Origin of the sequence: Acidaminococcus fermentans DSM 20731 (assembly GCF_000025305.1) — a bacterium.
Classification (GTDB): Bacteria; Bacillota; Negativicutes; order Acidaminococcales; family Acidaminococcaceae; genus Acidaminococcus; species Acidaminococcus fermentans.
The window spans coordinates 1322680-1438022 of record NC_013740.1 but is presented as its reverse complement, the minus strand read 5'-3'; the positions used below and the strand labels follow the sequence as shown (position 1 = coordinate 1438022).

The window sequence follows — 115343 nt, the reverse complement described above, 5'->3', positions numbered from 1 at the left end:
CAGACGCCGGATCAGATCCTGATCCTCAATGCGGATGACCCGGTTTCCAGCAAACTGGGGGACAAGGCCAGAAGCCGGGTGATCTGGTTCAGCACGGAAAAAGTGCTGCCCGAAGGGGGCTTCATCGAAGACGGCTGGTTCACCCTGGCCCTGGACGGAAAGAAGGAAAGAATCTGCCAGGTGTCCGACCTGCAGATCTTCGGGGCCCACAACGAACAGGACGTGCTGGCAGCCTGCCTGTCCGCCCATTTCGCCGGTGTCACCGCCGAAAACATGGCCCGGGTGCTGAAAGCCTTCCGGGGAGTGGAACACCGTCTGGAATACGTGACCGCCATCAACGGGGTGAAATACTACAATGATTCCAAGGCCACCAACACCGATTCCGCCATCAAGGCCCTTGAGGCCTTCAAGGACGGCCATGTGATCCTGCTGGCCGGGGGCCACGACAAGATGACCGGCCTGGATGACCTGATGGAAGCGGTGAAGGCCAAAACCGACGCCCTGATTCTTCTGGGAGAAGCCCGGCAGCGGTTCTGCGAAGCCGCCAAAAAACACGGGGTGCAGAACATCATCATGATCGACGGCACTTTCGAGGATGCGGTGCGCAAGGCCTACAGCCTGGCCAAAGCACCCCAGGTGGTGCTCCTGTCCCCGGCCTGCTCTTCCTATGACATGTTCGCCAATTTCCCGGAACGGGGCCGGGTGTTCAAGCAGATCGTCATGGATCTGGCCAAGGAGGCAAAAGCGTGAAAGTCGTACTGTCCGGCGGGGGAACCGGCGGCCACATCTATCCGGCACTGACCATTGCCGGGGCGCTGCGGCGGCTGGACCCGGCCTGTGAAATCACTTTTGTGGGGACCCGGAAGGGACTGGAGAAGGACATCATCCCCCGGTACGGATATCCCCTGGAATTCATCAATGTGGCGGGCTTTGAGCGGCACCTGGGCCTGGGCACCCTGAAAAGCGCCGGGGAACTGCTCCTGGGCATGAAGGAGGCCTACAGCCTGCTGAACCGGATCGATCCGGACCTGGTGATCGGCACCGGGGGCTATGTGTGCGGACCCATACTGTTCTGGGCGGCCATGAAACGGGTGCCCACCTGCATCCAGGAACAGAACGCCATGCCCGGAGTCACCAACAAGATCCTGTCCCGGTTCGTGGACGAGGTGTTCCTGGGCTACCAGGAGGGGGGCCGTTATTTCGCCTCCCACGCCAAAAAGCTCTTCACCGGCAATCCGGTGCGCCGGGAAATCCTGGAAGCCACCCGGGAAGAGGGGCTGAAAAAGTTCGGCCTGGATCCGGACAAGACCACCCTGCTGGCCTTCGGGGGCAGCCGGGGGGCACGGACCATCAACCAGGCCATGGTGGCGGTGGAACAGCAGCTGGCCGGGAATTCCCGGATCCAGATCCTCCACGCCACCGGTACCGTGGGCTATGAAAAGCATGCGGAAGCCCTGGGGGATCAGGTGCTCCATGCCGGGAACATTCATGTGGTGCCCTATCTCCACGATATGCCCCTGGCCCTGGCGGCGGCGGACCTGGCGGTTTCCCGGGCGGGAGCCATCGGGCTGGCGGAACTGATGGTGAAGGGGATTCCTTCCATCCTGGTTCCCTATCCCTATGCCACCGCCAACCACCAGGAATACAATGCCCGGGCCCTGGCTGCCAAAGGGGCTGCCATCGTGGCCCTGGACAAAGACCTGACCGGGGACTGGCTGCTGGGCGAAGTGGAAAAACTGCTCCAGGAACCGGAACGGCTGGAAACCATGCACCGGAGCGCTCTCCGGTGCGCCATGCCCCAGGCAGCCGATGCCATCGCCGAAGAGGCCCTGGCACTGGCAGAACGGAACAAATAGGAGGACGAGACCATTGGTTGATCTGGATAAAATCAAAAACATACATTTCATCGGCATCGGCGGAGCGGGCATGAGTGCCCTGGCCTATGTGATGATCAAACGGGGATACCATGTATCCGGGTCCGATGCCAAACCGGGCTACATGGCCACCAAGCTGGCCAAGGAAGGGGCCCTGGTGTTCATCGGCCATGCGGCCTGCCAGATCGAGCGGGCGGAAGTGGTGGTGGTATCCACCGCCATCCATCCGGACAATCCGGAACTGGTGGAAGCCCATCGGCGTCAGGTTCCGGTGATCCACCGGAGCGACGTGCTGGCCTGGCTCATGAACCGGCACAAGGGCATTGCGGTGGCCGGAGCCCACGGGAAGACCACCACCAGCTCCATGCTCAGCTGCATCACCAGCGACTGCGGCCTGGATCCCACCATCGTGGTGGGGGGCATCGTGAACAACCTAGGGTCCAACGCCGCCAGCGGCAAAAGCGACTGGGTGGTGGCGGAAGCCGATGAAAGCGATGGCTCCTTCCTGAAGTTCAACCCCTACATCGCCGTGGTCACCAACATCGAGGACGACCATCTGGACCATTACGGCAGCCAGGAGAATATCCAGAAGGCCTTTGCCCAGTTCGTGTCCCAGATCAAGGAAGACGGCTGCGCCGTATTGTGCTATGACAACGACCGGGTGCGGACCATCGGGGAAGCCACGGACAAGCGGGTGATCAGCTACGGCATCGACAGCCAGGATGCGGATTACCAGGCGAAGAACATCATCTACGGCACCGACGGCACCCATTTCGATGTGGTGTACCAGGGAGAGACCATCGGCCAGGGCCATCTGATCATCCCCGGCCGGCACAATGTACTCAATTCCCTGGGGGCCATTGCCGCCGCCCGGGAACTGGGCCTCGAACTGCCGGACATCCTGACTTCCCTGGAGAAATTCAGCGGGGCCAAGCGCCGGTTTGAAACCAAGGGCAAGGCGGACGGCATCTGGGTGGTGGACGACTACGCCCATCATCCCACGGAAATCCAGGCGACCCTGAAGGCTGCCCGGCAGACTCATCCGGAACGGCTGATCGTGGTGTTCCAGCCCCACCGGTACACCCGGACCCAGCTGCTGCTGGACGAATTCGCCGTGGCCTTCAAAGACGCGGATAAGCTGATCGTCACCGACATCTATGCGGCCAGCGAAGATCCCATCCCGGGAGTCAGCGGGGAAATGCTGGCGGACAAAGTACGGGAAACCACCGGCCAGCAGGTGGAATACCTGCCGGACCAGCCCACCATCCTGGACCATCTGGAACATGAGGCCCAGAGCGGGGACCTGATCATGACCATCGGGGCCGGGGACATCTACAAACTGGGAGAACATCTGGTACAGGCACTGGAACGGAGGAATTGACAATGGATAAAAAAGATCGTGTGGCAGTGGTCATGGGCGGACCGTCCAAAGAACGGGAAGTGTCCCTGAATACCGGGAACGCCATCCTGAACGCCCTGAAGGAAAAAGGCTATGATGCAGTGGCCATCGACCTGGATCCGGAACATATCGTGGACCAGCTGAAGGCCTCCGGTGCCAGGGTGGTGTTCAACGCCGTCCACGGGCTCTACGGGGAAGACGGCCGGCTCCAGGGCATCCTGGAAATGCTGGGCATCCCCTACACCGGCAGCGGAGTGCTGGCAAGCGCCCTGGCCATGGACAAGGTGTATACCAAGCACCTGTTCCAGAACAACCATGTGCCCACGGCCCGGTGCATCTTCCTGGACAAGAAGCGGGACCAGGACCCCAAGGCCCGGATCCTGGAGGAAATCGGCATCCCCTGCGTGGTGAAACCGGCCACCCAGGGTTCCAGCATCGGCGTAGTGATCGTGAAGGATGAAAAACAGCTGGATGATGCCCTGCAGGAAGCCTTCCAGTACGGGGACCATGTGCTGTGTGAAGCCTTCTTCACCGGCAAGGAAGTGGCCGCCGGGGTGATGATGGGAGAAGACGGCCGGGCTGTGCCCATGCCCCTGGTGCTCATCGAACCCCATGTGAACTTCTATGATTTCCACAACAAATACACCAAAGGAGCCACTACCTACACCTGTCCGGCTCCCTTCGATGCAGAGACCACCCGGCGGCTCCAGAAGATCGCCGTGGCCGCCTACGAAGCCCTGGGCTGCAGCGGTGTGGCCCGGACGGACCTGATGCTGGCGGACAACGGGGACTGCATCGCCCTGGAAGTGAACACCATCCCCGGGATGACGGCCACCAGCCTGATCCCCAAAGCGGCCGCCGCCATGGGCATCTCCTTCCCGGATCTGTGCGAAAAGATCCTGAAGACGGCCCACTGACATGAAGAGGCCCAATTGGCTCCGGCCCCAGATCGGCCAGGGGCATCCGGGAGGACGGGACCGGCTGCGGCCGGACCGTGAGGAACGGAAGGAAAGTCCCCGGCCCCGGCGGCTGAGCCGGGAGGACGACAACCGGAAGGACAGGTCCGCCGGGACGCCTGCTGCCGGCCGGAATCCCCAGGGGACCCGGAGCACCTTCCGGCAGGAGATGCGGGCGGCCCGGCTGCGCCAGGAAGAACGGCGGCAGGAGGAAGAAAAGCGCCGGGCGGAACGGGAAAAAGTCCGCCAGGAAGCCCAGGCCTACATTTACGGCCGGACGGAAGAAGCGGAACGGAAAGCCCTGGAAGACCGGGCCGCCGGACGGGAAACCTTCCGGGCCCGGCAGGAGCAGAAGGCGGAAGCCCTGGAAAAGAAGGAACGGCGGAGCCTGTTCCGAAAACGGAAGAAAGCTCCGGCCGGGACGGAAGCCGGGAAGCCCGGCAAAAAAGGGAAACGCCGTCCCCGGCGCCGGCTGAACTGGGCCCGGGTGCTGCTGCTCCTGGGCTCCGCAGCCCTGCTGATCGCTTCCTATGTGACCCTCCATCAGCCCTGGCTGGCCTTTGGCCGTCTGGAAGTGGCGGGGAACACGGCGGTGACCCTGGACGAAGTGAAGGAAATGGGGGATGCGGCAGAACCCCTGAACATTTTCAACCTCAACCGGAAAAAGCTGCTGGACAGCCTGCGCAGCGATTACCGGGTGGAAAAGGCGGAACTGGCCCTGGGCTGGCCCAACATCCTGAAAGTGGTGATCACCGACCGGCAGCCGGCCCTGTATGTGGCCATGGAAGGGACCCGGTACGCCAAACTGGACCCCACCGGCCACATCATCGGCCTGGCTGACGGGATCACCGGCGGGGACGCGCCTTTTGTGTCCGGCTGGCACATTGCCCAGGGAGAGCTGGGGGGTGTGACGGAGGATGAGGAAATCCAGGGCATCCTGGGCTTTCTCGGGAAACTGGACCCGGACCTGAAGGAACGAATCATGGAGATCCATGTGGATGACCAGAAAAGCCTGAAGATCTATCTCCACAACGGGATCCCGGTGATCCTGGGCACCTATGAGAATGCGGACAGCAAGCTGAAGACCTTCAAGGCCATCTGCCAGGAGCTGGAAGCCAAGAAAATCAAAGCCCAGTATATCGACCTGACCTACGAAAAACCGTATATCAAACTGTAAGGGGAGGATGGCATGGTCTTTCGGACCCATAGAGAGAAGTTTTTCCTGTTCCTGGTCTGCCTGATCATAGGCACCATGGTTTCCACCCAGTTCCGCAGTGCGGAACACGCCAAGCAGTCCGTGAACCAGCAGCGGGCGGAAGACCTGGCGGAAAAACTGAAAAATGCGGAAAAAGAGAACAAGGAGCTGGCCCAACAGCTGGAAGAACTGGAGACCCAGGGAACCGGCGGGGACCGGAAGGTGCTCAACGACCTGAAGATCAAGGCCGGAGAGGTGGCCCTCCGGGGACCCGGTGTGGTGGTGACGGTGAACGACAGCCAGGTGACTCCCAAAGCCGGGGAGAATCCCAACCTGTACGTGATCCACGATGACGATCTGCTGCGGCTGCTGAACGAACTGAGGGCTGCCGGGGCGGAAGCCCTGGCCATCAACAAGGAACGGCTGCTGGATGTGTCGGAAGTGCGCTGTGCCGGGCCCACCGTTTCGGTGAACAACACCCGGTTCACCCCGCCTTATGAGATCCGGGCCATCGGGGACCCCAAGACCCTGGAAAGCGCCCTGCGGCTCCGGGGGGGAGTGGTGGAGACCCTGAAGTTCTGGGGGATCACTGTGGATGTGAAGCGGATGGACAAGGTGGAGATTCCCGCCTACAAGGGGACCCGCCATTTTGAATATGCCAAGCCGGAAGAGGGGGGAGTCCAATGATCTACGCCCTGTTGGGACTGGGGGCCGGCATCGCCCTGGGAGCCTGGTTCCCGGTGGTGCCGCCCATGTACAGCAAACTGGTGGCCGTGGCCTTCATGGGCTGCCTGGATGCGGCCTTCGGAGGGTTCCGGTCCTCCCTGGAACGGCATTTCGACCTGAAGATCTTCCTCAGCGGCTTCTTCGCCAACGGGATCTTCGCCGTGTTCCTGTGCTATTTCGGGTACCGGCTGGGGATGGACCTGTACTATGTGGCCATGATCGCCTTCGGCCTGCGGATCTTCAACAACATCGCCATCATCCGGCGGCTGCTGATGGGAAGCTGAAAGGCCGCTTCGCGGCCGTCAATGGTCAATGGTTACTGGTCACTGGCCGAAGGAGGGAATCTGCCGGGCAGATTCCTCTGAACGTTCTTCTTTCAGACCGTTAAAATTTTCCCCAAAATGGGGATGAAATATTATCTGTTAAATGGTATACTAGATATAGTGTACGAAGAAACAAGTATCTTATCACACAAATAGATGAGGAGGACCATGAAACATGTTTGAGGCAGACAAAGATACGATGGATCAGCCCCTGGAAAAAATCAAGGTCATCGGTGTGGGCGGTGGCGGCAACAACGCCGTGGACCGCATGATCGAAGCCGGACTGCAGGGCGTTGAATTCGTCGCTGTAAACTGCGATGCGCAGCAGCTGAAAAAATCCAGCGCCCCCACCAAGATCCAGATCGGTGAGGACGAAACCAGAGGCCTGGGTGCAGGGGCCAACCCGGAAGTAGGGGAAAAATCTGCAGAAGAATCCAAAGATGTACTGGCAGAATGCGTGAAAGGTGCTGACATGGTCTTCATCACCGCAGGCATGGGCGGCGGTACCGGTACCGGTGCAGCCCATGTGGTGGCGGAAATGGCCAAACAGGCCGGAGCCCTGACCGTTGGCGTTGTGACCAAGCCCTTCTCCTTTGAAGGACGCCGCCGTTTCAACGTGGCTGAACAGGGGATTGCCAACCTGAAAGCCAAGGTGGATGCCCTGATCACCATCCCCAACGACCGTCTGCTCCAGGTTGTGGATAAACGGACTTCCATGAAGGATGCCTTCAAACTGGCCGATGATGTGCTGCGCCAGGGCGTACAGGGCATCTCTGACCTGATCAGCGTTCCCGGCCTGATCAACGTGGACTTCAACGACGTGAAGGCCGTTATGACCAACGCCGGTTCCGCCATGATGGGCATCGGCACCGCCAAAGGGGACGAAGGCGCTGCTGCCGCGGCTGAAAACGCCGTGAAGAGCCCGCTGCTGGATTCCACCATCGAAGGCGCCAAGGGCGTGCTGCTGAACATCACCGGCGGCCCCAACCTGAGCCTGATGGATGTGAACGAAGCCAGCAAGATCATCACCGATGTGGTGGATCCTGACGCCATCATCATCTTCGGGGCCAACATCGACGAAAACATGGAAGACGAAATCCGCGTCACCGTGATCGCCACCGGCATCGAAGAAGGGAAACCCTCCGCTGCCAACACCCCGAAACCCGCTTCCTTTGTGAAACCCCAGACTTCCACCAGCCGCATCACCAAGGCTGCCGAAGAAGCTGCCGGTTCCAAGGTAAGCAGCTTCACTTCTCCCACTTCGGAGATTCCGCCCTGGATCCGCAACAAATAAGGAACAGGGGGTGTAGGTTATGAAATGCCCATTCTGTGGCTGCGAAGACAGCCGTGTCATTGATTCCCGTTCCGTTGAAGAGGGGGCGTCCATCCGACGGCGAAGAGAATGTCCCCGCTGCGGACGGCGTTTCACGACTTACGAAAAATATGAACAGATCCCTCTCCTGGTCATCAAGCGGGATGGCCGGCGGGAAATGTTCGACAGCAAGAAAATCCTGGCCGGACTGCTCCGGGCCTTTGAGAAACGGCCCTTTACCTACGAGCAGATCCAGTCCCTGACGGCCCAGATCGAAAACGAGATCCGGGCGTCCGGGGAAAATGAAGTGAAATCCACGAAAATCGGAGAAGTGGTCATGGCCCATCTGGAAAAGATCGACCAGATCGCCTACGTGCGGTTCGCCTCCGTGTACCGCCAGTTCGCCGACGTGAACAGCTTCATGCAGGAAATCCAGAATATGCTGGATAAAGGGAAATAAAAAATGCTGCATGTGTGGAATCCACATATGCAGCATTTTTTTGTCAGCTGACCGTTGACGGGGGGTGTGAAAGTTTTTTCACACCCCCTTTTTCCATTCATGCCGGTAAAATGCCCAATAATGACCTTCTTTTTCCACTTGGGAAGGAATTGGCTCCCTCCTTCCGGAATGGAAATGGGGAAAGGAGGTGATTCCATGGAATCCATTCTGCAAAAGGAACGGTCCCTGACGGACCTGGAACGGGAGACTTTCTTCCGGCGGCTGGGGCTGCTGCTCCAGGGCGGCCTGCCCATCCTCCGAGCGCTGGGAGCCCTGGAAGGCCACAGCGGTCCGGCGGTGAAGAAACTGTGCCGGAGCCTTGCCCGGAGCCTGGGCCGGGGCTTTTCCCTCTCCCAGGCCCTCCGGCAGCAGGAACGGCAGGCGGGGAATCTGGCGGCACCTCTGGCCGCCGCCGGGGAAGCCAGCGGCCAGCTGCCCCTGGTGTTCCGGCATTTGGCGAACTTTTATCAGAAAAAACGGGAGAATCAGAAAACCGTTCTCCAGGCCTGTCTTTATCCGGCCCTGGTGCTGACCCTGGCCCTGGTACTGGGCGGGGTGTTCTGCTGGCTGGCCCTGCCCCTTTTGGGGGACCTGTACGGGACCCTGGGGCTGGTGCCTCCGGCCGGGTTCCGGCTGCTGCTGGCCCTGGTGATCCAGATCCGGGACCGGCCCTGGCTGCTGGGAGGGGCCCTGGCCCTGGGAATCCTGGGCTTCCGGCAGCTGTGGAAAAGCCGGGACCGGTGGCTGGCCCGGCTGCCCCTGGTGAAGCCCCTGGTCCGGACCTTCTGGGAGATCCGCTTCCTGGGGCTCCTGTCCCTGCTGCTCCAGGGCGGCCTGCCCCTGGACCGGGCCCTGCCCCAGGCGGGAGAGATCCTGCCCCCGGGGCCCTTCCGCCGCTGCGCCCGGCAGTTGGAATGGGCGGTGGTGGCGGGGGCTTCCCTGACCGCGGCCGCCCGGAACCAGACCCTGCTGCTGAGCCCCCTTACGGTGGAGTTCGCAGCCCTGGGGGAAGCCAGCGGCCATCTGCCGGCCCTGCTTTCGGAAGCGGCCCGGCTGCTGGACCAGGATTTCCAGGCCCGGCTGAAACAGCTCCGGACCCTGCTGGAACCGGTTCTGCTGCTGGTCCTGGCCCTGGGCTGTGCCGGTATGCTGGCGGGGCTCCTGTCCCCGCTCTTTGCCCTGCTCCAGGGTCTGCCCCTGCTGCCCTGATTTTTTGTCCGTCCGTACCTGATTTTTATCAATGAAAGGAGAAACTGTCATGAACCAAACTGCAAAAATATCCCGGCGGAGAAAAGAACCCGGATTCACCCTGATCGAACTGATCGCCGTCCTGGCCATCATCGGGGGCCTGGCCGCCTTCCTGCTGCCTTCCATCCGCAGTGCCATGGACCGGTCCAAAGACAGCCAGCTGATTTCCGACCTGGCCCTGCTCCAGAGCGGTGCCCAGCTGTACGAACTGGAAATGGCGGAGAAGCCCCGGGACATCCAGAGCCTGGTGGAGAAAAAATACGTGCCCAACCGGGATTACAGCCGGATCACCCTGGAACAGAAGGACGGGGACTGTGTGTTCACTGCCACCCTGAGCAGCGGGGAAAAGGTGGCCAGCGATACCCTGGGAGAAAAGAAAACAGCCGGGGAGGGGAAGGCATGAAGACCCGGTACCGGCGGCAGCCCGGCTGCCTCATGGCCGAACTCCTGGGGACCCTGGGGATCTGCCTGGGGCTGACCCTGGCCCTGGTGCCCCTGGGAATCCGCTGGCAGGCCCTGGCCGGGAGACTCCAGGTGCAGCTGGGAGCCCGGGCCGCCGGCAGCACCTTTTCCGCCCTTCAGCAGCGGGCCCAGTACCTGCACCAGAACCATGTGCGGTTCAACACGGCCCCGGACGGGAAGCGGGTGTCCGGATTTTACGGCACCCGGCAGAAAACCGTCCTGGATTTTCCCGCCCTGGGCCTGGGAGGCTGCCGGATCCGGACCCAGGAAGGCGGCTTTGCCCCCTCAGGGAATGGGGAAGAAGCCTTTACCCTGGCGGTGTACCAGGGGGATCACCCCAAACGGTATCAGCTGGTGACCTTTTCCCCCTTTGTGGGACGGATGGAATACCATGGGGCCCGGTAAGCGGCAGGGAGGCTTCCTGCTGCTGGACGGGGTGCTGGCCTGTTTCCTTCTGGCGGCCGGTGCCCTGACCCTTATGCTGGGTCTCCGGACGGGGGTACGGATGATCCGGCTCCAGCGGAACCTGGAAACGGTCAGCCGGGAAGGGACGGCCCTGCTGGAAGAGGAGGGGCTGCCCTGGGGAGAAACCGGGGAACGGACCCTTACCCAGACTCCGGTGCCCCAGCTTCCCGGCACGGTGCTCCGGACCCTCTCTCTCCACAGGCCCGGGAAACCCGCCCTGCACTTTGCCCGGTATGAGAAAGAGTAGGGGGAGCATCCTGGGGGAAGGACTGGGGGCCCTGGTACTGGTGACCCTGGTGCTGGCCCGGCTGCTCACCGGGCTGCCCCCGGCGGTCCGGGCTCTGGAGACGATATGGACCCAGGGAGAACTGGACCGGCTGGAACAGGACCTCCAGGCCCGTCTGGAAAGCCGGTTCCTGTTCGAAGGAGACCAGGTCCGGGTGTTCCAGGGGGACCACGGGACCGAAGTCCGGCTGTACGGACGGCCGGATGCCGCCTGGGTGTCCTGGTTCGTGATGACCACCGGGAAACGGCCCTGGCCCACCCTGTACACCAAGGTGTGGCGCCCCAGGAAGCAGAATCCGGTGAGCCTGCCCCTGACTCCCGAGCATGTGCGGGCGGAAGGGTTCCGGGCCAGCATCCTGGAGCCCGGCCGGCTGGCCTGGGAACTGACCCTGGTGGACCGGAAGACCGGGGCCCGGAAAGTGTGGAAGGAGGTGTTCCGGTATGGCCGCTAAAAGGCGTCCGGGGATGGTGAGCCTGGCGGTGCTGGTGGGACTGGGGCTGCTGACCACTGTCACCGCCGGACTGCTGGGGGTGACCCGCCAGGCCCTGTACAGCTGGCAGCTGAAGGAGGAAGCCCGGCAGGCCGCCTATCTCTTCCGGAGTCTGTGCCGGGTAAGGGAAGGAGAGCTCCTGCTGGTTCCGGGAGAACACCGGGCCCTGGAACCGGTGGTGTTCCGGAAAGACCGGCCCGGGGTATACGGTTCCCTGACCGGTCTGGCCGACGGGCCCATCCGGGAAGAGCGGATCCGGCTCCATCGGGATACCGGAGAAGAGCTGATGGCCGCCAGCCGGTATGAAATCACCATGCCCGGAACGGAAAAGGGAGAAACCTTCCCGGAAACCGGCATCTGGGCAGAAGGACGGAAGCAGGGGAAACTATGGGTGGACTGGTCCCGGTTCGGCCGGTGCCGCACCCAGACCCTGCCGAACACCCGGCGGATGGAAGTCCCCCTGGAAGGGGTGTTCTGTTACGGCCGGGAAACCCTCCAGTGGCCGGAAAAAAACGGAAAGACCGCCCTGCTCCAGGGCAGCGGCATCCTGGTCAACCGGGGAAGCATCCGGTTCCGCCAGGGTTTCCGGTGCCAGGGGGATTTCCGCTTTCTGGCCAACGGGGACATCACCGTCCACTCCGGTGCCCGGTTGGACAAAGTCTACCTCTGCGCCACCGGCGCCCTGACCCTGGAAAAAGGGGCCAAGGTCAAAGGGATCCTGGCCTGCCGGGGCCCGGTAGTGATCCAGGAGGGAGCGGAGTTTGAACCGGACCCCGAAGTTTTGCAGCCGGGAAGGACGGGGGTGATGATGTAGACTGGGGGCTGACGCATAACCCCTGCGCACAATAAGACCCCATCTGCTTTGTCAGGGGGGATTTTGGAGCCGGGCATATACCACCATGTATTATGCCCAACTCCAAAATCTCCCCTTTCGCGCATCTGGGCCTTCTTGTGTGCAGGGAAGAAGTCGGCGGGGGGGACGGGTACTATGCCCCAGCTAAAATCCGCTGCTCTCGTGCATCTGGATCCATGCAGAGTGAAGAGAAGCGGCAGAACCGGAAGATCCATTGGGGGGCCGTAGGGGCCGCACGCCGGGCGGCCCGGCAGAAGCTGCGGCCAGTCTGCTTGTCACGACTATGCTGACCGCTGACTTCTGACAGGCCCGAAGGGCCGGTTCGCCCGCTCCCCGTTTTTTTGACCGGCAATGACAATTTACATACGTATGATTACGTGATAAAATAAAAGAGGTGAACACGTGCGAACGGCAGAACTGTTGAAAATCTTAAAACGGCATGGCGTGTTTTTGCTCCGGGAGGGAGGAAGACACAGCCTTTATTACAGTCCATTGACCGGCAAAAAGATCCCGGTCAGCCGGCATGCCAGGGAAATCCCCGCAGGGACAGCCCTGCGGATCCTGAAAGATGCCGGTATCGACAGTGAGTGAAAACAGGAGGTTCCCATGAAAAAATGGTATCCCGCGATTGTGACCCACCAGCCTCCGGAAGAAGGGTTTCCGGCTGGCTGTTACAGTGTTGATTTTCCTGGAATGGACGCCTGCTACACTTTTGGGGCAACCATGGAAGAGGCCCTGGAAATGGCAGAAGATGTGCTGAACCTGCGGATGGTGGAAGCCGAAGACGCAGGGGAGAAAATCCCTGCACCGCCCAGCCTTGAATCCATCAAGGTTCCCCCTTCTTCCTGCCTGACCCTGATCCAGGTGGATACCCTGGCATACCGCAAACGGAATGACACAAGGGCCGTAAAAAAGACCCTGTCCATTCCCCGGTGGCTGGATACCCTGGCCCAAAAGAAAAACATCAACTTTTCCAATGTGCTCCAGCGTGCGTTGATGAGGGAGATGGGGATTGGGGGATAAGACGTCTGGTAGGGCTGACGTATAACCCAGCGCCTGGAGGGAGTCGGGGGTGCGGGTACTATGCCCCAGCCAAAATCCCCGCATCTGGCATTTCCAACGATGAACGACGAACGACGAACGACGGGCCGTCAGCCTCCTCTTGCAACTTTTCACAAATTTCATCTTTCTTTCCCGGTTTATCGTGTAGAATAGAAGGGAAGCTTAAGAAGGAGGAATCCATGATGCATCTGAAAAAATCTGCGGCAGCCCTGGCCCTGGGACTTTCCCTGGCCCTGCCTCTGTCCGCGTTTGCCTTTGGCCATACCACCCTGCTGCGCCAGGACTATTCTGACGGGAAGGCATCCGGCCAGGTCCCCTTTGTGGACGGGCTGAAGGAAGCCAATCTCCAGGCCAACCTGAACCACCTGATCAAGGAAAAGGCCAACGCCCTGGGCCGGGAGGCCGGGGGCAAGGCGGTGCTCTCCTATGAGGTGACCATGAACCGTCCCACCCTGTTCAGCATCATCCTGAAGGCGGAAGGGGACCGGACGGTGTATGCCGGCATGAACCTGGACGTGACCGGAGGCAAGGTGCTGGAGGACAAGGATCTTTTGTACACCAATGCGGCGGAGTACGCCCAGTACCTCCAGGGGAAAAACTACGTGTTTGCCGAAGACGGGGTCCGGATGGCGTCCCAGCCGGGAGGGCCTCTGGATACCACCATCCCTTATACGAAACTGCTGAAGGCCATCAACGTGGCGGAAGGGGCCCGGCTGCTCACCAGCTACAAACTGGACAGCAGTGCGGAAGACATGACACTGGACCTGAAGGCCGGGGAACTGGTGGCTCTGTACATGGAAGCCAACCCCACCAGCGGCAACCAGTGGGTACTGGTGGACCAGAGCAGCCAGCCGGGATTCGTGAACCTGGGCCATTCTTTCACCCTGCCGCTGCTGAATCCCACCGGCCAGGCCGGATCTCCCGGGGTCACCATCCTGTTCGCCGGCTTCAGCCAGCCCGGTGACTACCAGATCAAAGCCGTTTACACAAAAAAAATGGCCGTCCCCCTGAGGGAACGGGTGTTTCGGTTTAAGGTGAAATGAACTGGATTTGACAGCTGACAGTTGACAAGGGGGATGTGAAAAAATGATTTTCACATCCCCGTCACTAGTCTCTAGTCACTAGTCTCTAGCCGATGGAAGCCAGCTTACGCTGGCAAATTTAAGGCGCTGTGAATGATTTTTTCACAGCGCCTTTTTTCATTTCCCAAAATACTCCTCATAGGCCTGGATCAGCTGGCGGGCGATCAGGGGATCGGCGTACCGGCAGATCCGGGCCACATGGAGATATTTGTGGCCGTACTGGGGCGGCAGGATGATCATGGCATGGAAATTCCACATGTATTTTCCGTTGGGCATCCGGGAGCGGAAATAGTCAGCGGCCGTGTGGTTTGCCGGATCTGCCCGGCTTTCCAGATTCCGGTAGCTGCTGAATTCCATGAACCGCTGCCGGTCGTCCGGGTGGATGTATCCCTCCGTATAGGCGTGCCAGGTTTCAAAGGCATTGTAGATCCGTCCAGGCTGGAACTTGGCGTCCCGGCACCAGAAGGTCAGAAGCTGGGCGGTTTCTCTGTCCCGGTCCAGCAGGGTCACGGTGTTGTACAGCTGGTAGATTTTGTCCCGGAGCCCTTTCAGCTTGGCTTCCTGGAGCATGTCCATGGAGGTGGTGATGTTCTGGAAACAGCATTTCAGCAGCCAGCAGTTCTCGTGCCGGGCGATCACTTCCACCTGGAGCCACATGAACTGATTCCCTTCCTGGAAGGTGGTGGTTTCCCGGCGGCCGCCGTTCCGGATGCTCTGGATGATGCAGGAAGAAAGTTTTTCCCACAGACCGGTTTCCGTACTGTTCAGGGCATTTTCTGTCTTTTGCACCGTGGTCAGTCCCATGGAGGCCAGGGATTTCCGGTAGCCGTCATTGGCGAACAGGAACCGGAAATTGTGTTCTTTCGCCGTGTTCTGCCGGAATTCCACCAGGGCCAGGGGTGTATCAGTCAAAAGGTCCACCTGGGCAGCCCGGTCAAAGTACTTCCGGACTTCCGGAGTTTCGTGGATCAGTCCCAGGTCTTTCTGCACCACTTTTTCCCGGGTCATTTCAAAAGGTTTGCTGAACAGAAAGCCCTGGAGCAGGCTGCAGCCGATGTTGCGGAGAAATTCCGCCTGGGCTTCGGTTTCCACTCCTTCAGCCAGGGTCTGGATGTTGAGGTCCTTGGCCATGCGGATCACGGATTCCACAATGACCCGGGCCCGGTCCGAGAATCGGCGGAGAAATCCCATGTCCAGTTTGATGGTGTCGAAGGCATAATCCTTCAGCACGTTCAGGGAGGAGTAGCCGCTGCCGAAATCGTCCATCCACAGGCTGTAGCCGTCCTGGCGGAACTGGTCCAGGATGGGGGCGATGACGCTCATATCCTGGACAAAGACGCTTTCGGTGATCTCGATGGCCAGGTTCCCATGGGGGACACCGGCCCGGTCCACCCGGCGGCTGATTTCGGCATGGATGTCACAATCGAAGAAATCCAGCCGGGACAGGTTGAAGGAAATGGGGACGGTGGGAAACCCCAGATCGTTCCGGGGTCCGTACAGGGAGCAGATCTGGTCCACCATATACAGATCCAGTTTGTGGATGGCATGGATTTCTTCCAGGGCCGGGATGAACGCGGCCGGGGAAATCAGCCCGCGGACCGGGTCCTGCCACCGGGCCAGGGCTTCGTAGCCGGCAAGGGTTCGGGAAAGCGCCCGGACCACGGGCTGGTAGTACAGCCGGATCCAGCCTTTTTCAAGGGCTTCGTCAATATGGGTTTGGATGTACTGGCGGAGTGCCGGAACCGCCGTCCTGTCTTCTGATGGACCCGGCGCAGGAGGCATGGTGACGGGCATGGGTAATACCTCTTTTCTGATGGGGTGGTGCAGATTCATATTTTTGATATCCATAAGTATAATACAAATACTTTAAAATACAACTGGTTTGACAGGAAAAAGCCCAGGATTTTATCTTAGAGGAAATCTGGCCAGCAGGGCGGGAATATGGTAAAATATAAAGTCACGGATTGAACGTAAAAAGGGGCCTTCCCCTGCTGGATCATAAAGGAGTCAGAATGGAAAGAAACGATATCGAACTGCTGTCCCCGGCGGGCACCTGGGAAGCTTTGGAAGCGGCTGTCTTCGCCGGCGCCGATGCGGTGTACCTGGGAGGAAGCCATTTTGGAGCCCGGGCCTATGCGGAAAACTTCGGGCCGGAGGAAATGACCCGGGCCATCCGCTTTGCCCATCTCCACCGGGTACGGATCTATGTAACGGTGAACACCCTGGTGGATGACGCGGAAATGCCCGACCTGGGGGAATACCTGTGCTTTTTGAGCAATATCGGGGTGGACGGGATCATCGTCCAGGACCTGGGGGTGATCCGGGTGGCCCGGCAGGTGGCCCCGGAACTGCCTCTCCACGCCAGCACCCAGATGACGGTGACCAATTCCGCCGGCGCGGTGTTTACCTATCACAACGGCATGGAACAGGCGGTGATGGCCCGGGAAACCACCCTGAAGGACCTGAAGACCGTGTGCAGCACCACTCCCGGCAAAATCGAAGGGTTCATGCACGGGGCTCTGTGCGTGTGCTACAGCGGCCAGTGCCTGATGAGCAGCCTGATCGGGGGCCGCAGCGGCAACCGGGGCCGGTGTGCCCAGCCCTGCCGGCTGCCTTACACCCTGGTGAACAAAGAGGGGAAGGACATGCTGGCCAAGGTGGATGCAGGCCATTACCTGCTGTCTCCCAAGGACCTGAACACCCTGGATGTGCTGCCCCAGCTGATTGAGACCGGCATCCGTTCCTTCAAGATCGAAGGGCGGATGAAGCGGCCGGAATATGTGGCGGTGGTGACGGACATTTACCGCCGGGCCATCGACAGCTATCTGGCCGGTCATTATGAAGTGCCCCAGGAAGACCGGGACAACATCGAACAGATCTTCAACCGGGATTTTACCACCGCCTATATGGTGAAAAAACCGGGCCGGACCATGATGAGCGACCGACGGCCCAACAACCGGGGGGTGCTCCTGGGCCGGGTCCAGAGCCTGAGCAGGGATCATACCGCCGGTACCCTGAAACTGGACCGGGACCTGCACCTGGGCGACGGACTGGAATTCTGGGTCAGCGTAGGGGGCCGGGTGGGCACCTCCGTGGATCACATGACCGTCAACGGCAAACCGGTGCCGGTGGCCCGCTCCGGCAGCAGTGTCACCATTCCGGTGCCCCGGGGCATCCGGCTCAACGACCGGGTGTTCCGGACCTATGACAATGAGCTGATGCAGTACGCCGCCCAGTATTTCGGGGAAGACCACAAGAAACGGATTCCCCTGTATGCGGAAGTCACCGCCCGTCTGGGCCAGCCCATGGAAGTCACCGTCACGGATGAAGAGGGGAACACCGGCACTGCCCACACCGGGTTCATTGTGGAAAAGGCCCGGAAGCACGCTTTGGATGAAGCCGCCGTCCGGAAACAGCTGGACCGGCTGGGGACCACGGAATTTGCCCTGGGAGAACTGATCTGCCACCTGGATGAAGGGGTGATGGTGCCCATGAGCGAAATCAACGAAGCCCGGCGGGCTGCGGTGGAGGAACTGACCAAAAAACGGCTGGACGCCTTCCTGCCGCCCCGGAAAAAGGCCGTGTGGCACCGGGAAGTGCTCCGGCAGCGGGAAAACCACGGCACCCGGAAGCACAGCCAGCTCAGCGTACTGGTGGATACCCTGGACAAGGCCAAGGTGGCCCTGGATGCCGGGGCGGATGTGCTGCTGGTGGGGGGCGACAGCTACAGCCTGCCCCTTCTGACCCTGGAAGACTACCGGACCATCAGCGGCTGGGTCCGGGCCCGGGGCAAACAGTGGATGGCCGCCACAAGCCGGATCGTCAGTGAAGGCCAGCTGAAATACTTCCGGAATGCCCTCAGCCAGTGGGCGGCCCTCCAGCCAGACGGGTTCCTGATCGCCAACAACGGGCTGGTGGAAATGGCCCGGGATCTGGGGCTGCCCCTGTGGCTGGATTACGATATGAACGCCTTCAACAGCCAGAGCATCCTGTTCTGGCAGGAACAGGGCTTTTCCGGCATCACTCTGTCCCCGGAGCTGACCCTCCAGCAGGTGGCGGGCCTGGTGAAAAAGAGCCCCCTGCCCATTGAATGCCTGGCAGAAGGGGCCCTGGAGATGATGGTCAGCGAATACTGCGTGGAAGGCAGCTTCCTGGGGAACCTGGACAAAGGCTCCTGCAGCTATCACTGCAGGGAACAGGGCTTCCTGGAAGACCGGAAGAAGGAAAAGTTCCCCCTGAAGCAGGACCAGTTCGGCCGGATGCACGTGCTCAACGGACATCCGCTTTCCATGCTGGCCAATGTGCCGGAAATGGAAAAGACCGGCATTGCCCGGCTGCGGATCGACGGACGGGATTATACGGCTGAAGAGCTGGGCGAACTGACTGCCCTGTACCGGGGTGTACTGGACGGGGATACCAAAGTGGAAGAAAACCGTCCCCACACCACCCGGGGCCATTATTTCCGGGGTGTGCTGTAAGAGAAGGCACTCTATGGCGGTGTGCCGGGTTCCGGGCACCCCCGATGGACCGTGGGACAAGGCTGCACGGTACCGTAGGGGCGGCAGGCCCGGCCGCCCGCTTTTCAACATAAAGGAGATTCTATGGCGAAATTTGCTGTCAATACATTGGAATTCGACAAAGTGAAAATCCTGCTGGCGGACCAGGCCGGCACCTCCCTGGGCCGGAAACTGGCCCTGGATCTGGTGAGCTCCAGCCGGTTCGAGCAGGTGAAACTGGCCCAGGAGGAAACCGCCGAAGCCGTCCAGCTGCTGGACGAAGGGAAACGGCTGCCCCTGGGGGGCATGACGGACATCAGCCCCCTGGTGAAACGGACCCGGGTGGGGAGCATCCTGGAGCCGGAAGACTTCAAGGCCATCGGGGACACCATCGACGGTCTCCGTCATCTGAAGCAGTTCCTGCTGGAAGATACGGAAAACGCCCCGGCCCTCCGGGATTACGGTCCCCAGCTGGGGGATTTCTCCCGGCTCAGCAAGCAGCTGTCCAGCGCCCTGGATGAAAAGGGCAACATCAAGGACAATGCTTCCGTGAAGCTCCAGGGCCTGCGCACCGGGATCCTGGCAGCCAAGAACCGGGTGAAGGACAAGCTGAACAGCCTGCTCCACGACCCCAACAACCAGAAATACTTCCAGGATGCCCTGGTGACCATGCGGGAAGACCGGTACGTGATCCCCATCAAACAGGAATACCGGCTGAACTTCCCCGGGGTGGTCCATGACCAGAGCGCCAGCGGGGCCACCCTGTTCGTGGAACCCATGGCGGTGGTGAACCTGAACAACGACATCAAGAAATACCGGCTGGAGGAACAGGCGGAAGTGGAACGGATCCTCCGGACCCTCACCGGCCACGTGGGCAGCGAGGCGGAAAACATCCTCAGCTCCCTGGACATCGCCGCCCAGGTGGATCTGATCGGGGCCAAGGCGGCCCTGGCCCAGAAGCTCCACTGCTGCCGGCCCATGATGATCCTCCAGCAGCGGCTGCGGATCACCCAGGGACGCCATCCTCTCCTGGACCAGGAAAAGGTGGTGCCCCTGGACATCAACCTGGGAGACGATTTCACCACCCTTTTGATCACCGGTCCCAACACCGGGGGCAAGACCGTGGCCTTGAAGACCGTGGGGGTGTTCGCCCTCATGGCCCAGGCGGGGATGTTCGTCCCGGCCAGAGAAGCCATCCTGCCGGTGTTCGGGGGCGTCTATGCGGATATCGGGGATGAACAGAGCATCGAACAGAGCCTGTCCACCTTCTCCGGCCACATGAAGAACATGATCTCCATCCTGGACGAAGTCCGGGAAGGGGACCTGGTGCTGGTGGATGAAGTGTGCGTGGGCACCGACCCCACCGAAGGGGCGGCCCTGGCCATGGCCATGATCGAGTATCTGTACAAGAAGAAGGTGCTCACCATCATGACCACCCACTACAGCGAACTGAAGACCTTTGCCTACGAGCATGAAGGCATGGAAAACGCCAGCGTGGAATTCGATCCGGAAACCCTGCGGCCCACCTACAAGCTGCTCATGGGAGTGCCCGGCAGTTCCAACGCCTTCTACATCAGCAAGAGGCTGGGGCTGCCTCAGGGGATCCTGGACGAGGCCAGGACCTTCATCGGGGAAGGCCACAGCAATATGGAACGGGTGCTCCAGAACCTGGAAGGGGAGCGCCGGGAATACGAAAGCCGGAAGGACGAGATTTCCGCCCTCCAGCGGGAAGCGGAATACCTGAAGAACGAACTGACCCGGCAGAAACAGGATCTGGAAAAGAGCCGGAACGCCATCCTCCGGAAGGCCCGGGAACAGGCGGACGAACTGTACCGGAACGCCCGGCGGGAATCCACCTCCATCCTGAAGGAACTCCGGGCCAACCAGGACATGGTGGAAAGCCGGAAGGTGGAACAGCTGGCGGAACTGTCCCGGAAGGTGCTGAACAAGAACTTCTCCATTGACGGGAAGCCCATGCCCGAAGGCCAGGGGCTCACCAGCGGCAATGCGGCGGTGGGCAAGAAGGTGTACGTGAAGAAGATCGGCCAGAGCGGCACCATTGTGGCCCTCAACGGCAAGGAAGTTACGGTGCGGATCGGGATCATGAAGATGAACCTGAAGCTGAAGGACTGCCTGCTGCTGAAGGAAGCTCCCAGCCAGCCCAGGAGTACCCACCGGACCCTGAAGAAGAGTACCAGCCAGGGCCACAACCTGTTTGTGAAGAAGGCCCAGGATGCCACGGTACAGATCGATGTCCGGGGCAAAACCGTGGATGAGGCCATCCCCTATGTGGACAAGGCCATCGACGACGCCCTGCTGGCCGGGATGGACCGGTTCCGTCTGGTCCACGGGAAGGGCACCGGCATGCTCCGGAAAGGCCTCCTGGAATACCTGGACCAGCACCCCAATGTGCTGAAAACAGAAATGGCCCCCCTGAACGAAGGGGGCTTCGGCGCCACCATTGTGTGGGTGAAATGAAAAGGGGGTGTGAAAAAATTCACACCCTGGTCGTGGGCCGCCAGTCACGGGTCGCGAGCCGCAATCAAAGAGGGTGTTGCACGTTCTGTGCAACACCCTCTTTTTCATTCATTTCACCTCTTCCATCAGCTTCGCCAGCCGGCTCTGGGCCACATCGGCCTGGGTGATGGCGGATTCCGGTTTCCACCAGGCCAGGGACCAGGATGGGTCGTGGAGCCGGGAAAGGCCCACAGGCGTCCCGATGTCCCGGGGAGAGGCCCAGGAAAATAAGGTCAGATCGGGCTTGTAAACGCCCAGCTGTTCTCCCGTGGGAGCCAGGGATCTGGTCATGGGCTGGACAATGGGCCGCAGGGGGATCCGGGGCAGCTGCACCGGCCGGGCAGGGGTCACGGGCGTATAGACGGGAGTGGGGATGGGGCGGTGGTTCTGGTAGCCTCCAATGGGAACCGTGGGACGGGGCAACGGGGAACCGATCCGTCCGGGCTTGGGCACCGGGATGGCCCCGGCGGCCAGCGCCGAGCCGCAGACGGAAAGCGCCGTAAGGATGGTCAGGAAAAACCGTTTCCAAATGGACTGTGTCATGGGAATCACCTCTTTGTTTCCTATTATACCATATTGCGCAGGGAGCTGCACGCCGGCGCCGGTGGTCCGTGTTGGGGGCCATGGCAATCTTAGCATTGCGATGCCGTAGGGGCGCCAGGCCCGGGCGGCCCGCCAAATCAGCAGTTGACCATGTGTTTTGCGGGGCGCCGGGCCGGCGCCCCTACGGTTGGAGCAGAGTTCCCGCCCATTTCGAACGATAGTGTAACTTATGTTATAAAAGTTCGATAAATCATTGACATCCCCCCGGTCCGTTGATAGAATAAGAGTATAAAATTATTGTGGTGGTTTGGCTCTGAGAAACTTGAACAGCGTTGTGCAGGCGGTATCACGGGCCTTTTTTCATTGGAGGTGCTCACGAATGAAAGTAGCAATTATCATGGGAAGCAATTCGGACTGGCCGGTGCTGGAACCTGCGGAAAAAGTCCTGAAGGATTTCGGCGTGGAAGTGGAAGTGGTGGTGGCCAGTGCCCACCGGACTCCGGAACTGGTAAAGGAATTCGCCGCCGGTGCCCGTGACCGGGGTGTGGAAGCCATCATCGCCGCTGCCGGGGCCGCTGCCCACCTGGGCGGGGTCATTGCCGCCTACACCACCCTGCCGGTGATCGGCATTCCCATCAATGCTACTCCCCTGAACGGGATGGATTCCCTGCTGAGCTTCGTCCAGATGCCTTCCGGCATCCCGGTGGCCACCATGGCCATCAACGGAGCCAAGAACGCCGCCATCTTCGCAGTGGAGATCCTGGCCGGTGCCCATCCGGAACTGGTGCAGAAACTGGCGGATTTCAGAGCCAGGATGCAGGAAGAAGTGAAGGCCAAAGGGGAAAAACTGGCTGCTGCCAGAGCCGCCGCTGCCAAAGCATAAGGAAACGGGAGGAACTATGGGGGACAACTTTTTTGCAGAAGACAAGCTCCATGAAGAATGCGGGGTCTTCGGCATCTATTCCAAAAAAGACGATGTGGCACTGAACACCTACTGGGGGCTGTTCGCCCTCCAGCACAGAGGCCAGGAAAGCGCCGGCATTGCCGTTACTGACGGCCGGCACATGCACATCAAAAAGGGCATGGGCCTGGTGAACGATGTGTTCAAAGACGGCCTGAAGGGCCTGGACGGTTACATCGCCGCCGGCCATGTGCGCTATTCCACCACCGGCGCCAGCATGCCCTACAATGTACAGCCCCTGAAGGTGTTCTACGACGGGGGCAACCTGGCCATGAGCCACAACGGCAACCTGACCAACGCGGCGGAACTGCGGAAGGAACTGGCTGCGGACGGGGTGGTGTTCCAGACCACTATCGACAGTGAAGTGGTGCTGAGCCTGATCGCCCGGAGCCGGAAGAAGACCCTGCCGGAACGGGTGGCGGAAGCCGCCGACACCATCAAGGGGGCATTTGCCATCCTGATCATGAACGACAGCCAGCTGATCGCCTTCCGGGATCCCTACGGGTTCCGGCCCCTGTGCCTGGGCCGTCTGGACCATGGATGGGTGGTGGCCAGTGAAACCTGCGCCCTGGATCTGGTGGGGGCCCATTATGTGCGGGATGTGAAGCCCGGGGAAATGATCGTCATCGACGACGAAGAAGCGGAACCCAGAAGCATCATGTACAGCACCTGCAAACCGGCCCACTGTGCCCACTGCATCTTCGAATACGTGTATTTTGCCCGTCCGGACAGCATCATCGACGGGGAAAGCGTGTATCAGGCCCGTCTGAACATGGGCCGGATCCTGGCACGGGAAACCAAAGACATCAAAGCGGACGTGGTGATTTCCGTCCCGGATTCCGGGACTCCCGCCGCCATCGGCTACGGTCTGGAAGCGGGGATCCCCTTTGTGGAAGGGCTCACCAAGAACAAATACATCGGCCGGACCTTCATCCAGCCCACCCAGAAACAGCGGCTCAACGCGGTGCGGCTGAAACTGAACGCCAACCGGAGCCTGGTGGCGGGCAAATCCGTGGTGATGGTGGACGACTCCATCGTTCGGGGCACCACCAGCGGGAAAATCGTCCAGCTGCTCCGGGATGCGGGAGCCACCGCCATCCATGTGTGCATCAGCTCTCCTCCTGTGATGGATTCCTGCTTCTACGGCATCGACACTTCCGAACGGAAGGAACTGATCGCCGCCAGCAAGACCGAAGAGGAAATCCGCCAGTACATCAAGGCGGACAGCCTGCACTACATCACCATGGAAGGGCTCCGGGCCAGCCTGTCCGTGCTGAAGCCCGATGACATGTGCTATGCCTGCTTCAACTCCCATTATCCGGATGGAGCAGATAAAGAAATGAAAAAAGGATCCAAATTACAGTTTGAACTGGGTTGCTAAGGAGGAAACAGCGTGAGCGAGAAAAAGGTCATTACATACGCAGATGCAGGAGTGGACATCGACGCCGGCAACAAGGCTGTGGAACTGATGAAGGACAGCGTCCGGGCCACCTACCGTCCGGAAGTCATCGGGGATCTGGGGGGCTTCGGGGGCCTGTTCGCCCTGGGGAACAAATACCAGGATCCGGTGCTGGTTTCCGGTACCGACGGGGTTGGCACCAAGCTGAAGATCGCCTTCATGATGGACCGGCACGACACCATCGGCCAGGACGCCGTGGCCATGTGCGTCAATGATATCCTGGTCCAGGGGGCGGAACCTCTGTTCTTCCTGGATTACATCGCCACCGCCAAGGTGGAATCCCAGAAAATCGCCGACATCGTCAAAGGGGTGGCCAATGCCTGCAAGGAAAGCGGCTGCGCTCTGATCGGCGGGGAAACCGCTGAAATGGCCGGGTTCTATGCCAAGGACGAATACGACATCGCCGGCTTCAGCGTGGGCGTTGTGGAACGGAGCAAGATGATCACCGGGGAGAAGGTAAAGGCCGGAGACGTGCTGCTGGGCCTGCCTTCCACCGGGGTCCATTCCAACGGGTTCTCCCTGGTCCGGAAGATCTGCTTCGAAGCCCAGGGCTTCAGCGTGGATACCTACATCCCGGAATTCGGCAAGACCCTGGGTGAGGAACTGCTGACTCCCACCCGGCTGTATCCCAGGACCATCCTGCCCATGATCAAAAAATTCGACCTCCACGGCATGGTCCACATCACCGGGGGCGGCTTCTACGACAACATTCCCCGGATCCTGCCGGAAGACTGCGATGCGGAAGTCCATGCAGACGCCTGGGAAGTGCCCGCCGTGTTCAAGAAGCTCCAGGAATGGGGCAATGTGCCGGTGAAGGAAATGTACCGGACCTTCAATATGGGTGTGGGGATGGTACTGGTGGTGGATCCGTCTGAAGCGGACGCCGTCCGGGCCCATCTGAAAGAAAACGGGGAAACCTTCTACGAACTGGGCCAGGTGGTGCCCGGGAACAGGAAGACCGTCATGAAAGGCGGGGTTTTCGGTGACTAAGCGGAAAATCGGGGTGCTGGTCAGCGGCCGGGGAAGCAATTTCCAGGCCGTGGCCGACAAGATCAAAAAAGAGAACCTCCCCATCGAGATCGCCGTGGTGATCAGCGACAGCCCGGAAGCCTATGCCCTGGAACGGGCGGAAAAAATGGGCATCCCCCATTATGCCATTGCCCGCCAGGACTATGTGGACAAGCCGTCCTTTGAAGCGGCCATCGACAAGACTCTCCGGGAAGCGGGAGTGGAACTGGTGGTGCTGGCCGGGTTCATGCGGATCCTCAGCGGGGATTTCGTGAATTCCTGGTACCACAGGATCATCAACATCCATCCGGCCCTGCTGCCGTCCTTTACCGGGCTGGACGCCCAGGGACAGGCCCTGAACTACGGGGTGAAGATCGCCGGCTGCACCGTCCACTTTGTGGATGCCGGGATGGATACGGGGCCCATCATCATGCAGGCTGCCGTGCCGGTGCTGGACGAAGATACCCATGATACCCTGGCTGCCCGGATCCTGGTCCAGGAACATACCATCCTGCCGGAAGTGGTGAAGCTGTGGGCGGAAGACCGGCTGACCGTGAATGGCCGGAAAGTGAAAATCCGGAAATAAGGAGAACGATCCATGTTGAAAATTCGCAGAGCATTACTGAGCGTTTCTGATAAGACCGGCATTGTGAAGCTGGGCTATTTCCTGAACAACAACGGGGTGGAAATCATTTCCACCGGCGGTACCATGAAAGTCCTGAAGGAAGCCGGCGTGCCGGTGACCTATGTGAGCGATGTGACCGGGACCCCGGAAATGATGGACGGCCGGGTGAAGACCCTGAACCCCAAGATCCACGGGGGCATCCTGGCGGTGCGCAGCAATCCCAAACATATGGAAGACATGAAGAAAAACGGGATCCAGCCCATCGACCTGGTGGTGGTGAACCTGTATCCCTTCCAGCAGACCATTGCCAAACCGGATGTTACGGAAGCCGAAGCCATCGAAAACATCGATATCGGCGGGCCGGCCATGGTCCGGGCTTCTGCCAAGAACTTCCACGATGTGGTGATCATCACCAATCCGGACCGGTATGAAGACCTGATCCACATGCTGAAGGAAAAAGGCGACATCGACCTGAAGACCCGGAAGATGCTGGCCCAGGAAGCCTTTGCCCATACGGCGGAATACGATACGGCCATTGCAGCCTATCTGAAGAAGCAGCTGGAAAGCGAAGAATAAGGGAGGCTTTAGCATGCAGGTACTGGTAATTGGCGGCGGCGGCCGGGAACATACCCTGGTCTGGAAGCTGGCCCAAAGCAAAAAGGTGACGAAACTCTACGCAGCTCCCGGGAATCCCGGCATGAAGGACCTGGCGGAATGTGTGGACCTGGATATTGCGGACCTGGACGGTCTGGCGGACTGGGCGGAAAAACACGCCATCGACCTGACGGTGGTGGGGCCGGAAGCCCCGCTGGTGGCCGGTATCGTGGATGTGTTCAAAGCCCGGGGTCTGACCATTTTCGGGCCCAGTGCCAAAGCGGCGGAAATCGAAGGCTCCAAGATTTTCTCCAAGGAACTGATGGAAAAGTACGGGGTGCCCACGGCCTTCTTCAAGGTGTGCGACAACCTGGCGGATGCCAGGGCCTTTGTGGAAGAAAAAGGCGCGCCCATCGTGATCAAGGCGGACGGCCTGGCTGCCGGCAAGGGTGTGGTGGTGGCCATGACCAGGGACGAAGCCCTGGCAGCCCTGGACGAAATGATGGGAGCCCACAAGTTCGGCAGTGCCGGCAACCGGGTGGTCATCGAAGAGTTCATGGAAGGGGAGGAAGCCTCCCTGCTGGCCTTCACCGATGGGAAGACCATTGTGCCCATGCTGGCCGCCCAGGACCACAAACGGGTGAATGACGGGGACCAGGGGCCCAATACCGGGGGCATGGGGGCCTACTGCCCGGCTCCGGTGATGACCGATGCCCTGAAGGAAAAAACCGTGAAGGAAGTGCTGCGCCCCATTGTGGATGCCCTGGCCAAGGAAGGCCGGCCTTATTCCGGCTGCCTGTATGCCGGTCTCATGATCAAAGGGGACAGTGTAAAAGTGGTGGAATTCAACGCCCGGTTCGGGGATCCGGAAACCCAGGTGGTGCTGCCCCTGCTGAAAAGCGACCTGGCAGAGATCATGGTGGCCTGCGCCAACGGCACCCTGACCCCTGACCTGGTGGAATGGAGCGACAAGGCGGCCGTATGCGTGGTCATGGCCAGCGGCGGCTACCCGGCATCCTACAAGAAGGGGATCCCCATCACCGGTCTGAAAGCGGCCAATGCCATGGACAATGTGGTGGTTTTCCACGCCGGTACCCGGGAAGAGGACGGGAAGATCCTCACCAACGGGGGCCGTGTGCTGGGGGTGACCGCTGTGGCTGATGACATTCCTTCCGCCCAGCAGAAAGCCTATGACGCCGTGGACAAGATCCATTTCGACGGGGCCCATTACCGCCAGGATATTGCCTGGAGAGCCCTGCGCCGGCTGAAGGCAAAATAAGAACCGTTACAGACCGCAGTCCCTATCCAGCCTCTGCGGTCTGTTTCCGTAACGGAAAGACTTTGTTGGAAAAAAAACAGAAAAACCTGTTGCATTTGTGACAGACTGGTGCTAAAATGAGAAAAATATTTCAAAGGGGGATATACAATGGCTTTTATCTATGATGAACCTGCTCATACTTTCAGTGAGTATCTTTTAGTTCCTGGATATTCTTCCAGCGAATGCATCCCGGCAAATGTGAGTCTGAAGACTCCGCTGGTGAAATTCAAAAAAGGTGAAGAACCGGCTCTGACCCTGAATATTCCCCTGGTTTCCGCCATCATGCAGTCCGTATCCGACGACAACATGGCCATCGCTCTGTCCCGTGAAGGGGGCATCTCCTTCATCTACGGGTCCCAGACCATCGAAAGCGAAGCTGCCATGGTGGCCCGGGTCAAGAGCTTCAAGGCCGGATTCGTGGTCAGCGACTCCAACCTGCGTCCGGAAAGCACCCTGGCCGATGTACTGGCCCTGAAGGAAAAGACCGGCCACAGCACCATGGCCGTTACCAGCGACGGCAGCAAGAACGGTCATCTGGAAGGCATCGTCACCAGCCGTGACTACCGGATCAGCCGTATGAACATGGAAGACCAGGTGAAGGATTTCATGACCCCGGTTTCCGACATGGTGGTGGGCAGCAGCGACATCACCCTGAAACAGGCCAATGACATCATCTGGGAACACAAACTGAACACCCTGCCCATTATCGACAAAGAGGGCAACCTGATGTACATGGTGTTCCGGAAAGACTACTCCACCCATAAACAGTATCCCCTGGAACTGCTGGACAACCAGAAACGCCACGTGGTAGGTGCCGGCATCAACACCCGTGACTACGAACAGCGGGTACCGGCCCTGGTGGAAGCCGGTGCGGACGTACTGTGCATCGACTCCTCCGAAGGCTACAGTGAATGGCAGAAACGGACCCTGAAATGGATCCGGGACAAATACGGTGATTCCGTCAAGGTAGGGGCCGGCAACGTGGTGGACGCCGAAGGCTTCCGGTTCCTGGCAGAATGCGGCGCTGACTTCGTGAAGATCGGGATCGGCGGCGGTTCCATCTGCATCACCCGGGAACAGAAAGGCATCGGCCGGGGCCAGGCTACGGCAGTCATCGAAGTGGCCAAGGCCCGGGACGAATACTTCAAGGAAACCGGCATCTACGTGCCCATCTGCTCCGACGGCGGCATTGTGTACGATTATCACATGACCCTGGCTCTGGCCATGGGTGCTGACTTCCTGATGCTGGGCCGGTATTTCGCCCGGTTCGACGAATCCCCCACCAACAAGGTGAACATCAACGGCACCTACATGAAGGAATACTGGGGCGAAGGTTCCGCCCGTGCCCGGAACTGGCAGCGGTATGACCTGGGCGGCGACAAGAAACTCTCCTTCGAAGAAGGGGTGGATTCCTACGTGCCCTACGCCGGCGGCCTGAAAGACAACGTGAACCTGACCATCTCCAAGATGCGGTCCACCATGTGCAACTGCGGGGCTCTCACCATCCCCGAACTGCAGAAAAAGGCCAAACTGACCCTGGTATCCGCCACCAGCCTGGTGGAAGGCGGGGCCCACGACGTTCTGCTGAAAGAAAATACTTCTTCCAACTATCCGAAATGAGGCGGATAAGGGGGGTGTGAAAAAATGCTTTTTCACACCCCGTCACTAGTCACTAGTCTCTAGTCACTAGCCGATGGAAGCCAGCTGACGCAAGCGAAATAAAGGCGCTGTGGATGATTTTTTCACAGCGCCTTTCCTTTTTCCTTCCGTTATGTTACAATGGGGAAAATTTTTTCAGGAGGTCCTGGTATGACACGATTCCAGAAAATGGTCCTGGCCCTTTTGGCCGGGAACCTGCTGTGCACTTTCGGGCTGTATCTTCGGCTGGACAGCCAGCAGCTGCTGCTGGAAAAGGAAGTCCGGAGCATGAAGCGGGACATTGTGGGCACCCGGTACGACGACACCAATCTGAAAAACAGCCTGGCCAGCCTGGAAAAGCAGGTGGGGAAGCTGGGAGAAGATACCCGGAAGGCCCAGGCCAAACAGGCGGAACCGGCCCCGGCACCGGAACCCCGTCCGGCTCCCAAAAAGGACCCCAGCGGGATCCAGAGGCTGATCGACAGGATATTCGGGCTCCGCTAACAAGCCCGCGACTCGCGACCCGCGACCAAAGGGACTGTGAAAAAATGATTCTTCATTTTTTCACAGTCCCTTTTTTGCATACCAAAACCCGTTCCCATCACCCGTTACATATGGTACAATAAACTATACGACATTAACCGGGAGGGCGGAAGCGTATGCGTGAATATACGAAAGTGACCATCACCCGCAAAGGGGAAAAAATGGCCCGGGGCGGGCACCCCTGGGTGTTCGGGGACGAAGTGCTGGACGTGGCCGGTCCTGTGGAAAACGGGGACCTGGTGGACGTGGTCAGCGAGAAGAAGGGCAAGTACATCGGTACCGGTTTCTACAACGACCATTCCAAGATCCGGGTGCGGCTCCTGTCCCGGAACGCCAACGACCGGTTCGATGAAGCCTTCTTTGCACGGCGGATCCAGTACGCCCTGGATTACCGGAAAACCGTCATGCCCGGAGAGGATTTCAAAGACTGCCGGCTGATCTTCGGGGAAGCTGACGGCTTCCCGGGACTCACCGTGGACCGGTTCGGGGACGTTCTGGTGGCCCAGGTGCTGAGCCTGGGCATGGAACAGCGGAAGGAACTGATTTTCACCCAGCTCCTGGAGCAGCTCCGGGCCATGGGCGAAGAGGTGAAAGGCATCTACGAACGGAACGATGTGAAGATCCGGGAACTGGAAGGGCTCACGGAAGGCCAGGGCATTGCGGAAATCCCCGGCAGCACCCTGACGGAACAGGATCTCATGCCCATCATCACGGAAAACGGCCTCCGGTACCGGGTGGACGTGGTGAACGGCCAGAAAACCGGCTATTTCCTGGACCAGAAATACAACCGGCTGGCGGTTTCCCGGATCTGTGCCGGCAAGCATGTACTGGACTGCTTCACCCACACCGGTCCCTTTGCCCTGAACGCGGCCAAAGGGGGCGCTGCCAGCGTCACGGCGGTGGATATTTCCGGGGAAGCCCTGAAACGGGCCCGGGACAACTTTGCCCTCAACGGACTGGAAGACAAAATCCAGACCGTGGAAGCCAATGTGTTCGAATACCTGACGGATCTGGAAAACAAAAAGCAGCATCCCTTCGATTTCATCATCCTGGATCCCCCGGCCTTTACCAAAAGCAGCCACACGGTGAAAAGCGCCTTCCGGGGCTACAAGGAGATCAACCTGAAGGCCATGAAGCTGCTGCCCCGGGGAGGCTACCTGGCCACCTGCAGCTGCAGCCATTTCATGAAAAGCGAACTGTTCGTGGAAATGCTCCATGAGGCCGCCCGGGATGCGGCGGTTTCCCTCCGGCAGGTGGAAGCCCGGCAGCAGGCTCCGGATCACCCGATCCTGTACAATGTGCCGGAAACTGATTATCTGAAATTCTATATCTTCCAGGTGGTGTAAGCCCCTGGAGAAACGAGGTGTCCCATGTTCAAGAAAATCACCCTGGCGCTGGCTTTCTGCTCCCTGGTGGGGGTGGGCGCCCTGCCGGTCCTGACCGGTACGGCTCATGCCGCTTCCACGGAAGAACGGTTCCAGCAGTCCAAGATCATCATGATGACCACCCGCAATGGTGTGCCTTTCTATGCCGAACCGGGAAAAGACAGCCTGACCCTGGGCTTTTATCCCAAAGGCACCATTTTCGTGCCCATCAACCAGACCCGGAATGCGGTGGAAAACAAAGTCTACAATCTATGCATCCGCTTTGACGGTGCCGTTGGATGGCTCTCGTCGGACGACGTGGCTCTGACGCGGAAGTAAAAGCGGGGGAACGCTGACCGGGGAAGGTCGGCCTTTCCCACCATACAGGCCCCGGGGAGGACGGGGACCCATGAGGGGAGAGTGTTCAGCATGGATGAACAGAAAGAGAACCATTCTGTAGAAGAAAAACAGGAAGAACTGGAAGAACGGGTAGAGAACGAACTGATTTCCGCCCTGAACCGAAAAGATAAAGAGGCTGTCCTGAAGCTGGTGGAAGATTCCCACCCCATCGACCTGGCCTATGCCCTGGAAGAAGCCAGCGACAGCGACATCGTGTTCCTGGCCACCATCCTGCCGGACCAGCAGATGGCGGAGATCATCGAACAGGCTGATGACGAGCTCCAGGTCCGGATCATGAAGCTGTTCGATCTGAACAAGATCATCCGGATCTTCCAGCATATGTCCAAGGACGATATCGTGGATATCCTGGGGGATATGCCCGCCAACCGGCGGAAAGAGCTGGTCAAGCTGATGAAATCCAGCGACCAGGAAGTGATCCGGAACCTGCTGGGCTATGGGGAAAGCACTGCCGGCGGGATCATGACCACAGAATACATTTCCATGCGCAGCTCCCTTACCGTGAGCCAGGCCCTGGAAAAGGTGAAGGAAATCGCCCCCAAGACGGAAGAAATCAACATCCTCTATGTGCTCAATGAAAAAAAGCAGCTGGTGGGCACCGTGTCCCTCCGGGAACTTCTGGTGGCCAAGAACTATGACACCCTCCAGGACATCATGGAGGACAACGTGATCTCCGTGGAACCGGAAGCGGACCAGGAAGACGTGGCCCGGCTGGTATCCAAATACGACCTCCATGCCATCCCGGTGGTGAACAAGCGGAAGGGCATGCTGGGGATCATCACCGTTGACGACATCATCGACGTCATCGAAGAAGAAAACACCGAAGACATGTTGAAGATGGGCGGTGTCAGCAAGGAAGAAGACGTGGACAGCACGGTGCTGGAAAGCGTCAAGCTCCGGCTGCCCTGGCTGCTGATCAACCTGGTGACGGCGTTTTTGGCTTCCTCGGTGGTTTCTTTGTTCGAAGATACCATCAGCCAGGTGGTGGCCCTGGCCGCCGCCATGCCCATTGTAGCCGGCATGGGGGGCAACGCGGGCACCCAGACCCTGGCGGTGGTGGTCCGGGGCATTGCCCTGGGGGACATCAAACTCCACGGCAACGGACTCCGGATCCTCCGGGGCATCACCGTAGGCTTCATCAATGGCCTGGTGAACGGGATCATCGCCGGGGCAGTGATCGTGTGGATGAACCACAATCTGGCCCTGGGGCTCATCATCCTGGTGGCCATGATCTGCAACCTGATGATCGCAGCCCTGGTGGGGTTCCTGGTGCCGGTGGTCCTGAAAGCCATGAACTACGACCCGGCCGTGGCTTCCAGCATCTTCATCACCACTTTCACCGATGTATGCGGGTTCTTCATTTTCCTGGGCCTGGCCAAGATGTTTCTGCCATATTTGTTACAGTAATCAGCCCATTGAAAAAGTTTTTCCTATAAAGCAAAAATTTTCTTGACAAAATGCCCTTATCCTCGTAAGATAAGGGCATGCTTTTCAAAGAGAAGCAACTCAATTGCATAAGGAAATCTGATGATGGGAAAGAGTACTTTCTGGATGCGTGCCTCCAGAGAGCCGGTGGATGGTGTGAACCGGCGGCCTGGCCGAAAGGAAAATCCTCCCGGAAGAGACGGACTGAAGCAAAAATAAGTCCGTACGGCTGATCCCCGTTAGTGGAAACGCGTATGTTGGTACGTTGAGAGAGCCTGTGGGCTGCAAGGCCTGCGGGAAATTGGGTGGTATCGCGGAGATGGCTCCGTCCCTTTCAGGGGACGGGGCTTTTTTGTTTCCGGAAAAAGAAAGGATGAGGAAAATGAGTTTGAAAAAAGTTTGTGGACTGATCGGCAAGTATTTCGGCGTCATCGCTGTGGTGTTCCTGGGCATCGGGCTTTTCGCCCCCCATGCTTTTTCCTGGGTGCTGGGGAAGGCCTACGGGGTCTCCATCCTCAGCGTCATGCTGGGGATCATCATGTTCGGCATGGGGATGACCACCAGCCTCCACGATTTCGCCCTGGTGCTGAAGCAGCCCAAGAACATTTTCTTCGGGGTCTGTGCCCAGTATTTCGTCATGCCCTTCCTGGCTTTTCTGCTCTCCAAGGCCTTCCATCTGGATCCAGCCCTGACGGTGGGGGTGGTGCTGGTGGGCACCTGCCCCGGCGGGACGTCCTCCAACGTGATCACCTTCATGAGCCATGGGGATGTGCCCTTTTCCGTGACCATGACCAGCTGCTCCACGGTGCTGAGTCCCATCATGACCCCGCTTCTGACCTGGCTGCTGGTGGGCAAGCAGATCGCCTTTGATCCCATGGGCATGTTCGTTTCCATCCTCCAGATCGTGTTCGTGCCCATCGGTGTGGGCCTGGCGGTGAAGAACTTCTTCCCCAAATTCGCCAAAGAAGCGGTGGATTACCTGCCCGCCGTTTCCAGTCTGGTGATCAGCTTCCTGATTGCCGGGATCATCGGAGCCAGCCGGAACGCCATCCTGAACAGCGCCGGACTGATCCTCCTGGTGGTGATGCTCCACAATGTGCTGGGGTATCTGCTGGGCTTTGCCATCGGCAAGCTCACCGGCATGAGCTGGAAACAGATGGTGGCCCTGTCCATCGAAGTGGGGATGCAGAATTCCGGTCTGGCCACCGGCCTGGCCAAGGCCCATTTCGCCGCCATGCCCATGGCCGGTGTCCCCGGAGCCATCTTCAGTGCCTGGCACAACATCTCCGGTGCCGTCCTGGCCTACCTGTACAGCAACTATCTGAATGAAAAGTTCGATTCCCAGTATGAAGAAGAAGGGATGGAACCGGTACCGGTGAGGGTGAAATGAAAAAAGAGGTGTTGCGCGTGTGTGATTTTCACACGTGCAACACCTCTTTTTTATTCGTCTTCTTCCAATTCCTTCGGTACCATATCCTCTGCCTTCAGGGTCCCCAGCCGGGCTCTTCTGGCGTATTCGGCGGTGGCGGTGAACAGCACGTCGCTGCTGCTGTTCAGGGCCGTTTCACAGGCGTCTTCGATGATGCTGATGATGAAGCCCACGCCCACCACCTGCATGGCGATGTCATTGCTGATGCCGAAAGAGGCACAGGCCACGGGGATCAGCAGCAGGGAACCCCCGGCCACCCCGGAAGCCCCGCAGGCCCCTACGGTGGAAACGATGCACAGCAGCAGGGCCGTGGGCAGGTCAACAGCCACGCCCAGGGTATGGGCGGCGGCCAGGCTCAGCACCGAAATGGTGATGGAGGCCCCGGCCATGTTGATGGTGGCCCCCAGGGGAATGGAGATGGTGTAGGTATCCGGGTTCAGCCCCAGCCGTTTGCACAGGGTCAGGTTCACCGGGATGTTGGCGGCGGAAGAACGGGTGAAGAAAGCGTAGATGCCGCTTTCCCTGATGGTGGCCCACACCAGGGGGTAGGGGTTCTTCCGTACGTTCAGGTATACGATGATGGGGTTCATCACCAGGGCCACCAGGAAATAGGAACCCAGCAGCACGCCCAGCAGGCTGAAATAGGAAATCAGGGCGGACAGGCCGCTGGCGCTGATGGACTGGGTCACCAGGCCCATGATCCCCAGAGGAGCGAAATGGATCACCCAGGTGACCACTTTGGTGATGCCGGCGGACAGGTCTTCCAGCACATGCTTGGTTTCCGGGCTGGCCGCCTTGTGGAGAGCCAGGCCGATGATCACCGCCCAGGCCAGGATACCGATGTAGTTGGCGTTCAGGATGGCATTCAGGGGATTGTCCACGATGTTCAGCACCAGGTTGTGGACCACTTCCGCAATGCCGCTGGGGGGATTCACCTTGGCGTTTCCCAGCTGGAGCATCAGGGTCTGGGGGAACAGGAAGGAAAGGACCACGCCCACGATGGAAGCGGCGAAAGTACCGATCACATACAGGGTGATGATGGGCTTCATCTGGGTGTCGCCCCCTTCTTTCCGCTGGACCATGGCGTTCATCACCAGGATGAATACCAGCAGGGGAGCCACCCCTTTCAGGGCCCGGACGAACAGGTCGCCGAAGATGCCAACCACGGGCACGGCGCCGGGGAGGAACACGGCAATCAGGATGCCGATGATGAGACCAACGGCGATCTGGTGGATCAGGGGGATTTTACGAAGTGTGCGGATCATAGAGTTCATACGAGACTTCCTTTCTAGGTTTTAGAAAATATTGACAAATCATCGTCCTTAAGTATAATGAATTCCCATGGAAAATACAAGTGTTTTTTTAGAATGGACAGTGCCCCGGCCCCTTGAAGAAAAGCCACATTCATAGTATAGTTATACATGACGCACTGATTTTCAATATATTGTAACAACAGCAGAAGGCGAGGAATCGTTATGACAAAAATCATTCTGACCGGGGACCGTCCCACCGGCCATCTCCATGTGGGCCATTTCGTTGGCTCTCTCCAGGAACGGGTGCTGCTCCAGAACAGCGGGAAATTCGACGAAATCTACTTTATGATCGCCGATGCCCAGGCCCTGACCGACAATGCGGAAAACCCGGAAAAAGTCCGGCAGAACGTGCTCCAGGTGGCCCTGGACTACCTGGCTGTGGGCATCGATCCCCAGAAAGCCACCATCTTCATCCAGAGCCTGATCCCGGAACTCTTCGAACTGTCTACCTATTATATGGACCTGGTCACCGTGGCCCGGGTCCAGCGGAACCCCACCGTCAAGGCGGAAATCCAGCAGAAGAACTTCGAAGCCAGCGTGCCCCTGGGCTTCTTCTGCTACCCGGTGAGCCAGGCGGCGGACATCACCGCATTCCACGCCACCCATGTGCCTGTGGGGGAAGACCAGAAACCCATGTTGGAACAGTGCCGGGAAATCGTCCACAAGTTCAACAGCGTCTATGGGGAAACCCTCACCGAACCGGACATCGTGCTGCCTTCCAACAAGGCCTGCCTGCGTCTGCCCGGCCTGGACGGAAAAGCCAAGATGTCCAAATCCCTGGGCAACTGCATCTACCTGTCCGATGATGCGGACACCATCAAAAAGAAGGTCATGAGCATGTTCACCGATCCCACCCATATCCAGGTCAGCGATCCCGGCCATGTGGAAGGGAACCCGGTGTTCACCTATCTGGACGCCTTCAGCAAACCGGAACATTTTGCCGCTTTCCTGCCCGATTACGCCAACCTGGATGAGCTGAAGGCCCATTACCAGCGGGGCGGCCTGGGCGACATGAAGATCAAACGGTTCCTGAACGAAGTGCTCCAGTCCGTACTGGGCCCCATCCGGGAACGCCGGGAATACTGGGAAGCCCGGAAACCGGAAGTGGTGGACATCCTGAAGGAAGGCACTGCCCGGGCCGAAGCCAAAGCCGCTCAGACCCTCTCCGAAGTACGCGCCGCCATGAAGATCAACTACTTTGAGAACGACAACCTGCTGAAATAAAAGGGAGTGATTCCTTGGCCAAAACGTCCACGAAGGATATGACCCGGGGCGGGATCTTCCCGCATCTTTTCTGGTTTGCCCTGCCCCTCCTGTTCGGGAACCTGTTCCAGCAGCTGTACAATGCAGTGGATTCTGTGGTGGTGGGGAATTTCGTGGGTTCTGCGGCCCTGGGCGGGGTGACCTCCGTCATGCCCTGCATCAACACCCTGGTGGGCTTTTTCCTGGGGATGAGCACCGGGGCCAGCGTGGTGATCGCCCAGTATTTCGGGGCAAAAATGGGAGCAGAACTGCGCCGGGCGGTCCATACCTCCCTGGTGGGGACCTTCCTTCTGTCCCTGGTGTTCATGGCCCTGGGCTGGACCATCACGCCCTTCCTGGTGAAGAGCATGCAGACGGCGCCTACGGTGGCACCCCATTCCATCACCTATCTGCGGATTTATTTCGCCGGCATCACCGGCCTGATGATCTACAACATGGGGTCCGCCATCCTGCGGGCCGTGGGAGATTCCAAACGGCCGCTGTATTTTTTGGCCCTCACCTCCTTCCTGAATGTGGTGCTGGACCTGTATTTCGTCATCGGGCTCCGCTGGGGAGTGGCCGGTGTGGCTTACGCCACCATCCTGAGCCAGTTCGTTTCGGCGGTGCTGGTGCTGGTGGTGCTCTTCCGCAGCCGGGAGATCTATTCCCTGACCTGGGGGGAGATGCGCCTGGACCGGACCATGCTGAAAAAAATCGTGGATGTGGGGCTGCCCGCCGGGTTCCAGATGGCCCTGACGGCTTTTTCCAACATCTTCGTCCAGTCCTATGTGAATGCCTTCGGCGCTGCTTATACGGCAGGGTGGGGCATCTATATCCGGATGGATATGTTCGTGATCATGCCCATGCAGAGCATTGCCCTGGCCATCACCACCTTTACCGGGCAGAACGCCGGTGCCGGGAATCCGGACCGGATCCACAAAGGGATCCGGGTGGCCATGACCATGGCGTTTGTGGCCACCACCTGTCTGGTGATCCCGGAATTTTTCCTGGCCCCGCATATCGTGCGGTTGTTCAACCAGGAGCCGGAAGTGGTGGCAAAAGGCGTACTGTTCATCCGCTGTGTGTGCCTTTTTGACATCTTCGCCTGCATGAACCAGATCCTGGCCGGGATGCTCCGGGGGATCGGAGATGCCCGGGCACCCATGGTGATCATGCTGTTTTCCTTCGTCCTTTTCCGGCAACTGTACCTGCTGGTGGTGAGCCATCTGACCCCCAGCATCATCCCCATCGCCCTGGGCTATCCCATGGGCTGGATGATGTGCAATCTGCTCCAGTGGATCTATTACCACAAGAGCGGGTGGGAGAGACGGATCACCGGGCTGAAAAGTGCCTGAAGGAGAAAAGGAATCAGCGGAAAAAAATTTTACTGCAAAGGAGAAACCATATGGATCGCAAACTGACCGGCCTGCTGCTGGCCGGAGTGACGGCTATGAGCCTCTTTGCCGGCTGCGGCAGTGAAAAGAAAGCAGCCCCGGCAGCCCAGGAAAAGGCACCTGCGGCGGCCCAGGCCAAAGGGCCTCTGACCCTGGAATACACCTACAACAGAAAAGACGGAAAGGCCACCAACCAGATGGCCGCCTGGATCGAAGACGGGAATGGCAAAGTGGTCCGGACCCTGTTCGCTACCAAATATGTGGCCACGAAAGGCTATAAAAAACAGAACCAGGCCCTGCCCCAGTGGGTGAAGAAATCCGGGGTGGCCCAGCTGGACAAGGCCAAAGTGGACGCTTTTACCCAGGCCACTCCGCAGTCCGGACAGGTGAAAGTGGCCTGGGACGGGAAGGATGACAGCGGCAAGGACGCACCCGACGGCACCTACACACTGGTGCTGGAAGCCACCCTGTTCCAGGACAGCGATGCCGTCTACACCGGCACCTTCCAGAAAGGCGGGAAGGAACAGAACCTGGAAATGAAAGAAAAACGTACCAAAGAACCGGACCAGGCCGCCAACAAGGACATGGTCACCAACGTGAAGGCCGTGTATCGGCCGTAGAGATTCAGTGCAGAATCCTGGAACCAGGGGCTGTTGTGTTTGCAGCAGCCCCTGTATTTATTTGTAACCGAGGCGATTTTCAATGAGTAAAAATTGGCAAAGCACCCTGCTTTGCACATTGGTCATAGTCATCTGGGGCAGCCTGTACATCTCCGGGCGCCTGGTGCTGCAGCAGATCCCGGCCCTGTGGGTGCTGTTCATCCGGTACGCCCTTTCTTCGGTGATCCTGCTGGCCGCAGGGTACCATACTCTCCAGGGCCGTATAGCCATAGCCCGGAAAGACTGGGGAGAACTGTTCTTTGTGGGGGTGGTGGGGTATTTCCTTTCCAATGCCGCCCTGTTCCTGGGCATCCAGTATTCCAGCGCCTCTTTTGCTTCCCTGATCAATTCCCTGACCCCGGTGGTGATCTCCGGTCTGGCCATTATCCTTCTGGGAGAAAAGGTGACGAAACTCCAGGGGCTGTCCCTGCTGGTTGCGGTGGCAGGGGCCGGGATCATCATCGGCAGGCCCACCCAGGGAGTGACCACCGCCGGCATGGTGATCTGCGTATTCGCCCTGTTTTCCTGGGCCTATGCCACCATCCATCTGAAGAAACTCACTGCCCGGTATGATCCCCTGCTGGTCACCGGCTACGGCATGGCCATTGCCGCCCTGCTTTCCCTGCCCAGCGCCTGGGTCTTTGTCCGGGCAACCGGCGCCGCCGTGTCCTTTACGGGGACGGTCTGGATGCCTCTGCTGTATACCTGCCTGGTGTGCACCGCCCTGGCCCATCTCCTGTGGAATGAACTGCTCCAGAAGCTGCCCGCCACCTACTGCGCCTCCTTTTATCCCCTCCAGCCCCTGACCTCCATGGTCCTGGGGGTGCTCCTGCTGGGGGAGACCATGACCCCAAGCCTGATCACCGGAGCCCTGTGCATCGTGGCCGCCATGGTCCTGAACACCCTGGCCGCCCGGAGGACCCGCAACCGTTCATAGGCAGATGCCCGGCATCTGGCATCCAAAACGACCAACGATGAACGACCAGCGATGAACCCACAGCTGCACCTGGAAAGCCTGATGCTTTTCCGTCCCATATTTTACCCACCAATTCTGGTATGATGGATATAGAGAAAATCCAATATCGGAATGGAGGGTATTAATGTATGCTGCATGATTTCTTTTGGGGGACTGTCAAACTGGGGCTGTTCCTGGAATATGGGGTGCCCGCTATTGCGGGAATGATTGTTCTCATCCGGTGCCTGGCGGCGGAAGGCAATCCCCTGTCATTCAAAGGCCGAACAGGAAGGAAAGCCTACCTGATCCAGTACCTGGTTTCGTTTCTCTTGCTGTTTGCCGCCTGCCGTTTTCCCGGGTGGATTGCCTTGTTTGTGGTCCTGGTGGTGGGGACGGGAATGTACGCTGCCATGTCCCGGCGGATCCGGGACATCGGCGGCAGCAATCGCCTGGCCGTGGGTATTCCATTGCTGGTGCTGGCCCTGACCTTTGTGGAAGTGAAGGCCGTTTCCCATGGTTTGGCGGTGGTTATGATCGGGTTAGGGTTTGTGCCTGGGGGGATTCTGGAAAACAGGGAAGAACCGAACAAAATCCAGGAAGACGACGGCTACTATCATTTTAAAAATAAATAAAAGCCATGGGCAGGACAGGATTTTCTTTTAGGAAGGTCCTGCCCTGCTGCTTTATGACCATAAACAAGAACAATTACAAAAATAATGGAATGAGAGACGAAATGTATATTTCAGTGTATAATAAGAACATATGCAGTGATAAACAATAAAATGAAGGTGAGGAAATTTTCATGGGGAATTGGCTGTCTTGGATTTCAGATTTTTTCTATTTATTATTTATTATAGCTGCAGGTTTCTGTATTCTGTGGTTTTTCAGAATCAGTAAAGCTGGTTCTTTTGTGGAACAGATTATTTCTGTTTTGCAGAATTATTCTCGGGAATCCATCAGGGAAAATTACGGAAATCTTCAGGAAGAAATGGGGCAGGCCCCGTATGATTCGATTTGGAAGAAATTTGAACGGACGCTGTTCAAAAGCAAAGCAGAAGGGGTGCTGATGACCCAGGATCCGGAGGCTTTTTACAATGATCAGACTTTGTTGGACAATCTGCCTCTGGACCTATTCCATGCCATGCCGGGAATTTTTACCGGCTTGGGGCTTTTGGGGACTTTTGCCGGGATTACCGCAGGAATCAGCGGCATCGACCTGGGTAATGTGGAAACTATGAAAAGCGGGATTGAAGTCCTGCTCAGCGGGACACAAACGGCTTTTGTGACTTCTGTGGTTGGCCTTATCCTGGCACTGGTGTACAACCTCGTTGACAGCTGGATTTACCGTCCTTACACCAAAAAACTGGACACTCTGATCGATCAGCTCAATACCCTTTTCCCCTCTAAAAGCCTGGAAGAATTTCTGTCTCATCAGGCGGAACAGGCAGAAGACCAGACGGATGCCATGCGGGAACTGAATGGGGAACTGGTGGGCCGTCTGGAAGACATGTTTGTAAAGCTCAGCCAGAGCATTGATGTGGCACTGAAGAACAATTTAACAGAATCCTTCACCCAAAGCCTGGAACCGGTTTTCCAGGATTTGAACCAGTCCATTGACAAACTGGGCAGCAGTGCCGGGGATACCCTGTCCAAATCCATCGAACAGGGGGCCGGGGACCAGATCCAGGGCCTGGCCGTGACTCTTCAGGATTTCCAGGGGAAAATGGGCAGTATGATGGAAGTCTCTGAACGGCTGAATGCGGAAAATACCGCCCGGCTCCAGGGTTCGGTGGAACTGATGGTAACCAAACTGAACGAAGCCATGGACGCCAATATCCAGAAACAGGCTATTACCAGTGATGCCAGCCAGACGGCCATGAAGCAACTGGTGGAAGAGATGAATACCAACCTGAAAGCGGCACTGGAACAGATGGTGGAAGCCGGCCGGACAGCCAACCAGGCTTTGCTCCAGACTACGGAGGCTACCCGGGGGACCATCCAGGAGATTACAGATACCATGAGCCGGAGCACCCGGACCCAGAAGGAAGAAATGATTCAGGTGACGGCCAATATGAAAGATTCCGTACTGGAAGTGCTGAAACAGCTCCAGCACGATATGCAGGAACGGAACCGGACCATGGATGCCTATATGGCCGGGCTGAAGGAAATGCTGGGCCACAACCGGGAAATCATGGCTTCGGCCGGGAAAACGGCAGACAAGTTTGCTTTGGCCAGCACACCCATGCAGAAGGTGGCGGATACCCTGGGCAGTCAGCTGAACCTGGTGGTCAGCGCCAGCAACCAGTTCAACAGCCATGTGGATCAGAACGTCCAGAAGCTGGTCCAGGTCAGCCAGAGCAGCCAGAAAGACCTGGAACTGATCCGGGACTCCATGAGTACCATGCGCAGTGCCTGGGAAAACTATCAGCAGACTTTCCAGGGAGTCAGCCGGGAAATGCGGGATGCTACGGATACTTTGGCCCGTACTCTGGAACAGTACAATACTTCCACCAGCAAATGGCTGTCTGAAACTCTTGGTCAGTACGACAAGAGCATCAAAGAGGCCATGAATTCTGTGTCCACCATCAACCAGAGTCTGAGTGATTCCATCCAGGATCTGTCCGATGCCATGGACAAGAACAGACGGCACTAAGGAGAATCTGAATGTGGAAGAAAAAGAAAGAACAGAAGGCCCAACAGAGCGGTGATGCCTTTACCACCTCGGTCAGCGACCTGATGGCTGGGCTCTTGAGCATCTTTATCTTGGCTCTGTGCTATTTCATGCTGAATTTCCAGACGGTGACCAACAAATATACAGGGAATACGGAACTGCGGAATCAGCTGTTGAAAGATGTAGGGAAGGATCTCCAAGCTCAGGGACTCCAGGTGCGGATCGACACCAAGCAGGGGGTGCTGCGGATCCCAGAAAGTGTGTTGTTTGAATCCGGGGAAGCCAATATCAAGGAACAGGGCCAGGCGGCTGTGGGCAAGCTGAGTCAGTCCCTGTTGAAAACCATGACCCGTCCGGAATACCGGGAAGCCCTGGAAACAGTTTTCATTGAAGGCCATACGGACAATGTTCCCATCCACAACGAGTTTTTCCAGTCCAACTGGGAACTTTCCACACAGCGGGCCATCAATACCTGGAACCTTATGCGGAATGATGTACCGGAATTCAACTGGCTGGTGAATCCCCGGGGAGAGCCCATTTTCTCCTGCTCCGGTTATGCGGAAACCCGGCCGGTACGGGAAAACGGACTGGATCCCAATTCGGAAGAGGGAAGAGCCGCCAATCGGCGAATCGATATCCGTTTTGTTATGATGCCGCCCCAGGATCCTGGGGAAAAGCCTTCGGGAGGAAGTCATGGATAAGTCGCTGATGCACAGTCTGGAACGGCTGAAATCTTTTAAAATCCGCCTCCCTGAAGTCTGTCTGCATCCCGGAAGGCCGGTGGAACTGGAAAAATGGCTGAAAAAGACAGTGTCCGATTCCGGAAGACGGCCAGCACTGGATCCGGTGACCATGGAAGAACTCTATACCAAGGTGAAAGTACAGGAAAGAGGGAAGAAAGTACAGCTAGACCTAAGGCGGGAGGTTCCTTTCCTGCCGGTCCTGCTGACCCGTGAAAAAAAAGAAAAACCCCGTTTTTATGAAGTACTGCTTCAGGACATCCTGAAGGTCATTCAAGAGGGAATTCCCCGTTCCGCCCGGCGGAACACCTTCCGGAATCTGGTATTTGCCTACTTCACTGTATACGGACAGCCTTACAAGGGGGAACGGATGCAGAAATGCATCTCCCTGTTTCTCCAGAAAGATCCGGAACTGCTGAAATCGGTGCTGTATCTCCGGAACCGGAAACAGCTGCTGAAACCCAACGGACACAAGCTGCTGACCCGGGAAATCCAGAAACAGCGAAGCTTCCGGAAGGCGCTGGAGGAATTCTGCTGGCCGGTGAACCTGTGGTATGGATCCTTTTCACAGTGGGCCGTCAAAGATTTTTTCCAGCTGGAGGAAGAGGACGACTGGGATGAACTGTTCGGCGTGCTGAAAGAAATTTGTGAGGACAAAGCCTGTGGGAACATGGTCCCTTATGCTGCGGAAAAGATGATTTATCTGACGGACCGGTTCGGTGACGGAAACCGGGAAAAAGAAGTACGGATCCTGCTGTTTCAGGCGCTGGGAGATCCCCGGGATCCGGGAGCCAGCCTGAACTGGGTGGATGTGGAGGAAAGAGCCCGGGAAATTTTCCTGTCCTGGTTAAAAAAGAACGATCTGAACCTGTTCTTTACCATTATTTCCAAGACAGTACGCCAGGTTGCCACATCGGAAAATATGTGGAAATACCGGAAAAACTTTTGGGAAAAGTATCTGGATGCCATGTACTATACCCGGGTGTTCCTGGGCCCCGATGCGGAACGGATCGCCTGGCGCATGGAGCTGGCCAAACAGGGAATGGGCTTTGGAAGGCTAAACGGGTCGGGAGATTCGATGAGAAGTCTGCTGATGTTCAGCATTGGAGATTATGTTTTTATAGAAGCCAGTCACAATGGCAAACTAAGAATTTGGAAAAGGGGAAAAGAGCCCTTGCCTTTTTATCAGGCGAAATATACGTATAAAGGCTTTTCTTATTCGGACGTTACACAGGCTTCCAATGTGGAGAAGGATTTTGTCCATTCCAGTTCAGAAACCGGTTCCTGGCAGCGGAAGGTCAATGAATGGGTGCGGAGACACTGTGGAGTACAGCCCAAAGAAAGCCGATGGAGGTAAAATATGACCAACCACCACTTTTGGATAGCCCAAGAGAAAGGATATTTTTATCCCTGTCACCAAACAAAACCTACAGGAGATTGGCCTCTGATCCAGGGACAGCTGGAAATCCTGGCCTCTGAAGGGAAAGTGGAGGAAGAACCGGAAGGATTCCTGCTGCCCCATGTCCAGGCGGTGGACCTTGATCCGGAAATTTCGGAAATTCTGGAACTGCCGGATTATTTCCCTTATACAATCACCCTTCGCAGTCATGGCAGCCTGGGCTCCCCGTCCTTTCGGTATGAGGTGGAATACCTGCGCCCGGACGGGACGCCTTTTTATGGCTTGGTAGTACGGGGTTCTTACGTGGAGCTTAGCCGGGAAACCTGTTACCGGTTCAACCGTGACCAGTATGATTTGCTGAGCCTGGTGGAAGAAAGCAACCGGGAGAGCCAGAAAATCCAGGACAGAGGGAAAGTCAGTCAGTACAATACTCTTCAGCTGGCCCGGATCAAGGAACGGGCGGAAAAAATCCATGCCACCCTGGACCGGTTCATGGAACGGCAGAAAGTTGTTACGGCTGACAAGCTTTCCGTGCGGCTGGAAAAGAATCCAGACGGTTCTTTTTCCGTACTGCCGGTCCTCTTGCGGAGGGATGGGGATTCCTATACCCGGATCGAAGCAGATTCGCTGGACCAGGGGTTTCGGAGCAATCCCTACAACACACGGAAAATCTATGGGCCGGACAAGACCCAGTATGTTTTCACTCCAGAACAGGCGGAAGGCATCCGTCAAATGCGCCAGTGCCAGCGGCTTTCTCCAGAGGCGGCCCGACAGGTGGCAGAACATCCCCGGGAGGTTTTCGGTTCTGAAGCCTTTGATTTTGATTTGGGTGTGTACGGGGACAGGGTGGTTTCCATTGGGGAATTCCTGGCTCCGGATCTGCCTTTTTCTCTCAGCTCCGGACGGAAATGGCTGCCTCCGGAAGGAACCGTTGAAGAAGATGGCCGGGAAGGTTCAGCTCATAAGACGGAAACATTTCATCTGAAGGAAAAAGACTATCCGGAATTGTTCCTGAAGGTCAGTGATGCTCTGGACCGGGGAGAAAAATGGATTGTCCTGGGCAGTCAGGAAGTGGAACTGACGCCAGAATTTTTGGACTATGTGGATCAGCTGAAGGCAAAAGCTGCAGAAAAACAAACGGACCAGGTGCAGGGACCAGAAAATACCGGAGAAAAGAAAAAAGACGCATCTCTGCAAATCCAGGAAAATTTCCTTTCTCAGGAATATCATTCTCGGAAAGCAAAACGGGAAAAGCAGCTGGGCGGGAACCGTCTGGGAAGTTTTCTGGGCAAGGGACTCAAAGAGGGTATTCGCCCCATGCCCCATCAGCAGGTGGGGATGGAACAACTGGCGGCCTGCTGGGAGAGTGGTTGTCATGGGGTGCTGCTGGCGGATGATATGGGTCTGGGGAAAACCCTGCAGGCTTTTGGATTCCTGTCAGCACTGAAGAAAGCCTATGGCAGCAGGGACATGGCATCGGTGCTGATTGTGGCACCGGTTTCCTTGCTCCAGAACTGGATGGAAGAATACCGGAAATTTGTGGCAGAAGGCGTATTCGATAGTATTGTGCCCATGTATGGCAGTGAGCTGAAAAAACACTGGGCCCGGAATCCGGACGGAAGCCGCTGTTATTTCCGGCCCCCGGACCCCAATCTGAAGGAAGTCTCCATGTTGGATTTTCAGGACCGGGAACGGCAGATTGATTACAGTCAGAATCACTTGATCCTGACCACCTACGAAACCCTTCGTGAACTTCAGCTTTCTTTTGGACGGGTGGCCTGGAGTGTCATGATCCTGGATGAAGCCCAGAAAATCAAAAATCCGGCCACCCGGACTTCTGTAGCGGCACGGGCCATGAACTGCGATTTCGGGCTGGCACTGACAGGAACTCCCGTAGAAAATTCCTGGACGGATCTGTGGACCATTATGGATTTTGTGGAACCGGGAAAACTGGAATCCCTGAAAGATTTCAACAGCCATTATCAGCATCAGTTGCAGAATCTGGAAAACAAGGGGGGACGGCTGAAAGAACTGGGAGACCAGCTGCGGAAGAATCTGGATCCCTGTTTTATCCGGCGGCTGAAGGAGGATGTGAATCTGGGACTGCCTGCCAAAGAAATCCTCCGCTTCAAGGATCCCATGCCGGAAGAACAGCGGAAACTGTATGGGGAAGTGGTCCGGGAAGCACAGGCAGGGCAGGGAGAAAAATCCATTACCATGCTCCAGGCCATTGCCCGTCTCCGGGATATTTCTCTTTGCCCCAGTCTTGGTGCGGGGAATGGAAAGAGATATTCGTTGGGTGATCCAGATTGTTTCTTCGGTTCCTCTGCCAGACTGATGCGGACAAGAACAATCCTGGATGGAGTGAGAACCAAGGGGGAAAAGGCCCTGATTTTTGTGGAAAGCAGGAAGATTCAGCTGCTGCTACGGACTTTTCTGGAACAGGTCTACGGCATCCAGGTGCAGCCGCCCATTAACGGGACCACACAGGCTGTGGCACGGCAGAAAATGGTGAACCAGTTCAACCAGGCCTCAGGGTTCCAGGTGCTGTTGCTGTCCCCGGAGGCTGCCGGTGTGGGGCTGAACATCACCGGAGCCAATCATGTAATCCATCTCAGTCGCTGCTGGAATCCGGCCAAAGAAGACCAGGCCACGGACCGGGCTTACCGGATTGGGCAGAAAAAGGCGGTAACCGTCTATCTTCCCATGGCAGTGGATACGGATTTTCCGGAGGAGGCGTCTTTTGACCTGAATTTGGATGCTCTGCTTCAGTACAAACGAGATTTGAGCCGAAGTGCCCTGTATCCTACGGAAGCCAGTGAAGAAAACGCTTTGGCCATGCTGAAACGGATTGAAGAAGCGGCAGGGTGAAAAGCGGCAGAGCTCCTTTTTCGTCCCACGCAAAAGGAAACCATCTGCCAGAGCAGCTGCTTTTGAAGGGAGACGCAGCCCAGGGGGCTGCTAACCCACCACCAGCCTTGCGGCTGGTCCCCAGCTACGGCATAAGCGACCGCCAACGCCGCTAAAGCGTCGGGCGCCTGCTTATGCCCTTGCAAAGGGCGGATTGAAAACCGGAAGTCAGGAAGGGGGGCCTGTGATCGCCCCTGCGGCGTTGGTATCAGATGTCTGATTCCAAAGGTCAGAGAAACGGGGCCTTCGGTAACCTCGTTTCTGAGATTTTTCGTTATATCTCTGACCTCAACGTCGTAGGGGCTATCCGGAGGAGAGCCCGTCCCGGCCGCCCAAGGGGCAGATCCATTCAAAGGCAAATGCCCGGCATTTGGCGTCAATCGGCCGCTGACAGCTGACTGTTGACAGCTGACAAAGGCCGCCGGAATCTCCGGCGGCCTTTCCATTCGGAAGGAAAACGCCCAAAGCGTTTTCCAACCTATAACAATCCATGCAGTTTTCCCAGTTTCTGGATCTGGTCCAGGGAATAGTGGGTAATTCGGGAAATGGTTTCCACGGGGATCTTTTCCTTCAGCATGCCCAGGATGTTGGCTTCCCGTTCTTTTTCCCGGCCCTTCTCCATACCCTTCTGCATGCCCTTCTGCATACCTTCCTGCCAGCCTTCTTCTGCTGCTTCTTTTTGGCGTCTTCTGATTTCATCGCTTAAAATCATGTATTCTCGCCTCACTTTATCCATACTTTTGACAAGATGGACTTCCTGATCCAGGCTTTCCACGAACCTTCCTTCAGCCGCTTTTCCGTCCACGTACCGGAGAAAGGCGGCGATGTCAGGATCTGCCGCATTCTCGCTGCCCTTGCTGTTCAGGAACATCCGGGTCTCTTCGTCTTTTAATTGTACCCTGTTATCCTCTTTACAGCAATGGGTAAAAGTGTAAATGGGCAGCCCTCTGTGAAAAGGGTCGAAGGTGCAGATGAAGATCACGTAGGACGGATTCAGTTCTTCGTAGGGTTTGCCCTTGTCCAGCAGCTCTCCATCGATCAGGCTCTGGTAGAAACGGCTGCGTTTGGCCAGGTCATTCCTGGGGGAATTGGAACACTGCATTTCGATGTCGTAAACACGGCCTTCATTGTCTTCCACGAAGACATCCAGGCGGATGCTTTTGCCCTCCAGACGGAGATCGATGGTTTTTTCGAAACTCTGGTACTGGAGGGAACGGATCTGGATGTTCAGGAACTTTTCAATCAGATGTTTGCAAAGCCGTTCATTGCGCATGACATGCTGAAAGAGAAAATTGTCCCGGATGGTGAGTTCGTCAAAGGTTTTGATTCTTTCCATAGACTGGCCTCCTTAAAAAGTTGTATGGGGAATTTCTTCTGAAGGGAACAGAAAAAATCCTTCCCAACTGGAAAAAGAAGGTCATTATCAGGCATTTTACCGGCATGAATGGGATTTTTGGGGCCTGGTCAGAAGGCAGACACGGCCCCGCGGGATGCACGGAGAAGAGTGCAGAGCGGGACGATGAACGACTCACGATGAACGACCAACGACTCCCGATGAACCACATTCTGTCCCCAATTCTCCCCACTTCTTCTGCTATACTGGAATCAGGAAAACAAAAGGAGGGTTTTATCATGAGCTTTGTATTGGCAGAGGATATGGATTTTGGTACGGTGGAAACGGCGGTCTATGGGTATGTGAATTTCTGCCAGGGGCCGGATTTTTATGAATTCCGGATGAGCCCGGAGGCGGCACGGCCTTTTATGGAGAAGATTGAGGAGGCTCTGGCGGGGCTCAATGAGGTGCTGAAAAAGCTGGATCCCCAGGCGGAAACTTTGGAGCAGGCCATTTACCAGGAAGGGAATGAAGACAACCAGGGGACCATCGTGTTCACCGCCTATCTCCTGGGGCCGGTGGCCATCGATGGGGACTGGATGAGCGAAGGGGATGCCCTGAAGTTCATCGATGAGATGGATCCGGAATGGAAGCAGAATGTAACCTGCGATCTGGTGGCCGACCAGTGTGATTTCGGAAACATCGTATCCCTGCAGCTGAAACGGCTCGATGGAAGGGAATGAACCAGGGCAGAGTGAAGAGGAGGACGGCGGGGCCGGGATGGTCCATCGGGATGCCGTAAGGGAGTGTCTGGTTGATGTTTTTCGTACGGAAAAACGGGCTGGAACGCATTGTCTGATACGGAAAGGGGCGGTCACTATGTTTAGGGTTCTGCTTGTACTGCTGTTGCTTCTTATGGGGTCCTGTTCTTCCTTTGCCGGTCCGTATGCCAGGGCCGATGCGGCTGCTGCCAAACCGCCTGTACTGGTCCAGGTTTCTGACAAGAAGTTCACGGAATTCTATGAAGACATCCTTCTGCACAACCGTGCCAAAAACGTCAATCTGCATTTGGAAAAGGTCAATGAGGAACCGGTGGAAGGGGAGGCCTATGATATTTATCTGGTGGCTGCCAAACGGCCCAATGCTTCCGACAAACAGAGTGCCCTGATCCAGATTTTCACCAATAAGGCCGGGTATGTTTCCAAAATCGCTATTTTGGTCATGATGAATAACCAGGAAGGGATACGGGCTGCCTGTTTGTCAGAATATGTTCTGTTGGGAGCCCTGGGCATCCCGGATCATACGGACAAGATGTTCATGAAGTATGTCCTGAGTCACCGGATCCCCTTTACTACGGCCATCTGGGATGAGTGGGCCAATCGGAATCTGGTGGTATACCATGGTCCATCTCCCGTATCAGATGCGGCATTTTACATCAGGATTACGGCTTATGACAAGAGATTCCCGAATTCCCGGTGATGCGGCAGCATCTGGCATCCAAAACGACCAACGATGAACGACCAACGACTCACGATGAACCAGAAGGAGGTGTCCATGATGTATTTTGCGAACCGACGGATCCGCCGGGGGCTGGTCCTGGGCTGCCTGCTGCTTTCTTTTGCAGCGGGGCAGCCGGCTCTGGCCCGGGATCCGGAAATCATGTCCAATCTGGGGGCCATTACCATCAGCTGTTCCATCTACCCAGGTCAGGCTGCGGTGGCCGGGGTGGCCACGGGGGATACCATGGGCCGGGTGGAGGAGGTGCTGGGGGCGCCCCAGTCTGTGAAATATGGAAGGGCTGCCAGGGAATACCATTACCCTTCCCGGACCCTGTTGTTTATCCAATATATGGCGGACACACCCTATGTGCTGACGGACATGAAAACGTCCAAATGGGGGGATGCCACCCCGGACGGGGTCCAGGTGGGCATGGGGGAAACGGTGCTGAACGATGTGTACGGTCAGGCGGATTCTGTATGGACCCGGCAGTATGATTCTCCCAAGATCCCGGCAGAGGAAAATGCCAAAAACCATGCCAGACTGGACGAAACCATCTACGAATACCACGCCAACAAAACCACCACCCTGGCCTTCAGGGTAACCCGGGGTGTCATCCGGGAAATCCACATCCATCAGGCGGAGTGAAGGAAATAAGAAGCCAGGCGGGCCGGAAGGGCCGGCAGATCCATTGCGGTGCCGTAAGGGCCGCTGACCGTTGACCGTTGACAGCTGACAAAGGCGCTGTGAAAAAATCATCCACAGCGCCTTTATTTCGCTTGCGTCAGCTGGCTTCCATCGGCTAGTGACTAGAGACTAGTGACTAGTGACGGGGTGTGAAAAAGCATTTTTTCACACCCCCTTTCCAGTTTACTTTCCTTCTTATGTACGGTACAATAAGGACTGTCTGACAGTTTCTGAATCTATCTACAGAATGGAGAAAAACATGAGCAACGAAAACAAGAAAGTCAAAGTCCATTATGAAGGGACCCTGAACGACGGGACCAAATTCGATTCTTCCTATGACCGGGGGGAACCGCTGGAATTCGTGGTGGGTGCCGGCATGATGATCAAGGGATTCGATGATGCGGTCCGGGATATGGCTGTGGGGGAAGTGAAGAACATCCACCTGATGCCGGAAGAAGCCTATGGGCAGCCCAATCCCCAGAACGTCCTGACGGTGAAAATCGCCGAGATGCCCGGTTCTGAAGCCCTGGAAGTGGGCCAGCGGGTGGCCCTGAGCACGCCCAACGGCCAGCAGATTCCGGTGCGGGTGACGGAAAAGACCGATTCCACCATCACCTTCGACGCCAACCACGAAATGGCCGGAAAAGAACTGAACTTCAAGATTGAACTGGTCGAGGTGGAAGGGTAACATGGACCCTTTGTATTTCCTTGAACACCAGTTCCTGCCGGCGGTGGTCTATCCCGGGCCAGACGGGAAACAGATCAGCCCCTTCCTTCTGGGGAACGGGTTCGGGCCCTTGTGTGCAGGGGTCCTGAAAGACCTGCCGGAAGCCGGGGAAGCGGATGGACCGTCTTTCCAGGAAGCGGATTTTTCCGCGGAAGGGCTGGAGATCCGCAATGAACACACTGGCCTGCCCCAGTGCTATGTGCTGCGGATGCATTTTCCTTTCAAGGAAGGCTGGAATTTCAATACCCTGTGTCCCCGGGCCTATCTGGTCCACGGGCTCCAGGGGGAAGATCCCCGGTATTACACCGTGGAATATGATGCCAGTGCCATGGGGTACTTCCTCTGCAGCTGGGACGGGGAAGGAAACCACACCAATTACGGCCCGGTGGAAGCCGGGGAAGACCCGGAACTGGCCATGATCCTGAAGCGGGAAAAGGGGCGGATGGAGGCCGGGGAGAAGTGAAGAGCTGGTAAGACGTCAGAGGTCAGCCTGCCCGCGATAAGCGGAACGGACCGTAAATTCGGGCGGGGCGCCGGGCCTGCGCCCCCTGCTTCTTTTGTCCATCCCCATCCATTTGTGCTATAATGGGTGCAATTCTGTATGAGGGGTTGGTTCTTATGGGAACTTCCATGACAAACGGCCGCAGGGAATCCATCATCCTGCGGACCAGTTTCATTGGCATCGGGGTCAATATACTGCTGGCGGGATTCAAGGCGGTGGTGGGTTTTTCCACCAATTCCATTGCCATCCTGATGGATGCGGTGAACAACCTGTCCGATGTATTGTCTTCCATTATTACGGTGGCCGGAGCCAAACTGGCGGACCGGAACCCGGATTTCGAACATCCCTTCGGCCATGGCCGGTATGAATATCTCAGCGCCCTGGTGATTTCCCTCATCATTTTCTATGCGGGCATCACGGCTCTGGTGGAAAGTGTGAAAAAGATTCTGGATCCGGAAATCCCGGAATACACCACTGTATCCCTGGTGCTGCTGGTGGTGGCGGTGATTGCCAAAATCATCCTGGGCCGGTATGTGAAGGCCCGGGGGAAGGAAGCGGATTCCGGGGCTCTGGTGGGGTCCGGGTCCGATGCCCTGTTCGATGCGGTGCTGTCTTTTTCCGTGCTGGTGGCGGCACTGGTGTATCTCCAGTGGGGAATCCCGCTGGAATCCTATGTAGGGGCTTTCATTGCCTGTTTCATCCTGCGCAGCGGCTATGGACTGCTGCGGGATACCCTGAATGAAATCCTGGGAGAACGGCCGGATCCCCAGCTGGTCCGGGAAATCAAGAACCTGCTGGTGGCGGAACCGGAGATCCGGGGAGCCTATGATCTGATGATCAACAACTACGGGCCCGGCCGGAACTATGCTTCCGTCCACATTGAACTGCCGGATGTGATGACGGTGGAACAGGTGGACCGGCTGACCCATCGGATCAACCGGAAGATCTTCCAGGCCACCGGGGTCCATCTGTCCGGAGTGACGGTGTATTCCTGCAACACCCGGGATCCGGAGGCGGCAGCCATCCGGGAGAAGGTGAGCGGTCTGGTGATGAAGCATACCTGGGCTCTCCAGGTCCATGGGTTCTATGTGGACCGGAAAGCCAAAACCATGCGGTTCGACGTGGTGGTCACCTTCGGCCGGGACCGGGATGCCATTGTCCGGGAACTGGAAAAAGAAGTGGGGGCCCTGTACCCGGGCTACCGGGTGTCCGTGGATGTGGACCGGGATATTTCGGCGCTGCAGGGATAAAAAGGGGGTGTGAAAAAATGCTTTTTCACACCCCGTCACCAGTCACTAGTCTCTAGTCACTAGCCGATGGAAGCCAGCTGACGCAAGCGAAATAAAGGCGCTGTGGATGATTTTTTCACAGCGCCTCTTTTTTTACTTCACCTTCTCCAACAGCTCCGGGAACGGGGCCAGGACTCTGGGCAGGATCCCGTTCATGCAGGCGATGGCGATGCCGTAATTGGTCATGGGCACGTTCTGTTTTTGGGCGGCGCCCTGGCGGTAGGCCACTTCCTGGGGATTCAGCATGCAGGCGCCGCAGTGGATTACCAGTTTAAAGGAAGAAAGGTCGTCCGGGAACCCCTTGCCGCTGCTGTAGTGGAAATCTGGCCGGGCTCCGGAATATTTCCGGATCCAGTTGGGCAGCTTCACAGTGCCGATATCGTTGCACTGCCGGTGATGGGTGCATCCTTCGGAAATCAGCACCGGGTCTCCGTCCTTCAGGTCCTTCAGCTTCAGGGCACCTTCCAGGAAGGGGGCCAGCTGACCCTTGTAGCGGGCGAACAGGATGGAGAAGCTGGTGAGCCGGATCTCCGGGGGCACCATCTGACTGACCGTATGGAAGGCCTGGCTGTCGGTGACCACCAGGCTGATTTTTTGGCCCAGAAGGCGGATCATGGCGGGCAGTTCCTGGGGCTGGACAACCAGGACGCTGCAGTGGCCGTCCAGGAGTTCCCGGATGGTCTGCTGCTGGGGCAGGATCAGCCGTCCCTTGGGGGCGCTTTCGTCACAGGGTACCACCAGCACCACCAGGGCATGGGGTTCCAACAGGTCCAGGAGCAGGGGCTTTTTCACTTCCTCTTTGCCCAGGGCCTGGGAGATCCGTTCTTTCAGTTCCCAGATCCGGGTGCCGGCCTGGGCGCTGACCAGCATGCTGTGGTCCTTCAGGTCTTCCGGCAGGGTGAAGCTGGGGACCAGGTCGCATTTGTTGAACACCACCAGGTAGGGGATCTTCCGGTCCCGGATTTCCTGGAGCAGCTTCCGGTCGAAATCGTTCATCCCCGTGGCGGCATCCACCACCAGCAGGGCGATATCCGTGCTCCGGAGCACCAGACGGGCTTTTTCGATCCGGGACTGGCCCAGATCCGTATCATCGTCCATCCCCGGGGTGTCGGTAAGGAGCACCGGCCCCAGGGGCAGGATCTCCATGGCTTTGGATACCGGATCGGTGGTGGTGCCTTTGTAATCGGATACAATGGCCAGGTCCTGGCCGGTAATGGCGTTGATCAGGGAAGATTTGCCGGCGTTCCGGCAGCCAAACAGGCCGATATGGGTACGCTCCCCGGAAGGGGTGGCGTTGAGAGATGCAGGCATACAGGGTCCCTCCTTGGGAAATGGGCTTTGCCGAACATTAGACAAAGTACAAAGAATGATTGTTTGCCCTTATCATACAATAAACGGGGGAAAGGTGCAAGGGCCGGGGGCATTGCCCAGAACCTGCATCGCCCCCCTCTTGATTTTTCAGACAGTTTCCATGTATACTTATTAGCGTTTGTAGGCGGAGGGGAAAACTACTATCATATGCAGCAAGGGATGTGAACGTATGGAAGAAGTCTATGGAGCTGCGTTGGCTGATCTCCTCAGCTATGAGGCGCCCCAGGGGGTGCCGGTGCTGCGGGAAGCCTTCGGCAGCCTGGAAAAGGCCTGGAAGGCGGGAATAAAGGATCTCCGGGCCGCCGGCCTTCTGACCCCGGCTCTGGAAAAAGTCTGGAGGGACTCCCGGAAACCGGCCCTGCCGGAAAAAATCTGGGACTGGTGCCAGGTCCATGGGGCCCGGATCATCAGCCGCTGGAGCCCGGATTATCCGCCCCTGGTGGACCAGCTGGGAGCCCCGCCTCCCGTCCTGTACGTGAAGGGAAGGCTGCCGGAGCAGCCGGCCTGCCTGGCCATTGTAGGGTCCCGGAAGGCTACGGATTACGGTCTTGCCGTGGCGGCCCGGTTCGCCCGGGCGGCGGCTCTGGAAAAGGTACCGGTGATCAGCGGCGGGGCCTACGGCATCGACGCGGCGGCCCACCGGGCGGCCCTGGAGGCGGGAGGCCTTACGGTGGCGGTCCTGGGCGGGGGCCTGGGAGAACTGTATCCCCGGCGCCACCTGCGGCTGTTCGACAAGATCTGTGAGCAGGGCGCCCTGGTGACGGAACAGTCCCCCTGGACGCCGCCCCTGCCCCAGAACTTTCCCCTGCGGAACCGGATCATCGTGGGCCTGTCCCGGTCGGTGCTGGTGGTGGAAGCCGCCATCCGCAGCGGGGCCATGAGCACCGCCCATGCCGCCGCGGACGAAAACCGTGACCTGTACGCGGTTCCCGGTCCCATCGATTCGGAAACCAGCCAGGGCACCCACTGGCTGCTGAAACAGGGGGCCAGGCTGGGGGACGATCCCCGGGAACTGCTGGACAGCCTTCTGGGACGGGAACCGGGCACCTGCACCGGGCCGGCCGAAGAAGAGGAACCGGACCTGTTCGGGGAAGTTTCCCCGGAAGAACAGGAACGGGCCGGAGCCCTGTACCGGTGGATCAAAAAACATCGGGCCCAGTCTCTGGAAGACCTGGCCGGTGCGTTTCCCTGGCCCCTGGCGGTGCTCAGCACCCTGCTCCTGGAACTGGAGCTGGGGGGCCGGATCCGGAGAAACAGCCGAAATCGTTATTCTGCACTTTAGGAGGAGAAAATCGTGACAAATAAACTGGTCATTGTGGAATCCCCTACGAAAGCCAAAACCATAGAAAAATTCCTGGGTAAAACCTTTACGGTCCGTGCCTCCATGGGGCATCTGCGGGACCTGCCCAAGAGTCAGTTCGGTGTTGACGTAGAGCATCATTTCACACCCAAATACATCAATATCCGGGGCAAGGGTCCCCTGATCAAAGAACTGAAGACCCTGGCCAAAAAAGCCGACAAGATCTATCTGGCAACGGACCCGGACCGGGAAGGGGAAGCCATCGCCTGGCACCTGAGCTATATCCTGGGAGTGGACCCGGCGGCAGCCTGCCGGATTTCCTTCCATGAAATCACCCAGACGGCCATCAAGGGGGCCCTGAAGGAACCCCAGGCCATCGATATGGACAAGGTGGATGCCCAGCAGACCCGGCGGATCCTGGACCGGATCGTAGGGTACCAGCTGAGCCCGCTCCTGTGGCGGAAAATCCGCAAGGGCCTCAGCGCCGGCCGTGTCCAGAGCGTGGCGGTGAAGATCATCTGCGACCGGCAGAAGCTGATCGATGACTTCGAACCGGAGGAATACTGGACCTCTTCCGTGGTGCTGGCTCCCGGGAAGACCCCCAAGATCACGGCGGACGTGGTGAAGCGGGACGGGAAGAAACTGGAGATCCACAACCGGGCGGAAGCGGACCAGGTGACGGAAGACCTGAAGAAGGCCAGCTACCAGGTGACGGACTGCGCCATCCGGGACCGGCTGCGGAAGCCGGCGCCGCCCTTTACCACCAGCAGCCTCCAGCAGGAAGCCAACAAAAAGATGAACTTTTCCACCAAAAAGGTCATGATGCTGGCCCAGCAGCTGTACGAAGGGGTGACCCTGGGCCGGAAGGGCTCCGTGGGGCTCATCACCTATATGCGTACGGACTCGGTGCACCTGGCGGATGCGGCGGTCAGCGAGATCCGGGGCTATGTGGACGCCAACTACGGCCCGGATTACCTGCCCAGGAAACCCAATGTGTACAGCAGCCGGAAGAATGCCCAGGAAGCCCACGAAGCCATCCGTCCCACCAGTGTGGCCCGGACTCCGGAAGCGGTGGCTCCCTATCTGGACCGGGACCAGCTGCGGCTGTACACCCTGATCTGGAAACGGACCGTGGCCAGCCAGATGGCCAGCAGCATCAGCACCCTGACCACCCTCACCATCGCCGGGGACAACTACGAACTCCGGGCCACGGGCTCTGTGGTGAAATTCGACGGGTTCCTGAAACTGGCGGACCGGAAGGATGAGGAAAAGGACAAGAAGGTACCGGCCCTGGAAAAAGGCACGGCGCTGAACCTGATCCGGGTGAACGAGGCGGTCCAGCACTTTACGGAACCCCCGGCCAACTTCACCGAAGCCACCCTGGTAAAGGAACTGGAAGAAAAGGGCATCGGCCGGCCCAGCACCTATTCTCCCATCATCCAGACCATCCTGGCCCGGGGCTATGTGGCCAAGGAAGGGAAGAAGCTGCTGCCTACGGAACTGGGGAAACTGACCATCGATATGCTGACCCAGTATTTCTCCCCCTTCATCGATGTGCCTTTCAGCGCCCATATGGAAAGCGAACTGGATGCCATCAGTGAACACCGGACCGACAAGGAGACGGTGCTCCAGGAATTCTACGGTCCTTTTGAAAAGGCCCTGAAGGTGGCGGACGAAAACATCCCGGTGGTGGAAAAACCGGTGATCGTCAGCGACGTGAAATGCGAGAAATGCGGCCGGTTCATGGTGGTGAAGGAGGGGCGCCACGGGAAATTCCTGGCCTGCCCCGGCTTCCCGGAATGCCGGAACACCAAGCCCATCCTGGTGAAGGTGGGGGTGAAGTGCCCCCAGTGCGGCGGGGAACTGATCGAACGGCACAGCAAGACGGGACGGCTGTTCTACGGCTGCGCCAACTATCCCACCTGCCGGTTCACCTCCTGGGACAAACCCACCAGCGAAAAATGCCCCCAGTGCGGCAGCATGATGGTGGAACACAAAGAGCGGAACGGGAAAACGGTGCTCCACTGCAGCAACGAGAAGTGTCCTAATGCCAGTTTGAGAAAAAAATAGGGTGTGTGAAAAAGTTTTTCACACACCGTCACTAGTCATCAGTCACTAGCCGAAGGAAGCCAGCTGACGCTGGCGGAACTTATGGCCTCCCGGAAGGCACATTCACAGAAATTCGCCTTGGCGGATTTCTTCCTTAGGCTGCGGACTAGTGACTAGAGACTAGAGACTGTATTATAGAAAGGTTTATACACATGACCATCCATATTATCGGAGCCGGGCTGGCCGGCTGTGAAGCCGCCTGGCAGCTGACCCGGCGGGGGATCCCGGTGATCTTCCACGAAATGCGCCCGGGAAAAAGCGATCCGGCCCACCATACGGCCCTTTTCAGCGAGCTGGTGTGCAGCAATTCCCTCCGGGCCAACAACATCGAAAATGCTGTAGGCCTCCTGAAAGAAGAGATGCGCCGGCTGGATTCCCTGATCCTTGCCGCCGCTGACGCCCATCAGGTGCCGGCCGGGGGCGCCCTGGCCGTGGACCGGGAAGGATTTGCCCAGGCAGTGACGGCCGCCATCCGGGAAAATCCCCTGGTGACCCTGGTGGAAGAGGAAGTCACCGATTACAGCCGGTTCGCCCCGGAAGACTACGTGATCACCGCTTCCGGACCGCTGACCAGCGGGGCTCTCTCGGAAGCCATCCAGCAGCTGGTGAAGAAGGATTACTTCCATTTCTTCGATGCGGCGGCTCCCATCGTCACGGTGGATTCCCTGGACCAGGAAAAGGTCTACAAGGCTTCCCGGTATGACAAGGGGGAGGCGGCCTACTACAACTGCCCCTTCACCAAAGAGGAGTACATCCGGTTCTGGCAGGAACTGTGCCGGGCGGAAACGGCTCCGGTGAAGGATTTCGAGCACAATGTGTTCGAAGCCTGCATGCCCATTGAGGAAATGGCCCTCCGGGGAGAGGACACCATGCGCTTCGGCCCCCTGAAACCGGTGGGGCTGCCGGATCCCCGGACCGGGGAGGACCCTTATGCGGTGGTCCAGCTGCGTCAGGACAACGGGGCGGGGACCCTGTACAACATTGTGGGCTTCCAGACCCATCTGAAATGGCCGGAACAGAAACGGGTGTTCCGGATGATCCCGGGTCTGGAAAATGCGGAATTCGTCCGCTACGGGGTTATGCACAAGAATTCCTATCTGAACAGCCCCCTGCTGCTGAATCCGGATTATTCCCTCCGGGAGCGGCCCCATTTCTATTTCGCCGGCCAGATGACCGGGGTGGAAGGGTATGTGGAAAGCGCTGCTTCCGGTCTGGCAGCGGGCATCTATGCGGCCCGGGCCATGGCCGGGAAGCCGCCGGTGCTCTTCCCCCGGGAAACCGCCATAGGGGCCCTGAGCCACTACATCAGCAACCCGGAAGTGAAGCATTTCCAGCCCATGAACATCAACTTCGGACTGATCGCTCCCTGGGACGGACCCAGAATCCGGGGCAAAAAAGAGAAAAATGCGGCCATAGCGGCCAGAAGTCTAAAATTTCTCGAAATTGTAAAAAATAACTTGCATGATTAGTCTGAATATGGTAGTATGAATTGTCGGGAATTCAATACAATTCGTACAATTTGAGGCGTGCCATGGAACAGACAAAAAGCCGCCTGCCGGATGGCTCCGGGGAAAAGTGGCCGGAGGATTTTGCCCTTTATCTGGAAGTGGAAAAGGACGATTCTCCCCTGACCATCGAGAACTATCTGGCGGATATCCGGCATTTCAAAGAGTTTATGGCCCAGCGGACCGAAGATTTCCGCTGGCCTCAGGTAACGGTCCTGGACATCCGTTCCTATCTTGCCCAGATGCATGACAGGGACCTGTCCCGGCGGACCATTGCCCGGCGGATTTCCTCCCTGCGGTCCTTCTACCGGTATCTCCGGCGGGAAGGCCGGGTGAAGACCAACCCCTTTACCCGGGTGAGGACCCCCAAACTGGAAAAGAAGCTGCCTGTGTTTTTGGAAGAATTCGAAATCAATCTCCTGCTGCGGATGCCGGACTGCACCACCGTCCTGGGCCGCCGGGACAGGGCCATCCTGGAATTCCTCTATTCCACAGGCTGCCGTGTTTCGGAACTGGTGGGACTTACGCTGACCCGGGTGGATCTGGGCAACCGGTATGCCATCCTGCTGGGGAAGGGACGGAAGGAACGGCTGGTGCCTCTGGGCCATCCCTGTGTGGCGGCCATGGAGGACTATCTCCGGCACAGCCGGGGGACGCTGATGGAAAAATACCAGGCGCCCCGTCACCAGACCGTCTTCGTGAACAGCCGGGGCCGGCCTCTCAGCGCCCGGAGCGTACGGAGAATCCTGGACAAATATGTGGAAATGACAGCCCTGCAGAAGCATGTGAGCCCCCACACCATCCGGCACACCTTTGCCACCCATCTGCTGGACCACGGAGCGGATCTGCGGGCGGTGCAGGAGCTGCTGGGCCATGTGAGCCTTTCCACCACGCAAATCTACACGCATGTGACGGCGGAGCGTCTTACCGCCGTTTATGAAAAACATCATCCAAGGGCCTAGGAGGGACCAATTATGTTGCCATTACTGGAAAAAACGAGAATGATCAACAAACTGCTCCAGAACACGGAAACCGTCAGCTACAAAAAGATGGCGGAAGTGCTCAAGGACGTGATCAAGGCAAACATCTACATCGTCTCCAGCGAGGGAGAGCTGCTGGGCTACTCCATCCTGGACGGCTTTGAATGTGAGCTGATGATCAAAAAGGTGCTGGACGTGGGCAAATTCCCCGCCGACTATGTAAAATGGCTGGAAGGGATCCGGGAGACTTCTTCCAACTACCGTCTGGTGAAGAACATGTGCGCTTTCAGCGAAGGGACCAAATGCCTGTTTGAAAGCAAATACACCACGGTGGTGCCCATTTTCGGCAACGGTGTCCGTCTGGGTACCCTGATCCTGGGCAAATTCAAGAAGGAATTCGTGGACAGCGACCTGCTGCTCAGCGAATATGCCGCCACTGTCATCGGTATGCAGCTGCTCCATGACAAGGCCATGCACATCGAAGAAGCCAGCCGGAAGAAGGCCATGGTCCAGATCGCCTTCTCCAACCTGAGCTACAGCGAACTGGAAGCCATCTCCGAAATCCTCAAGGCGCTGCCCGGGGACGAAGGACTGCTGGTGGCCAGCAAGATCGCCGACCAGGCCGGCATCACCCGGAGCGTCATCGTCAACGCCCTGCGGAAATTCGAAAGTGCCGGGGTACTGGAAACCGAATCCCTGGGGATGAAGGGGACCTATGTGCGGATCCTCAACGAATACCTCCGGGACGGGCTGAAGGAACACAAGAAATAAGAAGGAATTTTAGGGAAAGGGTCAGGCTGCAGGGGCAGTTTGACCCTTTTTCTCCTTTATGGTAGTATGATAGGGATATGGGGCTGCTGCTCTGGCAGCGGCCCCGTCAGCGGTCAGCTGTCAACGGTCAGCGGCCGAAGGAGGCCGGCCCAGCCGGCTTTGATAGAAGAAAACCTATGGAAAGGAAATTTTCCCTATGCTCAATCTGGATGCGTCTCTGGTCTACCGGATCCCGGCGCTGCTGTTTACCATCACCGTCCATGAATATGCCCACGGGGCCATGTCCGCCAGCCTGGGGGACCCCACTCCGGAAGGGGACGGACGGCTTACCATGAATCCCCTGGCCCATCTGGATCTGATCGGGTCCCTGATGCTGATCCTGGTGGGGTTCGGCTGGGCCAGGCCGGTGCGGGTGGATCCCCGGTACTATGCCAATCCCCGGAAGGGAATGCTGCAGGTGGCTTTCGCCGGTCCGGCCAGCAACCTGCTGGTCACCTTCCTGGCCATGTTCCTCCAGCTGTTCCTGCCCCGGTATTTCAACGCCGGCCGGGGAGTGCTGCTGTTCTTGAACTGGCTTATGCTTTATAATGTATGGTTTGCCTTTTTCAATCTGCTGCCCATTCCGCCCATGGATGGGTACAATGTGCTGCGGACCTGGCTGCCCCTGGACAAGAGCCTGGCCTATGAACGGCTGGTGGGGCCCTACAGCAATCTGCTGCTGATCGTCCTGTGTTTCACCGGCATCGTCAGTGTGGTGGTGTCGCCCCTGTCCACCCTGTTTCTCCAGCTGTGCCGGGGGATCCTGGCACTGTTCCTGTTCTGACCGGGAAGAAGGCAGCCTGTGTATCAAGTGAAACTGGCGGATTTCGAAGGGCCTCTGGACCTTCTGATCCATCTCATCGAAAAAGACAAGATCGACATCTACGATATTCCCATCGTTTCCGTGACGGAGCAGTATGTGGCCTATCTCAATGCCATGCAGGAATACAATCTGGATGTGGCCAGCGAATTCCTGCTGATGGCGGCCATGCTGCTCCAGATCAAATCCCGGATGCTGCTGCCCAAGCCCCCGGCGGAGGAAGGGGAAGAAGAGGCGGATCCCCGGCAGATGCTGGTGGACATGCTGGTGGAATACCGGAAGACCAAAAAGCTGGCCCAGGCCCTGCGGGAATGTCTCCAGCGGGCCAGTCTCCATACGGCCCGGTCTCCGGAACCCCAGGGCAGGGTGCTCCAAAAGGTGAAACGGTACGGGCTGGGGGATCTGCTCCGGGCCCTGGCGGGCCTTCTGCCCCGGCAGGAAGAGGGGGATACGGTGATCCCCCGACAGGAATTCCCCATCCAGGACCGGATGGAGGCCATCCGGGACGCCCTGCACAGCCGGAAGGGAAACCTGGACTTCCGGCAGCTGCTCCAGGACCGGAAAAACCACAGCGAGGTAATCGCCACCTTCCTGGCGGTGCTGGAACTGCTGCGGCTGAAGGAAATCGAACTGATCCAGGAGGAGCCCTTCGGACCCATGGTCCTGGAGCCCCGGAAGGAGGCAACCCATGAAACTCACCAAGACCGCTGAAATGGAAGCCCTGCTGTTTGCCAGCGGGGATCCCCTGACCCTGGAGCGGGCGGCAGGGGCCCTGTTCATCACCCAGGATGAGGCGGCCCGTCTTCTGGAAGAGCTCCAGCAGCAGTACCGGCAGGCGGACCGGGGCATCCAGCTGCGGAAAGTGGCCGGAGGCTGGCAGCTGGTGACCAAGAAGGAGGCCGCCGGGCTGGTCCGCCGGCTCCAGGAAAAACAGGAAGTGAAATTGTCCAACGCGGCCATGGAGACCCTGGCCATCGTGGCCTTCAAACAGCCGGTGACCAAAAGTGAAATGGAGGCCATCCGGGGGGTGAAAGTGGACGGGGTGCTCAGTACCCTGGTGGAACTGGACCTGGTGGGGGAAGTGGGCCGGAAGGAAGTGATCGGCCGCCCCATCCTGTACGGGACTACGGAAGAATTTTTGCGGGTGTTCGGACTGGATTCCCTGGAAGACCTGCCCCAGCTGCCGGATGAGGTGCTGGAAGGCCGCTTGGAAGGACCGGAACCCTTATTTGACTGACGGAAAGGAATTGCAGAACCAATGGAACAGACCAAGGAACGGCTGCAGAAAGTCATGGCAGCGGCCGGTGTGGCATCACGCCGGGAATGTGAAAAGATCATCCTGGCAGGACGGGTCCAGGTGAACGGGAAACCGGTGACCGAACTGGGCACCCGGGTGGGGAAGGCGGACCGGATCACCGTGGACGGGAAAGCCCTCCACCGGAAAAGCGCCCGGCACACCTATCTGCTGTACAAGCCCGGGGGGGTGGTGACCACCATGAAGGATCCCCAGGGCCGGCGGACAGTAGCGGACCTGATGGCCGGGCTCCATCAGCGGCTGTACCCGGTGGGGCGGCTGGATTACCTGACCGAAGGGCTGCTGCTGATGACCAACGACGGGGAACTGGCCCAGCATCTGACCCATCCCAGCCACCATGTAGACAAGACCTATGAAGTGGAAGTCCACGGCCGGGTGCCGGAAGAAAAACTGGATGTGCTGCGGCTGGGGGTGCCCCTGGAAGATGGGCTCACGGCGCCGGCGGTGGTCTATGTGAAGAAGTGGGATCCGGAAAAGAACCTGACCCGGTTCACGGTGACCATCCATGAGGGAAGGAACCGGCAGGTCCGGCGGATGTGCGATTTCATCGGGTTCCCGGTGAAATCCCTGAAACGGATCCAGGTGGGGACCCTGACCCTGGAAGGCATGAAAAAGGGAGAATTCCGGGAACTGACTCCGGAAGAAGTGGCCTCCCTGGAAAGCCCGGTGGAGAAATGACCCGGGTGATCGTGGTGGGGGCCGGGGCCGCTGGGATCCTGGCAGCCATCAAGGCGGCGGAAAACGGAGCCCGGGTGCTCCTTCTGGAAAAAATGGCCATGCCCGGCCGGAAGCTGATGATCACCGGCAAGGGCCGTTGCAACATCACCAATGCCTGTGACATGAGGGATATGATCCCCATGATCCCCGGAAACGGAAAATTTTTATTTGGGGCTTTTCATACCTTCACCAATCGGGATATAATGGAACTGTTGGAGGAAAACGGCCTGCCGGTGAAAGTGGAACGGGGCGGCCGGGTGTTCCCCCAGAGCGACCGGGCCCTGGATGTGGTGGATACCCTGAAGAAGATCCTCCGGAAAAAGAAAGTGGAGCTGCGGACCAACACCCGGGTCCGGGATCTGGTCCTGGAAGGCGGCCGGGTCACCGGGGTGGTCACCGGAGACGGCCGGACCCTGGCGGCAGATGCGGTGGTGATCACCACCGGCGGCGCTTCCTATCCCCGGACCGGTTCCACAGGGGACGGCTATGGACTGGCCCGGGAAGCCGGCCACACCATTGTGCCTCCCCGTCCGGCCCTGGTGCCCCTGGAAAGCGATGATCCGGAAATCCGGGCCCTCCAGGGCCTGAGCCTGCGAAACGTGCGGGGGACACTGCTCCAGGGCAGCAGGGTACTGGGGCAGGAATTCGGGGAGATGCTGTTCACCCATTTCGGGGTCAGCGGTCCCATCATCCTTACCCTGTCCCGGGCGGCTTCCACCGCCTGGAAGAAGGATCCCCAGGCCATCCTGGATCTGGCCATCGACCTGAAGCCGGCTCTGACGCCGGAACAGCTGGATGCCCGGATCCAGCGGGATTTTGCCAAATACAGCCGGAAACAGCTGAAGGCCGGGCTCCATGACCTGCTGCCCCAGAGCCTGATCCCGGTGATCATCGATGCTGCCTGCCTGAAGCCGGAGCAGGAAGTGAACCAGATCACCCGGAAGGAACGGCAGCGGCTGGTGGAGACCCTGAAAGCCTTCATGGTGCCCCTTTCCGGCACCCGTCCCCTGGCGGAAGCCATTGTCACCGCCGGGGGCGTCAGCACCAAAGAAATCAATCCCTCCACCTTTGCTTCCAAAAAGGTGCCCAACCTGTACTTTGCGGGAGAAGTGATGGATGTGGATGGATATACCGGCGGCTACAACCTCCAGGCAGCCTTTTCGTCGGGCTGCGTGGCAGGGACCCATGCCGCCCTGGATGGAAAAGAGGAATCTGTGTGAAAAAAATCATCATTGCCATCGATGGCCCGGCCGGGGCCGGGAAAAGCACCATTGCCAAAAAAGTGGCGGCCCTGCTGGGCTATGCCTATATCGACACGGGCGCCATGTACCGTACGGTAACCCTGCGCTTCCTGGAAAGCGGTCTGCCTTTCAGTGAAGAGGCGGTGACGGCCATTGCGGAAAAGATTTCCATTACCTTCCGGTATGGGAACGGGGTGAACCGGGTGTTTGCGGACGGGGAAGAAGTCACCGATGCCATCCGCAGCCTGGAAGTGTCCCGGAACGTGTCCAAAGTGGCAGCCGTGGGCGGTGTGCGCACAGCCATGGTGGCGGCCCAGCGGAAGATCGGCAATCAGGGCGGGGTGGTCATGGACGGCCGGGACATCGGCACCGTGGTGTTCCCCCAGGCGGAACTGAAGGTGTTCCTTACCGCTTCCGTGGAGGAACGGGCCCGGCGCCGGTACCTGGAACTGAAGGAAAAAGGCACGGAGGTATCCCTGGAAGACCTGGAACAGCGCATTGCCCAGCGGGATGCCCTGGATGAGAACCGGGAAATCTCTCCCCTCCGGTGTGCGGAAGATGCCCGGTATCTGGATTCCACCAGCCTGACCATTGATCAGGTGACGGAAAAAATCGCGGCCATGGCCAGAGAGGTGCTGTAGTATGTGGTACCGGTTTGTCCAGCTGCTGTTTTCCATCCTGTTCCGGATCATTTACCGGCTCCGGGTCATCGGCCGGGAGAACATCCCCGGGAAGGGTCCGGTGGTCATCGCCTGCAACCATGTGAGCCTGCTGGATCCGCCCATGGTGGGTACGGCCTCTTCCCGGCCCGTCCATTTCATGGCCAAAAGCGAATTGTTCGTGCCGGTGCTGGGGACCCTGTACAAAAGCCTGGGGGCCTTTCCGGTCCACCGGGGCGCCGGGGATGCCCATGCCATCCGGACAGCGCTCACCATCCTGAAGCATCAGGAAGTGCTGGGGATCTTTCCGGAAGGGCACCGGAGCCGGGACGGGAAACTGGGGAAAGCCCAGCCCGGAGCCCTGGCCATCGCCCTGAAGGGGAAGGCAGAAGTGGTGCCCGCCTGCATCCTGGGCAGCGACCTGAAGCGCCGGAAGAGTTTCTGGCCCCGGATCACCGTGGTGTTCGGCAAGCCCATGAAACTGGAAAATGAACAGGGAAATAAATTGAAAGTGGAGGAGCTGAGCGAAGAGCTGATGAGGGAAATCCAGGCTCTGATGGATGCGCACAGCGAAAATTGACGGATGAAAATCTATGTTGCAGACCCCTGCGGCTTCTGTTATGGTGTAAAAAGAGCAATAAACGTTGCAGAAGTGCAAGCAAAAGGGTATAATGATAGTATTGCCACTCTGGGTGAATTGGTTCATAATCCCCGTGTTGTAGAAAAACTGAAACAGCAAGGTGTAGAATGCAAGGAGAAGCTGGCGCAATTCGCGGCTGGCGATACAGTCATATTCCGTTCCCACGGTGTGGGGCCCGCTCTCTACGAGGAGGCCCGGCAGCGGGAACTGAACGTCATCGATGCCACTTGTCCTCATGTGCGGAAAGCACAGAAAACGGCTGCTGAACTGGCAGGTGAAGGCCGTTTTGTCATCATTGTTGGGGAAAAGCGTCATCCTGAGGTGCAAAGTATCAAGGCTTGGGCAGGCAGCGATTCTGTGGTCATTGAAACATCCGATGACCTTGGATCTCTTCCTGAAAAAGATAAGTTTGGGGTAGTCAGTCAGACGACTTTTGAAGCTGAGAAGTTTAACCTTCTGCTTCGAATGGCTCAGGAGAAACGTCCGGGCGACTATAAAGTCGTGCGAACCATTTGCACTGCCACCGCAGAACGACAGGCTGCCGCACGGCAGCTGGCAGGGAAAACAGATGCTTTCTTCGTATTTGGCGGCAAGAACAGCGCGAACACGAGACATCTGTGGGAACTGGCCAGGGAAATCAATCCCCGTTCCTATCTTTTGCAGGACGCCAGTGAAATCACGGGACCGATGCTGGCCGGAGCACAAAAAATTGGCATCACTGCTGGCGCATCGACGCCGCAGGAAATTATTGAGGAGGCTATTGGAACTATGGAAACGATGGAAAGTTTGTTGGGCGAACAGGAATGCATGAAATTGCACATTGGCATGATTGTGGAGGCTACCGTGGTAGAAGTGACCGATGATGAGGTCGTGGTAGACTTCGGGTATCAGAGTGAAGGGTCTGTGGCCTTCGACCAATGGACTTTGGGTGGTACCAAGGACACCGTAGCCCCCACTGTGAAACCGGGCGACAAAGTGACCCTGAAAGTCATTGCCAGCGAAAACCAGGATGGTCTGGTTGTCCTGAGCAGAACCAAAGCGGAAGCCGATCAGGCCTGGCTGAAACTGCCGGAAGAACTGGCTGACAAGAAGACCGTTCAGGTCAAGGGCCTGCGGGCTGTAAAAGGCGGCCTGACTGTTTCCTACGAAGGACTGACTGGCTTCATCCCCGCTTCCCACCTGGATCTGAAGCATGTGGATGATGTAAAAGAATATGAAGGCAAGGATCTGGAAGTTTCTCTGCTGGAAATCAATCCGGAAAAGAAACGTCTGGTATTCTCCCGCAGAAACGTTCTGCGTGAAGAACGGGCTGCCAAGAACGCTGCCTGGAAGGAAGAAAGAGCCAAACGGGAAGAAGAACGTCATGAAGCCCTGGAAAAAGCTTTCCAGACCTTCCATGAAGGCGAAACCGTTGAAGGGACCATCAAGAGCATCGTTGATTTCGGTATGTTCGTGGAAATCGCTCCCATGGTCCAGGGCCTGGTGCACATCTCTGAAGTGTCCTGGGACCGCAGCGTGAAACCGGCTGACCTGTACAAAGTGGGCGAAAAGATCAACGTGTACATCAAAGGCCTGGACGAAGAAAAAGGCCGTATCAGCCTGTCCGTCAAGGCTCTCCAGGAAGATCCCTGGGTGGCTGCCGCCAAGGAATTCCGCGTGGGTGATGTAGTGACCGGTACCGTTGTACGGTTCCTGCCCTTCGGCGCCATTGTAAAACTGAACGACAAGAACGAAGGCATGATCCACATTTCCGAAATCGCTGAACAGCGGATCGACAAACCGGAAGATGTTCTGGAAATCGGTCAGGAAGTAAAGGTCAAAGTCCTGCGTGTGGATACCGAACACAAGAAGATCGCCCTGAGCATCACCAAAGCCAAGGAAGATGCAGAAAAGGCTGAAATGCGTCAGTATCTGGGCAAGAAGAGCACTCTGTCCCAGGGCCTGGGCGAAAAACTGGCCGAAGCAGAAGCGGAAGCCCATAAATAAGTAAGAGAGGTTTGTCATAGATGAAAAGCCGGGAGAGCCGTAAAATCGATCATATCAAGTATGCCCTGCACCTTGAGGATGGTCCTTGCGCCACCGGCTTTTCTGATATGCAGGTGATGCACTGCTGTCTGCCCCAGGTGGACCGGCGGAAAGTGGACCTTTCCGTGAGCCTGCCCGGGGTGGGGACACTGTCCCAGCCCCTGGTGATCGACGCCATCACCGGCGGGGCGGAGGCCGTAAAGTCCATCAACCGGGATCTGGCGGTGGTGGCCCGGGAAACCGGGTGCGCCATGGCCGTGGGGTCCCAGTACGGGGCTGTGCGGAAAGGGCTGTATGCAGACACCTACCAGGTGGTCCGGAGGGAGAATCCCAAGGGTGTGGTCTTTGCCAACGTGAGCGCGCTGGCCACTCCGGAGGAAGCCCGGCGGGCTGTGGACATGGTGGAAGCCCAGGCACTGGAGATCCATCTCAACAGTGCCCAGGAACTGGCCATGGAAGAAGGGGACCGGGATTTTTCCCGGTGGCTGGAGCAGATTGCAGCCATCTGCAGCCAGTCGGAAGTCCCTGTGATCGTGAAGGAAACAGGCTGCGGCATGGCCCGGGAAGAAGCCAGACGCCTGCTGGACTGCGGGGTATCCATCCTGGATACCGGCGGAGCCGGCGGGACCAATTTCCCGGCCATCGAAGGCTGCCGCTATCCGGAAGGGAACCGGGAACTGTCCCAGTGGGGCATTCCCTCGGCGCTGTCCCTTTTGGAAACCGTGGAAGCCAAAGGCTGGCAGAACGGAATCATCGCTTCCGGCGGAATCCGGTCGGCCCTGGATGTGTTCCGGGCCCAGGTGCTGGGAGCCAATGCAGTGGGGATGGCTGGAAATATCCTGCGTCTTGTCCGGGAAGGCGGGACCCTGTTGGCCATCCAACGGATACGGCAGCTCCTGGAAGCTGTCAAAGATTTCTACACCCTTACCGGGTGCACCAGAGGGACGGAGCTGCGGCAGGTCCGGTATTATTTTACCGGGAACCTGGCCGCGGCAGTCCGTTCTTTTTCCTACGGGGAAAACGAATTTAACTGAAAGAGGTTCTTTTTCATGAGCAAACCCATAGTTGCCATTGTCGGCAGACCCAATGTCGGCAAATCAACACTATTTAACATATTTGCCGACAGCCGGATCTCCATTGTGGAAGATACCCCCGGCGTGACCCGTGACCGTCTCTATGCCGATGCGGAATGGCTGGACCGGAAGTTCACCATGGTGGATACCGGCGGCATCGAGATGCAGAACACCGATTCCATTGCCGTATCCATCCGGCAGCAGGCGGAAGTGGCTGTACGGGAAGCGGATGTGATTTTGTTTGTGTGTGATGCCCGGACGGGGATCACCAATGACGATATGGAAGTGGCCAAGATGCTCCGGCAGTCCAGAAAACCGGTGGTCCTGGCGGTGAACAAGGCGGATACGCCCAAGCAGGAAGCGGAAGCCTACGAATTCTACAATCTGGGCATCGGGGAACCCTACCTGATTTCCGCCTCCAACCGGCTGAATCTGGGGGATCTCCTGGATGCGGTGGTGGAAAAGTTCCCGGAAGAAGGGGACGAGGACGATGACAGCGAAGACGTGATCAAGGTGGCCATCATCGGCCGCCCCAATGTGGGGAAATCTTCCATCTTCAACGACATCATCGGCCAGACCCGGTCCATTGTCAGCGATGTGGCCGGGACCACCCGGGACGCCATCGACGTGCCGGTGGAAAAAGACGGCCAGACCTATCTGTTCATCGATACTGCCGGTATGCGCCGGAAGGGGAAAATCGACGAACCCATCGAAAAATACAGCATCATCCGGACCCTCCGGGCGGTGGACCGGAGCGACGTGGTGCTGCTGGTGCTCAACGCCGTGGAAGGGATCACGGAACAGGACAAGAAAATCGCCGGCTATGCCCATGAAGCGGGCAAGGGGATCGTAATCGTGGTGAACAAATGGGATCTGTATCCCAACAAGACCGTCATGTCCACGGAAGAGTTCACCAAACAGATCCGCCATGAGCTGATCTTCATGCCCTATGCCAATGTGGTGTACGTGTCCGCCCTGACCCAGCAGCGGATCAGCCGTCTGCCGGAAATGATCAAGGATGCGGCGGAAGCCAACGCCATGCGGATTTCCACCAGCGTGCTGAACCAGGTGGTCACCGACGCGGTGGCCATGAACCAGCCGCCCATGGAAAAGGGCAAACGGCTGAAGATCCTCTACACCACCCAGGTGAAGGTAAAGCCGCCCACCTTCGTGATTTTCTGCAACGAACCGGAAATCATGCATTTCTCCTATCAGCGGTATCTGGAAAACCAGCTGCGGGAAGCCTTCGGGTTCAAAGGCACTCCCATCAACATCATCGTCCGGGGCAAGAACGAGGACGAGGCGTAAGGACGGTCGATCACTATGGATTATCTGCTCAGTGGGGTCATCGGGTATCTCCTGGGATCCGTTTCCTGCGGCCTGCTTCTGGTGAAGCTGATCTGCGGCATCGATATCCGGGATTACGGCAGCCACAACATCGGAGCCACCAACGTGTTCCGGACCGTAGGGGCCCGGATGGCATCCTTCGTGCTCCTGGGAGACCTGCTCAAGGGTGTGCTGGCTCTTTATCTGGTGAACCATTATGTTTCCTCTGATTTGACGGTGCTGATCCTGTGCGCCACCTGTGCCATCCTGGGACACAGTTTTTCCTGGATGTGCGGGTTCAAAGGAGGCAAGGGTGTGGCCACCGGTCTGGGGATCCTGCTGTACTTCATGCCGGAAGTGGCGGTGTTTGCCCTGACCATCTGGCTGGCCACGGTGTTCGTCACCCGGTATGTGTCCCTGGGGTCCATCCTGGCGGCTCTGGCGGCGCCTTTTTCCGCCTGGTATCTGGGCTATGACGGCCGGCTTGTGGCCTTTGTGGGCCTGTGTGCCGCCGTAGTGGTGGCCCGCCATTACCAGAACATGATCCGCCTGAAAAACGGAACCGAAAGCAAGATCCGGCAGGGGCATTGGAAGAAATGATAGGGGTGTGAAAGGATTCACACCCCGGTCGCGGGCCTTGGGTCGCGGATTGCGGCCAAAGGGGCTGTTGCCCAGGCAACAGTCCCTTTTTTAATGCAAAGGAGTTGAAACGATGAAAGCAGCAGTCATTGGAGCCGGCAGCTGGGGGACGGTACTGGCCCAGATCCTGGCGGACAATGGACGGGAGGTGGCCCTTTGGGCCCGGAACCCGGAAAAAGCGGCCCGGATCCGGGAAACCCGGTGCAATGCCGATTATCTGCCGGATTTCCGGCTGTCCCCTTCCATTCAGGTTACCGCAGACCTGCAGGAAGCCCTGGAGGGCGCTGAAGTGCTGGTGTTCGTGGTGCCCTCCAAGGGCATGGGGACCATTGCCCGGCAGGCGGCCCGCTTCACCGATTGCCGCAGCCAGGTGATCCTGTCCTGTACCAAGGGGTTCGATTTGTCCACCCACAAGCTGATGACGGATATTCTGGAGGAGACATTCCCTCACGCCCGGGCCATTGCTGCCCTCAGCGGGCCCAACCTGGCCCGGGAAATCGCCCAGAAGCAGCCGGCGGCCACGGTGATCGCCTGCCGGAACATGAAGGAAGCCCGGTTCCTCCAGCAGTGCTTCCTGACCCCCTATTTCCGGCCCTATACTTCTCCGGATCTGATCGGGGTGGAGCTGTGCGGCTGTGTAAAGAACTGCATCGCCCTGGTGGGAGGCATGCTCTCCGGCATGGGCTTCGGAGAAAATGCCCAGGCCGGGCTGATCACCCGGGGCCTGGCGGAGCTCACCCGTCTGGGGATGAAGTTGGGGGCCCACCGGGCCACCTTTTTCGGATTGGCCGGGGTGGGGGATCTGATTGCCACCTGCACCAGTCCTCTCAGCCGGAACCGGTCCGCCGGCTATGCCCTGGCTCGGGGAAAGACTTTGGAAGAGATCACCGGAGGCACCCGGATGGTCATCGAAGGCATCAACGCCACTCCGGTGGTCCGGGAGCTGGCCCGGACCCATCAGGTGGAAATGCCCATCATCGAACAGCTGTACCAGGTGCTGTTCCAGGGCAAGGACGTGAAACGGGCCATTGAAGACCTGATGAAAAGGACATTGAAGAAAGAGTAGCATTCTGCAGAACTGTATGATATAATGTCTACCTAGGAAGGATTAACATTCTTGTGGAAAGGATAGATTACACATGAACAACGAGAGGAAATCGGAATTTTACTTAGTCAGAGAGGAAATTCTTCCGGAAGCAATCAAAAAGACCATCCTGGTAAAGGAGATCCTGAAACGGGGAAAGATGAAGACGGTGAACGAAGCCGTAAGCAAGGTGGGGCTCAGCCGCAGTGCTTACTACAAATACAAGGATTATGTATTCCCGTTCTATGATGCCAGCAAGGAAAAAGTCATCACCATCTCCCTGCTGCTGGAACACAAGCCCGGGGTTCTTTCCAGTGTGCTCAATACCATTGCTGCAGACGGAGGCAGCGTGATCACCATCAACCAGGGCGTGCCTCTCCAGGGAGTGGCCAACACCACCATTTCCGTGGAGACCAAATACCTGAACATCGATATGGAAGCCCTGATGGACAAGCTGCGCCTCATCGAAGGGGTGAAGCGGCTGGATGTACTGGGCCAGGTGGATTAATGGTTGTGAAATTCAATTTCACAACCTGTCACTAGTCACTAGCTGAAGGGTAAAATTTGCCAGGGGCAAATTTTTTCCAACGGCTGCAGACTAGGGACTAGAGACTAGAGACTAAAGACTCTTATAGGTGTATAGAACCATTTCGGGCTGCCCCTGTGGCAGCCCTTATTAACCGGGGAGGATGAGGGTATGGCGAATAAAATGAAACAGATCAACATTGGACTGCTGGGCGCCGGCACCGTTGGGGGCGGCGTGATCCTGGTGCTGAACCAGAACCGGGACCTGATCACGGAACGGGTAGGAGCGGAAATCCAGATCAAAAAAGTCCTGGCCCGTCATCCGGAAAAAGTCCGGGCCCTGGATGCCAGTCTGCCCACCACCGACAAGATCGAGGACATCGTCAACGATCCGGACATCAGCATCGTGGTGGAACTGATGGGACGGGAACATCCGGCCCTGGAATACATGGAAGCCGCCCTCCGGGGCGGGAAGAACGTGGTTACCGCCAACAAGGATGTGGTGGCCACCCACGGGAAGGAACTGTTCGAACTGGCAGCCGCCCACCATGTGGATTTCCTGTTTGAAGCCGCCGTGGCCGGGGGCATCCCCATTATCCGTCCTCTGAAGGAAAGCCTGGCCGCCAACCGGATCAGCAAGATCATGGGGATCATCAACGGGACCACCAACTACATGCTCACCAAGATGACCCAGGAGCACATGGATTTTGCGGAAGTCCTGAAGGAAGCCCAGGACAAGGGCTATGCGGAAAGCGACCCCACCGCCGATGTAGGCGGTTTCGACGCAGCCCGGAAAATCGCCATCCTGGCCTCCATTGCCTTCAACAGCCGGGTGGGGCTGGACGATGTGTACGTGGAAGGCATCGACAAGATCTCTTCCCGGGACATTGAATATGCCGATGAACTGGGCTATGTGATCAAGCTTCTGGGCATTGCCAAGCAGAAGGAGGGCAAGGGCGTCAGCGCCCGGGTCCATCCCACCATGCTCCGGAAGGACCATCCTCTGGCCACGGTCAACGATGTGTTCAACGCCGTGTACGTGGAAGGCCAGCCGGTGGGCGAAGCCATGTTCTTCGGCCGGGGGGCCGGACGGATGCCCACAGCCAGTGCCGTTTGCGGGGACATCATCGAAAGCACCCGGAACATCCTGGCCGGCTGCACTGGCCGGGTGGGCTGCACCTGCTACGAAGCCAAACCCATGCTGCCCCCGGAAGAAATCATCTCCCCCTGCTACATCCGGATGCTGGTGGAAGATCAGCCCGGGGTATGGGCCACCATTGCCTCCGCCTTCGGGGAAAACAAGGTCAGCCTGAAAACCGTTGTCCAAAAACGGTCCCTGGGCACCCTGGCGGAAATCGTGGTGATCACCTACGGGGTATCGGAATTTGCCCTGCGGAAAGCCGCCGACGCCCTGTCCAAACTGGCTGTCGTGGCCCGGATCTGCAACATCATCCGGGTGGAAGACAGCACCCTGGAATGAGGAAGAGGGGCTGATCATGGCAGATATGCGCAGAAAAGTCACGGTACGGGTCCCGGCCACTTCCGCCAACTGCGGACCTGGGTTCGACTGCCTGGGACTGGCCTGTACCCTGTACAATGTATTTACCTATGAACTGGTGCCGGAAGGGGAAGGGGTCACGGCCACGGCCGAAGGCCAGGATTCCGCATCCCTGCCCCAGGGCCGGAACAACCTGGCGGCTTCCGCCTTCTACACCCTGTGGGAGAAGCTGGGCCAGCCGGCCACCGGACTGCGGATCACGTCCCGGATCCAGGTGCCCGTATCCCGGGGCCTGGGCAGCAGCTCCACGGCCATTGTGGCCGGGCTGACCGCAGCCAATGCACTGGCTGGGAACCCTCTTTCCAAAGAAGAGCTGGTGACGGAAGCCACCTTGATCGAAGGCCATCCGGACAATGTGGCCCCGGCCATTCTGGGAGGCATCACCGTGAACGTGATGGAAGGGGGCAAAGTGGAGAGCCTGAAACTGGCCCTGGCCAAACCTCTCCAGCTGGTGGTGCTGGTGCCTTCCCTGCCCCTGCCCACCTCCAAGGCCCGGGCGGCCCTGCCCAAGCAGGTGCCCCACCGGGATGCGGTGTACAATGTGAGCCGGGCGGCCCTCCTGGTAGGGTCCCTGCTTACCGGGGACTACCATTTCCTGCGGACGGCCCTGGAAGACAGACTCCATCAGCCCTACCGGCTGCCCCTGATCCCCGGGGCGGAGGAAGCCCTGGAAGGGGCCCGGCAGGCCGGTGCCTACAACGGGATCATTTCCGGTGCCGGTTCCACCCTGCTGGCCTATGTGCCGGCGGATACCGATGCCCGGAAAGTGGGGGAGGCCATGGCCGAACCCTTCCGGAAGCGGAATATGGAAACGGCCCTGCATTATCTGGACATCGATCCGGAAGGGGCCAAAGTCATCGAATAAGGAGGAATCGTCCATGCTGCAGTTCCATTACATCCATCATGCCTGTTTCACCCTGTGTGACGGAAAAACCACCCTGCTGTTCGATCCGTACCTGGAAGGGAACCCGGAAGGACTGAAGCCGGAGGACCTGAAAGCGGACGTGATCTTTGTTTCCCATTACCACGGAGACCATCTGGGCGCGGCTTACGAGATCGCCAAAGCCAATGACGCCCTGATCGTTTCCACCGCGGAAATCGCCAACGATGCGGCGGCCCACGGGCTCCGGTCCCACGCCATGCACCTGGGGGGCACCCATACCTTCCCCTTCGGCCGGGTGCGGGTGACTCCGGCTTTCCACGGCAGCGGCATTGCCGGAGGGCACGCCTGCGGATTCATTGTGGAATTTGGCGGGAAAACCGTGTATTTTGCCGGAGACACCAGCGTGTTCGGGGATATGGCCCTTTTGTCCCGGCTGGAAACCATCGATGCGGCCCTGCTGCCCATCGGGGACAACTACACCATGGGGCCCGAAGATGCCCGGCTGGCAGCGGAACTGCTGAACGTGCCGCTGGTGATTCCCATCCATTACAATACCTGGCCCATCATCGCCCAGGATCCGGAAGCTTTCAAGAAAGAAGTGGAAGCCACCACCCAAAGCAAAGTGCTGGTGGTGGAACCGGGGAAGACGGTGGAATTGTAAGGGGTCTGCTGCCGGTGGAGCCGAACTGTCAACTGTCAGCTGTCAACGGCCGAAAGAGAAATTTGCAGGCAAATTTTTTGCATATGGCAATCATACGGCTTCTGACAATCAAGGAGGGGGTGACGCATTGCGTCACCCCCTCCTTTACAACTTGCCCCAAGTAAAGTACAATGGTGTTTGTTGAATATCCGTTGTACCTTACAAAAAAATTTTGAGGTGATATCGTTGAACGTTTATCTTGGGGTCATTATTGGTTATGCCCTGCTGCTGATCCTGCTGGGACATCTGGTGGGGAAACACGTGAAGGGGGCCGCGGATTTCTTTGTGGGGGGCCGCTCCTTTAACGCGGGTCTCCTGTTCACCACCCTGATTGCCGCCAACATCGGGGCAGGCTCCACCGTAGGGGTCACGGGCCTGGCTTACAAAGCCGGTGTTTCCAGCTGGTGGTGGATCGGCTGCAGCGGCCTGGGTTCCCTGATCCTGGCCTATATTGTGGGCCCGGCCGTATGGAAAGTGGCCCGGAAGCACAATCTGTACACCATGGGGGATTATCTGGATTTCCGGTATTCCCACGCTTTCCGGGGCGTGACCTCCACCATGATGGCCATCGGCACCCTGGCCCTGTTTTCCGGCCAGCTGCTGGGCATTGCCTGGATCCTGAACGTGGTGGCCGGCATTGAAAAGCTCTACGGCATCATCATCGCCGCCGTGGTGGTGACCCTGTATTTCTCCGCCGGGGGCATCAAAAGCGCCGCCATCGTGAACATCATCGAACTGATCGTGATCCTTCTGGGGTTCTGCATCGCTGCCCCCTTCGCTCTCCAGTATGTGGGCGGGTGGAGCGGTCTCCAGGCGGCGGTGGCCAGCCATATGGCAGACCCTGCCCGGACGGCCCGGTATTTTTCCTGGGACGGACTGGGGACTTCCACCATCCTGGGCTATTTCCTGATGCTGACTCCGGCTTTCTGCATCTCTCCCGGGCTCATCGGCAAAGTCTACGCGGCCAAAGATGAAAAGGCCGTCCGGCAGGGGACCCTGTGGAACGGCATCGTCCAGCTGCTGTTCGCCTTCCTGCCCATGCTCATCGGCATGTGCGCCTATGCGGCGTTCCCGGATCTGGGGAACCAGGAACTGGCCCTGCCCAAAGCCATGAAGGAAATGATGCCCTTCGGAGTGAGTGCCCTGGCCCTGTCCGCCATTTTCGCCGCGGAAGTCAGCACCTGCGACACGGTGCTGTACATGCTGGCCACGTCCCTGTCCAAGGATCTGTACAAAACATTCTTCCATCCGGAGATTTCCGATGAGGAACTGCTGAAGGTAAGCCGGAAGCTGACGGTGGTCTGCGGCATCGCCGGCATTTTCATCGCCTGCTACATGGCCAACATCATCACCGCCCTGGCCATTTTCTATTCCCTGATGACTGTATCCCTGGCCGCTCCCTTCCTGTTCGGCCTGTTTACGGAAAAGGCTTCCACCAAAGGGGCCTTCTGCTCCGCCATCCTGGGGGTGGCTGTGGTGCTGGGGCTGAAATTTTTCAACGGAGGCAAGGGCCTCGGCATCCTGAATTCCACCAGCCTGGGGATCCTGACGGCTGCGGTGGTGATGCTGGCGAGCCTGTGGATCTTCCCCCGGAAACAGGAAGCCGGAGAGAAAAAATAACCCATGAGGTATGACCCATTGAACAAGAACAAGAAACGGATGCTGGCCGGCCTGCTGCTGGCCAGCCTGCTGGGAACGGGGACAGTCTGGGCCTCTCCCCTGGAGCAGGGGGTGAAACCGGCGGAAACCGTCCTGTTGGACGAAACCGACGGCCCGCTGTCCCATATCCAAAAGAAAAAAACAGAGAAAAAGGCAAAGGTCCAGAAAGAACGGGAACCGGAGAAAAAGGAGCACCGGAGTTTCCTGGACCGGATCCGGGGTATCCGGAAACAGCAGGAAACCACGGAACCGGCCAGGAAACCGGAAAAAGTCCGGAAGCCGGACCCTCCGGCCGAAAATCCTTCCAGGAAGAACCGGAAGGAACGGCCGGCTGGGAAACAGGCAAAAGAGGAAAAACAGCGGCCCCTGTCCCCTGTATCCCGTGACCTGGGCCCGGCAGATCCCGACAGCCTGGTGATCCGGAAGGGCAGCCTCTCCCTGGTGGGGGAAAAGCTGACCCTGCCCCAGTGGCCGGATCCGGACAGACTGCTGAAACTGGAGAACCAGGACCGGGTGATCACGGACCCCAGCCTGAAGATCATCATCCATCACCTGACCACCACGGCGAAAATCTGGGAACTTCCGGATAATTACCAGGAGGTGACCATTGCCGGACCGGCGGAAGCCACCCGGGACCAGGCGGTGGTGCTGCTGCGCCGGTACAATCCCAACCTGCCCATCAAGGCCACCCCGGAAGAGATCGTGGATCTGTACTACCAGGAAGCCGGCCGGGAAGGGCTACGCTGGGACATCGTATTCTGCCAGGCCCTGCTGGAAACCGGATTCTTCCGGTTCGGGGGCACGGTGGTACCGGCCCAGAACAATTTCTGTGGTCTGGGGACCACCAGTGCCACGGTCCAGGGCGCCTGGTTCCCCACCCCCCGGGACGGGGTCCGGGCCCATGTCCAGCACCTGATGGCCTATACCACGGACCGGCTGCCGGCCACCCCGGTGATCGATCCCCGGTATTATCTGGTGTACAAAGGCAAGGTCCAGAACGGTTTTTACACCCGCTGGTCCCAGCTCAACGGAAAATGGGCCACGGGCAGCTATTATGCGGAGAAGATCCTGAATCTCCACGAACAAATGAAGAAGATCATCGCCATTTCCGGCAATGACTGGGATGGAGGCTTGTTGAAATGATGCACATTGTACTGGTGGAGCCGGAAATCCCCGGGAATACCGGGAACATCGCCCGGCTCTGCGCTGCCACAGGAGCCAGCCTGCATCTGGTGCGGCCCCTGGGGTTCTCGGTGGATGACAAATACCTGAAGCGGGCCGGGCTGGATTACTGGCACCTGGTGGACATCCACTACTATGATTCGGTGGAGGAGGTACTGGCTGCCTATCCGGACAGCCCCCGGTTCCTTTTGACCACCCATGCCCACAAATCCTACAGCCGGGTCCACTACGGCCCGGATTCCCTGCTGATCTTCGGTAAGGAAAGTGCCGGTCTCCCGGAAGCTTTCCGGCAGGCCCACGAAGAGGAGTGTGTGCGGATTCCCATGGTTTCCGAAGCCCGGTCCCTGAACCTGGCCAATTCGGTTTCCATTGTGCTTTATGAAGCTTTGCGGCAAAACGATTTTGATCTCCAGGAGGGAACCATATGATCTGTATCAAGGAATTCGAGTTTGACGCAGCCCACTATCTGCCCAACTACCACGGCAAATGCGAGCATCTCCACGGCCATACCTACAAGCTGGTGGTGAAGGTGGAAGGCCATCCGGACCAGGAGGGGATGGTACTGGATTTTGTCCAGTTCAAGCATACGGTGAAGGACCTGGTGGTGGACCAGCTGGACCACCACTGCCTCAACGACATCCTGCCCCAGCCTTCGGCGGAAAACATCGCCGTCTGGGTCTGGAACAAGCTGAAGGAACCGCTGACCGGGGCCAACTACACCCTGTACGAAGTCCAGGTGTGGGAAACCAGGACCAGCGGCATTGTGTACCGAGGTGAATCATGCTGAAAGATGTCCAGGCGCAGCAGGATCTGCGTCACATTGCCCTGAAACACGTGGGAATCCGGAACCTCCGGTGGCCCATCGTCCTGGCGGACCGGGAAAAGGGAACCCAGCACACGGTGGCGGAAGTGGCCCTGGCGGTGGATCTGCCCCAGGAACAGCGGGGGACCCACATGAGCCGTTTTGTGGAATGTCTGAAACAGGTGGGGGCCATCCGTCCCCACGAACTGGAAGAAGTGCTGGACCATCTCCGGCAGAAACTGGAAGCCCGGAAGGCCCTGCTGGAATTTTCCTGTCCCTATTTCATCACCAAGAAGGCCCCGGTCAGCGGCATTGAAAGCTACCTGGACGTGGACTGCCATTTCCGGGCGGAAAAAGGGGAGACCTTCTCCCTGGAAGTGGGCGTGGATGTGCCCATCCATACCCTGTGCCCCTGCTCCAAGGAAATCAGCAAATACGGCGCCCACAACCAGCGGGCCTGGGCGAAGATCCGCATCCGTTCCACCCAGCCGGTATGGATCGAGGAACTGGTGGAGATGGCGGAAAAAGGGGCGTCCACGCCTCTCTATTCCCTGCTGAAGCGGCCGGACGAAAAATGCGTCACGGAAATGGCCTATGAGAATCCCCGGTTCGTGGAAGACGCGGTCCGGGAAATCGCCCTCCAGCTCAATGGGGATCCCCGGATCGACTGGTATACGGTAACGGTGGAAAGCGAAGAAAGCATCCACAACCACAATGCCTTTGCCACGGTGGAGAAAGAGGTGTGACATGTTCCTGACCATTCCGTCTGAACGGATCCGCTATGAAATGGAAAAAATCGAAGTCCATCCCATGGGGATGGAACTGATGGCTCCCAAAGCTTCGGTGGAGCCCCTGAAGTTGCTCCAGATCCGCACCCCGGCCGCCAACATCCTGAAACAGGAAATGCTGGCCCTGGGCGGGGAATGTGTGAACCCCAAGGGCACCATCAACTGCAGCCTGGACCGGGTGGATGTGATCCTCCTGGGGAACCGGCGGCAGTACCGGCAGCTTTTGACCAAGCTGGGGACCATGGCCAACTGGTTCGGCATCCAGTCCATTATGGACGACCTGTGGGAATTCCTGGAACCGGGACCTGTGGTGACCCTTCTGGCGGACGGCCGGAAGCTGACCTATGAAAAAATGCGGGTGATGGGGATCCTGAACGTGACCCCGGATTCCTTCTATGCCGGATCCCGGATCAGCGGGGAGGAAGCCCTGCTGGCCAAAGCGGAAACCATGCTCCGGGATGGGGCGGATCTCCTGGACATCGGGGGAGAATCCACCCGGCCGGGGGCGGATCCCGTGACCCCGGAAGAGGAAAAACGCCGGGTCACCGGGGCCCTTTCCGCCCTGCGGAAGCAGTTTCCGGAGGCCATCCTCAGTGTGGATACCTATCATGCGGAAACGGCCGAAGCGGCCCTGGCCGCCGGGGCGGACATCATCAACGACGTGACCGCCGCCACCGGGGACGGACGGATGCTGGACGTGGCCGCCCGGGCCAAGGCACCCCTGGTGCTGATGCACATGCGGGGGACGCCCAAGACCATGATGGGGGACGAAATGAAGACCTACCACAATGTGGTGGGAGAAGTGTCCCAGTACCTGCTGGAACGGGCGGCAGCCTGTGCCCGGGCGGGACTGGGAAAGGACAAGGTGATCCTGGATCCGGGCCTGGGCTTTGCCAAGGATCTGGAAGGGAACCTGGCCCTGTGCCATGGGCTGGGGGAAATGACCGGCCACGGCATCCCGGTGCTCCTGGCCGGCTCCCGGAAAGGGTTCATCGGCAAGGTGCTGGGGGATCTGCCTACGGAAGAGCGGCTGGAAGGGACCATGGCCCTGTCGGCGGCGGCTCTGTACGCCGGGGCCCAGATGGTGCGGGTCCATGATGTGAAGGAAAATGTCCGGCTGATCCGGATGCTGGAGGCGATCCGGAGATGCCAGTAGCCTATGTGGCCCTGGGCAGCAACCTGGGGAATAAAGAAGAAAACATCCGCCGGGCCCTGGAGCTGATGGAGAAACACGGCATCCGGGTGCGGCAGGTTTCGCCTCTTTTGGCCACGGAGCCATATGGGGTGACGGACCAGCCTGAATTCCTCAACGGAGCGGCGGAAGTGGAATGGACGGGGGATCCGGAAAGCCTGCTCCATACCCTCCTGGCCATCGAGCAGGAAATGGGCCGGCAGCGGAAGCGGCACTGGGGAGAGCGGAACATCGACCTGGACCTGCTTCTTTTCGGGGACCAGTGCATCCACAGTGAAGACCTGGTGCTGCCCCATCCGGATATGGCCAACCGGAGCTTCGTACTGGAGCCCCTGGCCGCCATTGCTCCCCAGGTGGTCCATCCGGTATTCCACCGGACCATCGGGGAACTGTGGCAGGATCTTCAGAAAAAACAAACCAGAAAGCAGGAATGAGTCATGGGTGAACGAGTGAAGACAGGCGTGGTCCTGTTTCTTCTGTATACGGTATTATTTGCGGTTTCTCAATTGTATCAGGTGGTGCCCGGCCTTAGCGGGCTCCGGATCCAGGCCATGCTGTCCGTACCCTACGGGCTGATCTTCGGCCGGCTGGGAGCCATTGCGGCGGCCCTGGGAGCAGCGGCGGGGATGGCCCTCACCGGCGGCAGTTCCAATTTCATCCCCATTGAATTCCTGGGAGCCCTGCTCTCCGCCTATCTGCCCTTCCGGATCTGGCAGGGGATGCGCAGCCCCCGGGAACCCTATCTGTGCGTGGAAGACCAGCGGACGGCCACCATGTTCTTTGTCCTGAGTGTGATCGGGGCCGTACCCATGGCGGTGTTCCCGGCAGTGGGAGGCGACCTGTACCAGGTGGTGCCGTTCCCGGCTTCCTATCCCCGGATTTTCCTGGCTTCCCTGGTGTGCACCGTGGCAGGCGGCTTCCTGGTGTACAGCCAGGCGGCGCCCCGGATGTTCCGGGGTGCGGGAGAAGCCCTGTGGAACCGGATCCGGGACAACAAGGGAACCACCCGGAGCATGGCGGTGGCCATGCTGCGGATCGCTTTGACCGGGGGCTTCCTGGGCCTGGGCCTGGCTTTTATCTTCCCCAATGAATTCGAACTGATCATTGTGGAATATGTAATGGGGATCTTTGCGGCCCTGCTGTTCATCCTGACCGCTGTATGAGGGACCTTCCATGATGTATCGACTGACCTTCATCGTCCAGCTGCTGCTGGTGGTGACCTTTCTCTGGACCTGCAGCACGGTATTCATGGGCCTTCTGACCCGGCGGAAAGAGAAACCGGTGACGGGAGAACCCAGCCGGTTCGCCATCCTGGTCTGCGCCCACAATGAAGCCAATGTGGTGGGGAAACTGTTCCAGAGCCTGGAAGACCAGGACTATCCCAGGGACCTGTACCGGGTGTTCCTGCTGGCGGACCACTGTGAGGACGGAACCCCGGAGGTGGGCCGGCGGTATCCCCATGTGACGGTGCTGGAACGGAAGGAAGGCCCCCGTACCGGAAAAGGGGCGGTGCTCAGTTGGGGCATCCCTCTCATCCGCCAGCGGTATGGCGGGACCTTCAGCCATATTGTGATCTTCGATGCGGACAATATGGCGGACCGGGGGTTCCTGGCGGCCCTGGACGGCAGCTTCCGCCGGGGAGCCCGGCTGGTGATGGGAAACCGGCTGCCCCTGAATCCCTTCGACAACCTGATTTCCCAATGGTACAGCATGTACTGGCTCAGTGTGGACCTGTTCAGCAAGCCCCGGGCCAATGTGGATCTGCCGGGGATCATCTCCGGCACCGGGTTCGGCTTCGATGCTTCCCTGCTGGAGCCGGAAGGCTGGCATACCCGGACCATTGTGGAGGACATGGAATTTTCCATGCAGCAGAACTTCAAGGGCGTATTTTCCGTTTACCAGGACGATGCCCGGTTCTATGACGAGCAGCCGGTGACCTGGAAGGGGATGGTGAGCCAGCTCCGCCGGTGGATGACCGGCAACTATCAGATTGCCCGGGAGTACCGGAAGGAGTGGCTGGCCCATTTCCGGGCCCGGCCCGATGCCCGGCTCATCGACAATTTCGTCCCCATGCTCATGTGCGTGGTGTTCGGCTTCTATTTCCTGTCCAATGTACTGTGGGTGGGGTACCATGCGGTGGAAGGCAGACCCCTGTTTGCCCTGAAAGACGTGCTGTGGTGGACCATGCTCTATGGGCTGAGCCTGGTGATGGGCACCTGCGCCATCAAGGCCGGGGACCTGCCGGTGAAACGGATGCTGCCCGGCATCCTCACCGGAGGCTTTTTCTGCATCTTCCTGTCCCTGGTGGCCGTCTGGTCCGTGTTCTTCCCCCAAAAGCAATGGATCCCCATAGCCCACGTGCACCAGGAGGGGCCGGAGAAATAGGGGCAAATCCTGTCCTGGGGCTTCCGACTTCAGACTCCTGACTCCAGACAAGGGGATGTGAAAAAATGATTTTCACATCCCCGTCACTAGTCTCTAGTCACTAGTCTCTAGTCACTAGTCTCTAGCCGATGGAAGCCAGCTTACGCTGGCAAATTTAAGGCGCTGTGAATGATTTTTTCACAGCGCCCTTTTTATGCTATAATAGATACAGAATATTCAGCCAGAGGAGGGATTGCGATGAAACGGACAAAATATTGGCTGGCAGGCATCCTTGCCGCCCTGTTCTGCCTGCTGTGGACCACGGCCGCCCTGGCTTCCTCTGCAGTGAGTTCCAACGGTACCTTCAACGGCATCCGTCTGGCAGGCAAAGTACGGGTGGTGGAATACAACCCGGATATCAAGGTCCAGGTGGTCACCAGTTTCCCGGATCTGAAGGTGAAAGTGGTGGACCATTTTCCGTCCGGAATCGGAGAGTGGCAGTTCGTGGAATACGGAGAAGATTTCACCATCCAGTTCGTCACCAGTTTCCCGGATATCCGGATCAAATACGTGACCAGTTTCCCAGGGCTGCCGTGATGGGAAGGAAAGAGGGAAGAGGGAAGAGCGGGACGGCGGTCCCGACAGATTCCTTGCTGACAAAGGCCGCCGGAGGTTTTCCGGCGGCCTTTCCCTCTATTCACATTTCACTGCCATGCGCAGCCGTTCGATGCTCTGGGTCAGGTTCTCCAGTTTCTCTTCCATGCGTACCAGGAGGTACCAGGAAATGACCATGGGGAACCCGTACTGGGCAGCCTGGCCGGCCAGCAGGGTCAGGTCATCCATGGTCAGGCCTCGGTGCTTTCGTCACTGGCCCCGTCGGAGAGCAGGTCCTTGACGTCGGTCACTTTGGCCCCCTGGATGGTTTCCACCGGGAGATTGTTCTTGGTGAGGAAGACTTTGCTTTCCACCACTTTGTTCATTACCGGCAGTACCGTTTCCCGGTCCACGTCCGTGCGGGGGTTGGGGATACGGATGTTTTTCGTTGCCTTTTCACTGTCTTTGAAAATCAGGTCCAGTTTTCTGGAATCTGCCATTGTGCCTTACCTCCTTTACGCCACTTCATTCAGGGCATGGCGTTCCACCACGTACATGCCTTTGGGAGCTTCCTGCATCAGGTTGCCAAATTCCTTGCCCACTTCCGCCAGTTTTTCGGGAGTGGCTTCCCTTGCCAGCTTTTCATAGCTGATGTTCTTGAACTTGGGCTGGTCATTTTTGTCCACGCCGTTGCTTACTTCCAGCTGCAGAGTCACTGCAGTCAGTTGCTTCTGGATTGCCATATTTCCTTCCTCCTTGTACCGCAATGCAGAGTGGGATATCCAGTACGCCCTGAAGGCCCAGGAACGGTGCCGGAACTGCAGCGGGAAAAAGTGCACCCAGCCCACTCCCGGCTATATGCCTCTGGTGGTCTACTATGCCGGAACCGTCCGGGAAGCCCTCAGTCCCTGTCCCTATGGGGAAATCCAGCGCCGGGAAGAACGGAACCGGCAGTTGCTGGAACAGGCCGGACTGCCGGAAATGTTCCTTTCCTGCACCTTTTCGGAATACCAGGTGGAACCGGGGAACCGCAAGGCCCTGGAGACCGTCCGGAAGCTGGCCAGGGAAAAACGGCCCGGCAGGGGCTTCTTCCTCCACGGACCTTCCGGGGTGGGCAAGACCATGCTGGCAGTGCTTTTTGCCAAGGAGCTCCTTGCCCAGGGCAAAGCCGTCCGGTTCACCACCGTGGCCGGATTGCTGAATCAGCTGCGGCGGAATATCCAGGGAGACTGGAACCAACGGATGGACCAGTACCAGGAAGTCCCCTGCCTGATCCTGGACGATCTGGGCACCGAAAAAGTCACCGAATGGGGACTGGAACAGCTGTTCCTGCTCATCGATGCCCGGTATACTGCCCGGCGGCAGACCGTGTTCACCAGCAATTTTTCCCTGCAGGCCCTCCAGGAAAGGTTCCACCGGGCCCGGAACAAAACCGGGTGGGAAGAAAGGCGGACCATCGACCGGCTCATCAGCCGCATCGGCGGCATGACCGTGGAACTGGAAGCCAAAGGCCGGGACCACCGGTGGAATCCGGAAACCCTGTTCCCCCAGGCCGGAGAAACACGGAACAAGCCGGAAATCTGGGAGCTGGATCCCAGCCTGTTTGCCTGACGGAAGGAGGCCTATATGAAGAAAAACAAAAGCACGGATCTGACGGCCCTGCTGCCCAGGGCCCGGAGCGGGGATCAGGAAGCCCAGCTGGCCATCGTCATCGCTTTCCGGCCTTTGGTGCAGAAACTGGCCGGACAGGAAAAAAATCCCTCCCTGCGGATGGATTTGGCCAGCCAGCTGGTGCTGGGGCTCCTGGAAGCCATCCGGAAATACCCCGGAGAAGACCCAAGACGGTTCCCCGGTTTCGTAAATACCCATCTGCACTACCTGCTTTCCCATTACATCCGGAAGCAGATACGCTGGAACAAAGTAAAGGAGAAAATCTATGCGCAGAATCAGGAGACGAGTTACACGGAAGATTTTACCATGCGGATACGAAGGGGGGAACTTCAGAAGGCGCTCCAATGTCTTACCCCTGCCGAACACCGTCTTGTATGTCTTGCCACCGTCAGAGGAACCCCCTGGAAATCCATCGGAAGAGAATTTGGATGCCCTGTCTCCAGTCTGTATGGACGCTATCGAAAGGCTCTTCAGAAAATGAAAAAGAAAATGGAGAACAATGGCACAGAGGGGAAATAGGGAAGCGTGTAGAGCGGGACGGAAGGGGCGAATGGTCCATTGCGATGCCGTAGGGGCCGCACGCCGGTTGCCCCGCGAAATGTACGAAATTCCAACGACCCATTGCGATACCGTAGGGGCCGCACGCCGGTTGCCCCGCGAAATGTACGAAATTCCAACGACCCATTGCGATACCGTAGGGGCCGCACGCCGGGCGGCCCGCCTGATGCACGGCCTGTCGATACCGGCCCCGTATGGGAGGACCAAGACCGGCGCAGCCGTGTCGCCCGGTCATCCCGTTCCGGCAAAAGGAGACCATCTGCCGGGGCAGATGGTCCTTAACGGCCAACGATGAACGATAAAGGAGGCCCACCCAACATGTCCATAACCCAGTCTCGCTGTCGGGATCCCACTGACGGCCCGGCAGTATACGGGCGTGGTGGTCAACGAAATCTGCAACCATAGCACCCTCGACCAGTGCTTGCAGGCTTTCGTTTCTACAACAACTGTTTTACCCAACTTTTGGAATCCCTGCAGCAGGGGAAGCCCAGGAGTTCCAACATCGGTCCTGCTGACTCCGGGACTGATGCTGACTCGATTTTCATTCTGGTGACCAGCAGCCTGACCTGACCGGGCTGCTGGTTTTTTATTTGTCAAGGGGCTCATTTCCTGTTATAGTTATAAAATGAGAGAATATATGCGGATTTCAGGAATTCGCCAAAAATGAGGAGGATGCAGAATGCCGACGCTGGAATGGATTGGCAAGAACAAGGTGGTCAATCACCATCTGGAAGTGCCGTACCAGGTGCTGCAGCGGGTATACAGCTATGACGAAAAAGGTCAGCACCCGGAAGATAATGGCAGTGAAAATAAAATCATCCACGGAGACAATCTGGCAGCCCTGAAAAGCCTGCTGCCCCAGTATGAAGGGAAGATAAAATGTATCTATATCGATCCTCCCTACAACACCGGGAACGAAGGCTGGGTGTACAACGACAATGTGAATGATCCCCGGATCCAGAAATGGCTGGGGGAAGTGGTGGGAAAAGAAGGGGAAGACCTGAGCCGTCACGATAAATGGCTGTGCATGATGTATCCCCGACTGCGGCTGTTACAACGTTTATTGTCTGAAGATGGAGCTATATTTATCAGTATAGATGATAATGAACAAGCTCATTTAAAAGAAATTTGTGATGAAATTTTTGGTATTCAATGTTTTGTAGCATCTATTTCATGGCAGCATACTTATTCTCCTCGTAATGATTCCAAAGGTATTAGTGGAGAAACGGAATATATTCTTGTTTATTCTAAAAAAATAGGATGGACACCTCATAAATTACCTAGAACGAAAAAAATGAATTCTAAATATCAAAATAAAGATGGGGATAAAGAACTTTGGCGTACGAGTGATGCATTTGCTCCTAGTGCTGCTACCCACCAAGGAATGGTTTATGCTATCCAACATCCATTTACGGGGGACATGATTTATCCGTATAACGGAGCTTGTTGGCCATGGCAGCAGGATGACATGCTGAACGTTATGCAGAATTGGGCAGCTTATAAGTATGAAAACTTACATGATGAAGATAGACGAGCTGAAGTATGCGGTATCTCTGTTAATAAGATTAAAAAAGATGTAAAAGGAATCATTTTAGCGGAACCCTTAAGCGAGGCAAAAAAACACGCGAAAATGGTATACGACAAAGGATGCTGGCCACTATTCTTTTTCACCAGCAATGGATTGGGTGGAATAGCTAGAAAAACTTATTTAAAAGATACTGAAGGCAGGGTAGTCACAAATTTTTGGTCTTATGATGAAACAGGACATACAGATGAAGCAAAAAAAGAGATTAAGACGATTTTTGGTAAAAAAGTCTTCGATACGCCAAAACCAACTCGCTTACTGAAACGAATTATTCAAATTGCTACAAATAAAGATTCGATTGTATTGGACGCTTTTGCTGGTTCTGGAACTACGGCACATTCTGTACTTGAAACTAATCTAGAAGATAATGGAAACCGAAAATTTATCCTTGTAGAAATGATGGATTATGCAAATGATATCACAGCTCAGAGAGTAAAAAAGGTTATTTCTGGTTATTCAAAAGAAAAAAATAAAGAAAATGTTCTGATGGAAGAAAAAATAACTTTAAAAGTATTAGAAAAGGGTAAAGAATTAATAGAACAAGCTTTAAAAATTAAAAAAGAAGCAAAAAATGCGTATGATAATGTTAGTATAAAAATAATTGATAATCATTTACAAGTTATTGGAACTATAAAAGCAACTGATGAAATTAAGGGTATTGGCGGCAGCTTCAGTTATTATGAACTGGGACAGCCGATTTTCCACGGGGATTTCCTGAACGAGGAAATCGGTTTGGAGGAAATCCGCAAATACGTCTATTTCACAGAAACCCGGCAGCCGGCGGAACCAATCCGGCCAGAAGAACCGGCCTACCTGGGAAAATGGATGGATACCGTGTATTATTTCCATTACGACCGGAACGCAGCCACTACCCTGAACTGGGATTTTCTGGCTAAAGTCAGGACAAAAGGCGAAAGCTATGTGATGTATGCGGACCGGTGTACCCTCAGTGAAGAGGAACTGCAGAAATATCATATTACGTTCAAAAAAATTCCCCGGGACATTGCCCGGTTTTAAGGAGGCAGCATCATGGAACTGAAAAATTATCAGAAAAACGTGCTCCAGGATCTGTCCCTGTTTATGGACGCGGTGAATGCCCAGAACGATATCAAAAAAGGCTGGAAGGCGTTCTGGCAGTCCAAGGACATCAAGGTGGGCAAAGGAGGCGTGCCTCCGTACCGGGAGCGGATTCCTGGGGTGCCCCATGTGTGCATGAAAGTCCCTACTGGCGGGGGTAAAACCTTTATGGCCTGTTGTGCGGTGAAACCGATTTTTGATCACATGCCCCTGGCTCAGAACCGGGCCGTGGTGTGGCTGGTGCCTTCGGATTCCATTCTGAGCCAGACCATACAGAATCTTTCCAATCCCCATCATCCCTACCGTCATCAGCTGGACCGGGATTTTGGCGGAAAAGTGATGGTGTACACCAAAGATGCCCTGCTGAATGCCCAGAATTTTTCTCCTGATACGGTCCGGGACCAGCTGTCCGTGTGTGTCATGAGCTACGCCTCTCTGCGGATCAATTCCAAGAAAAAGGAAGACCGGAAGGTGTTCCAGGAAAATGGGAATCTGATGCCCTTTCTGGGATACGCCAGGGGAACGGATTATCTGCTGGAAAATACCCCGGATACGGCCCTGATCCAGGTTCTCCGGTCCCTGCATCCGGTGGCCGTTGTGGATGAAAGCCACAATGCCACCTCCAAACTCAGTGAAGAAATGCTGGAGAACCTGAATCCCTCTTTTATTCTGGAACTGACGGCTACTCCTCGGGCCAGCAGCAATGTGGTGTCCTATGTGGATGCCCGGGAACTAAAAAAAGAAAATATGGTGAAGCTGCCGGTGATGGTGTTCAACCGGAACAATCGGCAAAGTGTGCTCCAGGACGCCATCCAGTTTCGAGGCATCCTGGAATCTCAGGCCAAAGCCCTGGAACAAAATGGAGGACCGTACATCCGGCCCATTGTCCTGTTCCAGGCCCAGCCCAAAGTGAAAGAAGACAGCACCACGTTTACGAAGGTTCGGGAACTGCTGCTGAAAATCGGGATTCCGGAAGAACAAATTGCCATCAAGACCGCCGATGTGGATGATTTGAAGCAGGTGGATCTGATGAGTCCCCAGTGCCCCATCCGCTACATCATTACGGTCAATGCCCTGAAGGAAGGGTGGGACTGTCCCTTTGCCTATATCCTGGCTTCTCTGGCCAATAAAACGTCCAAGGTGGATGTGGAACAGATTGTAGGACGGATCCTGCGCCAGCCTTATGCCCGTCAGTATGGAAAAAGCCTCTTGAACATGTCCTTTGTGCTTACCAGTTCCAAAGAATTCCAAGGAGTCCTGGAAAGCATTGTCAAAGGGCTGAATGACGCTGGCTTCAGCCGGAAAGATTACCGGGTGGGAGATGGAGAAATGCCTGAATTCCAGCCAGCCCAGTCCCAGGCCCAGGAAAGCAGTCTTTTTCCTCATCAGCCGGAATCTCAAGAAGAAGGAAAAGAAGAAACTCCGGCTGAAGAATATGATGATATTGATTCGGAGGCCGTACAGCGAGAGCTGAATCAGCCGAACGAATCAGGCAGACCGCCTTTGGATTCGACGGTAGGGGAAATGATGGCCCAGGCTGTAAAACAGGGGCAGCAGTATCAGGATGAAACGAAAAAACAGGAAGAACAGGGACTGATGGGAGGCGAATTGGGCGCCATGCAGAACCAGTATCCAATGATGGCAGAGTTCCGGACCCAGGCGGAACAGCTTCGGATTCCCCAATTTTTCCTGCGGACGGAAGCGGACCTTTTCGGGGGAGAAAAAACACTGTTGACGCCGGAGAGCCTGACAGACGGTTTTTCTCTTACAGGGCAGGATGCCCAGATTAGTTTCCAGCTTTCCACCGGAGAAATGTACCAGGTGGATGTGCAGCAGAAGGGAGAAGCTGTGCCCAAATACAGGAAGGTCAACCTTTCGGACCAGGAAGAAATCCGCAAGTATCTGGAAAAAATCGCACCGGAGAAACGGATTGCTCAATGTGCGGAAATCCTGACCCGGCACATCAACAAAAACAACCAGTATGTAACCAGTGAAGTGCAGGAATATGTGAAGCGTGTCATCCACAACATGACAGAAGATGAACTGCAGCAGATGGAAACGTCCATTCCATCTTATGCCAGCCGGATTCAGGATAAATTGAAAAGCCTGACAGAGAAGTATCGGATCCAGAAATTCCAGGACTGGCTGGAAACGGGAAAGATTACCTGTGAACCGTCCTATGCATTTCCGGCCATCATTACACCGGCAGAAGCCATTACCTCCATTCCCAATTCTTTGTATGAAGGAGAAAAGAAGGATCTGGATTCTTTTGAAATGCGGATGCTGAACGAAGTGATTGCCTGCAGCGACAAGGTCCTGTGGTGGCATCGGAACATCGATCGGAAAGGGTTTAAAATCAATGGCTTCATCAATCATTACCCGGATTTCATCGTACAACTGAAAAACGGCCGGATTTTAATGATTGAAACCAAAGGGGATTACCTGGACGGTTCGGACAGCCAGAAAAAGCTTCAGCTGGGAACCAAGTGGAAGAACCTGGCAGGGAGCAATTACCGGTATTATATGGTGTTCGACAAGAAAAAAATTCCAGGAGAAGGAAGTTATACCCTGGATGAATTCAGCCAGTTGCTGGCTGGGATGTAAGACAACGTTTGTTTTCTGGCAGATATGGGGAAAATTATGGTATTAAGGAGGTCTTAAACGATGAACCACCTAACCACCTAACCACTTAACCACTTAACCACCTAACCACTTAACCACTTAACCACCTAACCACTTAACCACTTAATCACTTACCACACCAACGGGGGGCAGCCGGACGGGGCACCCCCTTCCTTTTTTTTGCCGTTCATCGTATAATTAACTATTGAGACTTTTTACTGCCATCCTGTGCAATTATTACAATAGAAGGGAAACAAACACCAATGACCAAGCATTACACCATTCTGAATTACGGCTGTCAGATGAACGAAAGCGATTCAGAACATTATGCCGGGCAGCTTTCTGACCTGGGCTACCACTATACGGAGGATTATCACGATGCCGACGTGATCCTGATCAACACCTGCTGCGTCCGGGAAAGCGCGGAAAAGAAGATCCTGGGGAAAATCGGCGAAATGAAGCAGGTGAAACGGGAGGATCCCTCCAAGGTGCTGTGCGTCACCGGCTGCATGGCCCAGAAGGACGGGGAGGATTTCCTGAAGAAATATCCCCAGGTGGACCTGCTGATCGGCACCGCCCATGTGAACAACTTCAGTGCCATCCTCCAGGACTACCTGCACCAGACCCAGCGGAAATCCGGCATGTTCAACGACCTGACGGTGATGCCCCGGGAATTCGAGGGCCATTTCGTCCGGAAGAGCAGCTATGCGGCCTGGGTGCCCATTATGTACGGCTGCAACAATTTCTGCACCTACTGCATCGTCCCCTATGTCCGGGGCCGGGAGCGGAGCCGCAGCGCCGAAGCCATCTGTGAGGAAATCCGCAAAGCCGTGGACCAGGGGTACCGGGAATTCACCCTGCTGGGCCAGAACGTGAACTCCTACGGCAAGGACCGGGGGGACAAGGATGCCTTTGCCGCCCTGCTCCGCCAGGTGGACGCCATCCCCGGGGTGGAACGGGTCCGCTACATGACCAGCCATCCCCGTGACATGAGCGAGGAACTGATCCGCACCGTGGCGGAAAGCAAACATGTGTGCAAACATTTCCACATTCCCGTCCAGAGCGGCAGCACCCGGATCATGCAGGCCATGAACCGGGGGTATACCCGGGAATCCTACCTGCACCTGGTGGACACCATCCGGAAATACGTGCCCGAAGCGGTGCTCACCACGGACATTATCGTGGGGTTCCCCGGAGAAACAGAAGAGGATTTCCAGGAAACCCTCAGCCTGTTCGATCGGGTAAGCTATGACGCGGCCTACACCTTCATCTATTCCAAGCGGTCCGGGACTCCGGCGGCCGCCATGGAAGCCCAGGTGCCGGAAGCGGTGAAGAAAGACCGGCTGAACCGGCTCATGGAACTCCAGAACCGGCACAGCCTGAAGCACAACCAGAAACTGGTGGGACGGACCCTGCCGGTGATGGTGGAAGGGCTCAGCCACAACAACAGCAAAATGTGGAGCGGCCGCACCGATGGGAACAAACTGGTGCTGTGGCCGGTGGGAGAACGGTTCTTCAACCCGGGAGACCTGGTCCCGGTAACCATCGAAACCGCCCAGACCTGGCTCCTTAAAGGTCGTGCTGCCTTATGACCGCCCTTACACCCATGCTCCAGCAGTATCTGGAAATCAAGGAACAGCACAAGGACGAGCTGCTGTTCTTCCGACTGGGGGATTTCTACGAACTGTTCAATGAAGACGCCCTTACCGCTTCCCGGGAACTGAACCTGACCCTGACCAAACGGGCCGGAGGAAAGGCCGGTGCTTCCAGTTCCATGCCCATGTGCGGGGTGCCCTTCCATTCGGTGGACGGGTATCTGGCCAAGCTGATCCGGAAAGGGTACAAAATCGCCATCTGCGACCAGATGGAAGATCCGAAAAAAGCCGTGGGCATCGTGAAGCGCCAGGTGACCAAGATCCTGACCCCGGGCACGGTGCTCAGCGACGCGGTGCTGGAAGAGAACCACAACCAGTACCTGGCCTGCCTGGAACAGCAGGAGGACACCCTGTGCCTGGCCTACGCCGATGTGTCCACCGGGGAATGTGCCTGGTACACGGCTCGGGGGAAGGACCGGGAAGAAGCGGTGCTGGACCAGCTGTACCGGATCCAGCCGGCGGAACTGGTGCTGACGGAATCCTCCGAGGCTTTCGGCGGCCTGCTGGACAAAATGGTCCAGAAACTGCCGGACTGCATGGTGAACCAGTACGACCCGGTGCCCGGCCTGGATTACTTCACCCGGCATTTCGGAAGTGACTGTCCCGCCGGGAAGCTGCCCCTGGTCCGGGGCACCGTGGAGCACATGCTCCAGTATATCCATGAAAACGTGAAAAGCGATCTGGCCCAGATCAACCGGCTCCGGGAAATCACTACGGACGCGGTGATGAACCTGGATGCCACCGCCATCCGGAACCTGGAACTGGTGAAGAACATGAAGGACGGCACCCGCCACGGCACCCTGCTGGATGTGCTGGATTACACCCGCACCGCCATGGGGGCCCGGCAGCTGCGCCAGTGGGTGGAAGCACCCCTCCTGGATACCGCCCGGATCCGGCTCCGCCAGCAGGCCATCGGCTGGATGGTGGACAACGCCCGGTTCCGTACGGACCTGGGGGATGCCCTCAGTGAAATCACCGACCTGGAACGGATCCTGTCCCGGATTGAAGTGGGTTCCGCCAACGCCCGGGACCTGGCCGCCCTCCGGACCGCCCTCCGGGCCCTGCCCCAGGTGAAGAGCCTGCTGGACCAGGTGCCCCAGGGGTTGCTCCATACCCTGGACGGCCGGATCAGCCTCCATGAGGACCTGCTGGACGAACTGGAACGGGGCATTGTGGACGATCCGCCTTTCACCGTCCGGGACGGGGGCATGATCCGGAAAGGCTTCAACGCCGAACTGGACGAAGTCCACGACATTGCGGAAAACAACAACCAGTGGATGCTGCACTTCGAACAGAAGATCAAGGACCAGACCGGCATCAAGAACCTGAAGGTGGGATACAACAAGGTCTTCGGCTACTACATCGAAGTGTCCAGGGGTCAGGTGTCCCAGGTGCCGGATACCTTCATCCGGAAACAGACCCTGGTGAACGGGGAACGGTACATCGTGCCGGAACTGAAGGAGTTTGAAAACAAGATCCTCAGCGCCAGGGAAAAGATCCAGCAGCTGGAATACTACCTGTTCAACGAAATCCGCCAGGATATCCGGCAGCATCTGGTGGAAGTCCAGGAAACCGCCCGGGCCCTGGGGGTGCTGGATGTGCTCTATTCCCTGGCCATGGCAGCCTTCAAGGGCAGCTATGTGTGCCCCCGGCTGAACGACCGGCAGGAAATCCTCATCAAAGACGGCCGGCACCCGGTGGTGGAAAAACTCCTGGAACGGGAACTGTTCGTGCCCAACGATGTGCACCTGAACAATACTGATGAACGGCTGATCATCCTCACCGGCCCCAACATGGCCGGGAAATCCACCTACATGCGCCAGGTGGCCCTTTTGACCCTCATGACCCAGATGGGCAGCTTCATCCCGGCCCGGGAAGCGGACGTGTGTCCCGTGGACCGGATCTTCACCCGGGTGGGGGCCAGCGACGACCTGGCCACCGGCCAGAGCACCTTCATGGTGGAAATGAACGAAGTGGCCAACATCCTGAAATATGCCACCAGCCGCAGCCTGATCATCCTGGACGAAGTGGGCCGGGGTACCAGCACCTACGACGGCATGAGCATCGCCCGGGCGGTGGTGGAATTCATCAATGACAAAATCAGGGCCAAGACCCTGTTTGCCACTCACTACCACGAACTGATCGAACTGGAACAGCTGGATCCGGGGATCAAGAACTATTCTGTGGCGGTGAAGGAAAAGGGCAAAGAAGTGGTGTTCCTCCGGCGGATCGTCCCCGGGGGCACCGACAAGAGCTACGGGATCCATGTGGCCCGGCTGGCGGGACTGCCGGAAAAAGTGGTGAAACGGGCTGACGAACTGCTGGCCCAGTACACCGCCCAGGGCACAACCGGGCAGCCGGCGGCACCGGTTCCCCAGAAGCCGGAGGCCCCCAAAGAAGAAGACCTCCAGCCCAGCCTCTTCGGGGATGTGATCGGGGATACGCTCCGGAACCTGGATGTGATGACCATGACGCCCCTGGAAGCCCTGAACACCCTGTACAAGCTCCAGGAAGAAGCCAAACGGGAAGGAGGCCGCAGCTGATGAGTGCCAAAGTGCAGCTGCTGGACCAGAACACCTCCAACCAGATCGCCGCCGGGGAAGTGGTGGAAAAACCCGCTTCCGTGGTGAAGGAACTGGTGGAGAATTCTCTGGATGCCGGCGCCGATACCATCGAAGTGAGCATTTTTGCCGGGGGAACGGAGTTCATCCGGGTCCGGGACAACGGATCCGGCATGGATGAAGCCAACGCCCGGATGGCCATCCTGCGCCATGCCACCAGCAAGATCGTGAAAGCGGACGACCTGCTGACCCTCCATACCCTGGGGTTCCGGGGAGAGGCCCTGCCCAGCATCGCGTCCGTCTCCCACTTTACCCTGCTCACCCGGGAAGCCGGGGCGGAATTCGCCACCCGGATCACCCTGGACGGGGGAGAGGACATGGACGTGGAATCCATGGGCGGGGATGTGGGCACCACCATTACGGTGAAGGACCTGTTCTACAACGTGCCCGCCCGGCGGAAGTTCCTCCGGACGGTGAACACCGAAGGCCGCTACATCAGCGATATCCTGTCCAAGATCGCCTTGTCCCGGCCCGATGTGCACCTGGTGCTCACCCGGGACGACAAGGAAGTGATCAATACCCCGGGCAGCGGGGACCTGGTGGATACCATTGCCTCCCTGTACGGGAAGGAAGTGACCCGGGAACTGCTGACGGTGGATTATGCCCAGGACGGCATCACCCTGAAAGGGTTCATCAGCCGTCCCACCCTGCTGAAAGGCACCCGCCAGTGGCAGACCCTGTTTGTAAACGGCCGGTGCATCAACAACCGGATGGTGAGCAAGGCCATCGACCACGCCTACCAGTCCCAGATCCCCAAAGCCGGGTTCCCTTTTGCGGTGCTGAACATCGGCATCGATACCCATCTCATCGACATCAATGTCCATCCCCAGAAAAGCGAGATCAAATTCGGGGACGAAAGTGCCGTATACCGGGCGGTGTACCATGGCCTCTGCCAGGCACTGACCCAGCCCATGGCCGGGAAATCCGAAGGGGACGGCACCGTGGCCCTGGCCCAGCCGGGGTTCCGGAAAAGGGAACCGGCGGCTGCGGGATCCGGACAGAACCGGGGACCGGCCCCGGAAGAGAAGCCTTTGTTCCAGGGCGGGGACCGGGGATACCAGCCCCGGACCAGCGCCTTTGGCCGGAGCTATGCCTCCAGTCCTTCCGGGAGCTACGGCCAGCCGGTATGGAAGGTGCCCGATGCCATTTCGGAAGAGACCACGGAGAAATTCTTTGCAGCCCAGCGTCGGGAAGACCCGGTCCCCGGGGCCGAAGGGGCAGGGGAGGGAGCCGGGATCCCTCTGGAAGAGGACGGGGGACCGGCTCCAGACGGCACGGCAGCCCCGGCCAGTGACGAAGCCCTGACGGAAGAAGCCCGGGACGGGGCCCTTTCCAGCGGGGTGGATCTGATCTGGCCCCTGGGCCAGGTGGACCGGGTGTTCATCATCGCCCAGTCGGAAACCGCCCTGTATCTCATCGACCAGCATGCCGCCCACGAGCGGATCATGTACGACAAATTCATCCGCCAGCAGCAGGAGATCCCTTCCCAGCAGCTGCTGATCCCCCTGTTCCTCAACGTGACCCGGCCCGATGTGGACCTGATCGAGGAATACCGGGAGGAATTCCTGCAGCTGGGGGTGGATGTGGAACCTGCCGGGGAGACTTCCCTCCGGGTGTCCGCCCTGCCGGCGGATGTGGAAAGCAGCCAGGCGGAGGGCTTCATCGAAGACATCCTGAAGCTGCTGTCGGAAAACAAAAAGATCAAGGCCAGCGACCTGCGGGAAAGCGTGCTCCATTACGCCGCCTGCCACAGTGCCATCCGGGCCGGGGAAGTGCTGAACATCCGGCAGATGCGCCAGCTGATCCTGGAACTGCTGAACACCGAGCATCCCTTTACCTGCCCCCATGGCCGGCCCTGCATGATCCAGCTGACCAGTGACGAACTGTACCATATGTTCAAACGAACCTGAGAAAGGAGCGATCCATTCATGTCCATCTATGGCGTAACGGCCATCCGCAAATGCGGCACCGAACTGTACAACGAAGCCAGAAGCTGGGCCTGTACCCTGGATCTGCCCTATATCCCCCGGCCCATCCACGGCACCCTGGACCAGCTGCTCCGGGAAAAAGGCCTGAAAGCGGTGCTGGTGGCCACCCACCAGGGGCCCCAGGTCTATACGGAAGAAGGGATCCTGAAATACCACCCTTCCATGGGGGTGCCCCGGATCCGGAACCTGAAGCGGGGAGGCAGTGACCATCTGGCCCAGGCCTGCGGCTTCCGGACCGGCATGCGGGTGCTGGACTGTACCCTGGGCCTGGCGGCGGATGCGGTGGTGGCCTCTTTCCTGGTGGGACCCGAGGGCAAAGTGGTGGGCCTGGAAGCGTCGCCGGTGCTGTACTGGGCCGTATCCCAGGGGCTCAAAACGTATGCCATCGACGACCCGGACATTACCGCCAGCCTCCGGCGGATCCAGCCCCGGCTGGGCAAAGCGGAAGAACTGCTGCCCACGTTCCCGGCGGATTCCTTCGATGTGGTCTATTTCGACCCCATGTTCCGGAAACCGGTGGGGAATTCCGCCAGCATGCAACCCCTGCGGCCGGCTTCCTACCACAAGCCCCTGGATCCTTCCATGATCCGGGAAGCCCTGCGCCTGGCGCCCCGGGTGGTGGTGAAGGAACGGGACGAAGACCTGCTCCGGAGCCTGGGGGCCCGGGAAATCCAGGGAGGCAAATACAGCAAGCTCCGGTACGGCATCATCCGGCGGGAGGAGGGAGACCAGTGAGGGAAGAGAAACCCAGAGTCATCGCCATCATCGGTCCCACTGCCACCGGCAAAAGCCACTGCGGCATCGCCCTGGCCCGGAAGCTGGGCGGGGAGATCATCTCCGGAGATTCCATGCTGGTGTTCCGCCACATGGATATTGCCACTGCCAAACCCACGGCGGAGGAACTGGCCCTGGTGCCCCACCATCTGGTGGATATCCTGGAGCCGGACGCCAAATTTTCCGTGGTGGATTTCCAGCAGCAGGCGGACCGGCTGATCCGGGAAATCAACAGCCGGGGGAAGATCCCCATCCTGGTGGGGGGAACCGGCCTGTATGTGAAGGCCCTGCTGGAAGCCTATGATTTTTCCCACGTGGACGAATCCGCAGCCCTGCGCCGGCAGCTGGAAGAGTTCGCCGACCGGGAAGGGAACCAGGCCCTTCATGACAGACTGGCGGCCCTGGATCCGGTGAAGGCCGGTGAATTGAAGATTAACGACAGAAGGCGTATAATAAGGGCAATCGAAACCATCCGGGGCGGGGAATCCGTGTCTGCGGCCAAGGCTGCGGAAAGTCCCTACCACGCGGTCGTTTTCGGTTTGACAATGCCTCGAGATTCTTTGTATGAGCGGATCAACCGGCGGGTTGATCTGATGGTGGAACAGGGCCTTTTTGCAGAGACCCGGAAGCTGATTGCCATGGGGGTGCCGGAAACGGCCCAGTCCATGAAGAGCATCGGCTACCGGCAGGTGCTGCAGTATTTCCATGGTGAGTGGACAAAGGAAGAAGCCATCGCCAAACTGAAGCAGGCGACCCGGAACTTTGCCAAACGGCAGATCACCTGGTACAAGAAGATGCCCTATATCCAGTGGTTCCAGCTGGACGATCCTCCGGACTACCGGAAGTGCGTCGCGGCCATGCTGGATTCCCTGGCTGAAAAAAAGTTTATCCCGCAACAGGACTCCTGAGGCATGAAGCGGCCCATCCGGCCACTGAGGCTCAAGGCGGATGCTGCAAGGCAGACTCCGTACCAAAATCCCAACAGAGAGAAGGAAATATGATGACAACAGGAACCAACAAACCTCTGAATCTGCAGGACAGTTTCCTGAACAGAGTACGCAGCGAAAAAAAGACCATTGTGGTGTATCTCCTCAACGGCTTCCAGGTCCGGGGACGGGTCTGGGGCTTCGACAACTTCACCGTCATCATGGAATGTGAAGGGAAGCAGCAGCTGATCTACAAACATGCCATCTCCACCATCGCTCCCTTGGAAAACGAGGCAATTCTAGTGCTGAAAAAAGGGAATGATCAGGGTGTCACTGCGAAATAATCTGGAAAAAGAAATCAATCTGTTTTTGGAATATCTGACGGTGGAACTGGGGCTGGCCTACAACACCCGGGAATCCTATGGCCGGGATCTCCGTCTGTTTGCCGGCTGGATCAAAAAGCCCCTGGAGGATGTGAAACGGGAAGACATCCTGGCATACATGCGGATGCTGAAGGTGCACCAGTATGCTCCCACCTCTGCTTCCCGGAAGCTGGCGGCCCTCAAGGCCTTCTTCCGGTTCATGACGGCGGAAGGCTTCCTGGAGGAAGATCCCTCCGAAGTGGTGGAAGCCGGCACCCGGGGAGTGGTGCTGCCCAAGGTCATGAGCCTGGAGGAAGTGAAACAGCTGTTTTCCGCTCCCGACCTGACCCAGCCGGAAGGGTTCCGGGACCGGACCATGCTGGAAGTGATGTACGCCACCGGCATGCGGGTATCGGAACTGCTGAGCCTGAAACGGGCCAGCGTGAACCTGGAGACCCGGTATGTGATCGCTTACGGCAAAGGGGCCAAGGAACGGCTGATCCCGCTGGGCCAGTATGCCATCCAGTATCTGAAGAAGTACCTGGCCCAGGTGCGGCCCCTGTTCGTGAAGAACGGGAAGGATGACGACAGCCTGTTTCTGACCATCCGGGGTACCGGCATGACCCGGCAGCGGTTCTGGCAGATCATCCGTGCCTACGGGGTGAAGGCGGGGCTCCAGAAACCGCTTACGCCTCATATCCTGCGCCATTCCTTTGCCACCCACATGCTGGACAACGGGGCGGATCTCCGGACGGTCCAGGAACTGCTGGGCCATGCGGACATTTCCACCACCCAGATCTATACCCATCTCACCAACAACCGTCTGAAGAAAGTCTTTGACAAAACCCATCCCAGAGCCTAGGGAGGTGAATGATTATGCTGAAAACCACACTGTTGATGGGCCTGATGACGGCACTTCTGCTGGTCATCGGGGACTATATCGGAGGCAGCAGCGGTATGACCGTGATGCTGGCCTTTTCTCTGATTTCCAATGTATTGCTGTACTGGTACAGTGACAAACTGGTCATTGCCCAGTACGATGCACGGCCGGTGGACGCCGGGAGCGCTCCTCAGCTGTACGGCATTGTGCAGAGCCTGGCCCGGCGGGCCCAGCTGCCCATGCCCCGGGTGTATGTGGTGGATACGGCGCTGCCCAATGCCTTTGCCACCGGACGGAATCCGGAACATGCGGCGGTCTGTGTCACCACAGGGCTTATGGAGATGCTCACGCCCCGGGAAGTGGCCGGGGTGCTGGGCCACGAAATGAGCCATGTGAAGCACAATGATATCCTGATCAGCACCATTGCCGCCGGCATGGCCGGGATCATTTCCGTCATGGCCCGGTTCGCCTTCTGGTTCGGCGGGGACCGGGATGACCGGCGGAACAATCCGTTGGCCGGGATCCTGATGCTGGTGCTGACGCCTTTGGCCGCGGCGGTGATCCAGCTGGCCATTTCCCGTACCCGGGAATACATGGCCGATTTCACCGGCGGCCAGCTCAGCGGGGACCCGGATGCCCTGGCAGACGCCCTGGAAAAGATCGAAGGGTATGCCCGTACCCGGACCATGCCCCGGGCCACGGAAGCCACGGCCCATATGTTCATCATTTCTCCGTTCTCTGCCAAAGATGCCCAGGCCATTTTCAGTACCCATCCGCCTACCGAAAAGCGGATCGAACGCCTGCGCCAGGAGGCCCAGGAAATGCGCAGCCGGGGCATGATCGACCCGGTGGTGTAAGGGGGAAAAAAGGGGGGGTGTTGCACGTCCTGTGCAACCCCCCCTTTTTTTATGAATCGTTACAATGTCCACGATCTGCCATATAGGATGCCTTATTTATACCATCCTGCAGGGCAATGTATTCTGTATAGGCACAATCTTCATTGTGTAACAAATAAGATAACGGTTATAGTTATTAATATTCAGACTATTCCCTTGAATTTGTGACTTTATTGTGCTACAATATTCCAGTAACGAAGGTCAGCCGGGCTGGAGCCGGCTGACGCGCTGCATGGTTTCATTATTTTTTATTTAGAGGGGGTTTCAAAAATGGAGAGGATGATTATTAAATTATCCATGTTCCACACATTGGCATTGGGTGTACTTTCCATCTGGTTCGGTGACTGGCTGAGAGCCAAATTCCCGTTCCTGAAGAAGTACTGCCTGCCTGGTGCAGTTGTCGGCGGTACGATTTTTGCCATTATCAGTTTATTGCTTTACAACGCGGGCATCTGCGAACTGCAATTTGACTACAAGGTAGCCAACAGCCTGTTCTACTGCATCTTCTTTGCCGCCAGCGGTGCGGCAGCCAGCCTGAGCCTGCTGAAAACCGGCGGCAAATACGTTGTGCTGTTCTGCATTTCCGCTGCCGTCCTGGCCGCTCTTCAGAACGGTATCGCCCTGGGCCTGGGCTCTGTACTGAAGGTTCCGCCTCTGCTGTCCATGATGACCGGTTCCATTCCCATGACCGGGGGCCACGGCAACGCCGCAGCCTTTGCTCCCATCGCCGTACAGTTCGGCCAGAGCAATGCCATGGAAGCCGCCATCGCTGCAGCCACCTTTGGTCTGATCTCCGGCGCCATCATCGGCGGGCCTTTTGGCCGGTTCATTGTCCGGAGACATCACCTGGAAGATCCTGCTCTGGATGGGAAGGGTGAAATGGAAGAAGAATCCGGGAAGTCCACCATGGGCAACCTGATGCACAAAGGGGATGTGGTCCAGGCCATGTACCTGATGTGCTTCGCCCTGGGGGTTGGCGGTGCCGTGTTCACCGTGCTGAAAGCCCTGCACATCTCCTTCCCGATCCACGTATGCTGCATGTTTGCCGGCATCCTGATCCGTCTGTTCTTCGACGCCAAGAAGGGCGCAGATCATACGGCCCTGTATGAAGGCATCGATACCGTTGGGGACTTCTCCCTGGGTCTGTTCGTGTCCATGTCCATCATTTCCATGAAACTGTGGACCCTGGCCGGCATGGGCCTCCAGCTGTTCATCCTCTGCATGGCCCAGGCCATTTTCATCATCTTCTACTCCTATTTCGTGGATTTCTTCGGAATGGGCAAGAACTACGATGCAGCAGTCATCGCCGTTGGTCATACCGGCTTCGGCCTGGGTGCCGTGCCCGTATCCATGGTAACTATGACGGCCGTATGCAAGAAGTACCGTTACTCCAAACTGGCCTTCTTCGTGGTACCGGTTATCGGTGGGTTCCTGAGCAACATCACCAACGCCATCATCATCAGTAAGTTCCTGGACATTGCACATACCATGCAAATGGCCATGGGGCTGTAAGCGCAAGGATAGTCAACAGAATATCCAATCACACAAAGAGGATCCTGCTCCAGAGGGTCCTCTTTTCGCATATCTGAGAAAATTTCCCAAACCCGCATCCCGCCTTGCGTTCCATGAACACACGTTTTTGTCAAGTCTTTTATATTTTTTCAGCCGTGATATAATGATACCGATTTGTCAGGAGGGGAGGGAGAAACATGCACATTGCCGGCTGGCAGAAAGTATCCCTGGTGGATTACCCGGGGAAAGTGGCCTGCACCCTGTTTACCGGGGGATGCAATCTCCGGTGCCCCTACTGCCACAACAGCGAGCTCCTGGAAGGCGAAATGCCCTCCCAGGATATGGAGGAAGTGATGGCCTATCTGGACGTCCGGAAGGGCATCCTGGACGGAGTGGTGATCAGCGGAGGAGAACCCTGTCTCCAGTCCGATCTGGTTCCCTTCCTGGCCCGGCTGAAGGAAAAGGGCCTGCTGGTGAAACTGGATACCAACGGCTGCTTCCCGGACCGGCTGGAAAAGATCCTGGACGCCCGTCTGGTGGATTACGTGGCCATGGACTGGAAAAACGATCCGGAACACTATGCCCTTACCACAGGGGTGGGGGAATCCCCCCTGGCCGCCGTCACCCGGAGCCTGGAAGCGCTCCTTTCAGGGACAGTTCCCTTTGAGCTTCGTACAACCGTTGTGGAACAGCTCCACAGCAAACAGTCGTTCGAACAAATCCGGGATTATCTGCTGCCGCTCACTGGGAAAAACGGGAAAAAGATCCCGGCCTTTTATCTCCAGGCTTTCAAAGACCGGGATACCGTTCCCTTTGCCGGGTTCACGGCTCCGGATAAAAAAGCCCTGGAGCAGTATGGAGCCTTGCTGGAACCCATAGCGGACACTGTCCGGTTACGGGGTGTATAACACTATATTTGGTATACAACGTTGTATAGAACCACTAGATATTGACATTCACCGGTTTCCGGACTACAATGAAAGAGCCTTTTGGAGCAACAATTTTGAGAGAAAGAGGGAATGGAGCCATGTATTCCGTGGTAAAACGCGATGGCCAGATCGTTGATTTTGACGTGACCAAGATCAGCAGCGCCATTACCAAAGCATTCGAAGCACTTCATAAAAACTATCATCCCAGCATCATCAACATGCTGGCTCTGCAGGTGACTGCTGACTTCGATCCCAAAATCAAAGACGACCGCATCAGTGTGGAAAGCATCCAGGACAGTGTGGAAAAAGTCCTGTCCGATTCCGGCTATGCCGATGTGGCAAAAGCCTATATCCTGTACCGGAAACAGCGGGAACAGATCCGGAACGTGAATTCCTCCCTGCTGAACTACAAGGACCTGGTGGACAACTACCTCCATGTGAATGACTGGCGGGTAAAGGAAAACTCCACCGTCACCTATTCCGTAGGGGGCCTGATCCTGTCCAACAGCGGGGCCATCACCGCCAACTACTGGCTGAACGAAATCTATGACAAGGAAGTGGCCGACGCCCACAAAAGCGCCGCCATGCACATCCATGATCTGAGCATGCTCACCGGCTACTGCGCCGGCTGGAGCCTGAAACAGCTGATCCAGGAAGGGCTGGGGGGCATTCCCGGGAAAATCACTTCTTCTCCCGCCAGCCATCTTTCCACCCTGTGCAACCAGATGGTGAACTTCCTGGGCATCATGCAGAACGAATGGGCCGGGGCCCAGGCTTTCTCTTCCTTTGATACCTATCTGGCACCCTTTGTGAAAAAGGACAACCTGAGCTACAAGGAAGTGAAACAGTGCGTCCAGTCCTTCATCTACGGGGTGAATACCCCCAGCCGGTGGGGCACCCAGGCGCCTTTCTCCAACATCACCCTGGACTGGACCTGCCCGGACGATTTGAAGGACGTGCCCGCCATTGTGGGGGGCAAGGAGCAGGACTTCACCTATGGGGACTGCAAAAAAGAAATGGATATGGTGAACAAGGCCTTCATCGAAAACATGATCGAAGGGGACGCCAACGGGAGAGGCTTCCAGTATCCCATTCCCACCTATTCCATCACCAGGGATTTCGACTGGAGCGAAACGGAAAACAACCGGCTGCTCTTTGAAATGACCGCCAAATACGGTACCCCGTATTTCTCCAACTACATCAATTCCGACATGAAACCCAGTGACGTCCGGAGCATGTGCTGCCGGCTGCGTCTGGATCTCCGGGAACTGCGGAAAAAATCCGGGGGCTTCTTCGGGTCCGGGGAATCCACCGGGTCCGTGGGGGTGGTCACCATCAACATGCCCCGGATTGCCTACCTGGCCAGGGATAAAAAGGACTTCTATGACCGTCTGGACCATATGATGGACATTGCCGCCCGGAGCCTGAAAACCAAGCGGACCGTAATCACCAAGCTGCTGGATGCGGGGCTCTATCCCTATACCAAGCGGTACCTGGGAACCTTCAAGAACCATTTCAGCACCATCGGGCTCATTGGCATGAACGAAGTGGGGCTCAACGCCAACTGGCTCCGGAAAGATCTGACCCACCCGGAAACCCTGGCCTTCACCAAAGAAGTGCTGACCCACATGCGGGAACGGCTGAAGGATTACCAGGAACAGTACGGAGACCTGTACAACCTGGAAGCCACCCCGGCGGAATCCACCACCTACCGGCTGGCCAAGCACGACAAGGAACAGTATCCGGACATCATCACCGCCAACGAACACGGTACCCCGTACTACACCAACTCCTCCCATCTGCCGGTGGGGTATACCGAAGACCTGTTCACCGCCCTGGATATGGAAGACGATCTTCAGACCCTGTACACCTCCGGCACCGTATTCCATGCCTTCCTGGGCGAAAAGCTGCCGGACTGGAACTCTGCCGCCGGCCTGGTACGGAAGATTGCCAGCAACTACAAGCTGCCGTACTTCACCCTGTCTCCCACCTACAGCATCTGCCGGGAACACGGGTACCTGAGCGGGGAACAGTACACCTGCCCTTACTGCGGCAAAAAGACCGAAGTCTACAGCCGGATCACCGGCTATTACCGGCCGGTCCAGAACTGGAACGACGGGAAGATCCAGGAATTCAAGGACCGGAAAGTCTACGACCTGGGCCAGTCCCATCTGAAGAAAGAAGAAGCGCCGGCTGAACGGCCGGTGTTCCGGAAACCCTCCGTGAAGACCGCTCCCACCGAAGCCAGACAGGTGGCCAGCACCGGAGGGGACAAAGGATGGATCCTGTTCGGGACCCATACCTGCCCCAACTGCAAAATGGCCGTTAGAGAACTGGAAAAACACGGCGCCGCCTTTACGGAAATCTTCGCCGAAGAGCATCCGGAACTGGCGGAGAAATACCAGGTGCAAAGCGCACCCACCCTGCTGGTCAACCAGGGAGACACCCTGAACAAAATCGTAGGATTCGGCCCCATCCGGGCCTTCATCCGGCAGCAGGGGATGTAAGAAAAAAGGAGCTGTGAAAAAATGAGAGATCATTTTTTCACAGCTCTTTTTTTTTATGGGAAAATGGTGGAGAGTGCAGAGCGGGACGGCGGTCCCGACAGCCCCATTGCGGGTCCGTAGGGGCCGCACGCCGGGCGGCCCGCAAACAGCACAGAACTTTGCTCCCAGCGCCGTAGGGGCCGCACCAAGGGAGGCCGCAACCCCAGACGGGGAGCGGCTTTCCAGACTTAAAAAAAGTTGGCAAATTTTGCCCTGCTGATTTTCGAAAAGTTGGCAAAAAGTTGGCAAAACAGGCATGAAAAAAGGAACGGTGTGAAACGTCCAGACTGTTTTAAAAACCCCAAAACCCGCATGTTTACAAGGTCTTTAACAGTATGAGACGCTAACCCGTTCCCGTAATAAGCGTTGGTGGAGATGAGGGGAGTCGAACCCCTGTCCGAAAGCATTGCCATGCGAACTTCTCCGAGCGCAGACTGCATATTTTGTTTCGCAGCCCCTTTGCCTGCAGACGGGCCAAGGAACGTGCTATCTCGATGAGTTTCCCTGTCAGCCTCCGAGAATTGGCAGGCAGGTATCCTGCAAGTGTCGTCTATTCTTCTTCAGCAGGAATGAAGAGGAAAGACGTTAGCAATTTAAGCTGCTAAAGCGTAAGAATCGTCTGCGTTTATAACGCGTTTCCACCGTTTTATGGGGTTGGCGGGATCCCAGCTCGCTTATCGCACACCATCTACCCCCGTCGAAACCGGTACATCCCCGGGTATAGTGTGTACATTGTATTTTATCATGGGGTGGTATTTCCGTCAAGGGAAGCCAGCACTTCCCGGGCCCGGCCCGCTTCTTTTTCCGCCACGTCGATGTAGTACATATCCCGGTCGATTTTTCCCCGGGGTCCGAAATCCCGGATATCCAGTTTGGCGCCGCAGCCGCAGGTGGGGGCTTCGCTGGGGAGCGAAGTGGAGGAATAGGGGATGCCAGCGGTTTTCAGGGCATCCCTGGCTGCCTGCCAGCGGGCTTTGCAGCCTTTTTCCTTGAAAACAGTAATCTTTTTCGTGAAGAATCCCATGGGGGCCTCCTTTCTGTAGTCAAACAAATATTTAGTTAGAGAATTATTATTTGTTACCTATTATATCACATTATCCTCTTTCTTTCCCGGGATTTTTATGGTATCATGGAGTTGTCAGAAAAGATTGTCGGAACACGGCAGTCGTGTTTTGGAAGAACAAGGAGGAGAAAATCCATGGAACAAAAATTCTACAAATGTGCCCATTGCGGCAAGATCATCGCTGTTGTCAAGGAAACCGGGGTGCCGGTGATGTGCTGCGGCCAGAAGATGGATGAACTGGTGCCCAACACCACCGATGCCGCCCAGGAAAAACATGTGCCCGTTGTGGAAGTAAATGGCAGTATTGTAACCGTAACCGTAGGTTCCGTGCTCCATCCCATGCAGCCGGAACACTATATCGAATGGATCTCCCTGCACACCAAACAGGGGAACCAGAGAAAAGAACTGAAACCGGGAGATGCGCCCAAGGCCGTATTCGCCCTGGTGGATGGGGACGAAGTGGAAGCCGCCTATGCTTACTGCAACCTGCACGGGCTGTGGAAGAAATAAATTGGTTGTCACCTGATCACCCAACCACCTAATCACTTAACCACCTAACCACCTAACCACCTAACCACTTAATCACCTACCCACTTACCCACTTACCCACTTGAAACGGGCCTGCCCCACAGCAGGCCCGTTTGTGCTATAATCAAACCAAAACCACCCAAGGAGGCCTTTTCCCATGTCTTTTCCCCTGTACTGCATCACCAACCGGCATTTGTATGCCCTGCCGTTTCTGGAACAGCTGGACCGGATCCTGGCCCTGCGCCCGGCGGGGGTGATCCTCCGGGAAAAAGACCTTTCTCTGGAGGAATACCTGGCCCTGGGCCGGCAGGTGCTGGAAAAATGCCGCCGGGCAGGGGTGCCCTGCTGGTTCCACACATTCCTGGAGGCGGCGGTGGAACTCCGGCCGGATGGGATCCAGCTGCCCATGCCGGTGCTCCGGGAGCTGCCTGCCGGGTGGCGGCAAGGTTTCCCGGGGAGGGTGGGGGCCTCCTGCCACAGTCTGGACGAAGTGCAGGAAGCGGCCCGGCTGGGGGCGGATTGCTGCACCTTCAGCCATGTGTATCCCACCCAATGCAAGCCGGGGCTGCCGCCCCGGGGCCTGGAAGCCCTCCGGCAGGTGTGCGCCCAAAGTCCCGTTCCCGTCTATGCTCTGGGAGGGGTGACACCGGAAAAAATCCCGGAACTGGAAAAAGCCGGCGCCGCCGGAGCGGTGATGATGGGGTGGTGGAAGACGGTTGACTGTTGACCGCTGACAACCACGTATCCTATAATATGGAAAGATAAACAAACTGAGAAGGAGTGGGCCCATGAAAAAACAACTGCTGGCCCTGGTGTTTTCCTGCTTTGTCCTTTGGGGCTGCGGGGATGCTCTGGCGGCCAAACCCACTGAATGGAGCCTGTTGGGCGAAAACAAATCCGGAACCTATTATACGGATCTGGCCTCGTTCAAACAGGAACCCAAGACCCCGTCCCTGACCCAGGCTACGGCCCGGGCGGTGCTGAAGAATCCCTCGTTCATCCGGCTGCTGGACCATCTGTACGCCAAAAAGCTGAAAGAGACGGATTCGGCCAAAGAATGCATCATGGATGTGGAAATCGACGAGGCCGGCCATACCTACCGGATCAACCAGATCCAGGTGCTGACCCGGAACGGGAAGATCCTGGAAAAGAAAAAGATCAAGGAAAATTTCAGCCCCATTCCCCAGCGGACCTTTGTGGACGCCTTGGAAAAAGAAATCCAGGCCTGGAAAATGGAGCACAAAAAGGAGTCTGTGAAACATGAAAATCCGCGGTTTTGAAAAAATCTCTTCCTATAAAGAAATGGATTTCCCCCTGCCCAGCCGGCAGACCGCCCGGAGCGCCGGGTACGACATCTACCTGCCGGAAACGGTGACCATCCCGGCCCACGGCCAGAAAATGGTCCCCACCGGGGTAAAGGCCTATATGCAGGACAATGAATACCTGGGCATCCATATCCGGTCCAGCATGGCGGTGAAGCGTCACCTGCGGCTGGTGAACAACGAGGGCATCGTGGATGCGGATTACTACAACAATCCGGACAACGAAGGCCATCTGCTGCTGGCCCTGGCCAACGATACCGATCAGGACGTGACCCTGGAAAAGGGGGAACGGGTGGCCCAGGGGATTTTCTACACCTATCTGCTGGCCGATGACGACGGCAAAGCACCCAAACAGGAACGGAGCGGCGGCTTCGGCAGCACCACGAAATGAGGCACTGATATGACGGAAAACAAATGGAAGAAAATGATCAGCCTGGTAGACACCATGGGAGACTGGGGCGGCTATCAGCTGTATGAATGGTTCAAGCTGTTCCCGGAACAGCGGGAAACGGCCCTGCGGGAATACATCTACCTGAAGGCCCATCTGATCCGGGGCTGCATGGCGGCCCTGAAAAAGGATCTGACCCAGGAGGACTGGAACGAATTCTATCTGGCCCTGGGCAGACAGATGGAAGCCACCCCGGATTACAGCTACGGGGCCACCTATGAAGAAATGGTGGAAGCCCTCCGCAGCTATGAAGGTCAGTCCCTGGCCCAGCAAAAGGTCATTTTCGCCAAACGGAGTACCATTGACAGCACGGTGTATTCCCGGCAGTTTGTAAAGGATTTGACAAATTTCTTCAGCCGCGTCCAGGCGGAACTGCGGAAGGACCTCCGGGACTGAAAAAAATCCACTTTGTGGGAGAATAAAGGTTGACAAGCCAGCCGGAAACTCCTATACTGTAACCATAACTGAACAAAAGATAGAGGCGCGGAAAACATCAGTAATTCTCAGAGGGACACCGACGAAGGGAACGAAAGGGGAACCGCCGAAGCAAAGCTGCGGGTGCGCGCTTATGCTGGGATGCAGGTGAACAATCTGCAGACTGTCGCCTTTGGGTGGAGAGCTATCAATGGGAACGGAAACAAGTCCCCTGCCATGGCAGGAGCGGCTTCTTTTCTTGCAGGTCATTGGGCTCGCCTCCATGACCTGTTTTTTTGTCTCCCAAAGGAATGCACAAAGGAGAGATGCTTGGTATGATCAAAGTGTTGGTAAACGGTGCCCTGGGCAGAATGGGGCACACAGTGGTACAAACGGTCCTGCAGCAGAAAGATATGGAACTGGTGGGTGCTGTGGACAAGTTCGGCAAGGACAAAACCGTGGAAGGCTGCCCGGTGGATACGGACCTGGTCCGGGCCCTGGAAACCTGCAAGCCCGATGTGGTGGTGGATTTTACCCGGCCCGATGTGGTCATGGACAACCTGCGGATCATCCTGAACGCCGGGGTCAACGCCGTAGTGGGCACCACCGGCTTCACCCAGGAAAATCTGGAGGAACTGAAAGGCCTGGCGGAAAAGAACGGCGTGGGTATCCTGGTTTGCCCCAACTTCGCCATGGGGGCTGTCCTGATGATGAAAATCGCTGCAGAAGTGGCCAAATACTTCCCCCAGGTGGAAATCATCGAAATGCATCATGACAAAAAGCTGGATGCTCCCAGCGGCACGGCCATCCTTACCGCCCAGAAACTGGCGGAAGTCCGGGGCGGCTTTGTCCAGCAGGGCAATCCGGATGAAGTGGAAAAACTGCCCCATGCCAGAGGCAGCGAATACGAAGGGATGCGGATCCACAGCGTACGGCTGCCCGGGTTCGTGGCCAGCCAGGAAATCATCTTCGGCAGCATGGGCGAAACCCTTACGGTGCGCAACGACCCGGTGAGCCGGGAATGCTACATGCCCGGGGTCATGCTGGGCTGCCGGACCATGGTGAAACGCAAGGGCCTGGTGTACGGACTGGATCAGATCCTGGAGTAAGGCTTCCATAGGAAGTCCTTTCCTGAAAGGGAAGGGGACCGTCCCCATGGACGGTGGATGGGTCCCCTTTTTGGGCATTACCTCATGTAAACAAAGGAGACGAGTGCAATGAAAGAATACAATCTGGCAATTCTGGGTGCCACCGGCGCCGTTGGACAGGAATTCATCAATCTGCTGAACGAACGGGATTTCCCCTTCAAAAATCTGAAGCTGCTGGCTTCTGCCCGGAGCGCCGGCAAGGAACTGACCGTACGGGGCAAGACCTATAAAGTGGAAGAAGCCAAGGCTGACTCCTTCAACGGGGTGGATGTGGCCCTGTTCGCCGGCGGCAGCATTTCCAAGACCTTCGCACCCATTGCCGTAAAGGCTGGTGCCGTGGTCATTGACAACTCCAGCACCTACCGGATGGATCCGGATGTGCCTCTGATTGTTCCTGAAGTGAACCCCCAGGATATCACCAAACATCACGGGATCATTGCCAACCCCAATTGCTCCACCATCATCATGGTAATGGCCCTGAAACCCATCTATGACCTGGCCCGGATCAAACGGATCATCGTTTCCACCTACCAGGCTGCTTCCGGTGCCGGCAAAGACGGGCTGGACGAACTGGAAAACCAGATCAAACAGGCTGCCCGGGGCGAAGAAATGACCGCCAGGATCTTCCCCAGCGCCAGCGCTGAAAAACACTTCCCCCTGGCTCTGAATCTGGTGCCCCAGATTGATATCTTCCTGGACAACCTGTACACCAAGGAAGAAATGAAGATGGTCAACGAAACCAAGAAAATCTTCTCCGATCCGGAAATGCGCATCACTGCCACCACCGTCCGTGTCCCCGTTTACCGGAGCCACAGTGAATCCGTCAACGTGGAACTGGAACATGATGTGGAACTGGAAGACATCCGCAAAGCCCTGGCCGGCTTCCCCGGCGTGGTGCTCCAGGATGATCCTTCCCGGCAGATCTATCCCATGCCCCTGTACACCTCCGGCAAGAACGATGTGTATGTGGGCCGTCTGAGACGGGACGAATCCGCCGCCAACAGCTTCAACTTCTGGTGCGTAGGCGACCAGATCCGCAAAGGGGCCGCACTGAACACCCTGCAGATTGCCGAAACCATGGTGAAGAACGGCTGGCTGTAAGAACAAGAACCTAGAGATTTTGAGGGGAGCCTGAGGTTAAAATGAAAATCATTGTACAAAAATTCGGAGGAACGTCCGTAGCTACGCCTGCCACCCGGGAAAAAGTGGTGGGCAAGGTCCAGGAAGCCATTGCCCATGGCTATGCACCCATTGTGGTGGTATCCGCCATGGGCCGCCGGGGAGACCCGTTTGCCACGGATACCATGATCGATATGCTGAAAAGCGTGAACCCCAACCCGGCTCCTCACGAACTGGATCTGCTGATGGCCTGTGGGGAAATCATCTCCTCCACAGTAATGGCCGCCACCCTCCAGGAAAGAGGCCTGAAGGCCAAAGCCCTCACCGGGGGCCAGGCCGGCATGATCACCGATGACGAATACGGCAATGCCAAGATCCGCACCGTGGAACCGGACAACCTGCTGGAACTGGTGGAACAGGGGATCATCCCCGTGGTCTGCGGGTTCCAGGGCGTGACGGCGGACCACAAGAACGTGACCACCCTGGGCCGCGGGGGCAGCGATACCTCTGCCGCCGCCTTCGGTGTGGCCGTCCATGCGGACAAAGTGGAAATCTACACCGATGTGGACGGGGTCATGACCGCCGATCCCCGGATTGTCAAGAATGCCCATATCATCAAACAGATTTCCTATGATGAAATCCGTGAGATGGCCCACCAGGGTGCCAAGGTCATCCATCCCCGGGCCGTGGAAATCGTTATGCGCTATGGGGTCCCCATGGTGGTGAAGAGCACCTTCTCCGAAGCCCCCGGTACCCTGATCAGCAAGGAAGACCAGCCCAAGGAAATGGAAGAAACCGATTCCCTGGAAGAAAAACATGCCTGCGGGGTAGCCAGCAAGAACAACATTGCTTTCTTCTCCGTGAACCTGGACAGCAGTGACGGAGCCGATCTGTTCGATACCCTGGCCAAAAACGGGGTCAGCATCGGCACCATGAGCCTCCAGCCCCATT

110 protein-coding genes, 1 other RNA gene, 1 riboswitch and 1 other annotated feature (2 of these 113 only partly in view) are annotated in these 115343 nt (G+C 57.6%); of the genes, 101 read left to right on the top strand and 10 right to left on the bottom strand.

What is annotated here, in order from left to right:
* The 18 genes from murD to ACFER_RS06555 all read left to right on the top strand — a co-directional run.
* Nucleotides 1–750: the 3' portion of a UDP-N-acetylmuramoyl-L-alanine--D-glutamate ligase gene (gene murD, locus ACFER_RS06640; RefSeq protein ID WP_041666212.1), read on the top strand. It extends 624 nt beyond the left edge of the window; 750 of the gene's 1374 nt are visible here — the last part of the coding sequence; its start codon lies beyond the left edge, outside the window; its stop codon occupies nt 748–750.
* On the top strand, nt 747–1856 hold the full coding sequence (gene murG / locus ACFER_RS06635) for an undecaprenyldiphospho-muramoylpentapeptide beta-N-acetylglucosaminyltransferase (protein WP_012938650.1): 1110 nt from the start codon (nt 747–749) through the stop codon (nt 1854–1856). The genes murD and murG overlap by 4 nt, the downstream gene beginning before the upstream one ends.
* Before the next feature lie 13 nt (nt 1857–1869).
* Nucleotides 1870–3255 (top strand): UDP-N-acetylmuramate--L-alanine ligase, encoded by a 1386-nt coding sequence (gene murC / locus ACFER_RS06630; protein WP_012938649.1) that lies wholly within the window; start codon nt 1870–1872, stop codon nt 3253–3255.
* Nucleotides 3256–3257: 2 nt separating this feature from the next.
* Nucleotides 3258–4190, top strand: coding sequence for a D-alanine--D-alanine ligase family protein (locus tag ACFER_RS06625; RefSeq protein WP_012938648.1), 933 nt, complete (start codon nt 3258–3260; stop codon nt 4188–4190).
* Between the two features lies 1 nt (nt 4191).
* Complete coding sequence (locus ACFER_RS06620; RefSeq protein WP_012938647.1) at nt 4192–5406, top strand: cell division protein FtsQ/DivIB; 1215 nt, start codon at nt 4192–4194, stop codon at nt 5404–5406.
* A 12-nt stretch (nt 5407–5418) separates the two neighbouring features.
* On the top strand, nt 5419–6111 hold the full coding sequence (locus ACFER_RS06615) for a DUF881 domain-containing protein (protein WP_012938646.1): 693 nt from the start codon (nt 5419–5421) through the stop codon (nt 6109–6111).
* Entirely contained in the window at nt 6108–6434 is a 327-nt protein-coding gene (locus tag ACFER_RS06610; protein WP_012938645.1) for a small basic family protein, read from the top strand. Before ACFER_RS06615 ends, ACFER_RS06610 begins: the two co-directional genes overlap by 4 nt.
* Nucleotides 6435–6648: 214 nt before the next feature.
* Nucleotides 6649–7767, top strand: coding sequence for a cell division protein FtsZ (gene ftsZ / locus ACFER_RS06605; RefSeq protein WP_012938644.1), 1119 nt, complete (start codon nt 6649–6651; stop codon nt 7765–7767).
* Nucleotides 7768–7786: 19 nt separating this feature from the next.
* Nucleotides 7787–8245: a transcriptional regulator NrdR gene (nrdR, locus tag ACFER_RS06600; RefSeq protein WP_012938643.1), complete on the top strand. Its 459-nt coding sequence runs from the start codon at nt 7787–7789 to the stop codon at nt 8243–8245.
* Nucleotides 8246–8440: 195 nt separating this feature from the next.
* Nucleotides 8441–9493 (top strand): type II secretion system F family protein, encoded by a 1053-nt coding sequence (locus ACFER_RS11915; protein WP_049763453.1) that lies wholly within the window; start codon nt 8441–8443, stop codon nt 9491–9493.
* A 49-nt stretch (nt 9494–9542) separates the two neighbouring features.
* Complete coding sequence (locus ACFER_RS06590; protein ID WP_012938641.1) at nt 9543–9935, top strand: type II secretion system protein; 393 nt, start codon at nt 9543–9545, stop codon at nt 9933–9935.
* Complete coding sequence (locus ACFER_RS06585) at nt 9932–10399, top strand: hypothetical protein (protein WP_012938640.1); 468 nt, start codon at nt 9932–9934, stop codon at nt 10397–10399. Before ACFER_RS06590 ends, ACFER_RS06585 begins: the two co-directional genes overlap by 4 nt.
* A complete protein-coding gene (locus ACFER_RS06580) occupies nt 10386–10706 on the top strand; it encodes a hypothetical protein (RefSeq protein WP_012938639.1) in 321 nt (106 codons plus the stop codon). The genes ACFER_RS06585 and ACFER_RS06580 overlap by 14 nt, the downstream gene beginning before the upstream one ends.
* The gene (locus ACFER_RS06575; RefSeq protein WP_012938638.1) at nt 10693–11196 is read left to right on the top strand and encodes a hypothetical protein; all 504 of its coding nucleotides are present in this window, start codon (nt 10693–10695) and stop codon (nt 11194–11196) included. The genes ACFER_RS06580 and ACFER_RS06575 overlap by 14 nt, the downstream gene beginning before the upstream one ends.
* The gene (locus ACFER_RS06570) at nt 11186–12049 is read left to right on the top strand and encodes a polymer-forming cytoskeletal protein (protein WP_012938637.1); all 864 of its coding nucleotides are present in this window, start codon (nt 11186–11188) and stop codon (nt 12047–12049) included. The genes ACFER_RS06575 and ACFER_RS06570 overlap by 11 nt, the downstream gene beginning before the upstream one ends.
* A gap of 441 nt (nt 12050–12490) precedes the next feature.
* Entirely contained in the window at nt 12491–12679 is a 189-nt protein-coding gene (locus tag ACFER_RS06565; protein ID WP_012938636.1) for a type II toxin-antitoxin system HicA family toxin, read from the top strand.
* Between the two features lie 15 nt (nt 12680–12694).
* Complete coding sequence (locus ACFER_RS06560) at nt 12695–13111, top strand: type II toxin-antitoxin system HicB family antitoxin (protein WP_012938635.1); 417 nt, start codon at nt 12695–12697, stop codon at nt 13109–13111.
* Nucleotides 13112–13329: 218 nt separating this feature from the next.
* The gene (locus ACFER_RS06555; protein WP_012938634.1) at nt 13330–14193 is read left to right on the top strand and encodes a protease inhibitor I42 family protein; all 864 of its coding nucleotides are present in this window, start codon (nt 13330–13332) and stop codon (nt 14191–14193) included.
* Between the two features lie 156 nt (nt 14194–14349).
* Here ACFER_RS06555 and ACFER_RS10875 read toward each other — a convergent pair whose 3' ends face one another.
* Nucleotides 14350–16026 (bottom strand): EAL domain-containing protein, encoded by a 1677-nt coding sequence (locus ACFER_RS10875; RefSeq protein WP_012938633.1) that lies wholly within the window; start codon nt 16024–16026, stop codon nt 14350–14352.
* A gap of 218 nt (nt 16027–16244) precedes the next feature.
* Here ACFER_RS10875 and ACFER_RS06545 point away from each other — a divergent pair, with 218 nt between their 5' ends.
* Together ACFER_RS06545 and ACFER_RS06540 are read left to right on the top strand one after the other, a co-directional pair.
* On the top strand, nt 16245–18710 hold the full coding sequence (locus tag ACFER_RS06545; RefSeq protein ID WP_012938632.1) for a U32 family peptidase: 2466 nt from the start codon (nt 16245–16247) through the stop codon (nt 18708–18710).
* 123 nt (nt 18711–18833) lie between these two features.
* Nucleotides 18834–21206, top strand: coding sequence for an endonuclease MutS2 (locus ACFER_RS06540; RefSeq protein ID WP_012938631.1), 2373 nt, complete (start codon nt 18834–18836; stop codon nt 21204–21206).
* Nucleotides 21207–21314: 108 nt separating this feature from the next.
* Here the strand turns inward: ACFER_RS06540 and ACFER_RS06535 are convergent, their stop codons facing one another.
* The gene (locus tag ACFER_RS06535; RefSeq protein WP_012938630.1) at nt 21315–21788 is read right to left on the bottom strand and encodes a hypothetical protein; all 474 of its coding nucleotides are present in this window, start codon (nt 21786–21788) and stop codon (nt 21315–21317) included.
* Between the two features lie 379 nt (nt 21789–22167).
* Here ACFER_RS06535 and purE point away from each other — a divergent pair, with 379 nt between their 5' ends.
* The 12 genes from purE to ACFER_RS06475 all read left to right on the top strand — a co-directional run bounded on the left by purE (nt 22168) and on the right by ACFER_RS06475 (nt 34530).
* A complete protein-coding gene (purE, locus tag ACFER_RS06530) occupies nt 22168–22671 on the top strand; it encodes a 5-(carboxyamino)imidazole ribonucleotide mutase (protein WP_012938629.1) in 504 nt (167 codons plus the stop codon).
* A 16-nt stretch (nt 22672–22687) separates the two neighbouring features.
* The gene (gene purF, locus ACFER_RS06525; RefSeq protein ID WP_012938628.1) at nt 22688–24130 is read left to right on the top strand and encodes an amidophosphoribosyltransferase; all 1443 of its coding nucleotides are present in this window, start codon (nt 22688–22690) and stop codon (nt 24128–24130) included.
* Nucleotides 24131–24142: 12 nt separating this feature from the next.
* On the top strand, nt 24143–25198 hold the full coding sequence (gene purM / locus ACFER_RS06520) for a phosphoribosylformylglycinamidine cyclo-ligase (RefSeq protein WP_012938627.1): 1056 nt from the start codon (nt 24143–24145) through the stop codon (nt 25196–25198).
* Entirely contained in the window at nt 25191–25802 is a 612-nt protein-coding gene (purN, locus tag ACFER_RS06515; RefSeq protein ID WP_012938626.1) for a phosphoribosylglycinamide formyltransferase, read from the top strand. Before purM ends, purN begins: the two co-directional genes overlap by 8 nt.
* 15 nt (nt 25803–25817) lie before the next feature.
* Nucleotides 25818–26417, top strand: coding sequence for an IMP cyclohydrolase (locus ACFER_RS06510; protein ID WP_074704204.1), 600 nt, complete (start codon nt 25818–25820; stop codon nt 26415–26417).
* 13 nt (nt 26418–26430) lie between these two features.
* Entirely contained in the window at nt 26431–27714 is a 1284-nt protein-coding gene (gene purD, locus ACFER_RS06505) for a phosphoribosylamine--glycine ligase (RefSeq protein ID WP_012938624.1), read from the top strand.
* A 147-nt stretch (nt 27715–27861) separates the two neighbouring features.
* Nucleotides 27862–29373 carry an IMP dehydrogenase gene (locus tag ACFER_RS06500; protein ID WP_012938623.1) on the top strand — a complete coding sequence of 504 codons (1512 nt, stop codon included), beginning with the start codon at nt 27862–27864 and terminating at the stop codon, nt 29371–29373.
* A 189-nt stretch (nt 29374–29562) separates the two neighbouring features.
* Nucleotides 29563–29895: a hypothetical protein gene (locus tag ACFER_RS06495; protein WP_012938622.1), complete on the top strand. Its 333-nt coding sequence runs from the start codon at nt 29563–29565 to the stop codon at nt 29893–29895.
* Nucleotides 29896–30050: 155 nt separating this feature from the next.
* Entirely contained in the window at nt 30051–31280 is a 1230-nt protein-coding gene (locus tag ACFER_RS06490; RefSeq protein WP_012938621.1) for a class I SAM-dependent rRNA methyltransferase, read from the top strand.
* A 24-nt stretch (nt 31281–31304) separates the two neighbouring features.
* Nucleotides 31305–31637, top strand: a complete 333-nt coding sequence (locus tag ACFER_RS06485) for a hypothetical protein (RefSeq protein WP_012938620.1) — start codon at nt 31305–31307, stop codon at nt 31635–31637.
* A gap of 90 nt (nt 31638–31727) precedes the next feature.
* The gene (gene mgtE / locus ACFER_RS06480; RefSeq protein WP_012938619.1) at nt 31728–33122 is read left to right on the top strand and encodes a magnesium transporter; all 1395 of its coding nucleotides are present in this window, start codon (nt 31728–31730) and stop codon (nt 33120–33122) included.
* Nucleotides 33123–33233: 111 nt separating this feature from the next.
* Nucleotides 33234–33476 (top strand) — a binding site (T-box leader).
* Nucleotides 33477–33522: 46 nt separating this feature from the next.
* Entirely contained in the window at nt 33523–34530 is a 1008-nt protein-coding gene (locus ACFER_RS06475; protein WP_012938618.1) for a bile acid:sodium symporter family protein, read from the top strand.
* 50 nt (nt 34531–34580) lie between these two features.
* On the opposite strand, the gene sstT is transcribed toward ACFER_RS06475, so the two are convergent.
* Nucleotides 34581–35843, bottom strand: coding sequence for a serine/threonine transporter SstT (gene sstT, locus ACFER_RS06470; RefSeq protein WP_012938617.1), 1263 nt, complete (start codon nt 35841–35843; stop codon nt 34581–34583).
* 201 nt (nt 35844–36044) lie between these two features.
* On the opposite strand from sstT, the gene trpS reads away from it, so the two are divergent.
* The 9 genes from trpS (at nt 36045) to ACFER_RS06425 (ending at nt 47813) form a co-directional block, all read left to right on the top strand.
* Nucleotides 36045–37106, top strand: coding sequence for a tryptophan--tRNA ligase (gene trpS / locus ACFER_RS06465; RefSeq protein WP_012938616.1), 1062 nt, complete (start codon nt 36045–36047; stop codon nt 37104–37106).
* Between the two features lie 14 nt (nt 37107–37120).
* On the top strand, nt 37121–38479 hold the full coding sequence (locus tag ACFER_RS06460; RefSeq protein WP_012938615.1) for an MATE family efflux transporter: 1359 nt from the start codon (nt 37121–37123) through the stop codon (nt 38477–38479).
* 50 nt (nt 38480–38529) lie between these two features.
* The gene (locus tag ACFER_RS06455) at nt 38530–39138 is read left to right on the top strand and encodes a DUF2271 domain-containing protein (RefSeq protein WP_012938614.1); all 609 of its coding nucleotides are present in this window, start codon (nt 38530–38532) and stop codon (nt 39136–39138) included.
* Nucleotides 39139–39220: 82 nt separating this feature from the next.
* Nucleotides 39221–40114: a DMT family transporter gene (locus tag ACFER_RS06450; RefSeq protein ID WP_012938613.1), complete on the top strand. Its 894-nt coding sequence runs from the start codon at nt 39221–39223 to the stop codon at nt 40112–40114.
* Nucleotides 40115–40281: 167 nt separating this feature from the next.
* On the top strand, nt 40282–40764 hold the full coding sequence (locus tag ACFER_RS06445; protein ID WP_012938612.1) for a DUF805 domain-containing protein: 483 nt from the start codon (nt 40282–40284) through the stop codon (nt 40762–40764).
* A 170-nt stretch (nt 40765–40934) separates the two neighbouring features.
* Complete coding sequence (zorA, locus tag ACFER_RS06440; protein WP_012938611.1) at nt 40935–42785, top strand: anti-phage ZorAB system protein ZorA; 1851 nt, start codon at nt 40935–40937, stop codon at nt 42783–42785.
* 11 nt (nt 42786–42796) lie between these two features.
* Nucleotides 42797–43504, top strand: a complete 708-nt coding sequence (locus tag ACFER_RS10870) for an OmpA/MotB family protein (protein WP_012938610.1) — start codon at nt 42797–42799, stop codon at nt 43502–43504.
* Nucleotides 43497–44900 (top strand): EH signature domain-containing protein, encoded by a 1404-nt coding sequence (locus ACFER_RS06430; RefSeq protein ID WP_012938609.1) that lies wholly within the window; start codon nt 43497–43499, stop codon nt 44898–44900. Before ACFER_RS10870 ends, ACFER_RS06430 begins: the two co-directional genes overlap by 8 nt.
* Before the next feature lie 129 nt (nt 44901–45029).
* Nucleotides 45030–47813 (top strand): DEAD/DEAH box helicase, encoded by a 2784-nt coding sequence (locus ACFER_RS06425; protein WP_187287512.1) that lies wholly within the window; start codon nt 45030–45032, stop codon nt 47811–47813.
* 517 nt (nt 47814–48330) lie between these two features.
* Here ACFER_RS06425 and ACFER_RS06420 read toward each other — a convergent pair.
* Nucleotides 48331–49188, bottom strand: a complete 858-nt coding sequence (locus ACFER_RS06420; protein ID WP_012938607.1) for an Rpn family recombination-promoting nuclease/putative transposase — start codon at nt 49186–49188, stop codon at nt 48331–48333.
* 296 nt (nt 49189–49484) lie between these two features.
* On the opposite strand from ACFER_RS06420, the gene ACFER_RS06415 reads away from it, so the two are divergent.
* From ACFER_RS06415 to ACFER_RS06390, 6 genes are all read left to right on the top strand, one after another.
* Entirely contained in the window at nt 49485–49928 is a 444-nt protein-coding gene (locus ACFER_RS06415; RefSeq protein ID WP_012938606.1) for a hypothetical protein, read from the top strand.
* 136 nt (nt 49929–50064) lie between these two features.
* Nucleotides 50065–50664 carry a hypothetical protein gene (locus tag ACFER_RS06410; protein WP_012938605.1) on the top strand — a complete coding sequence of 200 codons (600 nt, stop codon included), beginning with the start codon at nt 50065–50067 and terminating at the stop codon, nt 50662–50664.
* 75 nt (nt 50665–50739) lie between these two features.
* On the top strand, nt 50740–51330 hold the full coding sequence (locus tag ACFER_RS06405; protein WP_012938604.1) for a hypothetical protein: 591 nt from the start codon (nt 50740–50742) through the stop codon (nt 51328–51330).
* Nucleotides 51331–51628: 298 nt separating this feature from the next.
* On the top strand, nt 51629–52057 hold the full coding sequence (locus ACFER_RS06400) for an FKBP-type peptidyl-prolyl cis-trans isomerase (RefSeq protein ID WP_012938603.1): 429 nt from the start codon (nt 51629–51631) through the stop codon (nt 52055–52057).
* 1 nt (nt 52058) lies between these two features.
* Nucleotides 52059–52559 carry a hypothetical protein gene (locus ACFER_RS06395; protein ID WP_012938602.1) on the top strand — a complete coding sequence of 167 codons (501 nt, stop codon included), beginning with the start codon at nt 52059–52061 and terminating at the stop codon, nt 52557–52559.
* A 155-nt stretch (nt 52560–52714) separates the two neighbouring features.
* Nucleotides 52715–53848, top strand: coding sequence for a cation diffusion facilitator family transporter (locus tag ACFER_RS06390; protein ID WP_012938601.1), 1134 nt, complete (start codon nt 52715–52717; stop codon nt 53846–53848).
* A gap of 132 nt (nt 53849–53980) precedes the next feature.
* On the opposite strand, the gene hydF is transcribed toward ACFER_RS06390, so the two are convergent.
* Nucleotides 53981–55198: a [FeFe] hydrogenase H-cluster maturation GTPase HydF gene (hydF, locus tag ACFER_RS06385; protein ID WP_012938600.1), complete on the bottom strand. Its 1218-nt coding sequence runs from the start codon at nt 55196–55198 to the stop codon at nt 53981–53983.
* Nucleotides 55199–55427: 229 nt separating this feature from the next.
* On the opposite strand from hydF, the gene dprA reads away from it, so the two are divergent.
* From dprA to ACFER_RS06230, 31 genes are all read left to right on the top strand, one after another.
* Complete coding sequence (gene dprA / locus ACFER_RS06380) at nt 55428–56540, top strand: DNA-processing protein DprA (RefSeq protein WP_012938599.1); 1113 nt, start codon at nt 55428–55430, stop codon at nt 56538–56540.
* 12 nt (nt 56541–56552) lie between these two features.
* Complete coding sequence (gene topA / locus ACFER_RS06375; protein ID WP_012938598.1) at nt 56553–58628, top strand: type I DNA topoisomerase; 2076 nt, start codon at nt 56553–56555, stop codon at nt 58626–58628.
* A gap of 191 nt (nt 58629–58819) precedes the next feature.
* The gene (gene trmFO / locus ACFER_RS06370; protein ID WP_012938597.1) at nt 58820–60136 is read left to right on the top strand and encodes a methylenetetrahydrofolate--tRNA-(uracil(54)-C(5))-methyltransferase (FADH(2)-oxidizing) TrmFO; all 1317 of its coding nucleotides are present in this window, start codon (nt 58820–58822) and stop codon (nt 60134–60136) included.
* A gap of 62 nt (nt 60137–60198) precedes the next feature.
* On the top strand, nt 60199–61134 hold the full coding sequence (xerC, locus tag ACFER_RS06365; protein ID WP_012938596.1) for a tyrosine recombinase XerC: 936 nt from the start codon (nt 60199–60201) through the stop codon (nt 61132–61134).
* A 12-nt stretch (nt 61135–61146) separates the two neighbouring features.
* The gene (gene codY, locus ACFER_RS06360; protein WP_012938595.1) at nt 61147–61923 is read left to right on the top strand and encodes a GTP-sensing pleiotropic transcriptional regulator CodY; all 777 of its coding nucleotides are present in this window, start codon (nt 61147–61149) and stop codon (nt 61921–61923) included.
* Nucleotides 61924–62119: 196 nt separating this feature from the next.
* Entirely contained in the window at nt 62120–62746 is a 627-nt protein-coding gene (locus ACFER_RS06355) for a site-2 protease family protein (RefSeq protein WP_012938594.1), read from the top strand.
* An 18-nt stretch (nt 62747–62764) separates the two neighbouring features.
* Nucleotides 62765–63493, top strand: coding sequence for a segregation and condensation protein A (locus ACFER_RS06350; RefSeq protein WP_012938593.1), 729 nt, complete (start codon nt 62765–62767; stop codon nt 63491–63493).
* Nucleotides 63471–64019 (top strand): SMC-Scp complex subunit ScpB, encoded by a 549-nt coding sequence (scpB, locus tag ACFER_RS06345; protein ID WP_012938592.1) that lies wholly within the window; start codon nt 63471–63473, stop codon nt 64017–64019. The genes ACFER_RS06350 and scpB overlap by 23 nt, the downstream gene beginning before the upstream one ends.
* A gap of 21 nt (nt 64020–64040) precedes the next feature.
* Nucleotides 64041–64775, top strand: coding sequence for a pseudouridine synthase (locus tag ACFER_RS06340; protein ID WP_012938591.1), 735 nt, complete (start codon nt 64041–64043; stop codon nt 64773–64775).
* Nucleotides 64772–66034 carry a BaiN/RdsA family NAD(P)/FAD-dependent oxidoreductase gene (locus ACFER_RS06335; RefSeq protein ID WP_012938590.1) on the top strand — a complete coding sequence of 421 codons (1263 nt, stop codon included), beginning with the start codon at nt 64772–64774 and terminating at the stop codon, nt 66032–66034. The genes ACFER_RS06340 and ACFER_RS06335 overlap by 4 nt, the downstream gene beginning before the upstream one ends.
* Nucleotides 66031–66696, top strand: coding sequence for a (d)CMP kinase (gene cmk / locus ACFER_RS06330; protein WP_012938589.1), 666 nt, complete (start codon nt 66031–66033; stop codon nt 66694–66696). Before ACFER_RS06335 ends, cmk begins: the two co-directional genes overlap by 4 nt.
* A 1-nt stretch (nt 66697) precedes the next feature.
* Nucleotides 66698–67294 (top strand): lysophospholipid acyltransferase family protein, encoded by a 597-nt coding sequence (locus tag ACFER_RS06325; RefSeq protein ID WP_012938588.1) that lies wholly within the window; start codon nt 66698–66700, stop codon nt 67292–67294.
* 3 nt (nt 67295–67297) lie between these two features.
* Nucleotides 67298–69340, top strand: a complete 2043-nt coding sequence (locus ACFER_RS06320) for a bifunctional 4-hydroxy-3-methylbut-2-enyl diphosphate reductase/30S ribosomal protein S1 (RefSeq protein ID WP_012938587.1) — start codon at nt 67298–67300, stop codon at nt 69338–69340.
* 20 nt (nt 69341–69360) lie between these two features.
* On the top strand, nt 69361–70413 hold the full coding sequence (gene fni, locus ACFER_RS06315; protein WP_012938586.1) for a type 2 isopentenyl-diphosphate Delta-isomerase: 1053 nt from the start codon (nt 69361–69363) through the stop codon (nt 70411–70413).
* A 15-nt stretch (nt 70414–70428) separates the two neighbouring features.
* The gene (gene der / locus ACFER_RS06310) at nt 70429–71760 is read left to right on the top strand and encodes a ribosome biogenesis GTPase Der (RefSeq protein WP_012938585.1); all 1332 of its coding nucleotides are present in this window, start codon (nt 70429–70431) and stop codon (nt 71758–71760) included.
* Between the two features lie 15 nt (nt 71761–71775).
* A complete protein-coding gene (gene plsY / locus ACFER_RS06305; RefSeq protein WP_012938584.1) occupies nt 71776–72378 on the top strand; it encodes a glycerol-3-phosphate 1-O-acyltransferase PlsY in 603 nt (200 codons plus the stop codon).
* A 112-nt stretch (nt 72379–72490) separates the two neighbouring features.
* Nucleotides 72491–73483 carry an NAD(P)H-dependent glycerol-3-phosphate dehydrogenase gene (locus ACFER_RS06300; protein ID WP_012938583.1) on the top strand — a complete coding sequence of 331 codons (993 nt, stop codon included), beginning with the start codon at nt 72491–72493 and terminating at the stop codon, nt 73481–73483.
* 73 nt (nt 73484–73556) lie between these two features.
* The gene (locus ACFER_RS06295) at nt 73557–74009 is read left to right on the top strand and encodes an ACT domain-containing protein (protein WP_012938582.1); all 453 of its coding nucleotides are present in this window, start codon (nt 73557–73559) and stop codon (nt 74007–74009) included.
* A 189-nt stretch (nt 74010–74198) separates the two neighbouring features.
* Entirely contained in the window at nt 74199–75506 is a 1308-nt protein-coding gene (locus tag ACFER_RS06290) for a homoserine dehydrogenase (RefSeq protein ID WP_012938581.1), read from the top strand.
* A gap of 16 nt (nt 75507–75522) precedes the next feature.
* On the top strand, nt 75523–76449 hold the full coding sequence (gene thrB / locus ACFER_RS06285; RefSeq protein ID WP_012938580.1) for a homoserine kinase: 927 nt from the start codon (nt 75523–75525) through the stop codon (nt 76447–76449).
* 13 nt (nt 76450–76462) lie between these two features.
* The gene (locus tag ACFER_RS06280) at nt 76463–77128 is read left to right on the top strand and encodes a metal-dependent hydrolase (protein WP_012938579.1); all 666 of its coding nucleotides are present in this window, start codon (nt 76463–76465) and stop codon (nt 77126–77128) included.
* A 225-nt stretch (nt 77129–77353) separates the two neighbouring features.
* Nucleotides 77354–78787, top strand: coding sequence for a sodium:solute symporter family protein (locus ACFER_RS06275; protein ID WP_012938578.1), 1434 nt, complete (start codon nt 77354–77356; stop codon nt 78785–78787).
* A gap of 18 nt (nt 78788–78805) precedes the next feature.
* A complete protein-coding gene (locus ACFER_RS06270) occupies nt 78806–79969 on the top strand; it encodes a glucosaminidase domain-containing protein (RefSeq protein ID WP_012938577.1) in 1164 nt (387 codons plus the stop codon).
* Nucleotides 79969–80436, top strand: a complete 468-nt coding sequence (locus ACFER_RS06265) for a tRNA (cytidine(34)-2'-O)-methyltransferase (protein ID WP_041666608.1) — start codon at nt 79969–79971, stop codon at nt 80434–80436. Before ACFER_RS06270 ends, ACFER_RS06265 begins: the two co-directional genes overlap by 1 nt.
* A complete protein-coding gene (gene queD, locus ACFER_RS06260; RefSeq protein ID WP_012938575.1) occupies nt 80433–80795 on the top strand; it encodes a 6-carboxytetrahydropterin synthase QueD in 363 nt (120 codons plus the stop codon). Before ACFER_RS06265 ends, queD begins: the two co-directional genes overlap by 4 nt.
* Nucleotides 80792–81556 (top strand): GTP cyclohydrolase FolE2, encoded by a 765-nt coding sequence (folE2, locus tag ACFER_RS06255; RefSeq protein ID WP_041666607.1) that lies wholly within the window; start codon nt 80792–80794, stop codon nt 81554–81556. Before queD ends, folE2 begins: the two co-directional genes overlap by 4 nt.
* A gap of 1 nt (nt 81557) precedes the next feature.
* Nucleotides 81558–82754: a dihydropteroate synthase gene (gene folP, locus ACFER_RS06250; RefSeq protein WP_012938573.1), complete on the top strand. Its 1197-nt coding sequence runs from the start codon at nt 81558–81560 to the stop codon at nt 82752–82754.
* Complete coding sequence (folK, locus tag ACFER_RS06245) at nt 82745–83224, top strand: 2-amino-4-hydroxy-6-hydroxymethyldihydropteridine diphosphokinase (protein WP_012938572.1); 480 nt, start codon at nt 82745–82747, stop codon at nt 83222–83224. Before folP ends, folK begins: the two co-directional genes overlap by 10 nt.
* A gap of 3 nt (nt 83225–83227) precedes the next feature.
* Complete coding sequence (locus ACFER_RS06240) at nt 83228–83953, top strand: hypothetical protein (protein WP_012938571.1); 726 nt, start codon at nt 83228–83230, stop codon at nt 83951–83953.
* 10 nt (nt 83954–83963) lie between these two features.
* On the top strand, nt 83964–85175 hold the full coding sequence (locus tag ACFER_RS06235; RefSeq protein ID WP_012938570.1) for a glycosyltransferase family 2 protein: 1212 nt from the start codon (nt 83964–83966) through the stop codon (nt 85173–85175).
* Between the two features lie 237 nt (nt 85176–85412).
* The gene (locus ACFER_RS06230; RefSeq protein ID WP_012938569.1) at nt 85413–85751 is read left to right on the top strand and encodes a 7(1) septoil knot domain-containing protein; all 339 of its coding nucleotides are present in this window, start codon (nt 85413–85415) and stop codon (nt 85749–85751) included.
* 96 nt (nt 85752–85847) lie between these two features.
* Here ACFER_RS06230 and ACFER_RS11285 read toward each other — a convergent pair whose 3' ends face one another.
* Genes ACFER_RS11285 through ACFER_RS06220 form a run of 3 tightly spaced genes read right to left on the bottom strand, consistent with a single transcriptional unit; the run spans nt 85848 to nt 86491 of the window.
* Nucleotides 85848–85997 carry a YvrJ family protein gene (locus ACFER_RS11285; RefSeq protein ID WP_012938568.1) on the bottom strand — a complete coding sequence of 50 codons (150 nt, stop codon included), beginning with the start codon at nt 85995–85997 and terminating at the stop codon, nt 85848–85850.
* Between the two features lie 2 nt (nt 85998–85999).
* On the bottom strand, nt 86000–86248 hold the full coding sequence (locus tag ACFER_RS06225) for a DUF2922 domain-containing protein (protein WP_012938567.1): 249 nt from the start codon (nt 86246–86248) through the stop codon (nt 86000–86002).
* A gap of 15 nt (nt 86249–86263) precedes the next feature.
* A complete protein-coding gene (locus tag ACFER_RS06220) occupies nt 86264–86491 on the bottom strand; it encodes a DUF1659 domain-containing protein (RefSeq protein WP_012938566.1) in 228 nt (75 codons plus the stop codon).
* A 13-nt stretch (nt 86492–86504) separates the two neighbouring features.
* On the opposite strand from ACFER_RS06220, the gene ACFER_RS06215 reads away from it, so the two are divergent.
* The 15 genes from ACFER_RS06215 (at nt 86505) to ACFER_RS06145 (ending at nt 108311) form a co-directional block, all read left to right on the top strand.
* Nucleotides 86505–87359 (top strand): ATP-binding protein, encoded by an 855-nt coding sequence (locus tag ACFER_RS06215; protein ID WP_012938565.1) that lies wholly within the window; start codon nt 86505–86507, stop codon nt 87357–87359.
* 15 nt (nt 87360–87374) lie between these two features.
* Nucleotides 87375–87938, top strand: a complete 564-nt coding sequence (locus tag ACFER_RS06210; RefSeq protein ID WP_012938564.1) for a sigma-70 family RNA polymerase sigma factor — start codon at nt 87375–87377, stop codon at nt 87936–87938.
* A gap of 718 nt (nt 87939–88656) precedes the next feature.
* Nucleotides 88657–90579, top strand: coding sequence for a site-specific DNA-methyltransferase (locus ACFER_RS06205; protein WP_012938563.1), 1923 nt, complete (start codon nt 88657–88659; stop codon nt 90577–90579).
* 12 nt (nt 90580–90591) lie between these two features.
* Complete coding sequence (locus tag ACFER_RS06200; protein ID WP_012938562.1) at nt 90592–93243, top strand: DEAD/DEAH box helicase; 2652 nt, start codon at nt 90592–90594, stop codon at nt 93241–93243.
* Nucleotides 93244–93524: 281 nt separating this feature from the next.
* Complete coding sequence (miaB, locus tag ACFER_RS06195; protein ID WP_012938561.1) at nt 93525–94853, top strand: tRNA (N6-isopentenyl adenosine(37)-C2)-methylthiotransferase MiaB; 1329 nt, start codon at nt 93525–93527, stop codon at nt 94851–94853.
* Nucleotides 94850–97459 (top strand): DNA mismatch repair protein MutS, encoded by a 2610-nt coding sequence (gene mutS, locus ACFER_RS06190; protein WP_012938560.1) that lies wholly within the window; start codon nt 94850–94852, stop codon nt 97457–97459. The genes miaB and mutS overlap by 4 nt, the downstream gene beginning before the upstream one ends.
* On the top strand, nt 97459–99447 hold the full coding sequence (gene mutL / locus ACFER_RS06185) for a DNA mismatch repair endonuclease MutL (protein WP_012938559.1): 1989 nt from the start codon (nt 97459–97461) through the stop codon (nt 99445–99447). The genes mutS and mutL overlap by 1 nt, the downstream gene beginning before the upstream one ends.
* Nucleotides 99448–99465: 18 nt before the next feature.
* Complete coding sequence (locus ACFER_RS06180; RefSeq protein ID WP_012938558.1) at nt 99466–100260, top strand: class I SAM-dependent methyltransferase; 795 nt, start codon at nt 99466–99468, stop codon at nt 100258–100260.
* On the top strand, nt 100257–101207 hold the full coding sequence (gene miaA / locus ACFER_RS06175) for a tRNA (adenosine(37)-N6)-dimethylallyltransferase MiaA (protein ID WP_012938557.1): 951 nt from the start codon (nt 100257–100259) through the stop codon (nt 101205–101207). The genes ACFER_RS06180 and miaA overlap by 4 nt, the downstream gene beginning before the upstream one ends.
* A 92-nt stretch (nt 101208–101299) precedes the next feature.
* Nucleotides 101300–101569 (top strand): RNA chaperone Hfq, encoded by a 270-nt coding sequence (gene hfq / locus ACFER_RS06170; protein WP_012938556.1) that lies wholly within the window; start codon nt 101300–101302, stop codon nt 101567–101569.
* Nucleotides 101544–102449: a site-specific tyrosine recombinase XerD gene (gene xerD / locus ACFER_RS06165; RefSeq protein WP_012938555.1), complete on the top strand. Its 906-nt coding sequence runs from the start codon at nt 101544–101546 to the stop codon at nt 102447–102449. The genes hfq and xerD overlap by 26 nt, the downstream gene beginning before the upstream one ends.
* A gap of 14 nt (nt 102450–102463) precedes the next feature.
* Nucleotides 102464–103324, top strand: coding sequence for a zinc metalloprotease HtpX (gene htpX, locus ACFER_RS06160; protein WP_012938554.1), 861 nt, complete (start codon nt 102464–102466; stop codon nt 103322–103324).
* A gap of 309 nt (nt 103325–103633) precedes the next feature.
* The gene (locus tag ACFER_RS06155; RefSeq protein WP_012938553.1) at nt 103634–104875 is read left to right on the top strand and encodes a sodium/glutamate symporter; all 1242 of its coding nucleotides are present in this window, start codon (nt 103634–103636) and stop codon (nt 104873–104875) included.
* A gap of 197 nt (nt 104876–105072) precedes the next feature.
* Entirely contained in the window at nt 105073–105783 is a 711-nt protein-coding gene (locus ACFER_RS06150) for an anaerobic ribonucleoside-triphosphate reductase activating protein (protein WP_012938552.1), read from the top strand.
* Between the two features lie 119 nt (nt 105784–105902).
* A complete protein-coding gene (locus ACFER_RS06145) occupies nt 105903–108311 on the top strand; it encodes a ribonucleoside triphosphate reductase (RefSeq protein ID WP_012938551.1) in 2409 nt (802 codons plus the stop codon).
* 406 nt (nt 108312–108717) lie between these two features.
* On the opposite strand, the gene ssrA is transcribed toward ACFER_RS06145, so the two are convergent.
* Together ssrA and ACFER_RS06135 are read right to left on the bottom strand one after the other, a co-directional pair.
* Nucleotides 108718–109066: a transfer-messenger RNA gene (gene ssrA, locus ACFER_RS11115) on the bottom strand.
* Between the two features lie 26 nt (nt 109067–109092).
* The gene (locus tag ACFER_RS06135; protein WP_012938550.1) at nt 109093–109374 is read right to left on the bottom strand and encodes a hypothetical protein; all 282 of its coding nucleotides are present in this window, start codon (nt 109372–109374) and stop codon (nt 109093–109095) included.
* A gap of 174 nt (nt 109375–109548) precedes the next feature.
* Here ACFER_RS06135 and ACFER_RS06130 point away from each other — a divergent pair, with 174 nt between their 5' ends.
* The 8 genes from ACFER_RS06130 to dapG form a co-directional block, all read left to right on the top strand.
* Nucleotides 109549–109923 carry a desulfoferrodoxin family protein gene (locus tag ACFER_RS06130; protein WP_012938549.1) on the top strand — a complete coding sequence of 125 codons (375 nt, stop codon included), beginning with the start codon at nt 109549–109551 and terminating at the stop codon, nt 109921–109923.
* Nucleotides 109924–110098: 175 nt separating this feature from the next.
* Nucleotides 110099–110668, top strand: coding sequence for a thiamine phosphate synthase (locus ACFER_RS06125; protein ID WP_012938548.1), 570 nt, complete (start codon nt 110099–110101; stop codon nt 110666–110668).
* Nucleotides 110669–110729: 61 nt separating this feature from the next.
* The gene (locus ACFER_RS06120) at nt 110730–111221 is read left to right on the top strand and encodes a hypothetical protein (RefSeq protein ID WP_012938547.1); all 492 of its coding nucleotides are present in this window, start codon (nt 110730–110732) and stop codon (nt 111219–111221) included.
* Nucleotides 111202–111654 (top strand): dCTP deaminase/dUTPase family protein, encoded by a 453-nt coding sequence (locus tag ACFER_RS06115; RefSeq protein ID WP_012938546.1) that lies wholly within the window; start codon nt 111202–111204, stop codon nt 111652–111654. The genes ACFER_RS06120 and ACFER_RS06115 overlap by 20 nt, the downstream gene beginning before the upstream one ends.
* Nucleotides 111655–111663: 9 nt before the next feature.
* Nucleotides 111664–112107 (top strand): hypothetical protein, encoded by a 444-nt coding sequence (locus ACFER_RS06110; protein WP_012938545.1) that lies wholly within the window; start codon nt 111664–111666, stop codon nt 112105–112107.
* A gap of 72 nt (nt 112108–112179) precedes the next feature.
* A riboswitch (Lysine riboswitch) is annotated at nt 112180–112341 on the top strand.
* 119 nt (nt 112342–112460) lie between these two features.
* Nucleotides 112461–113234, top strand: a complete 774-nt coding sequence (gene dapB / locus ACFER_RS06105) for a 4-hydroxy-tetrahydrodipicolinate reductase (protein ID WP_012938544.1) — start codon at nt 112461–112463, stop codon at nt 113232–113234.
* 108 nt (nt 113235–113342) lie between these two features.
* Nucleotides 113343–114374: an aspartate-semialdehyde dehydrogenase gene (locus ACFER_RS06100; RefSeq protein ID WP_012938543.1), complete on the top strand. Its 1032-nt coding sequence runs from the start codon at nt 113343–113345 to the stop codon at nt 114372–114374.
* A 41-nt stretch (nt 114375–114415) separates the two neighbouring features.
* A protein-coding gene (dapG, locus tag ACFER_RS06095; RefSeq protein ID WP_012938542.1) for an aspartate kinase crosses the window boundary here: on the top strand, nt 114416–115343 show its 5' portion. It continues 284 nt past the right edge of the window; the window shows 928 of its 1212 coding nt (coding positions 1–928); the start codon lies at nt 114416–114418; its stop codon lies off the right edge, out of view.

What these genes read in the sequence shown, in the direction of transcription:
- ACFER_RS06625 (WP_012938648.1), top strand. Translation starts at nt 3,258, where the DNA reads ATGGATAAAAAAGATCGTGTGGCAGTGGTCATGGGCGGACCGTCCAAA.
- ACFER_RS06620 (WP_012938647.1), top strand. Translation starts at nt 4,192, where the DNA reads ATGAAGAGGCCCAATTGGCTCCGGCCCCAGATCGGCCAGGGGCATCCG.
- ACFER_RS06615 (WP_012938646.1), top strand. Translation starts at nt 5,419, where the DNA reads ATGGTCTTTCGGACCCATAGAGAGAAGTTTTTCCTGTTCCTGGTCTGC.
- ACFER_RS06610 (WP_012938645.1), top strand. Translation starts at nt 6,108, where the DNA reads ATGATCTACGCCCTGTTGGGACTGGGGGCCGGCATCGCCCTGGGAGCC.
- ftsZ (WP_012938644.1), top strand. Translation starts at nt 6,649, where the DNA reads ATGTTTGAGGCAGACAAAGATACGATGGATCAGCCCCTGGAAAAAATC.
- nrdR (WP_012938643.1), top strand. Translation starts at nt 7,787, where the DNA reads ATGAAATGCCCATTCTGTGGCTGCGAAGACAGCCGTGTCATTGATTCC.
- ACFER_RS11915 (WP_049763453.1), top strand. Translation starts at nt 8,441, where the DNA reads ATGGAATCCATTCTGCAAAAGGAACGGTCCCTGACGGACCTGGAACGG.
- ACFER_RS06590 (WP_012938641.1), top strand. Translation starts at nt 9,543, where the DNA reads ATGAACCAAACTGCAAAAATATCCCGGCGGAGAAAAGAACCCGGATTC.
- ACFER_RS06585 (WP_012938640.1), top strand. Translation starts at nt 9,932, where the DNA reads ATGAAGACCCGGTACCGGCGGCAGCCCGGCTGCCTCATGGCCGAACTC.
- ACFER_RS06580 (WP_012938639.1), top strand. Translation starts at nt 10,386, where the DNA reads ATGGGGCCCGGTAAGCGGCAGGGAGGCTTCCTGCTGCTGGACGGGGTG.
- ACFER_RS06575 (WP_012938638.1), top strand. Translation starts at nt 10,693, where the DNA reads ATGAGAAAGAGTAGGGGGAGCATCCTGGGGGAAGGACTGGGGGCCCTG.
- ACFER_RS06570 (WP_012938637.1), top strand. Translation starts at nt 11,186, where the DNA reads ATGGCCGCTAAAAGGCGTCCGGGGATGGTGAGCCTGGCGGTGCTGGTG.
- ACFER_RS06560 (WP_012938635.1), top strand. Translation starts at nt 12,695, where the DNA reads ATGAAAAAATGGTATCCCGCGATTGTGACCCACCAGCCTCCGGAAGAA.
- ACFER_RS06555 (WP_012938634.1), top strand. Translation starts at nt 13,330, where the DNA reads ATGATGCATCTGAAAAAATCTGCGGCAGCCCTGGCCCTGGGACTTTCC.
- ACFER_RS10875 (WP_012938633.1), bottom strand. Translation starts at nt 16,026, where the DNA reads ATGCCCGTCACCATGCCTCCTGCGCCGGGTCCATCAGAAGACAGGACG.
- ACFER_RS06545 (WP_012938632.1), top strand. Translation starts at nt 16,245, where the DNA reads ATGGAAAGAAACGATATCGAACTGCTGTCCCCGGCGGGCACCTGGGAA.
- ACFER_RS06540 (WP_012938631.1), top strand. Translation starts at nt 18,834, where the DNA reads ATGGCGAAATTTGCTGTCAATACATTGGAATTCGACAAAGTGAAAATC.
- ACFER_RS06535 (WP_012938630.1), bottom strand. Translation starts at nt 21,788, where the DNA reads ATGACACAGTCCATTTGGAAACGGTTTTTCCTGACCATCCTTACGGCG.
- purE (WP_012938629.1), top strand. Translation starts at nt 22,168, where the DNA reads ATGAAAGTAGCAATTATCATGGGAAGCAATTCGGACTGGCCGGTGCTG.
- purF (WP_012938628.1), top strand. Translation starts at nt 22,688, where the DNA reads ATGGGGGACAACTTTTTTGCAGAAGACAAGCTCCATGAAGAATGCGGG.
- purD (WP_012938624.1), top strand. Translation starts at nt 26,431, where the DNA reads ATGCAGGTACTGGTAATTGGCGGCGGCGGCCGGGAACATACCCTGGTC.
- ACFER_RS06500 (WP_012938623.1), top strand. Translation starts at nt 27,862, where the DNA reads ATGGCTTTTATCTATGATGAACCTGCTCATACTTTCAGTGAGTATCTT.
- ACFER_RS06495 (WP_012938622.1), top strand. Translation starts at nt 29,563, where the DNA reads ATGACACGATTCCAGAAAATGGTCCTGGCCCTTTTGGCCGGGAACCTG.
- ACFER_RS06490 (WP_012938621.1), top strand. Translation starts at nt 30,051, where the DNA reads ATGCGTGAATATACGAAAGTGACCATCACCCGCAAAGGGGAAAAAATG.
- ACFER_RS06485 (WP_012938620.1), top strand. Translation starts at nt 31,305, where the DNA reads ATGTTCAAGAAAATCACCCTGGCGCTGGCTTTCTGCTCCCTGGTGGGG.
- mgtE (WP_012938619.1), top strand. Translation starts at nt 31,728, where the DNA reads ATGGATGAACAGAAAGAGAACCATTCTGTAGAAGAAAAACAGGAAGAA.
- ACFER_RS06475 (WP_012938618.1), top strand. Translation starts at nt 33,523, where the DNA reads ATGAGTTTGAAAAAAGTTTGTGGACTGATCGGCAAGTATTTCGGCGTC.
- sstT (WP_012938617.1), bottom strand. Translation starts at nt 35,843, where the DNA reads ATGAACTCTATGATCCGCACACTTCGTAAAATCCCCCTGATCCACCAG.
- trpS (WP_012938616.1), top strand. Translation starts at nt 36,045, where the DNA reads ATGACAAAAATCATTCTGACCGGGGACCGTCCCACCGGCCATCTCCAT.
- ACFER_RS06455 (WP_012938614.1), top strand. Translation starts at nt 38,530, where the DNA reads ATGGATCGCAAACTGACCGGCCTGCTGCTGGCCGGAGTGACGGCTATG.
- ACFER_RS06450 (WP_012938613.1), top strand. Translation starts at nt 39,221, where the DNA reads ATGAGTAAAAATTGGCAAAGCACCCTGCTTTGCACATTGGTCATAGTC.
- ACFER_RS06445 (WP_012938612.1), top strand. Translation starts at nt 40,282, where the DNA reads ATGCTGCATGATTTCTTTTGGGGGACTGTCAAACTGGGGCTGTTCCTG.
- zorA (WP_012938611.1), top strand. Translation starts at nt 40,935, where the DNA reads ATGGGGAATTGGCTGTCTTGGATTTCAGATTTTTTCTATTTATTATTT.
- ACFER_RS10870 (WP_012938610.1), top strand. Translation starts at nt 42,797, where the DNA reads ATGTGGAAGAAAAAGAAAGAACAGAAGGCCCAACAGAGCGGTGATGCC.
- ACFER_RS06430 (WP_012938609.1), top strand. Translation starts at nt 43,497, where the DNA reads ATGGATAAGTCGCTGATGCACAGTCTGGAACGGCTGAAATCTTTTAAA.
- ACFER_RS06420 (WP_012938607.1), bottom strand. Translation starts at nt 49,188, where the DNA reads ATGGAAAGAATCAAAACCTTTGACGAACTCACCATCCGGGACAATTTT.
- ACFER_RS06415 (WP_012938606.1), top strand. Translation starts at nt 49,485, where the DNA reads ATGAGCTTTGTATTGGCAGAGGATATGGATTTTGGTACGGTGGAAACG.
- ACFER_RS06410 (WP_012938605.1), top strand. Translation starts at nt 50,065, where the DNA reads ATGTTTAGGGTTCTGCTTGTACTGCTGTTGCTTCTTATGGGGTCCTGT.
- ACFER_RS06405 (WP_012938604.1), top strand. Translation starts at nt 50,740, where the DNA reads ATGATGTATTTTGCGAACCGACGGATCCGCCGGGGGCTGGTCCTGGGC.
- ACFER_RS06400 (WP_012938603.1), top strand. Translation starts at nt 51,629, where the DNA reads ATGAGCAACGAAAACAAGAAAGTCAAAGTCCATTATGAAGGGACCCTG.
- ACFER_RS06395 (WP_012938602.1), top strand. Translation starts at nt 52,059, where the DNA reads ATGGACCCTTTGTATTTCCTTGAACACCAGTTCCTGCCGGCGGTGGTC.
- ACFER_RS06390 (WP_012938601.1), top strand. Translation starts at nt 52,715, where the DNA reads ATGGGAACTTCCATGACAAACGGCCGCAGGGAATCCATCATCCTGCGG.
- hydF (WP_012938600.1), bottom strand. Translation starts at nt 55,198, where the DNA reads ATGCCTGCATCTCTCAACGCCACCCCTTCCGGGGAGCGTACCCATATC.
- dprA (WP_012938599.1), top strand. Translation starts at nt 55,428, where the DNA reads ATGGAAGAAGTCTATGGAGCTGCGTTGGCTGATCTCCTCAGCTATGAG.
- trmFO (WP_012938597.1), top strand. Translation starts at nt 58,820, where the DNA reads ATGACCATCCATATTATCGGAGCCGGGCTGGCCGGCTGTGAAGCCGCC.
- xerC (WP_012938596.1), top strand. Translation starts at nt 60,199, where the DNA reads ATGGAACAGACAAAAAGCCGCCTGCCGGATGGCTCCGGGGAAAAGTGG.
- codY (WP_012938595.1), top strand. Translation starts at nt 61,147, where the DNA reads ATGTTGCCATTACTGGAAAAAACGAGAATGATCAACAAACTGCTCCAG.
- ACFER_RS06355 (WP_012938594.1), top strand. Translation starts at nt 62,120, where the DNA reads ATGCTCAATCTGGATGCGTCTCTGGTCTACCGGATCCCGGCGCTGCTG.
- scpB (WP_012938592.1), top strand. Translation starts at nt 63,471, where the DNA reads ATGAAACTCACCAAGACCGCTGAAATGGAAGCCCTGCTGTTTGCCAGC.
- ACFER_RS06340 (WP_012938591.1), top strand. Translation starts at nt 64,041, where the DNA reads ATGGAACAGACCAAGGAACGGCTGCAGAAAGTCATGGCAGCGGCCGGT.
- ACFER_RS06335 (WP_012938590.1), top strand. Translation starts at nt 64,772, where the DNA reads ATGACCCGGGTGATCGTGGTGGGGGCCGGGGCCGCTGGGATCCTGGCA.
- ACFER_RS06325 (WP_012938588.1), top strand. Translation starts at nt 66,698, where the DNA reads ATGTGGTACCGGTTTGTCCAGCTGCTGTTTTCCATCCTGTTCCGGATC.
- ACFER_RS06320 (WP_012938587.1), top strand. Translation starts at nt 67,298, where the DNA reads ATGAAAATCTATGTTGCAGACCCCTGCGGCTTCTGTTATGGTGTAAAA.
- fni (WP_012938586.1), top strand. Translation starts at nt 69,361, where the DNA reads ATGAAAAGCCGGGAGAGCCGTAAAATCGATCATATCAAGTATGCCCTG.
- der (WP_012938585.1), top strand. Translation starts at nt 70,429, where the DNA reads ATGAGCAAACCCATAGTTGCCATTGTCGGCAGACCCAATGTCGGCAAA.
- plsY (WP_012938584.1), top strand. Translation starts at nt 71,776, where the DNA reads ATGGATTATCTGCTCAGTGGGGTCATCGGGTATCTCCTGGGATCCGTT.
- ACFER_RS06300 (WP_012938583.1), top strand. Translation starts at nt 72,491, where the DNA reads ATGAAAGCAGCAGTCATTGGAGCCGGCAGCTGGGGGACGGTACTGGCC.
- ACFER_RS06295 (WP_012938582.1), top strand. Translation starts at nt 73,557, where the DNA reads ATGAACAACGAGAGGAAATCGGAATTTTACTTAGTCAGAGAGGAAATT.
- ACFER_RS06290 (WP_012938581.1), top strand. Translation starts at nt 74,199, where the DNA reads ATGGCGAATAAAATGAAACAGATCAACATTGGACTGCTGGGCGCCGGC.
- thrB (WP_012938580.1), top strand. Translation starts at nt 75,523, where the DNA reads ATGGCAGATATGCGCAGAAAAGTCACGGTACGGGTCCCGGCCACTTCC.
- ACFER_RS06280 (WP_012938579.1), top strand. Translation starts at nt 76,463, where the DNA reads ATGCTGCAGTTCCATTACATCCATCATGCCTGTTTCACCCTGTGTGAC.
- ACFER_RS06265 (WP_041666608.1), top strand. Translation starts at nt 79,969, where the DNA reads ATGCACATTGTACTGGTGGAGCCGGAAATCCCCGGGAATACCGGGAAC.
- queD (WP_012938575.1), top strand. Translation starts at nt 80,433, where the DNA reads ATGATCTGTATCAAGGAATTCGAGTTTGACGCAGCCCACTATCTGCCC.
- folP (WP_012938573.1), top strand. Translation starts at nt 81,558, where the DNA reads ATGTTCCTGACCATTCCGTCTGAACGGATCCGCTATGAAATGGAAAAA.
- folK (WP_012938572.1), top strand. Translation starts at nt 82,745, where the DNA reads ATGCCAGTAGCCTATGTGGCCCTGGGCAGCAACCTGGGGAATAAAGAA.
- ACFER_RS06240 (WP_012938571.1), top strand. Translation starts at nt 83,228, where the DNA reads ATGGGTGAACGAGTGAAGACAGGCGTGGTCCTGTTTCTTCTGTATACG.
- ACFER_RS06235 (WP_012938570.1), top strand. Translation starts at nt 83,964, where the DNA reads ATGATGTATCGACTGACCTTCATCGTCCAGCTGCTGCTGGTGGTGACC.
- ACFER_RS06230 (WP_012938569.1), top strand. Translation starts at nt 85,413, where the DNA reads ATGAAACGGACAAAATATTGGCTGGCAGGCATCCTTGCCGCCCTGTTC.
- ACFER_RS11285 (WP_012938568.1), bottom strand. Translation starts at nt 85,997, where the DNA reads ATGGATGACCTGACCCTGCTGGCCGGCCAGGCTGCCCAGTACGGGTTC.
- ACFER_RS06225 (WP_012938567.1), bottom strand. Translation starts at nt 86,248, where the DNA reads ATGGCAGATTCCAGAAAACTGGACCTGATTTTCAAAGACAGTGAAAAG.
- ACFER_RS06220 (WP_012938566.1), bottom strand. Translation starts at nt 86,491, where the DNA reads ATGGCAATCCAGAAGCAACTGACTGCAGTGACTCTGCAGCTGGAAGTA.
- ACFER_RS06210 (WP_012938564.1), top strand. Translation starts at nt 87,375, where the DNA reads ATGAAGAAAAACAAAAGCACGGATCTGACGGCCCTGCTGCCCAGGGCC.
- ACFER_RS06205 (WP_012938563.1), top strand. Translation starts at nt 88,657, where the DNA reads ATGCCGACGCTGGAATGGATTGGCAAGAACAAGGTGGTCAATCACCAT.
- ACFER_RS06200 (WP_012938562.1), top strand. Translation starts at nt 90,592, where the DNA reads ATGGAACTGAAAAATTATCAGAAAAACGTGCTCCAGGATCTGTCCCTG.
- miaB (WP_012938561.1), top strand. Translation starts at nt 93,525, where the DNA reads ATGACCAAGCATTACACCATTCTGAATTACGGCTGTCAGATGAACGAA.
- mutS (WP_012938560.1), top strand. Translation starts at nt 94,850, where the DNA reads ATGACCGCCCTTACACCCATGCTCCAGCAGTATCTGGAAATCAAGGAA.
- mutL (WP_012938559.1), top strand. Translation starts at nt 97,459, where the DNA reads ATGAGTGCCAAAGTGCAGCTGCTGGACCAGAACACCTCCAACCAGATC.
- ACFER_RS06180 (WP_012938558.1), top strand. Translation starts at nt 99,466, where the DNA reads ATGTCCATCTATGGCGTAACGGCCATCCGCAAATGCGGCACCGAACTG.
- hfq (WP_012938556.1), top strand. Translation starts at nt 101,300, where the DNA reads ATGACAACAGGAACCAACAAACCTCTGAATCTGCAGGACAGTTTCCTG.
- xerD (WP_012938555.1), top strand. Translation starts at nt 101,544, where the DNA reads ATGATCAGGGTGTCACTGCGAAATAATCTGGAAAAAGAAATCAATCTG.
- htpX (WP_012938554.1), top strand. Translation starts at nt 102,464, where the DNA reads ATGCTGAAAACCACACTGTTGATGGGCCTGATGACGGCACTTCTGCTG.
- ACFER_RS06155 (WP_012938553.1), top strand. Translation starts at nt 103,634, where the DNA reads ATGGAGAGGATGATTATTAAATTATCCATGTTCCACACATTGGCATTG.
- ACFER_RS06150 (WP_012938552.1), top strand. Translation starts at nt 105,073, where the DNA reads ATGCACATTGCCGGCTGGCAGAAAGTATCCCTGGTGGATTACCCGGGG.
- ACFER_RS06145 (WP_012938551.1), top strand. Translation starts at nt 105,903, where the DNA reads ATGTATTCCGTGGTAAAACGCGATGGCCAGATCGTTGATTTTGACGTG.
- ACFER_RS06135 (WP_012938550.1), bottom strand. Translation starts at nt 109,374, where the DNA reads ATGGGATTCTTCACGAAAAAGATTACTGTTTTCAAGGAAAAAGGCTGC.
- ACFER_RS06130 (WP_012938549.1), top strand. Translation starts at nt 109,549, where the DNA reads ATGGAACAAAAATTCTACAAATGTGCCCATTGCGGCAAGATCATCGCT.
- ACFER_RS06125 (WP_012938548.1), top strand. Translation starts at nt 110,099, where the DNA reads ATGTCTTTTCCCCTGTACTGCATCACCAACCGGCATTTGTATGCCCTG.
- ACFER_RS06120 (WP_012938547.1), top strand. Translation starts at nt 110,730, where the DNA reads ATGAAAAAACAACTGCTGGCCCTGGTGTTTTCCTGCTTTGTCCTTTGG.
- ACFER_RS06115 (WP_012938546.1), top strand. Translation starts at nt 111,202, where the DNA reads ATGAAAATCCGCGGTTTTGAAAAAATCTCTTCCTATAAAGAAATGGAT.
- ACFER_RS06110 (WP_012938545.1), top strand. Translation starts at nt 111,664, where the DNA reads ATGACGGAAAACAAATGGAAGAAAATGATCAGCCTGGTAGACACCATG.
- dapB (WP_012938544.1), top strand. Translation starts at nt 112,461, where the DNA reads ATGATCAAAGTGTTGGTAAACGGTGCCCTGGGCAGAATGGGGCACACA.
- ACFER_RS06100 (WP_012938543.1), top strand. Translation starts at nt 113,343, where the DNA reads ATGAAAGAATACAATCTGGCAATTCTGGGTGCCACCGGCGCCGTTGGA.